Annotated in this window: 105 protein-coding genes, 1 other RNA gene, 4 pseudogenes and 1 other annotated feature (2 of these 111 only partly in view); of the genes and pseudogenes, 80 read left to right on the top strand and 30 right to left on the bottom strand. The window is 57.5% G+C overall.

Annotated features, from left to right (window positions below):
- Positions 1–438: the beginning of a bifunctional acetaldehyde-CoA/alcohol dehydrogenase gene (adhE, locus tag BJF97_RS17185; protein WP_014229738.1), read on the bottom strand. 2,238 nt of this gene lie to the left of the window's left edge; 438 of the gene's 2,676 nt are visible here — the first part of the coding sequence; its start codon is at positions 436–438; the stop codon falls past the left edge of the window.
- A 480-nt stretch (positions 439–918) separates the two neighbouring features.
- Here adhE and BJF97_RS17180 point away from each other — a divergent pair, with 480 nt between their 5' ends.
- The 7 genes from BJF97_RS17180 (at position 919) to BJF97_RS17150 (ending at position 8,783) form a co-directional block, all read left to right on the top strand.
- Positions 919–1,566, top strand: a complete 648-nt coding sequence (locus tag BJF97_RS17180; protein WP_004851832.1) for a YchE family NAAT transporter — start codon at positions 919–921, stop codon at positions 1,564–1,566.
- A gap of 745 nt (positions 1,567–2,311) precedes the next feature.
- Positions 2,312–3,943: an oligopeptide ABC transporter substrate-binding protein OppA gene (gene oppA, locus BJF97_RS17175; protein WP_004851828.1), complete on the top strand. Its 1,632-nt coding sequence runs from the start codon at positions 2,312–2,314 to the stop codon at positions 3,941–3,943.
- An 88-nt stretch (positions 3,944–4,031) separates the two neighbouring features.
- Complete coding sequence (gene oppB, locus BJF97_RS17170) at positions 4,032–4,952, top strand: oligopeptide ABC transporter permease OppB (RefSeq protein WP_004851825.1); 921 nt, start codon at positions 4,032–4,034, stop codon at positions 4,950–4,952.
- Positions 4,953–4,966: 14 nt separating this feature from the next.
- Positions 4,967–5,875, top strand: coding sequence for an oligopeptide ABC transporter permease OppC (gene oppC, locus BJF97_RS17165; protein ID WP_032694076.1), 909 nt, complete (start codon positions 4,967–4,969; stop codon positions 5,873–5,875).
- Between the two features lie 11 nt (positions 5,876–5,886).
- Positions 5,887–6,900: an ABC transporter ATP-binding protein gene (locus BJF97_RS17160; protein WP_032694075.1), complete on the top strand. Its 1,014-nt coding sequence runs from the start codon at positions 5,887–5,889 to the stop codon at positions 6,898–6,900.
- Positions 6,897–7,901: a murein tripeptide/oligopeptide ABC transporter ATP-binding protein OppF gene (gene oppF / locus BJF97_RS17155; protein WP_004851821.1), complete on the top strand. Its 1,005-nt coding sequence runs from the start codon at positions 6,897–6,899 to the stop codon at positions 7,899–7,901. Before BJF97_RS17160 ends, oppF begins: the two co-directional genes overlap by 4 nt.
- A gap of 45 nt (positions 7,902–7,946) precedes the next feature.
- The gene (locus BJF97_RS17150; protein WP_014229737.1) at positions 7,947–8,783 is read left to right on the top strand and encodes an ion transporter; all 837 of its coding nucleotides are present in this window, start codon (positions 7,947–7,949) and stop codon (positions 8,781–8,783) included.
- 73 nt (positions 8,784–8,856) lie between these two features.
- Here BJF97_RS17150 and BJF97_RS17145 read toward each other — a convergent pair whose 3' ends face one another.
- Both BJF97_RS17145 and cls read right to left on the bottom strand, forming a co-directional pair.
- Positions 8,857–9,186 (bottom strand): HI1450 family dsDNA-mimic protein, encoded by a 330-nt coding sequence (locus BJF97_RS17145; protein WP_004103097.1) that lies wholly within the window; start codon positions 9,184–9,186, stop codon positions 8,857–8,859.
- Positions 9,187–9,220: 34 nt separating this feature from the next.
- Positions 9,221–10,681, bottom strand: coding sequence for a cardiolipin synthase (cls, locus tag BJF97_RS17140; protein ID WP_009653730.1), 1,461 nt, complete (start codon positions 10,679–10,681; stop codon positions 9,221–9,223).
- Positions 10,682–10,824: 143 nt separating this feature from the next.
- Between cls and BJF97_RS34250 the strand changes: the two genes are divergently transcribed.
- Positions 10,825–10,998, top strand: a complete 174-nt coding sequence (locus tag BJF97_RS34250; RefSeq protein ID WP_004851815.1) for a YciY family protein — start codon at positions 10,825–10,827, stop codon at positions 10,996–10,998.
- Positions 10,999–11,280: 282 nt separating this feature from the next.
- A complete protein-coding gene (locus tag BJF97_RS17130; RefSeq protein ID WP_032694074.1) occupies positions 11,281–12,381 on the top strand; it encodes an NADH:flavin oxidoreductase/NADH oxidase in 1,101 nt (366 codons plus the stop codon).
- 211 nt (positions 12,382–12,592) lie between these two features.
- Here BJF97_RS17130 and BJF97_RS17125 read toward each other — a convergent pair whose 3' ends face one another.
- On the bottom strand, positions 12,593–12,889 hold the full coding sequence (locus BJF97_RS17125; protein ID WP_004103089.1) for a YciI family protein: 297 nt from the start codon (positions 12,887–12,889) through the stop codon (positions 12,593–12,595).
- A 211-nt stretch (positions 12,890–13,100) separates the two neighbouring features.
- On the opposite strand from BJF97_RS17125, the gene tonB reads away from it, so the two are divergent.
- Complete coding sequence (tonB, locus tag BJF97_RS17120) at positions 13,101–13,838, top strand: TonB system transport protein TonB (RefSeq protein ID WP_032694073.1); 738 nt, start codon at positions 13,101–13,103, stop codon at positions 13,836–13,838.
- A gap of 19 nt (positions 13,839–13,857) precedes the next feature.
- Here tonB and BJF97_RS17115 read toward each other — a convergent pair whose 3' ends face one another.
- The 3 genes from BJF97_RS17115 to pfkB all read right to left on the bottom strand — a co-directional run bounded on the left by BJF97_RS17115 (position 13,858) and on the right by pfkB (position 16,145).
- Entirely contained in the window at positions 13,858–14,730 is an 873-nt protein-coding gene (locus BJF97_RS17115; protein WP_004851808.1) for a fructosamine kinase family protein, read from the bottom strand.
- A gap of 106 nt (positions 14,731–14,836) precedes the next feature.
- Positions 14,837–15,121 (bottom strand): type V toxin-antitoxin system endoribonuclease antitoxin GhoS, encoded by a 285-nt coding sequence (gene ghoS / locus BJF97_RS17110; RefSeq protein ID WP_009653733.1) that lies wholly within the window; start codon positions 15,119–15,121, stop codon positions 14,837–14,839.
- 94 nt (positions 15,122–15,215) lie between these two features.
- Positions 15,216–16,145 (bottom strand): 6-phosphofructokinase II, encoded by a 930-nt coding sequence (gene pfkB / locus BJF97_RS17105; protein ID WP_032694070.1) that lies wholly within the window; start codon positions 16,143–16,145, stop codon positions 15,216–15,218.
- 289 nt (positions 16,146–16,434) lie between these two features.
- Between pfkB and BJF97_RS17100 the strand changes: the two genes are divergently transcribed.
- A complete protein-coding gene (locus tag BJF97_RS17100; protein WP_004851801.1) occupies positions 16,435–17,193 on the top strand; it encodes a DUF481 domain-containing protein in 759 nt (252 codons plus the stop codon).
- Between the two features lie 270 nt (positions 17,194–17,463).
- Positions 17,464–17,697 (top strand): hypothetical protein, encoded by a 234-nt coding sequence (locus tag BJF97_RS17095; protein ID WP_004851800.1) that lies wholly within the window; start codon positions 17,464–17,466, stop codon positions 17,695–17,697.
- A gap of 20 nt (positions 17,698–17,717) precedes the next feature.
- On the opposite strand, the gene BJF97_RS32720 is transcribed toward BJF97_RS17095, so the two are convergent.
- On the bottom strand, positions 17,718–17,930 hold the full coding sequence (locus BJF97_RS32720; protein WP_071881738.1) for a hypothetical protein: 213 nt from the start codon (positions 17,928–17,930) through the stop codon (positions 17,718–17,720).
- Positions 17,931–18,146: 216 nt separating this feature from the next.
- Between BJF97_RS32720 and thrS the strand changes: the two genes are divergently transcribed.
- From thrS to btuC, 9 genes are all read left to right on the top strand, one after another.
- Entirely contained in the window at positions 18,147–20,075 is a 1,929-nt protein-coding gene (gene thrS, locus BJF97_RS17090) for a threonine--tRNA ligase (protein ID WP_004102966.1), read from the top strand.
- A 3-nt stretch (positions 20,076–20,078) separates the two neighbouring features.
- Complete coding sequence (gene infC, locus BJF97_RS17085; protein WP_052746887.1) at positions 20,079–20,621, top strand: translation initiation factor IF-3; 543 nt, start codon at positions 20,079–20,081, stop codon at positions 20,619–20,621.
- 96 nt (positions 20,622–20,717) lie between these two features.
- Positions 20,718–20,915, top strand: a complete 198-nt coding sequence (gene rpmI / locus BJF97_RS17080; protein ID WP_001124225.1) for a 50S ribosomal protein L35 — start codon at positions 20,718–20,720, stop codon at positions 20,913–20,915.
- A gap of 50 nt (positions 20,916–20,965) precedes the next feature.
- A complete protein-coding gene (rplT, locus tag BJF97_RS17075) occupies positions 20,966–21,322 on the top strand; it encodes a 50S ribosomal protein L20 (RefSeq protein WP_004102963.1) in 357 nt (118 codons plus the stop codon).
- 118 nt (positions 21,323–21,440) lie between these two features.
- Positions 21,441–21,566, top strand: a sequence feature (Phe leader region).
- Positions 21,446–21,490 (top strand): pheST operon leader peptide PheM, encoded by a 45-nt coding sequence (gene pheM, locus BJF97_RS34750; protein WP_001386830.1) that lies wholly within the window; start codon positions 21,446–21,448, stop codon positions 21,488–21,490. Its footprint overlaps the feature before it by 45 nt.
- A gap of 153 nt (positions 21,567–21,719) precedes the next feature.
- On the top strand, positions 21,720–22,703 hold the full coding sequence (gene pheS, locus BJF97_RS17070; protein ID WP_004851795.1) for a phenylalanine--tRNA ligase subunit alpha: 984 nt from the start codon (positions 21,720–21,722) through the stop codon (positions 22,701–22,703).
- Between the two features lie 15 nt (positions 22,704–22,718).
- Positions 22,719–25,106 carry a phenylalanine--tRNA ligase subunit beta gene (gene pheT, locus BJF97_RS17065; protein ID WP_032694069.1) on the top strand — a complete coding sequence of 796 codons (2,388 nt, stop codon included), beginning with the start codon at positions 22,719–22,721 and terminating at the stop codon, positions 25,104–25,106.
- Between the two features lie 4 nt (positions 25,107–25,110).
- Positions 25,111–25,410 carry an integration host factor subunit alpha gene (gene ihfA / locus BJF97_RS17060; protein ID WP_004851790.1) on the top strand — a complete coding sequence of 100 codons (300 nt, stop codon included), beginning with the start codon at positions 25,111–25,113 and terminating at the stop codon, positions 25,408–25,410.
- Positions 25,411–25,510: 100 nt separating this feature from the next.
- On the top strand, positions 25,511–26,497 hold the full coding sequence (gene btuC, locus BJF97_RS17055) for a vitamin B12 ABC transporter permease BtuC (RefSeq protein WP_009653750.1): 987 nt from the start codon (positions 25,511–25,513) through the stop codon (positions 26,495–26,497).
- Between the two features lie 26 nt (positions 26,498–26,523).
- On the opposite strand, the gene BJF97_RS17050 is transcribed toward btuC, so the two are convergent.
- Positions 26,524–27,324 carry a MetQ/NlpA family ABC transporter substrate-binding protein gene (locus BJF97_RS17050; RefSeq protein ID WP_014229729.1) on the bottom strand — a complete coding sequence of 267 codons (801 nt, stop codon included), beginning with the start codon at positions 27,322–27,324 and terminating at the stop codon, positions 26,524–26,526.
- Between the two features lie 224 nt (positions 27,325–27,548).
- Here BJF97_RS17050 and BJF97_RS17045 point away from each other — a divergent pair, with 224 nt between their 5' ends.
- From BJF97_RS17045 to selO, 4 genes are all read left to right on the top strand, one after another.
- Entirely contained in the window at positions 27,549–28,100 is a 552-nt protein-coding gene (locus tag BJF97_RS17045; protein ID WP_014229728.1) for a glutathione peroxidase, read from the top strand.
- Complete coding sequence (gene btuD, locus BJF97_RS17040; RefSeq protein WP_032694068.1) at positions 28,100–28,849, top strand: vitamin B12 ABC transporter ATP-binding protein BtuD; 750 nt, start codon at positions 28,100–28,102, stop codon at positions 28,847–28,849. Before BJF97_RS17045 ends, btuD begins: the two co-directional genes overlap by 1 nt.
- Positions 28,850–28,930: 81 nt before the next feature.
- The gene (locus BJF97_RS17035) at positions 28,931–29,395 is read left to right on the top strand and encodes an NlpC/P60 family protein (RefSeq protein ID WP_004134084.1); all 465 of its coding nucleotides are present in this window, start codon (positions 28,931–28,933) and stop codon (positions 29,393–29,395) included.
- 161 nt (positions 29,396–29,556) lie between these two features.
- Positions 29,557–30,999 carry a protein adenylyltransferase SelO gene (gene selO, locus BJF97_RS17030; RefSeq protein ID WP_032694067.1) on the top strand — a complete coding sequence of 481 codons (1,443 nt, stop codon included), beginning with the start codon at positions 29,557–29,559 and terminating at the stop codon, positions 30,997–30,999.
- Positions 31,000–31,033: 34 nt separating this feature from the next.
- Here selO and hemP read toward each other — a convergent pair whose 3' ends face one another.
- The 3 genes from hemP to ppsR form a co-directional block, all read right to left on the bottom strand.
- The gene (gene hemP, locus BJF97_RS17025; protein ID WP_160741222.1) at positions 31,034–31,213 is read right to left on the bottom strand and encodes a hemin uptake protein HemP; all 180 of its coding nucleotides are present in this window, start codon (positions 31,211–31,213) and stop codon (positions 31,034–31,036) included.
- A gap of 165 nt (positions 31,214–31,378) precedes the next feature.
- Positions 31,379–32,425, bottom strand: coding sequence for a 3-deoxy-7-phosphoheptulonate synthase AroH (gene aroH / locus BJF97_RS17020; RefSeq protein ID WP_014229723.1), 1,047 nt, complete (start codon positions 32,423–32,425; stop codon positions 31,379–31,381).
- A 153-nt stretch (positions 32,426–32,578) separates the two neighbouring features.
- Entirely contained in the window at positions 32,579–33,412 is an 834-nt protein-coding gene (gene ppsR, locus BJF97_RS17015) for a posphoenolpyruvate synthetase regulatory kinase/phosphorylase PpsR (RefSeq protein ID WP_004851771.1), read from the bottom strand.
- 342 nt (positions 33,413–33,754) lie between these two features.
- Between ppsR and ppsA the strand changes: the two genes are divergently transcribed.
- Positions 33,755–36,133, top strand: coding sequence for a phosphoenolpyruvate synthase (ppsA, locus tag BJF97_RS17010; RefSeq protein ID WP_014229722.1), 2,379 nt, complete (start codon positions 33,755–33,757; stop codon positions 36,131–36,133).
- An 83-nt stretch (positions 36,134–36,216) separates the two neighbouring features.
- Here the strand turns inward: ppsA and rprA are convergent.
- An RNA gene (gene rprA / locus BJF97_RS17005) (antisense sRNA RprA) lies at positions 36,217–36,324 on the bottom strand.
- A gap of 212 nt (positions 36,325–36,536) precedes the next feature.
- Positions 36,537–37,658 carry an AI-2E family transporter YdiK gene (gene ydiK / locus BJF97_RS17000; protein ID WP_032694066.1) on the bottom strand — a complete coding sequence of 374 codons (1,122 nt, stop codon included), beginning with the start codon at positions 37,656–37,658 and terminating at the stop codon, positions 36,537–36,539.
- 203 nt (positions 37,659–37,861) lie between these two features.
- Between ydiK and ydiJ the strand changes: the two genes are divergently transcribed.
- The 3 genes from ydiJ (at position 37,862) to BJF97_RS16985 (ending at position 41,863) form a co-directional block, all read left to right on the top strand.
- Positions 37,862–40,918, top strand: a complete 3,057-nt coding sequence (gene ydiJ / locus BJF97_RS16995; RefSeq protein ID WP_014229720.1) for a D-2-hydroxyglutarate dehydrogenase YdiJ — start codon at positions 37,862–37,864, stop codon at positions 40,916–40,918.
- A complete protein-coding gene (gene menI / locus BJF97_RS16990; RefSeq protein WP_014229719.1) occupies positions 40,915–41,325 on the top strand; it encodes a 1,4-dihydroxy-2-naphthoyl-CoA hydrolase in 411 nt (136 codons plus the stop codon). Before ydiJ ends, menI begins: the two co-directional genes overlap by 4 nt.
- A gap of 289 nt (positions 41,326–41,614) precedes the next feature.
- On the top strand, positions 41,615–41,863 hold the full coding sequence (locus BJF97_RS16985; protein WP_004102935.1) for a GlsB/YeaQ/YmgE family stress response membrane protein: 249 nt from the start codon (positions 41,615–41,617) through the stop codon (positions 41,861–41,863).
- A 533-nt stretch (positions 41,864–42,396) separates the two neighbouring features.
- On the opposite strand, the gene BJF97_RS16980 is transcribed toward BJF97_RS16985, so the two are convergent.
- Positions 42,397–43,026: a helix-turn-helix domain-containing protein gene (locus tag BJF97_RS16980; protein ID WP_032694065.1), complete on the bottom strand. Its 630-nt coding sequence runs from the start codon at positions 43,024–43,026 to the stop codon at positions 42,397–42,399.
- A 78-nt stretch (positions 43,027–43,104) separates the two neighbouring features.
- Positions 43,105–43,764, bottom strand: a complete 660-nt coding sequence (locus tag BJF97_RS16975) for a winged helix-turn-helix transcriptional regulator (RefSeq protein ID WP_014229717.1) — start codon at positions 43,762–43,764, stop codon at positions 43,105–43,107.
- A gap of 433 nt (positions 43,765–44,197) precedes the next feature.
- On the opposite strand from BJF97_RS16975, the gene BJF97_RS16970 reads away from it, so the two are divergent.
- From BJF97_RS16970 to ldtE, 12 genes are all read left to right on the top strand, one after another.
- Complete coding sequence (locus tag BJF97_RS16970) at positions 44,198–44,728, top strand: fimbrial protein (RefSeq protein WP_014229716.1); 531 nt, start codon at positions 44,198–44,200, stop codon at positions 44,726–44,728.
- A 57-nt stretch (positions 44,729–44,785) separates the two neighbouring features.
- Positions 44,786–45,463 (top strand): fimbrial biogenesis chaperone, encoded by a 678-nt coding sequence (locus BJF97_RS16965; protein ID WP_032694064.1) that lies wholly within the window; start codon positions 44,786–44,788, stop codon positions 45,461–45,463.
- A gap of 43 nt (positions 45,464–45,506) precedes the next feature.
- On the top strand, positions 45,507–48,044 hold the full coding sequence (locus BJF97_RS16960) for a fimbria/pilus outer membrane usher protein (protein WP_032694063.1): 2,538 nt from the start codon (positions 45,507–45,509) through the stop codon (positions 48,042–48,044).
- A gap of 2 nt (positions 48,045–48,046) precedes the next feature.
- Positions 48,047–48,994 (top strand): fimbrial protein, encoded by a 948-nt coding sequence (locus BJF97_RS16955; RefSeq protein ID WP_014229713.1) that lies wholly within the window; start codon positions 48,047–48,049, stop codon positions 48,992–48,994.
- Positions 48,995–49,005: 11 nt separating this feature from the next.
- Complete coding sequence (locus BJF97_RS16950) at positions 49,006–49,518, top strand: fimbrial protein (protein ID WP_032694062.1); 513 nt, start codon at positions 49,006–49,008, stop codon at positions 49,516–49,518.
- Positions 49,519–49,962: 444 nt separating this feature from the next.
- Positions 49,963–50,340: a Fe-S cluster assembly scaffold SufA gene (gene sufA, locus BJF97_RS16945; RefSeq protein ID WP_004119171.1), complete on the top strand. Its 378-nt coding sequence runs from the start codon at positions 49,963–49,965 to the stop codon at positions 50,338–50,340.
- A 2-nt stretch (positions 50,341–50,342) separates the two neighbouring features.
- A complete protein-coding gene (gene sufB, locus BJF97_RS16940) occupies positions 50,343–51,830 on the top strand; it encodes a Fe-S cluster assembly protein SufB (RefSeq protein ID WP_014229711.1) in 1,488 nt (495 codons plus the stop codon).
- A gap of 16 nt (positions 51,831–51,846) precedes the next feature.
- Positions 51,847–52,593: a Fe-S cluster assembly ATPase SufC gene (sufC, locus tag BJF97_RS16935; protein ID WP_004851743.1), complete on the top strand. Its 747-nt coding sequence runs from the start codon at positions 51,847–51,849 to the stop codon at positions 52,591–52,593.
- A complete protein-coding gene (gene sufD, locus BJF97_RS16930) occupies positions 52,568–53,842 on the top strand; it encodes a Fe-S cluster assembly protein SufD (RefSeq protein WP_014229710.1) in 1,275 nt (424 codons plus the stop codon). Before sufC ends, sufD begins: the two co-directional genes overlap by 26 nt.
- A complete protein-coding gene (gene sufS, locus BJF97_RS16925) occupies positions 53,839–55,059 on the top strand; it encodes a cysteine desulfurase SufS (protein ID WP_032694061.1) in 1,221 nt (406 codons plus the stop codon). The genes sufD and sufS overlap by 4 nt, the downstream gene beginning before the upstream one ends.
- An 11-nt stretch (positions 55,060–55,070) precedes the next feature.
- Positions 55,071–55,487 (top strand): cysteine desulfuration protein SufE, encoded by a 417-nt coding sequence (gene sufE / locus BJF97_RS16920; protein ID WP_004851737.1) that lies wholly within the window; start codon positions 55,071–55,073, stop codon positions 55,485–55,487.
- Positions 55,488–55,588: 101 nt separating this feature from the next.
- Positions 55,589–56,575: a L,D-transpeptidase LdtE gene (gene ldtE / locus BJF97_RS16915; RefSeq protein WP_004851735.1), complete on the top strand. Its 987-nt coding sequence runs from the start codon at positions 55,589–55,591 to the stop codon at positions 56,573–56,575.
- A 63-nt stretch (positions 56,576–56,638) separates the two neighbouring features.
- Here ldtE and lpp read toward each other — a convergent pair whose 3' ends face one another.
- The 3 genes from lpp to ynhH form a co-directional block, all read right to left on the bottom strand.
- On the bottom strand, positions 56,639–56,875 hold the full coding sequence (lpp, locus tag BJF97_RS16910) for a murein lipoprotein Lpp (protein WP_003029373.1): 237 nt from the start codon (positions 56,873–56,875) through the stop codon (positions 56,639–56,641).
- A 312-nt stretch (positions 56,876–57,187) separates the two neighbouring features.
- Positions 57,188–58,600 carry a pyruvate kinase PykF gene (gene pykF / locus BJF97_RS16905; protein WP_004119183.1) on the bottom strand — a complete coding sequence of 471 codons (1,413 nt, stop codon included), beginning with the start codon at positions 58,598–58,600 and terminating at the stop codon, positions 57,188–57,190.
- Positions 58,597–58,797, bottom strand: a complete 201-nt coding sequence (gene ynhH / locus BJF97_RS35690; protein WP_418772212.1) for a protein YnhH — start codon at positions 58,795–58,797, stop codon at positions 58,597–58,599. Before ynhH ends, pykF begins: the two co-directional genes overlap by 4 nt.
- Before the next feature lie 312 nt (positions 58,798–59,109).
- Between ynhH and fumD the strand changes: the two genes are divergently transcribed.
- Positions 59,110–59,322 (top strand): fumarate hydratase FumD, encoded by a 213-nt coding sequence (gene fumD / locus BJF97_RS16900; RefSeq protein ID WP_004851729.1) that lies wholly within the window; start codon positions 59,110–59,112, stop codon positions 59,320–59,322.
- A gap of 26 nt (positions 59,323–59,348) precedes the next feature.
- Here fumD and BJF97_RS16895 read toward each other — a convergent pair whose 3' ends face one another.
- Complete coding sequence (locus tag BJF97_RS16895; protein WP_032694060.1) at positions 59,349–59,987, bottom strand: TetR/AcrR family transcriptional regulator; 639 nt, start codon at positions 59,985–59,987, stop codon at positions 59,349–59,351.
- A gap of 126 nt (positions 59,988–60,113) precedes the next feature.
- On the opposite strand from BJF97_RS16895, the gene BJF97_RS16890 reads away from it, so the two are divergent.
- From BJF97_RS16890 to BJF97_RS16875, 4 genes are all read left to right on the top strand, one after another.
- Positions 60,114–61,967 (top strand): bifunctional sugar phosphate isomerase/epimerase/4-hydroxyphenylpyruvate dioxygenase family protein, encoded by a 1,854-nt coding sequence (locus BJF97_RS16890; RefSeq protein WP_032694059.1) that lies wholly within the window; start codon positions 60,114–60,116, stop codon positions 61,965–61,967.
- 79 nt (positions 61,968–62,046) lie between these two features.
- Positions 62,047–63,366 carry an MFS transporter gene (locus BJF97_RS16885; RefSeq protein ID WP_014229706.1) on the top strand — a complete coding sequence of 440 codons (1,320 nt, stop codon included), beginning with the start codon at positions 62,047–62,049 and terminating at the stop codon, positions 63,364–63,366.
- Positions 63,367–63,397: 31 nt separating this feature from the next.
- Positions 63,398–64,234, top strand: coding sequence for a shikimate dehydrogenase family protein (locus BJF97_RS16880; protein WP_077253361.1), 837 nt, complete (start codon positions 63,398–63,400; stop codon positions 64,232–64,234).
- Between the two features lie 59 nt (positions 64,235–64,293).
- On the top strand, positions 64,294–65,034 hold the full coding sequence (locus BJF97_RS16875) for a substrate-binding domain-containing protein (protein WP_032694058.1): 741 nt from the start codon (positions 64,294–64,296) through the stop codon (positions 65,032–65,034).
- On the opposite strand, the gene BJF97_RS16870 is transcribed toward BJF97_RS16875, so the two are convergent.
- The 4 genes from BJF97_RS16870 to BJF97_RS16855 form a co-directional block, all read right to left on the bottom strand.
- Positions 65,018–65,767, bottom strand: a complete 750-nt coding sequence (locus BJF97_RS16870) for an ABC transporter ATP-binding protein (RefSeq protein ID WP_032694057.1) — start codon at positions 65,765–65,767, stop codon at positions 65,018–65,020. The two genes, BJF97_RS16875 and BJF97_RS16870, sit on opposite strands and share 17 nt — an antisense overlap.
- Positions 65,767–66,771: a FecCD family ABC transporter permease gene (locus tag BJF97_RS16865; RefSeq protein WP_014229702.1), complete on the bottom strand. Its 1,005-nt coding sequence runs from the start codon at positions 66,769–66,771 to the stop codon at positions 65,767–65,769. Before BJF97_RS16865 ends, BJF97_RS16870 begins: the two co-directional genes overlap by 1 nt.
- Positions 66,764–67,822, bottom strand: coding sequence for an ABC transporter substrate-binding protein (locus BJF97_RS16860; protein WP_032694056.1), 1,059 nt, complete (start codon positions 67,820–67,822; stop codon positions 66,764–66,766). The genes BJF97_RS16865 and BJF97_RS16860 overlap by 8 nt, the downstream gene beginning before the upstream one ends.
- Positions 67,823–67,919: 97 nt before the next feature.
- Positions 67,920–68,726: a DNA-binding transcriptional regulator gene (locus tag BJF97_RS16855; RefSeq protein WP_004851713.1), complete on the bottom strand. Its 807-nt coding sequence runs from the start codon at positions 68,724–68,726 to the stop codon at positions 67,920–67,922.
- A gap of 190 nt (positions 68,727–68,916) precedes the next feature.
- Here BJF97_RS16855 and BJF97_RS16850 point away from each other — a divergent pair, with 190 nt between their 5' ends.
- From BJF97_RS16850 to BJF97_RS16810, 9 genes are all read left to right on the top strand, one after another.
- A complete protein-coding gene (locus tag BJF97_RS16850; protein ID WP_038424635.1) occupies positions 68,917–70,581 on the top strand; it encodes a bifunctional 3-(3-hydroxy-phenyl)propionate/3-hydroxycinnamic acid hydroxylase in 1,665 nt (554 codons plus the stop codon).
- A gap of 1 nt (position 70,582) precedes the next feature.
- Positions 70,583–71,527, top strand: a complete 945-nt coding sequence (gene mhpB / locus BJF97_RS16845) for a 2,3-dihydroxyphenylpropionate/2,3-dihydroxicinnamic acid 1,2-dioxygenase (protein ID WP_004851708.1) — start codon at positions 70,583–70,585, stop codon at positions 71,525–71,527.
- Positions 71,528–71,544: 17 nt separating this feature from the next.
- Entirely contained in the window at positions 71,545–72,411 is an 867-nt protein-coding gene (gene mhpC / locus BJF97_RS16840; protein ID WP_014229698.1) for a 2-hydroxy-6-oxonona-2,4-dienedioate hydrolase, read from the top strand.
- A 9-nt stretch (positions 72,412–72,420) separates the two neighbouring features.
- Positions 72,421–73,227: a 2-keto-4-pentenoate hydratase gene (mhpD, locus tag BJF97_RS16835; RefSeq protein ID WP_032694054.1), complete on the top strand. Its 807-nt coding sequence runs from the start codon at positions 72,421–72,423 to the stop codon at positions 73,225–73,227.
- The gene (mhpF, locus tag BJF97_RS16830; RefSeq protein ID WP_025108198.1) at positions 73,220–74,170 is read left to right on the top strand and encodes an acetaldehyde dehydrogenase; all 951 of its coding nucleotides are present in this window, start codon (positions 73,220–73,222) and stop codon (positions 74,168–74,170) included. Before mhpD ends, mhpF begins: the two co-directional genes overlap by 8 nt.
- Positions 74,167–75,183, top strand: a complete 1,017-nt coding sequence (mhpE, locus tag BJF97_RS16825; protein ID WP_014229695.1) for a 4-hydroxy-2-oxovalerate aldolase — start codon at positions 74,167–74,169, stop codon at positions 75,181–75,183. Before mhpF ends, mhpE begins: the two co-directional genes overlap by 4 nt.
- Positions 75,184–75,257: 74 nt before the next feature.
- Positions 75,258–76,454, top strand: coding sequence for a 3-(3-hydroxy-phenyl)propionate transporter MhpT (gene mhpT, locus BJF97_RS16820; RefSeq protein WP_014229694.1), 1,197 nt, complete (start codon positions 75,258–75,260; stop codon positions 76,452–76,454).
- A 141-nt stretch (positions 76,455–76,595) separates the two neighbouring features.
- Positions 76,596–77,333 (top strand): polyphenol oxidase family protein, encoded by a 738-nt coding sequence (locus tag BJF97_RS16815; protein WP_014229693.1) that lies wholly within the window; start codon positions 76,596–76,598, stop codon positions 77,331–77,333.
- 80 nt (positions 77,334–77,413) lie between these two features.
- On the top strand, positions 77,414–78,817 hold the full coding sequence (locus tag BJF97_RS16810) for a DUF1996 domain-containing protein (RefSeq protein WP_014229692.1): 1,404 nt from the start codon (positions 77,414–77,416) through the stop codon (positions 78,815–78,817).
- A gap of 896 nt (positions 78,818–79,713) precedes the next feature.
- Here BJF97_RS16810 and BJF97_RS16805 read toward each other — a convergent pair.
- A complete protein-coding gene (locus tag BJF97_RS16805; RefSeq protein ID WP_014838732.1) occupies positions 79,714–81,294 on the bottom strand; it encodes a rhodanese homology domain-containing protein in 1,581 nt (526 codons plus the stop codon).
- Position 81,295: 1 nt separating this feature from the next.
- A complete protein-coding gene (locus BJF97_RS16800; protein WP_032694744.1) occupies positions 81,296–81,892 on the bottom strand; it encodes a cysteine dioxygenase in 597 nt (198 codons plus the stop codon).
- Between the two features lie 107 nt (positions 81,893–81,999).
- Here BJF97_RS16800 and BJF97_RS16795 point away from each other — a divergent pair, with 107 nt between their 5' ends.
- The 7 genes and pseudogenes from BJF97_RS16795 to BJF97_RS16765 all read left to right on the top strand — a co-directional run bounded on the left by BJF97_RS16795 (position 82,000) and on the right by BJF97_RS16765 (position 89,035).
- Complete coding sequence (locus BJF97_RS16795) at positions 82,000–82,893, top strand: LysR family transcriptional regulator (RefSeq protein WP_032694743.1); 894 nt, start codon at positions 82,000–82,002, stop codon at positions 82,891–82,893.
- A gap of 145 nt (positions 82,894–83,038) precedes the next feature.
- A pseudogene (locus tag BJF97_RS16790) lies at positions 83,039–84,143 on the top strand (LLM class flavin-dependent oxidoreductase).
- A gap of 34 nt (positions 84,144–84,177) precedes the next feature.
- Complete coding sequence (locus tag BJF97_RS16785; RefSeq protein WP_050595152.1) at positions 84,178–85,266, top strand: acyl-CoA dehydrogenase family protein; 1,089 nt, start codon at positions 84,178–84,180, stop codon at positions 85,264–85,266.
- Positions 85,267–85,277: 11 nt separating this feature from the next.
- Positions 85,278–86,252, top strand: coding sequence for an ABC transporter substrate-binding protein (locus BJF97_RS16780; RefSeq protein WP_014229686.1), 975 nt, complete (start codon positions 85,278–85,280; stop codon positions 86,250–86,252).
- Positions 86,249–87,277, top strand: a complete 1,029-nt coding sequence (locus BJF97_RS16775; protein ID WP_103433570.1) for an ABC transporter substrate-binding protein — start codon at positions 86,249–86,251, stop codon at positions 87,275–87,277. The genes BJF97_RS16780 and BJF97_RS16775 overlap by 4 nt, the downstream gene beginning before the upstream one ends.
- The gene (locus BJF97_RS16770; RefSeq protein WP_014229684.1) at positions 87,258–88,253 is read left to right on the top strand and encodes an ABC transporter permease; all 996 of its coding nucleotides are present in this window, start codon (positions 87,258–87,260) and stop codon (positions 88,251–88,253) included. Before BJF97_RS16775 ends, BJF97_RS16770 begins: the two co-directional genes overlap by 20 nt.
- Entirely contained in the window at positions 88,247–89,035 is a 789-nt protein-coding gene (locus BJF97_RS16765; RefSeq protein ID WP_014838728.1) for an ABC transporter ATP-binding protein, read from the top strand. Before BJF97_RS16770 ends, BJF97_RS16765 begins: the two co-directional genes overlap by 7 nt.
- 138 nt (positions 89,036–89,173) lie before the next feature.
- Here BJF97_RS16765 and BJF97_RS16760 read toward each other — a convergent pair whose 3' ends face one another.
- Entirely contained in the window at positions 89,174–91,246 is a 2,073-nt protein-coding gene (locus tag BJF97_RS16760; RefSeq protein ID WP_088168676.1) for a TonB-dependent siderophore receptor, read from the bottom strand.
- Between the two features lie 506 nt (positions 91,247–91,752).
- Here BJF97_RS16760 and BJF97_RS16755 point away from each other — a divergent pair.
- From BJF97_RS16755 to BJF97_RS16720, 8 genes and pseudogenes are all read left to right on the top strand, one after another.
- On the top strand, positions 91,753–92,574 hold the full coding sequence (locus BJF97_RS16755; RefSeq protein WP_032694740.1) for an ABC transporter ATP-binding protein: 822 nt from the start codon (positions 91,753–91,755) through the stop codon (positions 92,572–92,574).
- Positions 92,571–93,544, top strand: a pseudogene (locus tag BJF97_RS16750) (FecCD family ABC transporter permease). Before BJF97_RS16755 ends, BJF97_RS16750 begins: the two are co-directional and overlap by 4 nt.
- Complete coding sequence (locus tag BJF97_RS16745) at positions 93,541–94,593, top strand: FecCD family ABC transporter permease (RefSeq protein ID WP_032694739.1); 1,053 nt, start codon at positions 93,541–93,543, stop codon at positions 94,591–94,593. The pseudogene BJF97_RS16750 and the gene BJF97_RS16745 overlap by 4 nt, the downstream one beginning before the upstream one ends.
- Positions 94,584–95,557, top strand: a pseudogene (locus BJF97_RS16740) (iron-siderophore ABC transporter substrate-binding protein); the annotation flags it as partial. The gene BJF97_RS16745 and the pseudogene BJF97_RS16740, both read left to right, overlap by 10 nt.
- Complete coding sequence (locus tag BJF97_RS16735) at positions 95,554–96,453, top strand: MurR/RpiR family transcriptional regulator (RefSeq protein WP_014838722.1); 900 nt, start codon at positions 95,554–95,556, stop codon at positions 96,451–96,453. The pseudogene BJF97_RS16740 and the gene BJF97_RS16735, both read left to right, overlap by 4 nt.
- A gap of 95 nt (positions 96,454–96,548) precedes the next feature.
- On the top strand, positions 96,549–97,316 hold the full coding sequence (locus tag BJF97_RS16730; RefSeq protein ID WP_004851663.1) for a basic amino acid ABC transporter substrate-binding protein: 768 nt from the start codon (positions 96,549–96,551) through the stop codon (positions 97,314–97,316).
- A gap of 65 nt (positions 97,317–97,381) precedes the next feature.
- Positions 97,382–98,149, top strand: a complete 768-nt coding sequence (locus BJF97_RS16725; RefSeq protein WP_004102832.1) for an amino acid ABC transporter permease — start codon at positions 97,382–97,384, stop codon at positions 98,147–98,149.
- On the top strand, positions 98,133–98,855 hold the full coding sequence (locus BJF97_RS16720) for an amino acid ABC transporter ATP-binding protein (RefSeq protein WP_032694745.1): 723 nt from the start codon (positions 98,133–98,135) through the stop codon (positions 98,853–98,855). Before BJF97_RS16725 ends, BJF97_RS16720 begins: the two co-directional genes overlap by 17 nt.
- Positions 98,856–98,955: 100 nt before the next feature.
- Here BJF97_RS16720 and BJF97_RS16715 read toward each other — a convergent pair whose 3' ends face one another.
- Positions 98,956–100,161 carry an MFS transporter gene (locus tag BJF97_RS16715; RefSeq protein ID WP_004139588.1) on the bottom strand — a complete coding sequence of 402 codons (1,206 nt, stop codon included), beginning with the start codon at positions 100,159–100,161 and terminating at the stop codon, positions 98,956–98,958.
- Between the two features lie 28 nt (positions 100,162–100,189).
- Here BJF97_RS16715 and BJF97_RS34745 point away from each other — a divergent pair, with 28 nt between their 5' ends.
- Positions 100,190–100,363, top strand: coding sequence for a hypothetical protein (locus tag BJF97_RS34745; RefSeq protein ID WP_014838718.1), 174 nt, complete (start codon positions 100,190–100,192; stop codon positions 100,361–100,363).
- 80 nt (positions 100,364–100,443) lie between these two features.
- Positions 100,444–101,595, top strand: a complete 1,152-nt coding sequence (locus BJF97_RS16710) for a M20 aminoacylase family protein (RefSeq protein ID WP_014229675.1) — start codon at positions 100,444–100,446, stop codon at positions 101,593–101,595.
- Positions 101,596–102,106: 511 nt separating this feature from the next.
- Here the strand turns inward: BJF97_RS16710 and fdhF are convergent.
- Positions 102,107–104,257, bottom strand: coding sequence for a formate dehydrogenase subunit alpha (gene fdhF / locus BJF97_RS16705; RefSeq protein WP_004851653.1), 2,151 nt, complete (start codon positions 104,255–104,257; stop codon positions 102,107–102,109).
- A 237-nt stretch (positions 104,258–104,494) separates the two neighbouring features.
- On the bottom strand, positions 104,495–105,577 hold the full coding sequence (locus tag BJF97_RS16700; RefSeq protein WP_032694738.1) for a malate/lactate/ureidoglycolate dehydrogenase: 1,083 nt from the start codon (positions 105,575–105,577) through the stop codon (positions 104,495–104,497).
- An 864-nt stretch (positions 105,578–106,441) separates the two neighbouring features.
- On the opposite strand from BJF97_RS16700, the gene tssB reads away from it, so the two are divergent.
- The 8 genes and pseudogenes from tssB to BJF97_RS16660 form a co-directional block, all read left to right on the top strand.
- Entirely contained in the window at positions 106,442–106,933 is a 492-nt protein-coding gene (gene tssB, locus BJF97_RS16695) for a type VI secretion system contractile sheath small subunit (RefSeq protein WP_014229069.1), read from the top strand.
- 40 nt (positions 106,934–106,973) lie between these two features.
- On the top strand, positions 106,974–108,506 hold the full coding sequence (gene tssC / locus BJF97_RS16690) for a type VI secretion system contractile sheath large subunit (protein ID WP_038423429.1): 1,533 nt from the start codon (positions 106,974–106,976) through the stop codon (positions 108,504–108,506).
- A gap of 20 nt (positions 108,507–108,526) precedes the next feature.
- Positions 108,527–109,867 carry a type VI secretion system baseplate subunit TssK gene (gene tssK / locus BJF97_RS16685; RefSeq protein ID WP_032693532.1) on the top strand — a complete coding sequence of 447 codons (1,341 nt, stop codon included), beginning with the start codon at positions 108,527–108,529 and terminating at the stop codon, positions 109,865–109,867.
- Entirely contained in the window at positions 109,864–110,553 is a 690-nt protein-coding gene (gene tssL, locus BJF97_RS16680) for a type VI secretion system protein TssL, short form (protein ID WP_032693533.1), read from the top strand. The genes tssK and tssL overlap by 4 nt, the downstream gene beginning before the upstream one ends.
- Positions 110,550–112,259 carry an OmpA family protein gene (locus BJF97_RS16675; RefSeq protein ID WP_032693534.1) on the top strand — a complete coding sequence of 570 codons (1,710 nt, stop codon included), beginning with the start codon at positions 110,550–110,552 and terminating at the stop codon, positions 112,257–112,259. The genes tssL and BJF97_RS16675 overlap by 4 nt, the downstream gene beginning before the upstream one ends.
- A gap of 5 nt (positions 112,260–112,264) precedes the next feature.
- Positions 112,265–112,756, top strand: a complete 492-nt coding sequence (gene hcp, locus BJF97_RS16670) for a type VI secretion system effector Hcp (RefSeq protein WP_014839086.1) — start codon at positions 112,265–112,267, stop codon at positions 112,754–112,756.
- A gap of 286 nt (positions 112,757–113,042) precedes the next feature.
- Positions 113,043–113,372 (top strand): annotated as a pseudogene (locus tag BJF97_RS16665) (Clp protease); the annotation flags it as partial.
- Positions 113,373–113,404: 32 nt separating this feature from the next.
- On the top strand, positions 113,405–114,227 hold the start of the coding sequence (locus BJF97_RS16660; RefSeq protein WP_032695051.1) for a type VI secretion system Vgr family protein. 1,520 nt of this gene lie beyond the right edge of the window; 823 of the gene's 2,343 nt are visible here — the first part of the coding sequence; it begins with the start codon at positions 113,405–113,407; its stop codon lies beyond the right edge, outside the window.

Below are 114,227 nucleotides of genomic sequence, written 5' to 3'. Positions count from 1 at the left end.
GGTCGCATCTTTAGCACGCGGATGCGGAGAGAAGATGATGGCGTTACGGGTCTTCAGGCTAATCAGAGATTTAAAGATAGCGGTTGAAGTTGGGTTAGTGGTCGGGACGATACCGCAGATAATACCAATCGGCTCAGCGATGGTGATGGTACCGAAGGTGTCATCTTCAGACAGGACGCCGCAGGTCTTTTCATCTTTATAGGCGTTATAAATGTATTCGGAAGCAAAGTGGTTTTTGATCACTTTATCTTCGACGATGCCCATGCCGGATTCGGCAACGGCCATCTTGGCGAGAGGGATTCGAGCATCTGCAGCGGCCAGAGCGGCGGCGCGGAAGATTTTGTCTACTTGTTCTTGAGTGAAACTGGCATATTCACGCTGGGCTTTTTTTACGCGCTCGACGAGTGCGTTAAGTTCAGCGACATTAGTAACAGCCATAATGCTCTCCTGATAATGTTAAACTTTTTTAGTGAATCAGTAGCTCGATTCGACAGTATAGACAGTGTGTTAACGGCTTGCATTTAAATGTTAACGTAAAGAATTTTGTGCTTCTGACTTCACCGATTGACTAAAAAAGCTTTTGTTTTTTCTTTCAGGTACCGCTGCTTTGCCTCCTCTTCTGTGTGTAAACAAGGTTACTCACTTCTGAGTACAATTTATGTGATCTAAATCAATAATCAGCCAAGCTGATACCTTTCAGCAGTTCATTTTTTGACCTGTTTGATCAAGTGTAATGATACGGTATGCTAATTAAAGACTTAAATAGCATTGCAGAAACAAATAACTAACATCCGAGCTTAAATTATGCACTTATGCGTCAACAGGGATGAATTATGCTTTCAAACAGCGTATCTTCTCGCGGATATTTTATGCCGGTAACTGTCAACAGCCATTTTTAATGATGCTGCGGAGCACCCTGTGATTCAATCATTGTTTGATTTTTCAGCCTACTTTAAATTTTTCATTGGGCTATTTGCGCTGGTAAACCCGGTTGGCATTATCCCGGTTTTTATCAGTATGACCAGCTACCAGACGGCGGCGGTGCGTAATAAAACCAACCTGACAGCCAACCTGTCGGTCGCCATTATCTTGCTCACGTCGCTGTTTTTAGGCGATGCGATCCTCCAGATCTTCGGTATTTCCATTGACTCCTTCCGTATTGCGGGTGGGATTCTGGTGGTCACCATCGCCATGTCGATGATCAGCGGCAAGCTCGGCGAGGATAAACAGAACAAGCAAGAAAAATCAGAAACGGCCATTCGTGAAAGTATCGGCGTCGTGCCGCTGGCGCTTCCCCTGATGGCGGGACCCGGGGCCATCAGTTCAACCATTGTCTGGGGCACGCGTTACCATAGCATCGCCCATTTTGTGGGATTTTCAGTTGCGATTGCGCTTTTCGCGCTGTGCTGCTGGGGCATTTTCCGTATGGCCCCCTGGCTGGTTCGCCTGCTTGGGCAAACCGGCATTAACGTGATTACCCGTATTATGGGGCTGTTGCTGATGGCTCTCGGCATCGAGTTCATCGTTACCGGAATAAAGGCGCTCTTTCCTGGCCTTGTGAATTAACCTGTGTTGCCGCGCGGAACAACGTGTTCCGCGTTTGCTCATTATCAGCAAAACATATCAAAAAAAGAGATTTATCGACCTGCGATACTATTTTCTAATGTTTTGATATTGTTATTTATTATCAATAAGTTATCCATTTCATTTGCCACGAGCGCGACCTTTTACCCACATTAATCACTGTTATTTTCCTCACACCATTCTCTGGTGCTTGCCGTCCGATAATTGAAATGATATTAGTAATTTCACTCATGAAGCAGATGAATGTGCTAAATAATAAGCGATTGTTAAATTTTCGTACAAAAAAGCATCTATTCGGCGATGCAGGGCACATAGTGCGAGATATTTATACTAATTGATTGATAAATAGAATATTAATCATTTCTGGCATGCGCGAGGGGTGATAAATCTTCGCCGCCAGAAGGCCACAAAAGAGAATCCGGTAACATATTTGCAAATTGCATTGGCGGACAATAAAGCGTTTTGGTACTTTCCGGCGTGATCTTTAGCGGAATATGTACGCAAATGAGAATTTTTATTATATAGCCCATCGGGACTACATCGCCCCCGGACAGGGGGGCAAGAATCGACGTCAAGGCTGCCGTTTGAGCGGTCGTAATAAATAAGTCGGTGATAGCAAGCAGTACTCTCTGACAGCAGCATAAACTCCTGCACTGTTCAGAATCCAGAAAAGAGAAAACAGGCTGGTTAAATAGCCAGTAATTATAATGATTGGAGTAACAAACACATGACCATCATCACGAAAAAAAGCCTGGTTGCCGCAGGAGTCCTCTCTGCGTTAATGACCATCAACGCCGCCGTTGCGGCAGATGTACCGGCAGGGGTACAGCTGGCGGACAAACAAACGCTGGTACGTAACAATGGCTCCGAAGTGCAGTCTCTCGATCCGCACAAAATTGAAGGCGTGCCGGAGTCCAATATTAACCGCGATTTGTTTGAAGGGCTGCTGGTGAGCGACCTCGACGGCCATCCGGTCGCGGGCGTTGCGGAAAAATGGGACAACAAGGATTTTAAAGTCTGGACCTTCCATCTGCGTAAAGATGCAAAGTGGTCCGACGGCACGCCGGTCACGGCACAAGATTTCGTTTATAGCTGGCAGCGTCTGGCGGATCCGAAAACCGCGTCTCCTTATGCAAGCTATCTGCAGTATGGCCATTTAGCCAACGTTGATGACATTATCGCCGGGAAAAAACCCGCGACCGATCTGGGCGTAAAAGCGCTGGACGATCATACCTTTGAAGTGACCCTCAGCGAGCCGGTGCCGTATTTCTACAAACTGCTCGTTCACCCATCCGTTTCACCCGTACCTAAATCCGCTATTGAGAAATTTGGTGACAAATGGACCCAGCCGGCCAATATCGTCAGCAATGGTGCGTATAAATTAAAAGATTGGGTTGTTAACGAACGCATTGTTCTGGAGCGTAATACCAACTACTGGGATAACGCCAAAACCGTGATTAATCAGGTCACCTTCCTGCCGATTTCTTCTGAAGTCACCGACGTCAACCGCTACCGCAGCGGCGAAATCGATATGACCTATAACAACATGCCGATCGAACTGTTCCAGAAACTGAAAAAAGAGATCCCGAAAGAAGTTCACGTCGATCCGTATCTGTGCACTTATTATTACGAAATCAATAACCAGAAAGCGCCGTTTACCGACGTTCGCGTGCGTACTGCGCTGAAGATGGCGCTGGATCGCGACATTATTGTCAATAAGGTGAAGAATCAGGGCGACCTGCCAGCCTACAGCTATACGCCGCCGTACACCGATGGCATGAAGCTGATTGAGCCTGAATGGTTCAAGTGGTCGCAGGAAAAACGTAATGAAGAAGCGAAAAAATTGCTGGCCGAAGCTGGCTATAGCGCTGATAAGCCGCTGACTTTCAATCTGCTCTATAACACGTCCGATCTGCACAAAAAACTGGCTATCGCGGTGGCGTCTATCTGGAAGAAAAACCTCGGCGTAAACGTGAAGCTGGAAAATCAGGAATGGAAAACCTTCCTCGATAATCGCCATCAGGGCACCTTTGATGTTGCGCGCGCCGGCTGGTGTGCGGACTACAACGAACCGACCTCCTTCCTTAATACGATGCTGAGCGACAGCTCAAACAATACCTCGCATTATAAGAGCCCGGCTTTCGACAAGATTATCGCCGAAACGCTGAAAACCAGCGATGACGCGAAACGCGCGGACCTTTACGCGCAATCTGAGCAGCAGCTGGATAAAGACTCCGTCATCGTACCGGTCTTCTATTATGTCAACGCCCGTTTGGTTAAACCGTGGGTCGGTGGCTATACCGGCAAAGATCCGCTGGATAATACGTATACAAGAAATATGTACATTGTGAAGCACTAATGGCAATACGTGAGGCAGGCGTTACCGCTTGCCTCACGGTGTCTTATTTCATCGCACTATTGAAGGCACACGCCAGAAGGTACGGGCAATGTTAAAATTTATCTTACGTCGCTGTCTGGAAGCGATTCCGACGCTATTTATTCTTATTACTATCTCTTTCTTCATGATGCGTCTTGCGCCGGGAAGCCCCTTTACCGGTGAACGCACGCTGCCGCCAGAAGTCATGGCGAATATTGAAGCAAAATACCATTTAAATGACCCCATCATGACCCAGTACTTCAATTATCTGAAGCAGCTGGCGCACGGTGATTTCGGTCCTTCCTTTAAATATAAAGATTACTCGGTCAACGATCTGGTGGCGTCCAGCTTCCCGGTGTCCGCCAAATTAGGCTTCGCCGCGTTTTTTCTCGCGGTGGTGCTTGGCGTGAGTGCCGGAGTGATTGCGGCATTGAAGCAAAATACGAAATGGGACTTTGCCGTAATGGGGGTGGCAATGACCGGGGTTGTGATACCGAGTTTCGTGGTCGCGCCCTTACTGGTCATGATATTTGCCATTACGCTGCACTGGCTGCCGGGCGGCGGATGGAACGGCGGGGCGCTGCAATATATGATTTTGCCCATGGTGGCTCTATCCCTGGCCTATATCGCCAGTATCGCGCGTATTACCCGCGGTTCGATGATCGAAGTGCTGCACTCTAACTTCATTCGCACCGCCCGGGCAAAAGGCTTACCGATGCGCCGCATTATTCTGCGTCACGCGTTAAAGCCCGCGCTGCTGCCGGTGCTCTCCTATATGGGACCCGCGTTTGTCGGCATTATTACCGGCTCGATGGTCATTGAAACCATTTATGGCCTGCCGGGAATTGGTCAACTGTTCGTCAACGGCGCGCTGAACCGCGACTACTCGCTGGTACTCAGTCTGACCATTCTGGTTGGCGCATTGACTATTCTGTTTAATGCGATTGTTGACGTGCTGTATGCCGTTATCGATCCGAAGATCCGTTACTAACGCTGGGGTTCGCCATGATGTTAAGTAAGAAAAACAACGAGGCGCTGGAAAACTTCAGTGAAAAGCTGGAAGTCGAGGGGCGCAGCCTCTGGCAGGACGCCCGCCGCCGCTTTATGCATAACCGTGCTGCGGTTGCCAGCCTGATTGTGCTGGTGATCATTGCGCTCTTTGTCACCATCGCGCCGATGGTATCGCAGTTTTCCTATTACGATACTGACTGGGGCATGATGTCCAGCGCCCCCGATATGGAGTCCGGACACTACTTTGGGACCGACTCTTCGGGCCGCGACCTGCTGGTGCGGGTGGCGATCGGCGGACGTATCTCGCTGATGGTCGGCGTGGCTGCAGCGCTGGTGGCGGTGATTCTGGGGACGCTTTACGGGTCGCTTTCCGGCTATCTGGGCGGCAAGGTGGATTCAGTGATGATGCGCCTGCTGGAAATCCTCAACTCCTTTCCGTTTATGTTCTTCGTCATCCTGCTGGTGACCTTCTTTGGCCAGAATATCCTGCTGACTTTCGTTGCCATTGGGATGGTCTCCTGGCTGGATATGGCGCGTATCGTTCGCGGTCAGACCCTAAGCCTGAAGCGAAAAGAGTTTATTGAAGCCGCGCAGGTCGGCGGCGTTTCAACCGGCAATATCGTTATCCGCCATATCGTGCCTAACGTGCTTGGCGTGGTCGTGGTGTACGCCTCCCTGCTGGTCCCGAGCATGATTCTGTTTGAATCCTTCTTAAGCTTCCTCGGCCTGGGTACCCAGGAGCCGTTAAGTAGCTGGGGCGCGCTGCTCAGCGATGGCGCGAACTCAATGGAAGTATCGCCGTGGCTGCTGCTGTTTCCTGCCGGTTTTCTGGTGGTAACGCTGTTTTGTTTTAACTTTATCGGCGATGGCCTGCGTGATGCCCTCGACCCGAAAGACCGCTAAGGAGCGCCGACATGAGTACGATGGAAACGGCGAAAGCGCCGCAGGCAGCACAACAATCCGGATTGCTTCTGGATGTGAAAGATCTCCGCGTCACCTTTGCGACTCCCGATGGTGATGTGACTGCGGTCAACGATCTCAATTTTAATCTACGGGCGGGGGAAACCTTAGGCATCGTAGGCGAGTCCGGTTCCGGTAAGTCGCAAACCGCTTTTGCGCTGATGGGCCTGCTGGCCGCCAACGGCCGTATCGGGGGGTCAGCGACCTTTAACGGGAAGCAGATCCTTAACCTCCCGGAGCGCGAGCTGAATAAGCTGCGCGCCGAGCAGATCTCAATGATTTTTCAGGACCCGATGACGTCGCTTAATCCGTATATGCGGGTAGGCGAACAGCTGATGGAAGTCCTGATGCTGCATAAAGCGCTGAGCAAAGCCGAAGCCTTTGAAGAGTCGGTGAAAATGCTGGATGCGGTCAAAATGCCCGAGGCGCGCAAACGGATGAAAATGTATCCGCACGAGTTTTCCGGCGGGATGCGCCAGCGCGTCATGATTGCGATGGCGCTGCTGTGCCGGCCTAAGCTGCTGATTGCCGATGAGCCGACAACGGCGCTGGACGTGACCGTGCAGGCGCAAATAATGACATTGCTTAATGAGCTCAAGCGCGAGTTCAATACGGCGATCATTATGATTACCCACGATCTCGGCGTCGTCGCCGGGATCTGCGATAAGGTGCTGGTGATGTACGCCGGACGCACGATGGAATATGGTCAGGCGCGCGACGTCTTCTACCATCCCTCTCATCCTTATTCTATTGGCCTGCTCAATGCGGTCCCGCGCCTGGATGCGGAAGGCGACGCCCTGTTAACGATTCCGGGCAACCCGCCGAACCTGCTGCGTCTGCCGAAAGGCTGTCCATTCCAGCCGCGTTGCCCGCACGCGATGGAGATTTGCAATAGCGCTCCGCCTCTGGAGGAGTTTGCGCCGGGCCGCCTGCGCGCCTGCTTTCAATCGGTGGGGGATTTGCTATGAACGCCGTAACGGAACAAAGAAAAGTCCTGCTCGAAATCGCCGATCTGAAAGTGCACTTTGATATTAAAGACGGCAAACAGTGGTTCTGGCAGCCGTCGAAAACGCTGAAAGCGGTAGATGGCGTAACGCTGCGTCTGTATGAAGGGGAAACGCTGGGCGTGGTCGGGGAGTCCGGATGCGGAAAATCGACCTTCGCGCGCGCCATCATCGGTCTGGTGAAGGCTACCGACGGTAAAGTCGCCTGGTTAGGCAGAGATTTGCTGGGGATGAAGGCCGACGAATGGCGCGACGTGCGCAGCGATATTCAGATGATCTTTCAGGATCCGCTGGCGTCGCTAAACCCGCGCATGACTATCGGGGAAATCATCGCCGAGCCGCTGCGCACCTATCATCCCAAAATGCCGCGTCAGGAAGTTCGCGATCGCGTTAAGGCGATGATGATGAAAGTGGGGCTGCTGCCGAACCTGATTAACCGCTATCCGCATGAATTCTCCGGCGGCCAGTGCCAGCGTATCGGTATTGCCCGCGCGCTAATTCTTGAACCGAAGCTCATTATTTGCGATGAGCCGGTGTCAGCGCTGGACGTGTCGATTCAGGCGCAGGTAGTGAATCTGCTGCAGCAGCTGCAGCGGGAAATGGGACTGTCGCTGATTTTTATCGCCCACGATCTGGCGGTCGTGAAGCATATCTCCGATCGCGTGCTGGTAATGTATCTTGGCCATGCCGTGGAGCTCGGCACCTATGATGAGGTGTATCATAATCCGCTGCATCCCTATACCAAAGCGCTGATGTCGGCGGTGCCGGTTCCGGACCCTGATAAGGAAAAGAATAAAACGATCCAGCTTCTGGAGGGGGAATTGCCATCGCCGATTAACCCGCCGTCGGGATGCGTATTCCGCACCAGATGCCCGATTGCCGGGCCGGAGTGCGCTAAGACGCGACCGGTGCTGGAGGGCAGTTTCCGCCATGCGGTTTCCTGCCTGAAGGTGGACCCGTTATAATCTCAGGGGCTGACGTTAGTCAGCCCTTTTTTTAGCGAGGTTAACGTGGCTTTTCATATTCATGCCGCTCGTCTGCGGCTGTATCATTTACTCTTCGATCAAAACCGACGATCCGGTCGGCATTTCGAGGGACTTTGCGGCGTATTTGCCCTGCTTAGCGTGCTGGTGATATTTATCGAGTCCGGGCTCGGAACGCAATATCATCTGACCTTAGACGAATGGCATATTTTCGTCTGGCTCGAACTTGTCGTGACGGCGGTTTTTACCTTTGAGTATTTTCTGCGCATTATCAGCTGGCCGAATCCGCTAAAGTATATTTTCAGCTTCTGGGGCATTATTGACCTGGCCACCATTTTACCGCTTTACGTTATGTGGCTGTGGCCCGAGATCAGTATTGAGTATGTGTTTGCCTGGCGGGCCATGCGCGCTATTCGCGCGTTGCGTATCCTTAAGCTGCTGCGCTTTATGCCGTCGTTGAATATTTTCTGGGCCGCTATCGTCAGCGCTCGCCACCAGCTGATCCTGTTCTATTCTTTTGTTGCCATCGTCATGGTGATCTTTGGCTCCCTGATGTATCTGGTTGAGGGGCCGCGATACGGTTTTACTACGCTGAACGCGTCGGTTTACTGGGCGATAGTGACGATAACCACGGTAGGGTATGGCGATATTACGCCGCATACGCCGCTGGGGCGAATTTTAGCCTCCATTCTTATCTTAATTGGCTACTCGATTATTGCGATCCCCACCGGCTTAATTACCAGCCATATGACCACCGCATTTCAGAGTCGCCGGACTCAGCGCCAGTGTCCGCATTGCCAGCATAACGTTCATGAAAAAGACGCTCGCTACTGCAACGTCTGCGGCAGCGAACTGCCTGAATAACCAAAAAAGCCTGCCCTGGTTAACTCAGGCAGGCTTCTTCTTTTATATATAAGCTATTTACTTAAGAAAGAGCTTATTCGCGCCACAGAATATGACAGAGCTTGTGGTCTTTTTCACGGCACAGCAGCACGCGCGCAAAAATATCGTTAATTTCGCCGCCATCTTCATCGGCCAGACCAATGACCACTTCAGCGAAGAAGTCAGGGTTGAGGTCAAAATCGACGTGCTCTTCCCAGTCAGGCGCCGGATCGAAGAGCTCGGCGCCGCCGCGTTCTTCAAACTGCAGGTTGAACAGAATGACATCCGCCGGATCGAGGTTGTCGACGGCCAGTTCGAGGAAAATGTCGTAAGCCTGTTCAAGCGTTTCGTCTTCGGTCAGGCGATTGTTTAAATCCATATCCATGATTGCTACCCATTAAACATCTGATTGGCACGTTTTACAGCAACGGACTGAAGAAGTAAAACAGTCGCTCGGCGATCCGCTGCCACAGCGGACGTTTTAACCACAGCCTGGCGTCCAGCAGGCGCGAGCGGGAGATGTAATCGTCCTGCACCGCGGCCAGATCGCTTCCAAATCCGGCATCGTCAATCACCAGCGTAATCTCGAAGTTGAGCCACAGGCTGCGCATATCGAGGTTAACGGTGCCCACAAGGCTAAGTTCGCCGTCAACCAGCACGCTCTTAGTATGCAGCAGACCGCCTTCAAACTGGTAAATCTTTACCCCGGCAGCCAGCAGCTCGGTAAAGAAGGCGCGACTGGCCCAGCCCACCAGCAGCGAATCGTTCTTGCGCGGCAGGATGATGCTGACATCGACGCCGCGCTGGGCGGCGGTACAGATGGCATGCAAAAGGTCGTCGCTGGGCACAAAGTAGGGGGTCGTCATGATCAAATGCTCTTTGGCCGCGTAGGCGGCAGTCAACAGAGCCTGATGGATCAAATCTTCCGGAAAACCCGGACCCGAGGCGATAGTGTGAATTGTGTGCCCGCTGGCCTCTTCGAACGGCATAATGTTCGCGTCCGGCGGCGGCGGTAAAATACGTTTGCCGGTTTCAATCTCCCAGTCGCAGGAGTAGACAATGCCCATCGCTGTCGCTACCGGACCTTCCATTCGCGCCATCAGATCGATCCACTGGCCAACGCCGGAGTCCTGCTTAAAGAAACGCGGGTCGACCAGATTCATACTGCCGGTATAGGCAATATAGTTATCGATCATAACCATTTTACGATGCTGACGCAGGTCCATACGGCGCAGAAAGACGCGCATCAGGTTGACCTTCAGGGCTTCGACGACTTCAATGCCGGCATTACGCATCATGGCGGCCCAGGGACTACGGAAAAACGCCACGCTCCCGGCGGAGTCGAGCATCAGCCGGCAGTGTACGCCGCGCCTTGCCGCCGCCATCAATGACTCGGCGACCTGATCGGCCATGCCGCCGGGCTGCCAGATATAGAACACCATCTCAATATTGTGACGAGCGAGCTGGATATCGCGGATGAGCGCCTGCATGACGTCATCGGATTCGGTGAGCAGCTGGAGCTGATTGCCTTTGACGCCGCCAATGCCCTGCCGACGTTCGCAGAGCTTGAACAAGGATTCCGCGACCGGACTATTCTCCTCGGCAAAGATATGCTTGCAGGCTTTGAGGTCCTTTAACCACTTGGCCGTTGAGGGCCACATGGCCCGCGCGCGTTCGGCGCGGCGTTTACCCAGATGCAGTTCGCCAAACGAGAGATAGGCGATAATGCCCACCAGGGGAAGAATATAAATGACAAGCAGCCATGCCATCGCTGACGGGACCGCGCGCCTTTTCATTAATATCCGTAATGTTACACCGGCGATAAGTAGCCAGTAACCGAGTATAACCAGCCAGTTCACCACCGTGTAAAAGGTTGTCATAGATGAAAAATCCTTTTGAATGACTTGATGACATGAGTTTACGCATCATCATCCATCTGGCAAATAAAAACGCAGCGAAAGCGTTGGTTAGCCAGATTCATCGGTCTATAATGCAGGCTGTTTTTACTTGTAGAGTAGTTGCAATGAAGCGTAGTAGAACGGAAGTAGGGCGCTGGCGCATGCTTCGGCAGGTGAGTCGCCGTAAAGCACGCTGGCTGGAAGGCCAGTCGCGTCGTAATATGCGCATCCTCTCCATCAGAAAGGAGCTGGTTAAACGGCAACGTCACTCTCTGCTGTTCACCTTCTCTGAATGTTGAGAGTCGAAACAAAAGGCACCGCTCGCGGTGCCTCTGTTTTATCAGCGTTTCGTTCTTAGCATACATTCTTATACTGTCATCTCTCTTTCTTCTGCCGGCGAAACCCGGTTTCTCGCGGGCTCCTGCGTTATTGTTTGCATCAGCAGCGGCGGGCAGGAAGTCGCATCGCGCCATACCTCATAAGACTGGCCCAACGCGTATAAACGCAAAAAACGGGAAGTGCCATGCATCAGCACATGCTACTTATAATGTCCGTAAGGCGTCTATTATTGAGAGGTATCTATGAGTCAACTTTTTAGTCCGGTGCGAATCGGTAAGCTGGAACTTGAGAACCGTATTGTCATTGCGCCAATGTGCCAGTACTCCGCCGACAATGGCAAGGCGACGGCATGGCATCGTATTCATCTCGGACAGCTGGCTTTTTCCGGCGCGGGCTTACTGATTATCGAAGCCAGCGCTGTAGAGCCCGCCGGACGCATTACCCCGGCTGATTTGGGCTTATGGAATGACGAAACGGAAGCCGCATTACGCACCGTGCTGAACGATATCCGCCAGTACGCTTCAATCCCCATCGGTATCCAGCTGGGCCATGCCGGACGAAAAGCCTCTTCCGCAGCCCCCTGGCTGGGGGGACACCAGCTGGCGCATGATTCTGGCGGATGGGACACGGTTGCGCCATCAGCGCTGGCCTATGGTGAAGGTGAACGACCTCCGGTTGAACTTACTCAGGACCACATGAAACGCATCAAGCAGTCATTCGTAGACAGCGCCAGACGCGCTGAGCGGATGGGTATTGAATTGATTGAACTGCATGCCGCGCATGGTTACCTGTTGCACCAGTTCCTTTCACCGCTCAGTAACCAGCGTACCGACGAATACGGCGGCTCGCTGGAGAACCGTTTGCGTTTTCCGCTCGAGATATTCCGGGCCATCCGTGAGGCCGTCAGTCAGGACATCGCGGTGGGCGTCCGACTTTCAGCAACAGACTGGGTGGATGGCGGCTGGGATAACGCACAATCGACTATCTTCAGCCAGCAGCTTGAGGCGCTTGGCTGCGACTATATTCATGTTTCCAGCGGCGGGCTGTCGCCTCATCAGGCGATTCAGGTGGGGCCCGGCTATCAGCTGCCGTTCGCGCGTGAAATCCGCGAGAAGGTGAATATCCCGGTGATCGGTGTGGGTCTGGTGACGGAAGCGCAGCAGGCGGAAGAGGCGCTACAAAATGGCGACGCCGACCTCATCGCCCTTGCCCGCGCCGTGCTCTACAATCCGCACTGGCCATGGCATGCCGCGGCAGCCCTGGGCGCTCAGGTGAGCGTTCCGCCGCAGTATCTTCGCTCAGAACCGCATGGTCTTAAGGGAACGCTGAAGTCCAACAGGTAATTAACCATAGAAAGTCGGCGGTGCTGATGCACTGCCGGCAAATGGCTATCATCAGGGCGCGACCTAAAGAGATCGGAATGCAGAACCGGGGAAGTGGAGAGACATAAGGATGGCGACCATTCCGTACTCGCGTACTTAGAAACGTCCTCTAATGAACGATCGCCATAGATTAAATTTTAACCGCGTTCTTATTGCTTAAGCATTTTATAGGCTAAAACACCTTTTTATACGGTTTCACCGAGACTTTCTGATAAACCCCTGCGGCGATATAGGGATCGTCATTGGCCCATGATTGCGCCGCTTCCAGCGATTCAAATTCCGCAATGACCGTTGAGCCGGTGAAGCCCGCCGCGCCGGGTTCATTACTGTCTACGGCAGGCATTGGGCCGGCGGTCAGTAAACGACCTTCATCATGTAATAATTGCAAACGCGCCAGATGGGCGGGACGTACCGATGTCCGTTTTTCCAGAGAGTCGGCGATATCTTCAGCGTAGATAACGTAAAGCACGGCATGGCTCCTTATCAATAAATTGGCGAATCACGTTAAGTGAAACCGTCGTTGACTGCAATGCAAAGATGATCACGATCCCCAGAATGCCACGTCCCGGGAGCTTTTTGTCAGAAAACAGGGCAAATTTTGATACAAGCCAACAACCCTAGTTGAATATGATTGCTATTTGCATTTAAAATCGGGGCATCATTTTTCAACAGAAACGACTATGAGCGCAATGACCTTTGATTTACCTCGCCGCTTTCCGTGGCCTACGCTACTGTCTGTGGTTATCCACGGCGGTGTTATCGCGGGGTTGCTCTATACTTCGGTACATCAGGTTATTGAACGGCCGGCACCCTCACAGCCCATTGAAATCACTATGGTGGCCCCGGCAGATCTGGAACCGCCTCAGGCGGCTCAGCCGGTCGTTGAGCCCGTTGTTGAACCGGAGCCAGAACCGGAACCGGAAGTGATGCCTGAACCGCCAAAAGAGGCGCCGGTTGTTATCCATAAACCAAAGCCAAAACCGAAGCCAAAGCCGAAACCGAAGCCGGAAAAAAAGGTCGAACAACCGAAGCGTGATGTAAAACCGGCGGAAACGCGCCCGGCCTCGCCGTTTGAAAATACAAATACGGCGCCGGCACGCACCGCGCCGAGCTCCTCAACCGCGACCGCTAAACCCACCGTGACGGCGCCTTCCGGGCCGCGGGCGCTAAGCCGCGGAGAGCCGAGCTATCCGGCTCGTGCCCAGGCGCTGCGCATTGAAGGAAGCGTACGGGTTAAGTTTGACGTCACGCCGGACGGGCGCGTGGACAACGTGCAGATCCTCTCCGCCCAGCCTGCCAATATGTTTGAGCGTGAAGTGAAAAACGCTTTACGTAAATGGCGCTATGAACCGGGTAAACCGGGAACCGGCATTACCATGACCATTCAGTTCCGTCTGAAAGGCGTACAAATTAGCTAATCCTCAAAAACAAGGCCCCTTACGGGGCCTTATCCATGAACACCTCATCAAGCGCTTTCTGCGCCGTCACCAGATGCTGTCCGCCAAACAGAATCGCCCGATTCAGCAGCGTATAGAGCTGGTAGATGGGCTGCCGCTCGAGAAAGCCGGACGGCAGCGGCGATACGGACTGATAGCCGTCATAGATTTGCGGCGGCTGTTCCGGATGCAGCGGGAGCATCGCCAAATCGCATTCGCGATCGCCCCAGTAGCAGGCAGGGTCGAAAATATAGGGCCCGTTTGGCCCGAGCGCGCAGTTACCGGACCATAAGTCACCGTGAAGCAGCGACGGCTGCGGCTGATGACTGCTTAGCCGTTGCTGAACAATATCAACAAGATGATCGATATCACCAAAATGCAGGCCTTTCTCGGCGGCGAGTTCCAGCTGCCAGCCGATGCGCTGTTCGGCAAAGAAAGTGGACCAGCGACGCTGCCAGGCGTTCGGCTGGGGGGTGGTGGAGAGGTCGTTGTCAAAATCCAGACCAAACTGAGGTTGGTCGCTCCACTGATGTAAATGGGCAATTTGCTGGCCTAACAGGAAAGCGTTGTGCGCATCCAGCGGGCGAGGAGGGAGGTATTCCATCACCAGAAAGCTGTAATCTCGATCGCTGCCCACGGCAAAAACCTGCGGTACGTTCACCGTTTTACTGCGCGACAGTAGTTCAAGCTGGTCTGCCTCGGCCGTGAAGATGGGTAAAAGCTCGCGTTCGTCGCATTTTACGAAGTAATCTCGCCCGCCATAGCGTAAATGCCAGGCAGCGTGTATCTCTCCACCGGGTAGTTCGTTTCGCAGTTCGATTTCAGCTGCTTCGGTATGCAAATCGCGTAACAAATTGCTGATAGCTTGCCACATGCCGTCTCTCCCCATGTTTTCCAACATTTCATAAGGTTAGCGCATAAACCCGGCGTAAAACTCGAACTGACGCACAACTGGACGTTTTCCGTTGCGTCAATCGCACTTATTGAGCTTTTAACCACTCGCTGAATGTGACCACGGTGACGTCGACGGGTCTTCCCAGCGCGGTTTCGGCTAAACCTGCGCTTAAGGCGTTGACTTCCTCGGCATTCTGCATAGAAAGCAGGCCGAAGGTGTTGGTGCCGAGCTCGTGGACGTTCCCTTCATCATCGTTTAAGACGAGGGTAAATCCGGCGCGGGTGAGGTGATTACTGAGTTCGTTAATTTCCGTTAACGTCTCTTCGTGAAAACGAACCGTGACGACCCAGGCAATAATTTCGCTACTCATTTTTCACCCCGTTGTTATCCATGGCATTTTTAGCATAGACCATCATGCTGATTTGGCGACTCCCTCTGTCTTCCCAGAGGGAGCGAAGGCGTTATCAACCGCGCAGATAGTTGTAGATTTTTTGCGTATTATCCAGCGAGCAAAGGCGGGTGCCCTGATTGATGGTTGCCGCACTACCCGCCGCAACGCCAAAGCGAACCATATCTTCAAGCGAGGCGTTTTCCGCCAGCCTTAAGGTCATTGCGCCGACCATACTGTCACCGGCGCCGACGGTGCTCTGGCTTTTCATCGGCGGCGGTACCACCTGAACGCTACCCTGGGCATCAACGCCGAGCGCACCCTGGGCGCCGAGGGAGACGACGACGCGCTGGACTTTGCCCGACCGAATGAGCTCCTGCGCCGCAAGACGCACATCATCCGGCTGGCTCAGATCGCGCTGTACCAGCGCGCTAAGCTCTTTCTGGTTCGGCTTAACCAGCTCGATATTGCCGACATCAAGCGCTGCGGCGAGCGCGTCACCGGAACTATCAACAATACAGCGCAATCCATGCTGCTGAGCGTTTTTGACCAGCTGCGTCAGGTTATCGACGCTGATGCCGGGCGGGAGACTTCCGCTAATCACCAGCAGGGAACCCGGGGCGATGGCGAGGACCTTTTCCTCAAGGAGCTGGAGCTCCTCCTTAGTTAACGCTGCGCCCGGCATCACGAAACGATATTGCTCGCCGCTGGCGTTCACATGCACGTGAAGATTCTGCCGCGTCCAGTCATGGGTCTCTACCGTATCGACGGGAACATGTTCATCCGTCAGCAGCGCCGTCAGGTGTTCGCCTGTCGCCCCGCCGACGGGAAAGATGGCTGTGGCGCTGCCGCCAAGAAAAGTGATGGCTCGCGCAACGTTAATTCCGCCGCCGCCGGGTTCAAACACGGGAGCGCTACAGCGCAGTTTGCCTTCCGGGTAAATTTGCGGGGTCTGGGTTGCGCTATCGAGCGAGGGGGCTAACGTGAGCGTATAGATTTTGGTCATCCAGTTTCCTCCATAATACGAATTTAGCTGCTCTGGTTTTAAGCATGGCACTTAAAGGAGGGAAGGGGAAGCGACGCGCCACTTATACAACGCAACCTCTTTTTATCTTTATGAAATAAAAATTGTTTTGAGAAGCGTCTTATACAAAAAATGAAAGAGTAATTGATTGCTAAGTTAATCGTGCTTTTTTATAATTTACTCCCTTTCTTAGGACCGGCTATCCGCGATCCTCGCGAAAGCTCCCGGGACCCTCCAGGTCTCCTTATAGGTTGTACGGACTTAAAATTAAATGAAGCTTTTGAAGACAGTACCCGCAGCGGCGTTGCTCGCGGGAGGGCTTTTTGCGTCTGCGTGCGCAATGGCCGATGATTCCGTTTTTACTGTCATGGATGACCCATCTTCTGCTAAAAAACCTTTCGAAGGTACTGTTAACGCCGGTTATCTGGCGCAGTCCGGCAATACGAAAAGTTCCTCAATGACCGCCGACTCCACGTTGACCTGGTATGGCAATACCACCGCATGGTCGCTGTGGGGGAATGCCAGCAATACGTCGTCAAACGATCAGCGCTCTTCGGAAAGGTACGCGGTGGGGGGACGTAGTCGTTACAACCTGACTGACCAGAACTATATATTTGGCCAGGCCAGCTGGCTGACGGATCGTTACAATGGTTATCAGCAGCGGGATGTGTTTACCGCAGGTTATGGTCGACAGATTATGAACGGACCGGTACACAGCCTGCGTTTTGAATTTGGTCCTGGCGTACGCTACGACGAGTATACCGACGGCGATACTGATACTCAGCCGTTGGGCTATGCTTCCGGCACTTACGCCTGGCAGATGACTGATAACGCCAAATTTACGCAAGGTGTTTCGGTATTCGGCGCTGAAGATACGACGCTGAACTCCGAAAGCGCGCTGAACGTTGCCATTAATGCTCACTTTGCCCTCAAGGTCGCCTATAACTTGACGTGGAACTCTGAGCCGCCGTCATCGGCGCCGGAACACACCGATCGCCGTACCACGCTATCTCTCGGTTATAAAATGTAATATTTCAGGCCAGATATTCTGGCCTGATTGTTTTAAATTTGGCAATAAGTGACATTATTATTTTTGGTCTCTCGTTTTGTTTTTTATAAAAAGAAATCGTCTTCATAATTTCCCCACAATTGCTATTTTGCTGACAAATATGCAGTTAATTTGACACGAAAAGATAAATATTGGGTCGGACAAAAATGTGATCTGGATCTATACTGTTGCACACAGGCGGCGATAACGACGCCGTTCTATTTATCTGAAACAAATAAGAGAATGACTATCATGAGAAATAGCAAAATCGCACTCGCGGCCGTGATGCTGTGCACGCTGTCTTTTGGCGCATTTGCCGCCGCTCCCGCACCGCAGCCGGGTAATAACGAGCATACCCAAGTTGGTATCGCCAAAGCTACCGATGTCGAAGCAGGCTCCAACATAGCGCCGGGCTCACAGTCTACCGGGCAGTCAATGAATGATGCTTTTGATGTTCATAAACTTGTCGCCGGCGAATGGTCCTGATATTTCATTGTTCTTGAACATCATCCTTTAATTATTTCGTGAAGCAGCAAACCGGGTAATGCCGTACCGGTTTTGCTTTCCGCACTTTGTGTTAAACATGCATAATTGATGTGAAAGCATAAATATTCTTTATGCGTCATATCGTCCTGCCGCGCTCTTTTGCCGCACGGTTCCGCAGCAATTACGCTGGGTTTGTTGCGCCGCGACCTTTTTTTTCCATCAGCAATAACCATTTAGTCTCATGTGACTTTTATCACGCACTAATGATGTGTAAACTAACCGTCGGTGTTATCAACAGGCGGCTGCAGGTGGGTACGCGTCGGTGAACGAGCGTGCACATATTTTCGCAGAGTGAAGCGGGAACTGGGCCTGAACGTGTTGATAATTATGATTATATTGTTTTGTATGTGCTCTTTCGTGCGGGGCACCACTGCAAATAAGGACATGAAATGCCTGTAATTACGCTTCCTGATGGCAGCCAACGCCATTTTGATCACGCTGTGAGCCCGATGGACGTCGCTCTGGATATTGGCCCCGGTCTGGCGAAAGCCACCATCGCCGGCCGCGTCAACGGCGAACTGGTTGACGCCTGCGACTTAATTGAAAACGACGCGACGCTCTCTATCATCACCGCGAAAGATGAAGATGGACTTGAGATTATTCGTCACTCCTGTGCGCACCTTTTGGGGCACGCGATTAAACAGCTGTGGCCAAATACCAAGATGGCGATCGGCCCGGTTGTCGACAACGGTTTCTACTATGATGTCGATCTGGACCATACCCTGACCCAGGAAGATATCGACGCGCTCGAAAAACGTATGCACGAGCTCGCCGAGAAAAACTACGACGTCATTAAGAAAAAAGTCAGCTGGCACGAAGCGCGTGAAACCTTCGTGAAGCGCGGCGAGAGCTATAAAGTCTCCATTCTTGATGAAAACATTGCTCATGATGACAAACCTGGTTTGTATCATCATGAAGAGTATGTCGACATGTGCCGTGGGCCGCACGTGCCGAATATGCGTTTCTGTCATCATTTCAAACTGATGAAGACCGCTGGCGCCTACTGGCGCGGCGATAGCAACAATAAAATGCTGCAGCGCATCTACGGAACCGCATGGGCAGATAAAAAAGCCTTAAATGCCTATCTGCAGCGTCTGGAAGAAGCCGCTAAGCGCGATCACCGTAAAATCGGTAAGCAGCTCGACCTGTATCATATGCAGGAAGAGGCGCCGGGCATGGTGTTCTGGCATAACGACGGCTGGACTATCTTCCGCGAACTGGAAACTTTTGTGCGTTCTAAGCTGAAAGAGTACCAGTATCAGGAAGTTAAAGGCCCGTTTATGATGGACCGCGTGCTGTGGGAAAAAACCGGCCACTGGGACAACTATAAAGATGCGATGTTCACCACTTCTTCCGAGAACCGTGAATACTGCATCAAGCCGATGAACTGCCCGGGCCACGTGCAGATCTTCAACCAGGGGCTGAAATCCTATCGCGATCTGCCGCTGCGTATGGCTGAATTCGGTAGCTGCCATCGTAATGAGCCGTCAGGCGCGCTGCATGGCCTGATGCGCGTACGTGGCTTTACTCAGGATGACGCCCATATCTTCTGTACTGAAGATCAGGTTCGCGATGAAGTGAACGCCTGTATTCGCATGGTCTACGATATGTACAGCACCTTTGGCTTCGAGAAAATCGTCGTCAAGCTGTCGACTCGCCCGGAAAAACGCATCGGTAGCGATGAGACATGGGATCGTGCTGAAGCGGATCTGGCCGTGGCGCTGGAAGAGAACAACATCCCGTTTGAGTATCAGCTGGGTGAAGGCGCGTTCTACGGTCCGAAAATTGAATTTACCCTGTATGACTGCCTCGATCGTGCATGGCAGTGCGGTACTGTACAGCTGGACTTCTCCCTGCCGCAGCGTTTAAGCGCCTCTTATGTGGGTGAAAATAACGAACGACAGGTACCGGTAATGATTCACCGCGCGATTCTTGGTTCGCTGGAGCGCTTTATTGGCATCCTGACCGAAGAGTTTGCGGGCTTCTTCCCGAGCTGGCTGGCGCCGGTGCAGGTTGTGGTCATGAATATTACCGATTCTCAGGCTGAATACGTTAACGAATTGACGCGTAAACTACAAAATGCGGGCATTCGCGTAAAAGCAGACTTGAGAAATGAGAAGATAGGCTTTAAAATCCGCGAGCACACTTTACGTCGTGTCCCTTACATGTTGGTCTGTGGCGACAAAGAGGTAGAAGCCGGCAAAGTTGCCGTGCGTACCCGTCGTGGCAAAGACTTGGGCAGCCTGGACGTAAATGAAGTTATCGAGAAGCTGCAACAAGAGATTCGCAGCCGCAGTCTAAAACAACTGGAGGAATAAGGTATTAAAGGCGGAAAACGAGTTCAAACGGCACGTCCGAATCGTATTAATGGCGAGATTCGCGCCCTGGAAGTTCGCTTAACTGGTCTGGAAGGCGAAGCTTTGGGTATTGTGAGTCTGAGAGAAGCGATCGAAAAAGCTGAAGAAGCTGGAGTAGATTTAGTTGAAATCAGCCCTAACGCCGAACCGCCAGTTTGTCGTATCATGGACTACGGCAAGTTCCTTTATGAAAAGAGCAAGTCTTCTAAGGAACAGAAGAAAAAGCAAAAAGTTATCCAGGTTAAGGAAATTAAGTTCCGCCCTGGCACCGACGATGGCGATTATCAGGTAAAACTCCGCAGCCTGATTCGCTTTCTGGAAGATGGCGATAAGGCCAAGATCACGCTGCGTTTTCGCGGCCGTGAGATGGCCCACCAACAGATCGGTATGGAAGTGCTTACCCGCGTCCGTGACGATCTGAGTGAACTGGCAGTAGTCGAATCCTTCCCAACGAAGATCGAAGGCCGCCAGATGATCATGGTGCTCGCTCCTAAGAAGAAACAGTAAGGCCTTCAAGTAGCAATGTCTGTGGAGCCTGCGGGTTCCGCAGCCGTTGTTCGCCTATGTTTCGTTTATTAACAATGCGAAGTGGAAGTTATTAAAATGCCAAAAATTAAGACCGTACGCGGTGCTGCTAAGCGCTTCAAAAAAACCGGTAAAGGTGGTTTTAAGCACAAGCACGCTAACCTGCGTCACATTCTGACCAAAAAAGCTACCAAGCGTAAACGTCACCTGCGTCCGAAAGCCATGGTTTCTAAAGGCGATCTGGGCCTGGTCATCGCGTGCCTGCCGTACGCATAAGTCGTTAACCCTTTTAACTTTTTAATTAGAATAGATACAGGAGAGCACATATGGCTCGCGTAAAACGTGGTGTAGTTGCCCGTGCACGTCACAAGAAAATTTTGAAACAAGCTAAAGGCTACTACGGTGCGCGTTCTCGCGTATACCGCGTTGCCTTCCAGGCTGTTATCAAAGCTGGTCAGTACGCTTATCGTGACCGTCGTCAGAAAAAGCGTCAGTTCCGTCAACTGTGGATTGCGCGTATCAACGCAGCAGCACGTCAGAACGGTATTTCTTACAGCAAATTCATCAACGGCCTGAAAAAAGCCTCTGTTGAAATCGACCGTAAGATCCTGGCTGACATCGCCGTATTCGACAAATTAGCGTTCACCGCGCTGGTCGAAAAAGCGAAAGCAGCTCTGGCATAAGCCAGTTGAAAGAGGGAGCTTGTCTCCCTCTTTTCGTTTCAAGACTATCAATACATTGACTTTTATCCGCGTAAGCTTTTCAATATCGATCTTACGTTTTTTAGCAGACAAGGTAATGCAAGCATGAATGCTGCTATTTTCCGCTTCTTTTTTTACTTTAGCACCTGAACTCAGGAGGCTAGCGCGTGAAAGAAGAAACGGAAAACAGCGCCAAAAAGCCTCCCACTGTGGAGGCTTTTTTTGTATCTGAACTGGCTTGTTCTATTTCAAGCTCCAGACGTGTGGATTGACCGGGTCATTCGGTCAAATGGCGAATGACCCGCCGTCTGCGGCTCGAAATAGTGAAAGCAAAATAATAACCATAACCGGTGTCTGCACCGACATAATGAGGAAAACCATGTCACATCTCGCAGAGCTGGTTGCCAGTGCGAAGGCAGCCATTAACGAGGCATCAGATGTTGCTGCGCTGGACAACGTCCGCGTGGAATACCTGGGTAAAAAAGGGCTCCTGACCCTTCAGATGACGACCCTGCGTGAGCTGCCTGCTGAAGAGCGCCCGGCAGCCGGCGCGGTTATCAACGAAGCGAAAGAGCAGGTCCAGCAGGCGCTTAACGCGCGTAAGTCAGATCTTGAAAGCGCCGCTCTTAACGCGCGCCTGGCCTCGGAGACCATCGATGTCTCTCTGCCGGGGCGTCGTATTGAGAACGGTGGCCTGCATCCGGTGACCCGTACCATCGATCGTATTGAAAGTTTCTTCGGTGAGCTCGGCTTTACCGTCGCGACTGGCCCGGAAATCGAAGATGACTACCACAACTTCGATGCGCTGAATATTCCTGGCCACCATCCGGCACGCGCTGACCACGACACTTTCTGGTTTGATGCCACGCGCCTGCTGCGTACGCAAACCTCAGGCGTGCAGATCCGCACCATGGCTAACCAGCAGCCGCCGATCCGCATTATTGCGCCAGGCCGCGTCTATCGTAACGACTACGATCAGACCCATACCCCAATGTTCCATCAGATGGAAGGCCTGATCGTTGATACTAACATCAGCTTTACCAACCTGAAGGGAACGCTGCACGATTTCCTGCGTAACTTCTTTGAAGAAGATCTGCAGATTCGTTTTCGTCCGTCCTATTTCCCGTTCACCGAGCCGTCGGCCGAAGTCGACGTTATGGGGAAAAACGGGAAATGGCTGGAAGTGCTCGGCTGCGGGATGGTGCATCCAAACGTACTGCGCAACGTGGGTATCGATCCGGAAATCTATTCCGGCTTTGCCTTCGGCATGGGTATGGAGCGTCTGACCATGCTGCGCTACGGCGTGACCGACTTACGCGCGTTCTTCGAAAACGATCTGCGTTTCCTCAAACAGTTTAAATAAGGGCAGGACAGAACAATGAAATTCAGTGAACTGTGGTTACGCGAGTGGGTTAACCCAGCTATCGATAGCGAAGCGCTGTCGGACCAGATAACGATGGCCGGCCTTGAGGTTGACGGCGTTGAGCCGGTTGCGGGCAGCTTCAACGGCGTTGTCGTTGGGGAAGTGGTTGAGTGCGCTCAACACCCTAATGCTGACAAACTGCGCGTCACAAAAATTAACGTCGGCGGCGAACGCCTGCTGGACATCGTCTGCGGCGCGCCAAACTGCCGTCAGGGCCTGAAGGTTGCCGTTGCAACCATCGGTGCCGTACTGCCGGGCGATTTTAAAATTAAAGCGGCAAAGCTGCGCGGCGAGCCGTCGGAAGGCATGCTGTGCTCCTTCTCCGAGCTGGGGATCTCCGACGATCACAGCGGTATTATTGAACTGCCCGCCGACGCGCCGCTGGGTACCGATATCCGCGAATACCTGAAGCTCGACGATAACACTATCGAAATCAGCGTCACGCCGAACCGTGCCGACTGCCTGGGTATTATCGGCATTGCCCGCGATGTCGCCGTGCTCAACAAGGCGCCATTGAATGTCCCGGAAATGGCCCCGGTTGCCGTGACCATCGACGACGTTCTGCCAATTCAGGTCGATGCGCCGGAAGCATGCCCGCGCTACCTGGGCCGTGTGGTAAAAGGCATTAATGTCAAAGCGCCGACGCCGTTATGGATGAAAGAGAAGCTGCGCCGCTGCGGCATTCGCTCCATCGATGCCGTGGTTGACGTGACCAACTACGTTCTGCTCGAGCTCGGCCAGCCGATGCACGCCTTCGATAAAGACCGCATTGAAGGCGGAATTATCGTGCGTATGGCGCATGAAGGCGAAACCCTGGTCCTGCTCGACGGCTCCGAGGCTAAGCTGGATACCGATACTCTGGTTATTGCTGACCACCAGAAAGCCCTGGCTATGGGCGGAATTTTCGGCGGCGAGCACTCCGGCGTAAACGATGAAACGCAAAACGTTCTGCTGGAATGCGCGTTCTTCAGCCCGCTGTCCATTACCGGTCGCGCCCGTCGCCATGGTCTGCATACCGATGCTTCCCACCGCTACGAGCGCGGCGTGGACTCCGCGCTGCAGTATCAGGCAATGGAGCGCGCAACCCGCCTGCTGATGGATATTTGCGGCGGTGAAGCGGGCCCGATTATTGACGTGACCAATGAAGCGACTCTGCCGAAGCCTGCGACCATCCGCCTTCGCCGCAGCAAACTGGATCGTTTGATTGGCCATCACATTGAAGATGCGCAGGTTAGCGACATTCTGCGTCGTCTGGGCTGTGAAGTTACCGAAGGCCAGGATGAGTGGCATGCCGTGGCGCCGAGCTGGCGTTTCGACATGGAGATCGAAGAAGACCTGGTCGAAGAGGTTGCCCGCGTCTATGGCTATAACAATATTCCTGATGAACCGGTACAAGCGGGCCTGATTATGGGCACTCACCGCGAAGCGGATCTGTCGCTTAAGCGCGTGAAAACGCTGCTCAACGACAAAGGCTATCAGGAAGTGATTACCTACAGCTTTGTTGATCCGAAAGTACAGCAGTGGATCCACGCCGGCGAGGAAGCGCTGATTCTGCCGAGCCCGATCTCCAGCGAAATGTCGGCGATGCGTCTGTCATTGTGGACCGGTCTGCTCGGGACGGTGGTCTACAACCAGAATCGCCAGCAGAGTCGCGTCCGCATCTTTGAGAGCGGCCTACGATTTGTTCCCGATACGCAGGCCCCGCTGGGTATTCGCCAGGACGTGATGCTGGCTGGCGTCATCTGCGGTAACCGCTATGAAGAACACTGGAACCTGGCAAAAGAAACCGTCGATTTCTATGATTTAAAAGGCGATCTGGAGTCCGTTCTCGACCTCACGGGTAAACTGTCCGACATCGAATTCCGCATCGAAGCCAATAATGCGCTTCATCCGGGCCAGTCGGCGGCGATTTATCTGAAAGGTGAACGTATTGGTTTTATTGGGGTTGTTCATCCCGAGCTGGAACGTAAACTGGATCTGAACGGCCGCACGTTGGTGTTCGAGCTGGAGTGGAACAAGCTTGCAGACCGCGTGGTGCCTCAGGCGCGTGAAGTTTCTCGCTTCCCGGCGAACCGTCGCGACATCGCTGTCGTTGTGGCAGAAAACGTTCCCGCAGCCGATGTTTTAGCCGAGTGTAAGAAAGTTGGCGTAAATCAGGTAGTTGGCGTAAACTTATTTGACGTGTACCGCGGCAAGGGCGTAGAGGAAGGTTTCAAAAGCCTCGCTATCAGCCTTATCCTCCAGGATACCAGCCGTACACTCGAAGAAGAGGAGATTGCCGCTACCGTCGCCAAATGTGTAGAGGCATTGAAAGAGCGATTCCAGGCATCATTGAGGGATTGAACCTATGGCGCTTACAAAAGCTGAAATGTCAGAATATCTGTTTGATAAGCTTGGGCTTAGCAAGCGGGATGCCAAAGAGCTGGTAGAGTTGTTTTTCGAAGAAGTCCGTCGCGCTCTGGAAAACGGAGAGCAGGTAAAACTCTCCGGGTTCGGCAACTTCGATTTGCGAGATAAGAACCAACGCCCGGGCCGTAACCCGAAAACGGGAGAGGATATTCCTATTACAGCCCGGCGTGTGGTGACCTTCAGACCCGGACAGAAGTTAAAAAGCCGTGTCGAAAACGCTTCACCCAGAGAGAAATGATCTGGACTGACTAATCAAAAAGGCCGCTATGCGGCCTTTTTTCTTTTCCTGGCCGAATACCGTAAAATCAATCACATCCTTTTTCTCAACTCAGAAATCTATGCTGACCTTTGCTCAAACTCAACGGCGCCGCAACCGGCGCTGGCTTGCGGTATTAACGTTGCTGCTACTGGTTACGTCGACCATCAGCCTGTGCGCGGGCGACCAGTGGATTGGCCCCGGTGAATGGTTTAGCGCCAAAGGCGAGCTGTTTATCTGGCAGATTCGTTTGCCGCGTACCCTGGCCGTCCTGCTGGTGGGCGCGGCGCTGGCCCTGTCCGGCGCGATTATGCAGGCGCTGTTTGAAAACCCGCTGGCGGAGCCCGGGCTGCTGGGGGTATCAAACGGCGCTGGGGTTGGCCTGATAGCCGCCGTGTTGCTGGGAAAAGGGCTGCTTCCGGGCTGGGCGCTGGGGCTGTGCGCCATCGCTGGCGCGCTGGTCATTACCTTTATTTTGCTGCGTTTTGCCAGGCGGCATCTCTCGACCAGCCGCCTGCTGCTGGCGGGCGTGGCGCTCGGTATCATATGCAGCGCGCTGATGACCTGGGCGGTCTACTTCTCAACCTCTTTCGATCTCCGCCAGCTGATGTACTGGATGATGGGCGGCTTTGGCGGCGTGGACTGGCAGCAGCTGTGGCTGATGCTGGCCCTGCTGCCTGTGCTGGCCTGGGTGTGCCTGCAATCGCAGCCTCTTAATCTGTTAGCGCTGGGGGAGGTTTCCGCACGCCAGCTGGGGCTACCGCTGTGGCTATGGCGTAAAGTGCTGGTGGTGGCGACCGGCTGGCTGGTGGGCGTCAGCGTGGCGCTGGCCGGCGCGATCGGCTTTATTGGTCTGGTTATCCCGCATATTCTGCGCTTATGTGGCTTAAGCGATCACCGCGCGCTGCTTCCGGCCTGTTTGTTAGCGGGGGCCAGCGCGCTGCTGGGCGCGGATATTATCGCGCGTCTGGCGCTTTCGGCGGCGGAATTGCCGATTGGCGTGGTCACCGCCACCCTGGGCGCGCCGGTGTTTATCTGGTTATTGCTGAAATCAGGCCGCCCGCAGTGAGGGGCGGCCGTAAGCGGTTGATAGTATTACCAGCCCTTAATCGCATCGCCTTTGTAGACTTCCGCTGCCTTGTCGGCAACCTGCTGAGTCTGGAAGGCCTCTTTCAGCTCCTGGACTTTTTTGCTGTCTTTATTATCTTCGCGCGCAACAATGGCGTTGACGTACGGCGAGTCCGGGCCTTCCATAAATAGCCCATCGCGGGCAGCCGAGAGACCGGCCTGAGCGGAGAAGTTGGTGTTGATGATCGACAGGGCGACGTTCGGGTCATCAAGCGTACGGGTCAGCTGCGGCGTGTCGACTTCCACGATTTTCAGCTGCTTAGGATTGTCGATAATGTCCAGCGTCGTCGGCAGGTAGCCTGTACCCTCTTTCAGCTTGATTAAACCTTGCGCCTGCAGCAGCAGCAGGCTGCGGCCCAGGGTTGTGGTTTCGTTAGAGATGGAAATCGTCGCGCCGTCAGGCAGTTCGCTGATATTTTTGATTTTCTTCGAGTAGGCGGCGATCGGGAAGACGAAGGTTTTACCGACAATGGCAAACTTATAGCCGCGCTCTTTTGATTGTGCCTCAAGGTAAGGCAGCGTCTGGAAGGCGTTAGCATCGACGTCTTTATTGTTCAGGGCTTCGTTCGGCAGAACGTAATCATTAAATGAGATTACCTCGACGTCGAGGTTGTATTTCTCTTTGGCCACCTGTTCTACGACTTTCCAGATAGCCTCATCCGGCCCGGTATTAATGGCGACTTTAATCTTATTATCTTCATCCGGCGAGCAGGCCGAAAGCAGCGTAACGGAGGCCGCGATTAACACCGCGCTAAACATCTTCTTCATCAATAAAACTCTCTTAAATTAACAATTAACGAAATGCTATTACATCAATCCACCACTGTACACTGAATTGCGCGCTCCCGGTGTTGAGATGAATTCATGTTGTGCTGCCTGTTACATCAAGAGACACTCCCGGGGGATTCAAAGTAGAATGACCCAGTCTGAATCCGCTACAGTAGATAGGGATCACCTGAAGCAGTAACCGGTATATTCACAGAGGGAAGGCTATGCAACACGATATTCTCAATACTGAAGTCACCACCATCGATGGTGAGAAAACAACGCTCACCCCGTGGGCAGGCAACGTCCTGTTGATTGTCAACGTCGCGTCAAAGTGCGGCCTGACGCCGCAGTATGAGCAGCTGGAGGCGCTGCAAAAAGATTTAGAAAGCGAAGGTTTTAGCGTACTGGGCTTTCCGTGCAACCAGTTTCTGGGTCAGGAGCCGGGTAGCGAAGAAGAGATTAAAACGTTCTGTAGCACGACTTACGGCGTGACATTCCCGATGTTCAGCAAAATTGACGTCAACGGCGAACATCGCGCGCCTCTGTACCAGAAGCTGGTTGAGGCCGCCCCGCAGGCTATCGCCCCGGAAGGCAGCGGTTTTTATGAGCGCATGGCCAGCAAAGGCAGAGCGCCGCTGTACGTGGATGATATTCTGTGGAATTTTGAAAAATTCCTCATCGGCCGCGATGGTCAGGTCATCGGCCGTTTCTCACCGGATATGACGCCGGATGATCCGCAGCTGGTGGCCGCTATTAAAGGAGCTTTAGCCAAATAATGCCGTTTTTGATGCAGCTACAGGATGTAGAAGAGGCGGGGCGGCTGGCGCCGTTTTCAGCCGATATCCGGCCGGGAGAGATCGTTCATCTGGTGGGGCCAAACGGGGCGGGGAAAAGCACGTTGCTGGCGCGTATGGCGGGGCTCTCTACCGGCCCGGGCCAGGTAAAACTGAATGGACGCCCGCTGAATGACTGGCTGGCGCAGGAGCTGGCGCGTCATCGGGCCTATTTAAGCCAGCACCAGATGCCGCCTTTCGCCATGCCGGTCTGGCATTATCTGTCGCTGCATCTCCAGGACGACGCGCACAACGGGCTACTGACGACCATCGCGGAGAAGCTGGGCTTAGGCGACAAGCTGGGGCGCCAGGTGAATCACATCTCCGGCGGGGAGTGGCAGCGCGTGCGCCTGGCGGCGGTAATACTGCAGATTCATCGTCAGGCTAACGCGTCCGGGCAGTTGCTATTGCTGGATGAACCGATGAACAGCCTGGACGTGGCGCAGCAGGCCGCACTGGACCGACTGTTAAGCGAACTCTGCGCCTCGGGGATTGCCGTCGTGATGAGCAGCCACGACCTGAATCATACCCTCCGACACGCCCATCGCTCCTGGCTTATCTGCCGGGGGGAGACGATCGCCTGCGGCAGTACCGCCGAGGTATTAAGCGAAGAGAATTTAACCGCCGCCTATGCCATGGGCTTCCAGCGGGTCGAGGTGGCGGGTCATCTTATGCTCGTTGCGTCACAGTAGCACGCAGTCAGCTTGCCAGCGAATTGATAAACAAGGTAAATTATCCTGCTATCAGGATAGGGAACAGAGGATTCGTCTGAGATGCGTTTTTGGCTCGTTTTGTGTGTTGCGTTATTTCTGGCGGGTTGTAGCAGCCATCGGGCGCCGCCGCCCAATCCACGGCTTGCTGATTCGATTACCGTTGTTGCTAACCTGAATGAGCAGCTAAGGAACTGGCGGGGTGCGCCGTATCGCTACGGCGGCATGTCGCCGCGCGGCGTTGATTGCTCCGGGTTTGTGCTGATGACCTTCCGCGATAAGTTCGCGTTGCAGCTGCCGCGCGAAACGCGTGAACAGGCGGAGATCGGCACGAAAATCGATAAGAGCGAACTGCTGCCTGGCGATCTGGTCTTCTTCAAGACCGGTTCCGGAGAGAGCGGTCTGCACGTCGGTATTTACGACACGGATAACCAGTTTATCCACGCCTCCACCAGCCAGGGCGTGACGCGCTCGTCGCTGGATAATGTCTACTGGCATAAAAAATTCTGGCAGGCGCGAAGGATCTAGCCTCGATACGTCAAAGCGTAGCGTGGCGTTTTCTTGCCCGGCGGCGGTAACGCCTTACCGGGCAGCGCCACAACGCTCGTCTTGTCTTTTATCGCAATAACCCATCCATTCCTCCGTGTTAATAATTTGTTGAAAGCACTACACTGAAGGCAGGAGGAACCATGACCCTGTCTTTTACTACCCACTGGCGTGATGAACTGCCGGATTTTTACACCGCTTTAACCCCTACGCCGCTGGAGAATGCGCGGCTTGTCTGGCACAACGCTCCGCTGGCGCGAACGCTGGGCGTTGACGCGTCGTTATTCAGCCCGCAGAAGGGCGCTGGCGTATGGGGCGGCGAAACGCTGCTGCCGGGAATGTCGCCGCTGGCGCAGGTTTACAGCGGCCACCAGTTCGGCGCCTGGGCCGGGCAGCTCGGCGACGGGCGCGGTATTCTGCTCGGCGAACAGCAGCTCGCTGATGGTCGTCGCTTTGACTGGCACCTTAAAGGCGCCGGGCTCACTCCCTATTCGCGAATGGGCGACGGGCGGGCGGTGCTGCGCTCGACGATCCGCGAGGCGCTGGCCTCGGAAGCGATGCATGCGTTGGGCATTCCCACCACCCGCGCGCTGGCGATAGTGGCCAGCGATACGCCGGTATACCGCGAAACCGTCGAGCGCGGGGCAATGCTGATGCGGCTGGCGGAAAGCCACGTTCGTTTCGGCCATTTTGAGCATTTTTACTACCGTCGCGAGCCTCTGAAAGTGCAGCAGCTGGCGGATTACGTGATTCGTCACCACTGGCCGCATCTGCAAAATGAAGCGGATAAGTACCTTCTGTGGTTTAGTGACGTTGTCACCCGAACCGCGGAGATGATTGGCTGCTGGCAAACGGTGGGCTTTGCCCACGGGGTGATGAATACCGACAATATGTCGATTCTCGGCCTGACGATGGACTACGGTCCGTACGGTTTCCTTGATGATTTCCAGCCTGGCTTTATCTGTAACCACTCCGATTATCAGGGGCGCTACAGCTTTGATAATCAGCCGGCGGTAGGGCTATGGAACCTGCAACGTCTGGCGCAGACGCTCTCGCCGTTTATCAGCGCTGAGGCGCTGAACGGCGCGCTGGATAGTTACCAGCAAGCGCTGCTGACGGCGTATGGCCGCCGCATGCGCGACAAGCTCGGATTGTTTACCCAGCAAAAAGGGGATAACGAGCTGCTGGACGGCCTGTTTGCGCTGATGGAACGCGAGGGCAGCGACTATACGCGGACCTTCCGGATGCTCAGCGCCAGCGAGCAGGAGAGCGCCGCCTCGCCGCTACGCGATGAGTTTATCGACCGCGAGACGTTCGATAGCTGGTTTACCGCTTACCGCGCGCGCCTGCGCGATGAACAGGTTGACGATGCGCAAAGGCAGGCGCGGATGCGCAGCGTGAACCCGGCGATCGTGCTGCGTAACTGGCTGGCTCAGCGGGCCATTGAACAGGCGGAGCAGGGGGATATGAGCGAACTGGAGCGCCTGCATAGCGCACTCTCTCACCCCTTTGCCGATCGGACGGATGAGTATATTCAGCGTCCACCGGACTGGGGAAGGCGTCTTGAAGTAAGCTGTTCCAGCTAACGTTCGTTATCCCTGCCTTTATCGGTGGGGATAATTATTTGGTCAGGATCAGCTTACCCGAATGGGTCTGACGCAGAAGGTAGCGCTGACCGCGATGTTCAATCACCACCCGTCCCTCGCTGCCTAATAATGTCCGGCTGCTTATCTCTTTGTCCGTCGGAACCGGATACGGGGCATTGTCTGTTGTTTTTTCTGCTGTGGCAGTGTTATCCATACGCGTCATAGCACTAAAAATAAAAATCAAGGCAACAATGATAATCATTATCAATAATGTTGTTTTTCACGCAAGCTTTATTTAGCGGAATACCAGATTTAGCAGGTGTCGGGCCGGTCGATGGCGGAAAATCGCTCCCCACCGCGCGTACGGTGGGGAGGGGAACTACAGGCGGGTGGCGGTGGCGGCGGCTAATTCATCCAGCAGCCGTTCGCTATCGTCCCAGCTCAGGCAGGGATCGGTAATCGATTGTCCCCAGGCCAGCGGCTGGCCCGCGACGACCTTCTGCGTGCCTTCCTGAAGGAAACTCTCGGCCATGATCCCGGCGATGGCGGTCGAGCCGGCGCGGATCTGCTGGCAGATGTCGGCGCAAACGTCCAGCTGGCGGCGGTGCTGTTTCTGGCAATTGCCGTGGCTAAAATCCACCACCAGCTGTTCCGGCAGGTCGAACTCCGCCAGCGCTTCCCCGGCGGCGGCGATATCGGCGGCGTGGTAATTCGGCTTTTTACCGCCGCGCATAATGATATGGCCGTACGGATTGCCGCTGGTCTGGTAGATGGTCATCTGTCCCTGCTTATCCGGCGACAGGAACATATGGCTGGCGCGGGAAGCGCGGATCGCATCAACGGCGATACGGGTATTGCCATCGGTACCGTTCTTAAAGCCTACCGGGCACGAGAGCGCCGAGGCCATTTCGCGGTGGATCTGGCTCTCGGTCGTACGCGCGCCGATAGCGCCCCAGCTTATCAGGTCGGCAATAAACTGCCCGGTCACCATATCGAGAAACTCGGTGGCGGTCGGTACGCCCAGTTCATTGACCTGCAGCAGCAGGCTACGCGCCAGCTCAAGGCCGTGATTCACCCGATAGCTGCCGTTCAGGTCGGGGTCGGAGATCAGCCCCTTCCAGCCAACCACCGTGCGCGGCTTCTCAAAATAGGTACGCATCACGATTTCCAGCTGCGGCTGGTAACGTTCGCGCATACCCTGCAGGCGGCGCGCATACTCCATCGCCGCATCAATATCATGAATGGAACAGGGACCGATCACCACCAGCAGGCGGCGATCTTCACCGTTGAGGATTTTCTCGATTCGGCGGCGTGAGGCGGAAACGTGTGCGGCAACGTCGGCAGACACTGGATGCCGCTGAGCCAGTTCCGCAGGCGTTACCAGGCTTTCAATGCGCGCGGTACGCAATTCGTCTGTTTTATTCATTGGGGTCTCAAAATCTGTTTCTTCCGCGGCGAAAATGCCGGGAAGTGATGCGCATCACGATAAACCAATCCCCGCTTATTGCAAGAGCAGGGCATGATCCTGTATAGGGCTCAGGTGATAGCATAAACAAATTTTTAATAATGTACTAGCGTGTTAGTACATTCTGCGGCTTAACCCCATAATATCCATGATTTTGGTGGCGATCTCTTCCACGGAATAGTTGGTGCTGTTCAGGCAAGGTATTTTGTTTTTGCGGTAAAGCGCCTCGACTTCGGTCACTTCCATCCGGCACTGGCGCATGGAAGCATAGCGGCTGTTTTCCCGCCGCTCTTCGCGGATGGCCGCCAGGCGCTCCGGATTGATCGTTAAGCCGAAGAGTTTGTGCTGTAGCGGCTTAAGCGAAGCCGGAAGAATCAGATTGTCCATATCATCGGCGATAAACGGGTAGTTGGCGGCGCGGATACCGTACTGCATCGCCAGATACAGGCTGGTGGGGGTTTTCCCGCAGCGCGAAACGCCGAGGAGGATCACCTGGGCCTGATCGAGATTACGCAGAGAAATTCCGTCATCGTGGGCAAGGGTGTAGTCGATAGCGGCGATACGCGCGTCGTATTTGTTCAGGTTACCGGGCGTCAGGCCGTGGGTGCGGTGAGCGATTGGCGTCGGATCGAGGCGCAGCTCCTGCTGCAGGGGGGCCACCAGCGCCTGGACGATATCCTGACAAAAGCCTTCGCTTTGTAGGATGATGTCGCGAATTTCCGGCAGCACGATGGAGTAGAACACCAGCGGTCGAATGCCGGTCTGCTGGAAAATCGCGTCAATTTGCTCCTTCACGGCGCGCGCGCGGCTAATATTTTCGACAAACGGCAGGGTTACGCTGCTGGTGGCGACCGGGAATTGCGACATGACCGCATGACCCAGAACTTCCGCTGTAATAGCGGTACCGTCGGAAATATAAAATACGTGGCGATCTACAGCACTTTCCATTTTGACCATCCGGTATAATGAGTTTAATTGTCTGAAAGCTGATATTAAATTTAAGCATAACGCTCCAGGCTTTGTCTCATATTTAAAAAATGAAACGCTATTTTTATTTTTAATGAAAAGGTGAGTTCATTTTTCGCAACTGCGTATCTTTTGTATCAAATTTCATCAGATTTCTGAAGAATCATTAGCTTAGCTATATCTGGCAAAGAATCCTAAAAACGAAAAAATAATTTGCTTGAACGATTCACCGTTTCTTTCAGCTGGATAAATATGTCAGGATAAATCTCGTAGTCGATCGTGAATTATTTATCACTGGTATTAAATCACAAAAGGATTGTCTCGATGTCCAACAATGGCTCGTCACCGCTGGTGCTTTGGTATAACCAACTCGGCATGAATGATGTAGACAGGGTTGGGGGCAAAAATGCCTCCCTTGGTGAAATGATTACAAATCTGTCGGGTATGGGCGTGTCCGTACCGAACGGGTTTGCCACCACCGCTGATGCCTTTAATCAGTTTTTGGACCAAAGCGGTGTTAACCAGCGCATTTATGAACTGCTGGATGAAACCGACATTGACGACGTTTCCGCATTAGCGAAAGCGGGCGCACAGATCCGTCAGTGGATCATTGATACGCCGTTCCAGAGCGAACTGGAAAATGCGATTCGCGATGCCTATACCCAGCTGTCCGCCGATGACGCTGAGGCCTCCTTTGCCGTGCGCTCCTCCGCGACGGCGGAAGATATGCCGGACGCCTCCTTCGCCGGTCAGCAGGAGACATTCCTTAACGTGCAGGGCTTTGACGCCGTGCTCGTCGCGGTGAAGCACGTGTTTGCTTCGCTGTTTAACGATCGCGCCATTTCCTACCGCGTGCATCAAGGGTACGATCACCGCGGGGTGGCGCTCTCCGCCGGGGTGCAGAGGATGGTGCGCTCCGATCTGGCCTCGTCCGGCGTGATGTTCTCCATCGATACCGAATCCGGTTTTGATCAGGTGGTGTTTATCACCTCCGCCTGGGGGCTCGGCGAGATGGTGGTGCAGGGGGCGGTGAACCCCGATGAGTTCTACGTCCATAAACCCACGCTGGAAGCGGGCCGGCCGGCAATCGTACGCCGCACTATGGGGTCGAAAAAGATCCGCATGGTTTACGCCCCTACCCAGGAGCACGGCAAGCAGGTGCGTATCGAAGACGTGCCGCAGGCGCAGCGCGACGTCTTCTCGTTAACCGATGCGGAAGTGCAGGAGCTGGCGCAGCAAGCGGTTCAAATCGAGAAGCACTACAACCGTCCGATGGATATCGAATGGGCGAAAGACGGCCATACCGGTAAGCTGTTTATCGTGCAGGCGCGTCCGGAGACCGTCCGTTCCCGCGGCCAGGTGATGGAGCGCTATACCCTCCATGCGCAAGGACAGATTATTTCGGAAGGGCGCGCGATCGGCCATCGTATCGGCGCGGGTCCGGTGAAGGTCATTCACGATATCAGCGAAATGAACCGCATCGAGCCCGGCGACGTGCTGGTGACCGACATGACTGACCCGGACTGGGAGCCGATCATGAAAAAGGCGGCGGCGATCGTCACCAACCGCGGCGGGCGTACCTGTCATGCGGCGATTATCGCGCGTGAGCTGGGGATCCCGGCGGTAGTGGGCTGCGGTAACGCCACCGATCGCATCCAGGAAAACCAGAATGTGACCGTCTCCTGCGCCGAGGGCGATACCGGCTACGTGTATGCCGAAATCCTCGACTTCAGCGTCAAGAGCTCCACCGTTGGCGATATGCCGGATCTGCCGCTGAAGATCATGATGAACGTCGGTAACCCGGACCGCGCCTTCGACTTTGCCTGCCTGCCGAACGAAGGCGTGGGCCTGGCGCGTCTGGAGTTCATTATCAACCGTATGATTGGCGTCCACCCACGCGCGCTGCTGGAGTTCGACGATCAGGAGCCGGGGCTGCAGAATGAAATCCGCGAGCTGATGAAAGGCTACGACTCGCCGAAAGAGTTCTACGTCGGTCGCCTGACCGAAGGGATCTCCACCCTTGGCGCGGCATTTTTCCCGAAACGGGTGATTGTGCGTCTTTCCGACTTTAAGTCTAACGAATACGCCAACCTGGTCGGCGGCGAACGTTATGAGCCGGAAGAAGAGAACCCGATGCTGGGCTTCCGCGGGGCCGGCCGCTATGTGTCAGAAAGCTTCCGCGACTGCTTCGCGCTGGAGTGTGAAGCGGTTAAGCGGGTGCGTAACGACATGGGCCTGACCAACGTCGAAATCATGGTGCCGTTTGTCCGGACCGTCGCGCAGGCAAAAGCGGTGGTTGAAGAGCTGGAACGCCAGGGCCTCAAGCGCGGCGAAAACGGCCTGAAGCTGATTATGATGTGTGAAATCCCATCGAATGCGCTGCTGGCTGAACAGTTCCTCGAATACTTCGACGGCTTCTCTATTGGTTCTAACGACATGACGCAGCTGGCGCTGGGGCTGGATCGCGACTCCGGCGTGGTCTCCGAGCTGTTCGATGAGCGTAACGACGCGGTGAAAGCGCTGCTGTCGATGGCCATCCGCGCGGCGAAGAAGCAGGGCAAGTACGTCGGTATCTGCGGACAGGGTCCGTCTGACCACGAAGATTTTGCCGCCTGGCTGATGGAAGAGGGGATCGATAGCCTTTCCCTGAACCCGGACACGGTCGTGCAAACCTGGCTCGGCCTGGCGGAGCTGAATAAGTAAGTTCTCGCAAAAACAGGCAACTGGATACTCCCCGTCAGCTCAGCAGTGGCGGGGATTTTTTGTTTTTGGGGAACAGAAAACGGACAAAAAAAAGCCCATCGTGGGAGATGGGCAAAGACTACACACAGCAATTCGTTGTTTCACTCAGGGGATTTCCATGCTTATAAATCAATGCGTTGATTTATAACCGTGAGCTAATACTAGGCACTGAGGCTTTTTGCGTCGATCGGATTCCTCTCAATAGTTAAATTAAGGTAAAGAATCTGCGAAGCAAATGCGGTTAGCAGGCAGCGGGTGGTGGAATGACGTGAAAGATAGATTAGGATTTCTTAAGCTTTAAGGCTGTCGTGCCCGACATTGATAGGGACAGAGGGGCAAAAGGCGGGTTTCCCCGCCTTTTCACTTACTTATCCTGGGTGGCTCGGGTATTGAGCTCGCTCAGCTCCTCAAGCACCAGGTCGGGGTCCCTCGGCGGCGGCGGCGCTTCGTTAACCCACGCATCGTACAGTCGCCAGGAGACCGCCAGCAGCACAGGACCGATAAACAGCCCAATCATGCCGAACGCCACCAGGCCGCCGATAACGCCGGAAAGGATCAGAATCATCGGCAGGTCGGCGCCCATACGAATCAACAGCGGACGGATAAAGTTATCCATGGTGCCGACAACGCAGCTCCAGACCAGCAGTACGGTGCCCCATGTGGTATCACCGCTCCAGTACAGCCAGATAATTGACGGTACCAGAACCAGCAAAGGCCCCAGCTGCACAAGGCAGGTAAAGATCATCACCACGGTGAGCAGCGCGGCGTAAGGCACGCCGCTGACCGCAAGGCCAATACCGCCAAGCACCGCCTGGGCCAGGGCGGTGACGACCACCCCCAGCGCCACGGCGCGAATCGCCTGGCCCGCGAGGATCACCGCCGCATCGCCGCGTTTGGCCGCCAGACGGGTGGCAAAGTGGCGGAACCCATAGGCAACCTGTTCGCCACGCCAGTACAGCAGGGCGCTAAACAGCAGCATGAGTCCGCAGTAGACCAGCAGCTTGCCGATGTGCGCCGCCTGGCCAACAAACCATGTGGTGGTGGTGCCGAGATAGGGGCGAATTTTGACCATAATCGCCGTTCCCCCCATCTCCAGTAAATTGTGCCAGCCGGTATACAGCTTATCGCCAATCAGCGGAACGCTATTTAGCCACGCCAGATCCGGCGGCGTAAAGTTACCGCTGGTAATCACTTTTATTAATGGCGTGCTGTTATCCACCAGGCTGTTGACCAGCAGCGCAATAGGGATAACGAACAGTAAAAAGAGCAGCAGCGTCATCACCAGCACCGCCAGCGCGCGCTTGCCGAATAGCAGGCGCTGCAGGCGCAAAAGCACCGGCCAGGTGGCGATAACCACGGTACCGGCCCAGGCAAATGACAGGATAAATGGCTGAACGACCCACAGGCAGGAAATAATAATCAGGGACAAAAACAGCACCGACAGCAGAACTTGCGGTATGTCCCGGGGCTGATTGGGGTTAATCATGATAAAGTTTTACCTTTGCAGTCGCGTCACAAGGCTGACGCAGCGTAATTCCATGTACTGATAATAATATCAATATCTTCGCGCGCCTGATTTTGCCCTTAATTCTGGCGGGCGCATATGAAAAAAATGTGATAAAAAGTTGTGTGCACTACGCAAACGTTTAATCACTTACAACACAACATAGTCAGGCAGGGTCGAGCGTCATGATCCCACAGATTTCTCAAGCGCCAGGTGTCGTTCAGCTGGTGCTGAATTTTTTGCAGGTACTGGAGCAACAAGGTTTTACCGGCGATACCGCCACCAGCTACGCCGACAGGCTAACGATGGCGACTGATAACAGTGTATATCAACTGTTGCCGGATGCGATTTTATTCCCCCGCTCCACGGCAGACGTCGCTCTGCTGGCAAGACTGGCGGCGGAAGAACGTTTTAAATCACTGATCTTTACCCCGCGCGGGGGCGGTACCGGCACCAACGGGCAGGCGCTCAACGCCGGGATCATCGTCGATATGTCCCGCTATATGAACCGCATTATTGAAATCAACCCCGAAGAAGGGTGGGTGCGGGTGGAAGCCGGGGTCATTAAAGATCAGCTCAATCAGTTCCTTAAACCGTACGGCTACTTTTTTGCGCCGGAACTGTCGACCAGCAACCGCGCCACGCTTGGCGGGATGATCAACACCGATGCTTCCGGGCAGGGCTCGCTGGTCTATGGGAAAACCTCCGATCACGTGCTCGGCGTGCGCTCGGTGCTGATCGGCGGCGACATTCTGGATACGCAGCCGATTCCGGCGGCGCTGGCGGAAACGCTGGGCGCAGAACAGTCGGCGATCGGGCGTATTTACCGCACGGTCTATCAGCGCTGTAAAGCGCAGCGGCAGCTGGTTATCGATAAATTCCCCAAACTTAACCGCTTCCTGACGGGCTACGATTTACGCCACGTCTTTAATGACGAGATGAGCGAATTCGATCTGACCCGCATCCTGACCGGTTCAGAAGGGACGCTGGCGTTTATTACCGAAGCGCGGCTGGATATTACCCGCTTACCGAAAGTACGCCGCCTGGTTAACGTTAAATACGATTCCTTTAACTCCGCGCTGCGTAACGCGCCGTTTATGGTGGAGGCCAGGGCGCTTTCGGTCGAAACCGTTGACTCAAAAGTGCTTAATCTGGCGCGGGAAGATATTGTCTGGCATTCGGTCAGCGAGCTCATTACCGACGTTGCGGATAAAGAGATGCTGGGGCTGAATATCGTTGAGTTCGCCGGTGATGACGCCGAACTGATCGACGGCCAGGTGACAACCCTGTGCCAGCGCCTGGATGAGCTGATGGCGCGCGGCGAAGCGGGCGTTATCGGCTGGCAGGTTTGCCACGATCTGGACGGCGTTGAGCGCATCTACGCGATGCGGAAAAAAGCCGTCGGCCTGCTGGGGAATGCCAAAGGAGCCGCTAAACCGATACCCTTCGCCGAAGATACCTGCGTGCCGCCGGAGCATCTGGCCGACTATATTGTGGAATTTCGCGCGCTGCTTGACGGTCATGGCCTGAGCTACGGCATGTTTGGCCATGTGGATGCCGGCGTGCTGCACGTGCGTCCGGCGCTGGATATGTGCGATCCGCAGCAAGAGATGCTGATGAAGCGCATCTCCGATGACGTCGTAGCCTTAACCGCTAAGTATGGCGGCCTTCTGTGGGGGGAACACGGGAAAGGCTTCCGCGCCGAATATAGCCCGGCGTTCTTTGGGGCAGAACTGTTTGGCGAGCTGCGCAAGATTAAAGCCGCGTTTGACCCGGATAACCGTCTGAATCCCGGTAAAATATGCCCGCCGGAAGGCGTGGATGCGCCGATGATGAAGGTGGATGCGGTTAAGCGCGGGACCTTCGATCGGCAGATCCCCATTGCCGTGCGCAGCTCGTGGCGCGGCGCGATGGAGTGTAATGGCAACGGTCTGTGCTTCAACTTTGATGCCAAAAGCCCGATGTGTCCGTCGATGAAGGTCAGCAACCACCGTATTCACTCGCCGAAGGGGCGGGCCACGCTGGTGCGAGAATGGCTGCGCCTGCTGGCGGATCGCGGCATCGACCCCAATCAGCTGGAAAAAGATCTGCCGGAAAAACGCGCCAGCCTGCGTACCCTGGTGGAGCGCACCCGCAATAGCTGGCACGCGCGTAAGGGAGAGTACGATTTCTCGCATGAGGTCAAGGAGGCGATGTCCGGCTGTCTGGCCTGTAAAGCCTGCTCGACCCAGTGTCCGATTAAGATCGACGTTCCGGAGTTCCGGTCGCGTTTCCTCCAGCTTTACCACAGCCGCTACCTGCGGCCGGTCCGCGATCATCTGGTGGCGGCGGTTGAATCCTACGCGCCGCTGATGGCGCATGCGCCGAAGACGTTCAACTTCTTTATTAATCAGCCGTGGATGCGCAAGCTGTCGGAAAAGCATATCGGTATGGTCGATCTCCCGCTGCTCTCCGTCCCGTCGCTGAAGCAGCAGATGGTCGGCCATCGTTCGGCGAATACCACGCTGGAGCAGCTGGAAGCGCTGAGCGCAGAGCAGAAAGCTAAAAGGGTGCTGGTGGTTCAGGATCCGTTTACCAGCTATTACGATGCGCAGGTGGTTGCCGATTTTGTTCAACTGGTCGAAAAGCTAGGCTACCAGCCGGTGCTGCTGCCGTTTTCGCCAAACGGTAAAGCCCAGCATATTAAGGGCTTCCTGACGCGATTCGCGCGCACCGCGCAGAAAACCGCCGATTTCCTGAACCGGGTGGCCCAGCTCGGCATGCCGATGGTGGGGGTCGATCCGGCGCTGGTGCTCTGCTATCGCGATGAATACAACCAGGTGCTCGGCGACAAGCGCGGCGATTTCCGCGTGATGCTGGTGCATGAGTGGCTGCCGCAGGCGCTGTCGGCAACCGCTGCGCAGGAGCAGGGCGGCGAGTCGTGGTATCTGTTTGGCCACTGTACCGAGGTCACGGCGCTTCCCGCTTCCACCAAACAGTGGGCGGATATCTTCGCGCGTTTTGGCGCGAAGCTGGAAAACGTTAACGTGGGCTGCTGCGGCATGGCCGGTACCTACGGCCATGAAGTGAAGAATCACGCCAACTCGCTGGCTATCTACGCGCTCTCCTGGCAGCAGGCGATGCAGCGCCTGCCGCGTAATCGCTGCCTGGTCACCGGCTACTCCTGTCGTAGCCAGGTGAAGCGTATTGAAGGCAGCGGCGTACGCCATCCGCTGCAGGCGCTACTGGAGATTATGGGATGATTTGGAAACGTCAGAGCACCCTGGAACAGCTGAACGCCATGGGCGACGGGAATATGGTCGGCCTGCTGGATATTCGCTTCGAGGCCCTTACCGATGACGCCATCGAGGCCACCATGCCGGTAGATAGCCGCACCCATCAGCCGTTTGGGCTGCTGCACGGCGGCGCGTCGGTGGTATTAGCGGAAACCTTAGGCTCGGTGGCCGGCTATCTGTGTAGCGAAGGCGAGCAGAAGGTGGTGGGGCTGGAGGTCAATGCTAACCATATCCGTTCGGTGCGCAGCGGTAGGGTTCGCGGCGTGTGCCGCGCGCTGCACGTCGGCTCCCGTCACCAGGTGTGGCAAATCGACATCTTTGATGAACAGGGGCGCCTTTGCTGTTCGTCGCGGCTGACGACCGCAGTCATCTAAGTTAGCAAGGAGGGAAATGTCCCTCCTTGCTGCTTTTGTATTCCGCTTTCAGTTTCACTTTTAATAAGAAAAATCCTGGTTTATCGCTGCCTCTCCCGAGGTTTTAATTATCCGCGACGCGATACTTCCGCTTGCTGATTATTTGTCCGGTACGCGTTCAGGGCGTAGACCATTATCCCCGCGCTGACAAGTTATATATGCTAAATATAATTTTATGAAACATCATTAATATTTATGCTAATCTTTCTATACCAGATATTTACAAGGTAACAAGAGGACGGAGCTAGCTATGGGTATCATTTCATGGATCATTTTTGGGCTTATTGCCGGTATTTTAGCCAAGTGGATTATGCCGGGGAAAGACGGCGGCGGATTTATCGTTACCGTAATTCTGGGTGTCATCGGTGCAGTTGTCGGGGGTTGGATTAGTACTTTCTTCGGCTTTGGCCGTGTAGACGGTTTTAATTTCGGCAGCTTTGTCGTGGCGGTGATCGGTGCGCTGGTTGTCCTGTTTATCTACAGGAAGATCAGGAGCTAATTCGCTCTTCGCACCAGCAATGCCATAAAGTGAAGAGGCTGCCACCATCGTTGGCAGCCTTTTTAATATTCGCGCCATGCCCGACAGGGCAATATTGCCTCTCTCAACGCTTATCCCGGAATACGCTGGCAGGTCAGGCCGCGCGGGGGAACGGTACGATTTCGATTTGGATCGGGTTCGTAGCGAATAGACTGGCCTGTCCGGCGACGGCGAGGCGTACTGATTTTACGGGGGAAGAGGTTAATCGAGCAACACGCTAATAATTAACAACACGACCATACACATCGACATGACATCTGTTTCTATATCCATAATTCAGTACTACACAGGTTCCCGAACGGTCGCCAGGGCGACATTGCGTAAAAGATGAAGGAAATTTAGCAGCGCATTCTACATGAGCCAGTCAGCAGTGAATAAATCTTTATTTCTGTGAAATGACAATACTTATAATGAAAACGCATAGAATTTGTTGCATGAATGCATTTCGGCGCGCAGGCCGGATCGCGAGAGGGCCGAAAGCCCTATCCGCATAATCAGTACTTAGCAGGAAGTTTGTTGATTTTTATGAGTTTCCCCTCTTCCATTTCGATGAAACCACCGGTCTTCAGAGCCGCCAGAATGCGCATTACGCCGCTGCGGGAAAGCCGGGTTTTCTCTCTGATATATCTTTCAGCCGTCACGCTGTAGCGATAACCCTCCTCTTCCTCCATGAGCTTGATCAGCTGCTGGCGAATCATCTCGTACGCCGTTGGCGTGCCCTGGGGCATAACGTTATGATAGAGGCGGTTATAGACAAACATCAGCTGTTTGGAGAGCAGTCCCCATAGCGCCTTCTCTTTAATGATTTCCTCGACGCGACGGGTCGTGAGTACGCCAATCTGGCACGGCGTGACGGTTTTAAAATAGTCATCAAAGTAAATGTCCGTCAGGTTAGCGAGGCCGAAAAGGGCGGGACTGAGCGCCGTGGAAAGCATCATGTTGTCACTTTTTCGGTATATCGCTATCGTCCCCTCCAGAAGGAGGTAACACATCCCTTGACCGTTAACCTGAAGATCAAACTGCTCGCCGCGGCCCGTTCGGTACGTCGTGCAGTAGGGCTGCAAATGAGAAATAAATTCCTGTGCGTAAGGGGAGCCGCGGAAGGGTTGATTTGCAGATGACATAGTCAGAAAATCCTGAAGGAGATCGGACTTATTATAACCTCGCGCGTATCTCTTGCCACTCCGAAGATACATGAACAATCAATACTTTCGCGGCAGGTGGTGGATGTCAATCAGCACTCCGCGCTCCATGGTAATGTATTTACCCGTTCTTAGCTCCGCCAGGATGCGCATAACGCCGCTGCGGGAAAGATAGGTGCGACTTTTGATATAGGCCGCCGCGGTGATATTTTGCCGGATAGCTTCGGGCTCTTGCATTAATTCAACAAGTTGAAAACGGATGATATCATAGGCTGACATTTGCGATATCTGGGCGCAGTGCTCATAAACCCGCGATGCGGTATAGATCAGAAGCTTTGAAAAATGCTCCCATAAATTCTGTTGGGCCACCACGCGATTAAACGTTTCCAGCGAAACGGCCGCAATTTCTGACGTTTCCAGTACCCTGACGTAAAGACGTTCAGAGGAAAACTGGCTACATACGCCGAGAAGAAAAGGCGATGACTCTGAGTTTAAAACAATCCCGTCTCCGCGACGATGCAGAGCAACGCTGCCCTGGATAAGTAAAAAACACTGACGAATGTCATTATCGTAATAATGAACGATCTCCCCTTTCGATACTATACGTCTCTCGGCGTACGGCAGGATATTATCAATTAATTTCTCAATGTGCTTAAAGGGTTTTATCTCAAGTACTTCTGCTGGCTCGCTGCCGAGTTCAGGAATAATTCGCGTGTTCATAAGATACCTCACTAACTTATGCGATCGTTTTTTGATCGATGTTGGGAATTATCTTAAAAAACAGCATGTCAGGGAATATTGGCGTCTGGTCTAATAATAGACCCGGGGGGGTTATGGTTATAATTTATTGATTTTGTTAGTTTTGCTTCCCGGGTCCAAAAGTAGACCGGGGTCCGAGTGATTAAGTAATATCTTAATTTAAATGTTTTATTTTTGTTAATTCTGAGTCTACATTTAGACCGCGAAATAGATTGTGCGCTGAAAAAATGTTGTATAAATTTTGTCTCGTCGGCAGGGGTAATCCGGTTTTAATAAAATGAAGCAGTGGTGTGATATATACCATTGATTCCCGGCAATATATTAAAGTAATGGCAAAATGCGTTTATTAAATATTTTGCCAGAATGTACATAAAGTAAAACAGGATGTGTCGTTATGAAAAAGAAAATTGTTATTGCGATTCTTGCAGCAGGTTCTGCATTATCTATGACTCAGGCTTTCGCAGCAGCGGGTACCGTTAACTTTAATGGCAATATTTTGGATGCCGCCTGCGACATCGATGTCGCCTCTCAGAACCAGGTGGTTGTTTTAGGCGATTATTATAAAACTGAATTTCCGGTAGCTGGTTCGAGAACCGCCGCGACGAAATTCGATATTATTTTGAAGAACTGTCCGGTGACGGTTACCAATGCCAAAGTCCGCTTTGATGGCACGCCCGATCCAGACAATTCCAACCTGCTGGCCATTGACTCGTCGGTTGTCGGAGCCGCAACCGGTGTTGCCATTAATCTGATGACGGCGGATAAAGCCGACCTGCCTCTGCACGGTAGCAACGGTTATAGCTACATACTCAGCAGCACCGCCGATAATACGCTGAATTTCTATGCGCAGTATATGTCGACCGCTGCGACGGTAGTCGCCGGTCCAGCTAACTCGGTCGCGAACTTCTCAGTGGTTTACAACTAAGTTTCTGCAGTAATCAGTAGGGGGCCGGCCCGGCCCCTTTGTTTTAAGAGGTATAAAATGCGTTTTATCAGAACAATTAGCCTGGCGATAACAATGTTAACGCTGGTGCAGGCAAGCGCTACTGCCGGGGTGATTATCGGCGGCACGCGGATCATTTTCGATGGTGCAAAAAAAGAAGCGTCAATCAGCGTTAATAATCCTGATGCGACACCTTATTTAATTCAGTCATGGATAGATGATCAAGACGTTGGTTCTGGTAAAGCGCCTTTTATTATTACGCCGCCGATGTATCGCCTCGACAGCGGACAAAAAAATATTGAGCGAATTGTCGCGACAGGTTCACTGCCTCAGGCCAAAGAAAGTTTATTCTGGATAAATATTAAAGCGATTCCCTCGGCATCAAAGCAGATGAACTCCCTGCAAATTGCCGTAAAAACGCGCATCAAGCTAATTTACCGTCCCGTTACGCTTCGCGCCTCAACGCCGGAGGAACAGGCGAATAAACTCACCTGGCAAAGAAGCGGCAATGAACTTCAGGTTAATAACCCAACGCCTTACGTCATTAATTTCAATGAAATTACCGTGGGCGGAAAAATGCTTGCCCAGGTGACCTACGTCATGCCGGGTTCGACCACCCGATTCCGCATGCCGGACGGGGCCTCCGGCAATGCCCTGACATTTAAAATTATTAATGACTACGGCAGCCCCGGTCCGTCACATCAAGCCAGTTTGTAATCCCAGAGTAAATGGCAAGCCCAGCGTTAAATAGGTAATAGCGATGACAATAAAAAATAATAAGTTGCGACCTGCTCGTCTGGCTACGCTTATCGCCATAGCGTTAACCGGTTTCTCTCCGGAACTGTATGCCAGTGATTCGTTTAATACGGCACTGGTAGAGTTAGATAATCCCGGCGTGGGCAAAGCGGATTTATCGGCTTTTGAATCGGGCTCTCAGGCGCCGGGAACATACCATGTGGATATTATTCTTGATGACCAGTTAATGGACACCCGGGATATTCCTTTTTCGATGGCAAAAAACGGGGGTGGTAATGAGGTATTACAGCCCTGTCTGAGCGTGGAACAATTAAAACAGTGGGGAGTGAAAACCGAACTTTTTCCCCAGCTGTCGGTAGAAAATAGTGATTGCGCCAATCTCCAGGCTATTCCGCAAGCCAGCGCTGATTTTCAGTTTGGCGCCCAGCGGCTGGTTATCAGTATTCCCCAGGCGGCGATCGACCTGCCGGCCAGGGGCTATGTACCGCCGGAAATGTGGGATGAGGGGATTACTGCGGCATTGCTCAATTACAGCCTGAGCGGAGCGAACACTCGGGCGAAAACGGGCCAGGGCGGCAGAAGCGACAGCCAGTATGCGAACCTGCGTCCGGGGATCAATATCGGACCCTGGCGTTTTCGCAACTATACCACCTGGTCACGGGAGTCCTCCGGCCAGGATAAATGGGATACCGTTTATACCTATGCGCAGCGGGCCATTATTCCTCTGAAAGCCCAGCTTACCGTTGGCGACAGCTCTGCGCCTGCCGACGTGTTCGACAGTATGCCGTTTCGCGGCGGCCAGTTGGCATCCGATGACGACATGCTGCCGGATTCTCTTAAGGGTTATGCGCCCGTGGTACGCGGCATTGCCCGAACCAATGCGCAGGTCGTGGTGCGCCAGAACGGCTACCAGATCTACCAAAGCTACGTTGCGCCGGGCGCCTTTGAAATCACGGATATGTATCCTACCGGTGGGGCAGGCGATCTCGACGTGACGATTAAAGAAGCCGATGGCAGCGAACAGCACTTCACGCTGCCCTACGCCTCGCTGCCGGTACTGCAGCGGGAAGGCCGATTCAAATATGCCATCACCGGCGGGCAGTATCGTTCATATAACAGCAGCGTGGATAAAACCCTTTTCGGGCAGGCTACCGCCATTTATGGCCTGCGTCATGGCTTTACCCTCTATGGCGGCCTGCAGGAGTCAAGCAAATATCAGTCGCTGGCATTCGGCGTGGGTAAAAATATGGGGGCGTTAGGCGCTATCTCCACGGATGTCACGCAGGCCTGGTCAACGCCGGATAAAACGGAAAAATCGCGCGGCCAATCCTGGCGAGCGCGATACAGCAAAAACTTCATCGATACCGGGACCAACTTTTCCATTGCGGGATACCGCTATTCCACCAGCGGCTATTACGGGATGCAGGAAGTTCTGGACTCATATGGAGACAGCAGAGCGCTGCAGGACCGCAGGCGTAACCGCGCGGAGCTGACGATGAGCCAGACGCTGAGCCGCGAACTGGGATCGCTAACCCTCAGCGCGGCGAGGGAAGATTACTGGAACTCCGCCAGGTCGATGGCTTCCTGGAGCGTCGGATACAACAACTACTGGCGCAATATCAGCTACGGCCTGACCTGGACATACAGCAAAAATGGTAGCGCGACGTCAAACGACAGCGCGAATAACAGCGCCCACGACCAGCTGCTGGCGTTTAACGTCAGCGTACCGTTGGATAAATTCCTCCCGCAAACGTGGGCCAGCTATGGCATGAACGCCAGCAAGAATGGTGGAACGACGCATAATATCGGCATGAACGGCGTCGCGCTGGAGAACAACTCGCTGAACTGGAACGTCCAGCAGGGTTACGGTACGGATGGCGTGGGTTACACCGGCAATATGAACGGTGACTATAAAGGGACGTACGGCGAAGTGACGGCGGGGTATAGCTACGACAAAAACAGCGAGCGTCTTAATTATGGTCTGCAGGGGGGCGTTATCGCCCACGCCGATGGCATCACGCTTTCCCAACCGCTCGGTGAAACCAATGCCCTGATAAAAGCCCCCGGCGCACACGGCGTGAATATTCGCAACCAACCCGGCGCGCGCACGGACTACCGGGGATATACGGTCGTCAGCAATATTTCCGTCTATCGAAAAAACGACCTGACGCTCGATCCGCAAAATATGCCTGAGGACGTAGAGCTGGAGATAAACACCGACACGGTTACCCCGACGCGAGGTGCGGTGGTGCGCGCCGATTATCTTTCCAAAGTGGGGCGCAGGGTCCTGATGACCTTAACCGACAATAACCGCTTCGTACCGTTCGGGGCGGTGGTGACGCTTGCGGATGATAATAAGAGCAGCTTTATCGTTGGCGATCGCGGCCAGGTTTTTTTAAGCGGAATGCGCGAGCAGGGGGCAATCATCGTCACGTGGGGCCGCGAGTCCAGCCAACAGTGCCGTGCTGATTTCAGCCTGCCGAAACAATCAACCTACGCTGGAATAACAGAAGTTAGCGCCAGTTGTCACCAGGAACGTTAAACATGAGATTGATTTACTCTGTTATTTTGCTCGGCTTGATAGCCGGATGGAATAACGCGCGTGCCGGAACCTGCACCACCATTACCCCGCAGATCTCCACTCTGTCCGTGGGAACGATTACCGTACCGCGTGATGCGCCGGTCGGGACCGTTATTTTTTCTCAGAATGCGACGAAAACCACCTCCTATTTAACCGGTTGTACTAATCCGTTAATGCTTGGATTCAGCATGCGGTATCTTGGTGGGAATCCGAGCAGCTACGGTAATCATGTTTACACCACCAATGTCGATGGTATCGGTATTCGCTTCTCTTCCGGGAATTACTTTGAAAACCCAAGCAATACATTTTCCTATGAGGCGCAGGCCTCATACGTGGAGTGGTGGGGCGGCAGAATTGAGCTCGTGGTTACCGGCCAGGTGTCATCAGGCGCATTAACGCCGGGAACGATCGGGGTGGTGACGCTCCAGGGCAGCGACGGCGTCTACCGCGATGGCCTGACCACAACACTCACCGATGGGACAATCAACGCGCTGGCCTGCAGTATCACTACGCCTCAGTTGAACTTCATCATTGGCGATATTCCCGCTTCAACGTTCGGCTCGACGGTAGGCACCACGCCCGCTGGCGCGCAGAATACGCAAAATCTGGGGTTAAGCTGCAACGCCGGCACCAATATCACCGTTTCGCTGAGCGGCGTACAAAATCCCGACAGCGCCAATACCAGCGTAATGGCATTAACGGGGCAGGGCAGCGCCGGTACGGCAAAGGGCGTTGGCGTGCAGCTTTTATATAATGGCGCGCCGTTGGCCATCAATAGCCCGTTGTTATTAAAACGGTCATCGGGCGGGCAAGAAACGCTGCCGTTGACGGCCCGTTATTATCAGACCTTAACTTCCGTTGAATCCGGCTCGGCAAATGCGACCGCCACGCTTAATTTGACGTACCAGTAACGGGTGAAAAAATGAAAATACGCCATAAAAAATTGCTTATTCTGACGTTGCTGTGCTGGAACGTTTTTTCTGCCGACAGCGTGACGATGGGGGTGACGGGAAATATTGTCGCCTCGCCCTGTATATTCAATGGGGGAAACAGCAACCTCGATGTCAATCTGGGCGATATTCAGGCAACCAACATGGCCACGCCCGGGTCATCCTCCGACCCTGTGGCCTTTAACCTGCTGTTTACCAACTGTCCGGCGGGAACGCGCAGCGTAACGGCCTCCTTCACCGGTACCCCCGATCCGCTTGCCGGTCCTGACTATTATCTGAATAGCGGTACGGCCACCAACGTGGCGGTAGCGATGAGTGAAGTGGGCAGCGGCGCGCTTAAGGGAACGGGTTCCAGCATCACCCACAATATCGCGGCTGACAGAACCGCAACCCTGGCTATGCAGGCCTCGGTAAAATCGGTGTCAGGCGGTGCGACGCCCGGAACCATTAGTGCCGTTGTGGTCATGACGCTGCAGTACAATTAAACGGGCATCCGTTTAGCGATACGCGGTAGCGCCTTGATCGCCGCCATGGCGCTGCCCTTTTAATTTTCGTGGTTATTGCGGTCTTTTTGCCTCATGACCGGGAAAGATAACGTCCGCCATTTCTCCTTTTTACCCGCAGTACGCGGTTGTGACTCTTTTGCCCTTCACGGCGGGTTCTGTGCAACGCAAATTCGCTATCTCAAAAATAGGTATTTCCGATGCATATTTTAACTTTCCTGCAATTTCTACCTTTCTGGCACTGAAATGCATTATTAATCAATGGATTGAACAATTTATTCCATCTCCGATATCTCTTCTGTCAGGGTCTATGCTTATAAAAAGCACTGAATGGGGAAATACCCCTTCTCTGCATGGGTTGAAGTGATAATCATTATCACTAACATAGCGATATGGCCCGATGGCGTCAACCTATGAGGTAGAGCGATGAATTCACATGCAGGAACTTTCAATCCCGAAGATTTTAGCTGGCGTGGGCTGGTCATGACCCCAGCCGCCGCCGCCCATATTCGCGATCTGGTCCGCAAACAGCCGGATATGCAGGGGCTGCGGCTTGGCGTTAAAACCAGCGGCTGCGCCGGCTTTGGCTACGTTCTCGAGCTAATTGCTGAACCGGCGAAAGACGATCTGTTATTTGAGCGCGATGGCGCGAAGCTGTGGGCGCCGCTGCAGGCGATGCCGTTTATCGATGGCACCGAGCTCGATTACGTTCGCGAAGGCTTAAATCAAATCTTCAAATTTCATAACCCTAAAGCCCAGCACGAATGCGGCTGCGGCGAAAGTTTTGGCGTTCAGGCGGAGTAACTATGTCTCGTAATACTGAAGCAACTGACGATGTCAAAACCTGGAGCGGCGGGCCACTCAACTATAAAGAGGGCTTTTTCACTCAGCTACGGACCGATGAGCTGGCGAAAGGCATAAATGAAGAGGTGGTCAGGGCGATTTCTGCGCGCCGCAATGAGCCAGAATGGATGCTGGAGTTTCGTCTGAACGCGTTTAAGGCCTGGCAGGCGATGGAAGAGCCGCACTGGCTGAAGGCGCACTACGACAAGCTGAACTATCAGGATTACAGCTATTATTCAGCGCCCTCCTGCGGCAACTGCGATGACGCCTGCGCCTCTGAGCCCGGCGCGCTGCAGCAAACGGGGTCCAGCGCGTTTCTGACCAGCGAAGTCGAAGAGGCGTTTAACCTTCTCGGCGTGCCGGTGCGGGAAGGACGGGAAGTGGCCGTCGACGCCATTTTTGACTCGGTTTCGGTGGCGACCACCTATCGCGAAAAGCTGGCGGAACAGGGGATTATTTTCTGTTCCTTCGGCGAAGCGATCCACGATCACCCGGAACTGGTGAAGAAATACCTCGGCACCGTGGTGCCGGGCAACGACAACTTCTTTGCCGCCCTCAACGCGGCGGTGGCGTCCGACGGCACCTTTATCTATGTGCCCAAAGGCGTACGCTGCCCGATGGAGCTGTCGACCTATTTCCGCATCAACGCGGAAAAAACCGGCCAGTTCGAACGCACCATTCTGGTCGCCGACGAAGGCAGCTACGTGAGCTATATCGAAGGCTGTTCGGCGCCGGTACGCGATAGCTACCAGCTGCACGCGGCGGTGGTCGAGGTGATTATTCATAAAGACGCCGAGGTGAAGTACTCCACGGTGCAAAACTGGTTCCCCGGCGACAACAATACCGGCGGGATCCTCAACTTCGTCACCAAGCGCGCCCTGTGCGAAGGCGAGAACAGCAAAATGTCGTGGACCCAGTCGGAAACCGGCTCGGCGATCACCTGGAAGTATCCGAGCTGCATTCTGCGCGGGGATAACTCCATAGGCGAGTTCTTCTCGGTGGCGCTGACCAGCGGCCATCAGCAGGCGGACACCGGCACCAAGATGATCCATATCGGCAAAAACACCCGTTCGACGATTATCTCGAAGGGCATTTCCGCCGGCCACAGCCAGAACAGCTATCGCGGTCTGGTCAAAATCATGCCGACGGCGACCAACGCGCGCAACTTCACCCAGTGTGACTCCATGCTGATTGGCCCGGACAGCGGGGCGCATACCTTCCCGTACGTGGAATGCCGCAACAACAGCGCGCAGCTGGAGCACGAAGCGACCACCTCCCGTATCGGCGAAGATCAGCTGTTCTACTGCCTGCAGCGCGGAATCAGCGAAGACGATGCGATTTCGATGATCGTCAACGGTTTCTGTAAAGACGTCTTCTCAGAGCTGCCGCTGGAGTTTGCCGTAGAAGCGCAAAAATTACTGGCAATTAGCCTTGAACACAGCGTCGGCTGATAACAAAGGAAATAAGATGTTAAGTATAAAAAATTTGCAGGTCGCCGTTGAAGACAAAGCGATCCTGCGCGGGCTGGATCTGGAGGTTCGCCCCGGCGAAGTGCACGCCATTATGGGCCCGAACGGCTCCGGGAAAAGTACGCTCTCCGCTACGCTGGCCGGACGTGAAGACTATGAAGTGACCGGCGGCAGCGTGGCGTTTAAAGGCAAAGATTTACTGGAACTCTCCCCTGAAGATCGCGCCGGTGAAGGCATCTTCATGGCCTTCCAGTATCCGGTGGAAATTCCCGGCGTCAGCAATCAGTTTTTCCTGCAAACCGCGCTCAACGCCGTGCGCAGCTATCGTGGCCAGGAACAGCTTGACCGTTTTGACTTCCAGGACCTGATGGAAGACAAAATTAAGCTGCTGAAGATGCCGGAGGATCTGCTGACCCGCTCGGTTAACGTCGGCTTCTCCGGCGGCGAGAAAAAGCGCAACGATATCCTGCAGATGGCGGTGCTGGAACCGGAGCTGTGCATCCTGGACGAGTCCGATTCCGGGCTGGATATCGACGCGCTGAAGATTGTCTCTGACGGCGTCAACTCCCTGCGCGATGGCAAGCGCTCTTTTATTATCGTCACCCACTATCAGCGCATTCTCGATTATATCAAGCCGGATTACGTCCACGTGCTGTACCAGGGGCGAATCGTCAAATCCGGCGATTTTACTCTGGTCAAACAACTGGAGGAGCAGGGCTATGGCTGGCTTACCGAACAGCAGTAACGCGCTGCAGCAGTGGCACCATCTGTTTGAGTCCCAAAGCGGGCAGCGCAGCCCGCAGGCGCATCAGCACCTGCAACAGCTGCTGCGCCTGGGGTTGCCAACGCGTAAACACGAAAACTGGAAATATACCCCGCTGGACGCGCTACTGAATCAGACCTTTGTCGCCGCTCAGCCGCAGACGCTGACGGCGGCCCGGCGCGACGAACTGGCGCTACCGGTAGAGGCATGGCGGCTGGTGTTTGTCGACGGTCAGTTTAGCGCGAGCCTGAGCGACGATCTGGCCGCCAGCGGCTATGAAGTGCAGGTGGATAACGAGCGTCAGCAGCTGCCTGACGCCGTTCAGCCCGAAGTGTTTCTGCATTTGACCGAAAGCCTGGCGACCACCGTTACCCATATTCGGGTCAGGCGCAACCAGCGCCCGGATAAACCGCTGCTGATTATGCACCTGACGCGCGGGCTGGCGAGCGATGAAATGAACACCGCCCACTATCGCCACCATCTGGCGCTGGAGAGCGGCGCGCAGGCGACCATCATCGAACACTATCTGAGCCTTAACGATGAGCGCCACTTTACCGGCGCAAGGCTGACGATGACCGTGGCGGATAACGCCCACCTGCAGCATATCAAGCTGGCGTTTGAGAACGCGCAAAGCTACCACTTTGCCCATAACGACCTGGCGCTCGGGCGCGACGCCTCCGCTTTCAGCAGCAGTTTTCTGCTCGGTAGCTCGGTGCTGCGCCACCACACCAGCACGCAGCTGAAGGGGGAAAACAGCACCCTGCGGATTAACTCGCTGGCGATGCCGGTCAACGGCGAAGTCTGCGACAGTCGCACCTGGCTCGATCATCAGGTCGGGTACTGTAACAGCCGCCAGCTGCATAAAACCATCGTCAACGATAAAGGGCGGGCGGTGTTTAATGGCCTGATTAACGTCGCGCAGCATGCGATCAAAACCGACGGCCAGATGACCAACAACAACCTGCTGCTGGGCCGCTTATCCGAAGTGGATACCAAACCGCAGCTGGAGATTTACGCTGACGACGTGAAGTGCAGCCACGGCGCGACCATCGGGCGTATTGATGACGAACAGCTGTTTTATCTGCGCTCGCGCGGCATTACGCAGCAGGCGGCGCAGCAGATGATTCTTTACGCCTTTGCCGCCGAGCTCACGGAAGCGATCGACGATGAGGCGCTCAGGCAGCAGATACTGGCGCGTATTGGCCAGCGTTTGCCGGGAGGTAAGGCATGACATTTTCTGTGGAACGCGTGCGCGCGGATTTCCCGCTTCTCAATCGCGAGGTTAATGGCCAGCCGCTGGCCTACCTCGACAGCGCCGCCAGCGCGCAGAAGCCGGAAGCGGTGATTAACGCCGAGGCGGAATTTTACCGCCACGGCTATGCCGCGGTGCATCGCGGCATTCATACCCTCAGCGCGGAAGCCACGGCGAGCATGGAGCAGGTGCGCCAGCGGGCGGCGACATTCCTCAACGCCCGCTCGGCGGAGGAACTGGTGTTTGTTCGCGGCACCACGGAAGGCATTAACCTCGTGGCGAACAGCTGGGGAAACGCCAACGTCGGCGCGGGCGACAACATCATCGTCAGCGCGATGGAGCATCACGCCAATATCGTGCCGTGGCAGATGCTGTGCGCCAGAGTGGGGGCGCAGCTGCGGGTGATCCCGCTGAACCAGGACGGTACGCTGCAGCTGGATGCGATCCCCGGCCTGTTTGACGAGCGCACCCGCCTGCTGGCCATTACCCAGGTATCGAACGTGCTGGGAACCGAAAATCCCATCGCTGCTCTGACGGCGTTGGCCCATCAGCACGGCGCCAAAGTGCTGGTGGACGGCGCGCAGGCGGTGATGCACCATCCGGTGGACGTGCAGGCGCTGGAGTGCGACTTTTACGCCTTCTCCGCCCACAAGCTGTACGGTCCCACCGGCATCGGCGTGCTCTACGTCAAGCAGGACATTTTGCAGGAGATGGCGCCGTGGGAAGGGGGCGGGTCGATGATCGCCACGGTCAGCCTGACGGAAGGCACGACCTGGGCAAAAGCGCCGTGGCGCTTCGAGGCGGGAACGCCGAATACCGGCGGCATCATCGGGCTGGGCGCGGCGCTGGATTACGTCAGCGCGCTGGGGCTGACGCACATCGCGGAATATGAACAGACCCTGATGCGCTACGCGCTGCAGGCGCTGGAGAACGTGGCGGATTTAACCCTTTACGGCCCGCAAGATCGCCTGGGAGCGATCGCCTTTAATCTCGGCAAACATCATGCTTATGATGTCGGCAGCTTCCTCGATAACTACGGTATTGCGGTGCGGACCGGGCACCACTGCGCCATGCCGCTGATGGCGTTCTACGGCGTGCCGGCCATGTGCCGGGCATCGCTGGCGATGTACAATACGACGGAGGAGGTGGACCGACTGGTGGCGGGGCTACAGCGGATCCACAAATTATTAAGCTAAAGGAAGCAACTATGGCGGCGTTACCGGACAGAGACAAACTGCTGCGCAACTTTAGCCGTTGTGCGAACTGGGAAGAGAAGTATCTCTATATTATTGAACTGGGTCAGCGCCTGGCGCCGCTGAGCCCGGAGGAACACACCGCGCAGAACATCATTCAGGGCTGCCAGAGCCAGGTGTGGATCGTGATGACGCAGGAGCAGAGCGGCGCGATTGCGCTTCGCGGCGACAGCGATGCGGCCATCGTCAAAGGCCTTATCGCGGTGGTGTTTATCCTCTATGACCAGATGACGGCCAAAGATATCACCGCGTTTGACGTGCGTCCGTGGTTTGAAAAAATGGCCCTGACGCAGCACCTTACCCCCTCGCGGTCGCAAGGACTGGAAGCCATGATCCGCGCAATTCGCGCGAAAGCAGCAAATCTTAGCTAGAATAAAACAGTAGATTTCATTCTGTTATGCACGACGGGAGGCTCGCCTCCCGTCGTGCATAACAGGCCTGGCGTTTTATCAGCGAAAGAAGGAATCTCAGTATGAAACGCGCTTCTCTTATCACCATTGCCCTTCTGAGCGCCCTCAGCGCGTCCCACGCCGCCTGGGCCGTTGATTACCCCCTTCCTCCTGCCAACAGTCGTCTGATTGGTGAGAACCAGTTCTGGACGGTACAGGAGGGTGACCGCAACCTGCAGGCGATTGCCCGTCGTTTTGATACGGCGGCGATGCTGATCCTTGAAGCGAACGATACCATTGCGCCGGTGCAGCCTAAACCGGGTACTCAGGTGCTGATACCTTCGCAGATGCTGCTGCCGGACGTGCCGCGCGAGGGCATCGTCGTCAACCTGGCCGAGCTGCGCCTGTACTACTTCCCGCCGGGCGTCAATCAGGTGCAGGTCTATCCCCTGGGGATTGGTCAGCAGGGGCTGGAGACGCCGGAGATGACGACCCGCATAGGGCAGAAAATCCCGAACCCCACCTGGACGCCGACGGCGGGCATCCGCGCCCGTTCGCTGGAGAAGGGGATTAAACTGCCGCCGGTCGTGCCCGCAGGGCCGAATAACCCGCTAGGCCGCTACGCGCTCCGCCTGGCATACGGTAACGGTGAATATCTGATTCATGGCACCAGCGCGCCGGACAGCGTGGGTCTGCGCGTCAGCTCCGGCTGTATGCGCATGAACGCGGCGGATATCCAGTCTTTATTCAATCAGGTGAAAAGCGGGACGCCGGTACGGATTATCAACCAGCCGGTCAAGTTCGCCGTGGAGCCGGACGGTAAGCGCTATGTTGAAGTTCATCGCCCGTTGACGCCGGATGAGGCCAGCAATGCGCAGACCATGGCCTATACGCTTCCGGCGGAGTTTCATCAATTCTCGGGGGATAAAGCGGTTGATGAGGCGCAGCTTAAACGCGCGCTGACCCGGCGGGCAGGATATCCGGTGGTGGTATCGGCTAGCGGAAGCACCGCGTCAAGCCTGTCGGTACAGAATAATACGCCGGTAGATGAAGCGAAAAGGGTGCAGTAGGCGGGAAAGGTAAGGCAAAAAAAATGGCGCACAATGTGCGCCATTTTTATTACACAGATACTATTACTTGCGGTATTTAGTAGCTGCGTTGTCCAGACGCTGGTTAGCGCGAGCTGCGTCATCTTTAGCAGCCTGAACGTCGGAACGCATTGCGTTCACGTCGTTGCTCAGCTGGTCAACTTTAGCGTTCAGAGTCTGAACGTCAGAAGACAGCTGATCGATTTTAGCATTGCTGGAGCAACCAGCCAGCAGAGTAGAACCCAGGATTACCGCGCCCAGTACCAGTTTAGTACGATTCATTATTAATACCCTCTAGATTGAGTTAATCTCCATGTAGCGTTACAAGTATTACACAAACTTTTTTGTGATGAGAATATTTTTTTACCTGAATGCACTTATTTTTGATCGTTCGCTCAAAGAAGCATCGAAATCATCACGTAACTTTAAAAAGGCGAGTGAAAACAGCGCGCTTCCATCGGATTCATCTTAGATAATCTCGCATTAAATAGTAAATTCCGATTTGCATTTTTATTAATAGCGGCTAGTGCCAGAATAAAAAAAAGCGCCCCGAAGAGGCGCTTTTAAAGGAAATACTAATTAACCTGTAAATTATTACAGCACGTGCACGGAAGCGGTATTGGTGGTTCCGCTCGGGACTAACGCGCCGGAGACCATAACAACCACGTCGCCTTTACGCGCCAGGCCGCTCTGCAGCGCCAGCTCTTTACCCTGGATATAGAAGGCATCGGTAGAAGAGATATCTTCAACCAGCTGCGCCACAACGCCTTTGCTCAGCACCAGCTGACGCGCGGTCGTTTCATTGGTGGTCAGCGCCAGGATGGTGGCATCCGGGAAGTATTTACGTACGGCGCGCGCGGATTTACCGCCCTGGGTTGCCACAACGATCAGCGGCGCTTCCAGTTTTTCAGCCGTTTCAACCGCACCGCGGCAAACCGCTTCGGTGATGCGCAGCTTACGGTTGTCGTTGTTGTATTCAAGACGGCTGGTCATCACGCGGTCGGTACGTTCGCAGATGGTCGCCATGATGGTGACCGCTTCCAGCGGGTATTTACCTTTTGCGGATTCGCCGGACAGCATAACTGCGTCGGTGCCGTCGAGGATGGCGTTAGCCACGTCGCCTGCTTCCGCACGGGTCGGACGCGGGTTTTTGATCATAGAATCCAGCATCTGAGTCGCGGTGATAACGACTTTACGCGCGCGGATACATTTTTCGATCATCATCTTCTGCGCGAAGATCACTTCTTCAACCGGGATTTCAACGCCCAGGTCGCCACGCGCAACCATGATGCCGTCAGAGGCTTCGAGGATCTCGTCGAAGTTGTTCAGGCCTTCCTGGTTTTCAATTTTGGAGATGATCTGGATCTTCTCGCCGCCGTGGGCTTTCAGGTGCTCGCGGATTTCAACGACGTCAGAACGCTTACGGATAAAGGAGGCCGCAACAAAGTCAACGCCCTGTTCGCAACCAAAGATCAGGTCCTGCTTGTCTTTTTCGGCCAGCGCCGGCAGAGCGATAGACACGCCCGGCAGGTTAACGCCTTTGTTCTCGCCAAGGTCGCCGTTGTTCAGCACTTTACAAACAACTTTGTTGCCTTCGATAGCGGTGACTTCCATACCGATCAGACCATCGTCAACCAGTACGGTGTTGCCGACGCTCAGGTCGCTGGTGAAACCTTCATAGGTCACCGCAACGATTTCGTTATTACCGACAACGGATTTGTCGGTGGTGAAGGTAAAGGTCTGGCCCGCTTTCAGAGAAACGTCGTTGCCGCCTTCCAGCTTAATGGTACGGATTTCCGGACCTTTGGTATCCAGAAGGATTGCCGCTTTCTTACCGGTTTTACTCATCACATTGCGCAGGTTCTGGATGCGCTGACCGTGTTCCGCGTAGTCACCGTGAGAGAAGTTCAGACGCATAACGTTCATGCCAGCGTCCAGCATTTTGGTCAACATCTCTTCGGATTCGGTTTTCGGACCGATGGTGCAAACAATTTTGGTCTTTTTCATGACAGTTTAATCTTTAAGTTGTGAAGGATAGGGATGGGGAATCTGACTCCGTGGGCGCACTGCCGCAGAGTTAAACCTGTATTACGAAAGTTGCTATGCCACGCTCTAAGGATAGGTGACAACAAAAGAGCGTGCAGAAGAATGTGTGCTGGCGGTTCAGCCCATGAAAAGAGGCAACGTGTTATGCGTTTAGTCATGCAATCCAATGCGCTGAAACCATTCAATAAGAATTTGTTGGGCATTATACGTTGCCAAATCCAAAAAAGAAAATGAAAACCATGTTTCATTTCTATAGTTATATACTTAACAAAATGCAAACTAATCCTACGCTTATGCGCAACACATTTTTTCATCACCTGACAAGATAAAGAGGGCGGAAACGCGGGTTTATTCACAAGTTTGCCAGGGAAAAGCGGTCTCTGAGGCACAAACGCGGAGCTGGTTTGATTTACTCAGGAAATATATCAATAATGATTTGATTGATAATGAAAAATTGAGAGTGAAATAGAATGGGAAACACAGCCAAAGATGAGGCGCTGTATCAGGAAATGTGCCGCGTAGTGGGCAAAGTCGTGCTGGAGATGCGCGACCTGGGTCAGGAGCCAAAGCATATCGTTATCGCCGGCGTGGTGCGTACCGCCCTGGCGAACCCGAAAATCAAACGTTCCGCGCTGACGCAGGAAGCGATGGAGAAGGTGGTCCATGCGCTTTCCGGAAACTAGCCGCCGCCGGGCGCTTCCCGCGCGCTTCAGGAAATCACAAAGCGAATAACCGCCTTGACGGCAATATCGCAGTGATGGGCGACCATCGCTTCATCATCAATAGCCGGCATCGGATCGTCCAGGTAGAGGCTGCTGAACGTATAAAAGTTTGATACCTGGTAGAAGCTAAAGCTGCTGATTAATCGATGCACATCGCGCGCTTCCAGCCCTGCCTGAAACACCCCTTGCTGCTGCCCGCGCTGAAGAATATCTTCCAGGATCGACAGGGCGGTGCGGTTCAGCGGTTTCAGCTGACCTGAATTTTTCAGCCATTTCCCGCGCTGCATGTTTTCCATACAGATCACCCGCATATAGTCAGCGTGCGTGGCGTGATAGCGCACGCTCCACTTCACCAGCTGCACCAGCGCCTCTACCGGCGGTACGTTTTCCAGCCCGAGCTGCTGCTCGGTTTCGCGGATCCTCGCGTAGACGTGCTGCAGCACGGCCTGATAAAGCAGCTCTTTGGTCTTGAAGTAGTAGACCACCATGCGTTTGGTGGTCTGCGCTTCGGTGGCGATTTGCTCCATCCGCGCGCCTGACAGTCCATGCTCGGCGAAAACGGTAATGGCGGCGGCGAAGATCCGCTCTTTCAGAGACTGCGCTTCATCATGAGCAACGACGGACATAACGGCTCCTTTTCTTGAGATGCAAAAAATACACATATTGATCACAATTTTGCAACCAATCATGGCGCATTTGAACCAAATGATACATATTCAGGTCACTAAGTCAGCTAATGACCCGAGGACTCTATGTTGCGTTCCATCGCCACCGTCTCGATCTCCGGTACCTTACCCGAAAAGCTCCATGCCATCGCAGCGGCGGGCTATCAGGGCGTCGAAATCTTCGAAAACGATCTGCTCTATTATACCGGTACGCCGGCCGATATCCGCCACCTGGCGGCAGATTTAGGGCTAAAAATCACGCTTTTTCAACCATTTCGTGATTTTGAAGGCGCCAGCCGCGCCCAGTTTGCCGCCAACATGGAACGCGCCAGGCGCAAATTTGCGCTTATGCACGAGCTGGGCTGCGACACCCTGCTGCTGTGCAGCAACGTTCAGCCGGACTGTTCCGCCGACGTCGAGCTGCAGGTCGCCGACTTACGCGCCCTTGCTGCGCTGGCGGAGCAGGAACACATCACGATTGGCTACGAGGCGCTGGCCTGGGGTACCCACGTCAACCGCTGGCATCAGGCGTGGGCGCGGGTCAAAAGCGTCGATAGCCCGGCGCTGGGCATCGTGCTCGACAGTTTCCACGTGCTGGCGCGCGGCGATACGCTGGCGCAGCTGGCGGACGTGCCGCTGGAAAAAATCACCTTTGTACAGATGGCCGACGCGCCGCTGATGAAAATGGATATCCTCGAATGGAGCCGTCACTTCCGCTGTTTTCCCGGCCAGGGGCAGCTGCCCCTGGTGGAGTTTGCCTGCGATCTTACCCGCCGCGGCTACTGCGGCCCCTGGTCGCTGGAGATTTTTAACGACAGCTTCCGGGCTTCTCCCAACGGTGCGACGGCGAAAGATGGCTATCGCTCGCTGCTGTGGCTGGAAGAGCAGGTCCGTCAGCGGCTGCCGGAAAGCCGGGCGCCGCTGTTTTCCTCCGCGGAACTGCCCCTCTACGCCGGGCTGGAGTTTATCGAGTTTGCCGCCACGCCGGCGCAGGCGGGCGAACTCGGACACAGGCTGACGCAGCTCGGCTTTGCCGAAGAGGGGACGCATCGCTCAAAACGCGTCGCCCTCTGGCGCAACGGCGGGGCGAGGGTGGTGGTTAACGCCCAGCCGCATAGCTGGGCCGATCATTTTCACCAGCGTCACGGGGTTTCCCTCTGCGCCATGGCGCTGCGCGTCAGCCAGAGCGCGGCGATCGTGGAACGCGCCCGCGCCTTAGGCTACGCCACCTGGCAGGGCGATGCCGGGCCGAACGAAAGCCCCATCCCGGCGGTTTGCGCCCCGGACGGCAGCCTTATTTATCTGATTGAGATGGGGGACGATATCTACACCCGCGATTTTCATCTGCGCGCGAACGTCACGCCGCGCGACGATTATCGGGGTATCGATCATCTGGCCCTCGGCATGGAAGCGGACAGCCGCGATAACTGGATCATCTTTTTCCGCACCGTATTCGGCTTTACGCTCGAACATGAGCAGACCCTGCCCGATCCTTACGGGCTGGTGCGTAGCCTGGCGGTGCGCAGTCCGCAGGGCGACATTCGTCTCGCGCTCAATATTTCGCAAAGCCGCGCCACGCAAATTGCCCGTTCGGTAGCCTGTTATCAGGGAGCAGGTTTACAGCACGCGGCGTTTGCCTGCCACGATTTACCCTCCACGCTCGCCAGCCTGGCACCGGTTGCGGTCAACGCGCTGCCGATCCCGGCGAACTACTATGAAGATCTGTTGGCCCGTTTTGGCGAGGATGTTCAGGTCAACCTGCTGAAGAATCATCAAATTCTTTACGATCGTGACGGAAGCGGCGGTGAATTCCTGCACCTTTATACCCGCCCGTTTTCTGCCGGACGCTTTTTCTTTGAACTGACCGAGCGGCGCAACGGTTACGCACTTTATGGTGCTGTAAATGCAGCTGTACGCTTGTCAGCAATGCAGTACACCTAGTAATGTAGCAAATGGTTCACAACCCAACGTCGCAAACACAATAACAACATTCGGCTGTACCCTATGACAGGAAACGACTATGAACTCTTATAGCCATAATCACACGACGGCGGCCGCCGCGTCCGGCGCGCGGCCTTCCCGGCGGCGTATCGGTATCCTTGCGCTGCTGGCGGTCGGTACCATGATCAACTATCTCGACCGCACGGTGCTGGGGATTGCCGCGCCGCAGCTGACCGCAGAGCTGGGTATTGATGCCGCGATGATGGGCATCGTATTCTCCGCCTTTGCCTGGACCTACGCGCTGGCGCAGATCCCCGGCGGCATCTTTCTTGACCGCTTCGGTAATAAAGTCACCTATTTTCTGGCGCTGACCCTGTGGTCGCTATTCACCCTGTTCCACGGCCTGGCGGTCGGCCTGAAAACCCTGCTGCTGTGCCGTTTTGGCCTCGGCGTCAGCGAAGCCCCCTGTTTCCCGGTGAACAGCCGGGTGGTGAGCGCCTGGTTCCCGCAGCAGGAGCGCGCCAAGGCGACGGCGATCTATACCGTCGGCGAATATCTCGGGCTGGCCTGTTTTGCGCCGCTGCTGTTCTGGATAATGGGCAGCTTTGGCTGGCGCGCGCTGTTTATTAGCGTCGGCGCCGCCGGCGTGATGTTCGCGCTGGTGTGGTGGCGCTGCTATCGCGAGCCGCATGAGGATAAACACCTCAATCAGCTGGAGCGCGAGCACATCGTCAACGGCGGCGGAATGTCCACCGGCGCAGAGCAGCATACCGCCTTTAGCTGGCCGCTGATCCGCCAGCTGCTGGCGAAACGGCAGATTCTCGGCGCCAGCATCGGGCAGTTTGCCGGTAATACGGTGCTGGTCTTCTTCCTGACCTGGTTTCCAACCTATCTGGCCACCGAGCGCCATATGCCGTGGATTAAGGTCGGCTTCTTCGCCATCATGCCGTTTCTGGCGGCGGCGGGCGGCGTGATGTTCGGCGGCTGGGTCTCCGATAAGCTGCTGAAGGCCACCGGCTCGGCGAACCTCGGGCGTAAGCTGCCGATCATTGCCGGTCTGCTAATGGCGAGCACCATTATCTCCGCCAACTGGCTGACCAGCGATCTGGCAGTGATTCTGGTGATGTCGTTCGCCTTTTTTGGTCAGGGGATGGTCGGGCTGGGCTGGACGTTGATCTCCGACATCGCGCCGAAAGGCCTTGGCGGTCTGACCGGCGGCCTGTTTAACTTCTGCGCTAACCTCGCCGGGATCCTGACGCCGCTGATTATCGGTTTCATTGTTGCCGCCTCCGGCAACTTCTTTTACGCGCTGATTTATATCGGCGGCGCAGCGCTGCTGGGCGTGGCGGCTTATGTCTTTATCCTGGGCGATGTCAAGCGTATCGAACTTTCGCAGTAACGTGATGCAGTCGTTGTTAAAGGAGCAGGGAATGGTGATTAGTGGAAATACGCGGCTGATAGCGCATCTTGGCTATCCGACCGCGAAATTTAAAGCGCCGATGATTTACAACCCGTGGTTGGTTCATCAGCAGGTTGACGCCAAAGTGGTGCCGATGGGCGTCAAGCCTGAGGATTACGCCGCCTTTGTGCCGATGCTGTTTAAGATGACCAATATTATTGGCGCGCTGGTCACCATGCCGCACAAAATCGCCACCTGCGGGCTGGTGCAGCATCTTAGCCCAACGGCGGCGATAGCGGGCGCCTGTAACGCGATTCGTCCCGAAGCCGACGGCACGCTGAGCGGCGATATGTTTGACGGCGAAGGCTTTGTCCTCGGTATCACGCGTAAAGGTTTCGAGACGCGAGGGGCGCGGGCGCTGGTGGTGGGCAGCGGCGGCGTCGGCTCGGCCATTGCCGCATCGCTGGCGGCGGCGGGCGTCAGCGCCCTGACGCTGTACGATATCTGTTCGCAGACGGCGGAAGCGCTGGCCGGGCGTCTGCTTGAGCACTATCCTCGGCTGGACATTACGCTGATGCAGCGCGATCCGCAGGGGCACGATCTGGTGGTCAACGCCACGCCGCTGGGGATGAAAGAGGGCGATCCGCTGCCGCTGGAACCGCAGCGCCTGACGCCGGGCACCTTTGTCGGCGAAGTGGTTATGGCCCAGGAGTTCACTCCGCTACTGCAGGCGGCGCAGGCGGCGGGCTGCCCCATTCAGCGCGGCACCGACATGCTGTTTGAAATGATCCCGGCCTATCTGCGCTTCTTTAACCTGCCGGTGGCGACGCCGGAACAGCTGCGCGAACTGGCGGAAATTCGCTACTGAAATGACCTGAACCTGCGTTATTATAGCGCTGTATTTATGACTATATAGCGATGGTTGTTATGACTCCCTCCCTAACGCTGCTGGCGGCGGGAAGCCTGAAAAGCGCTTTCATTCCGCTGCTGGCGCGCTTTCAGCAACAGACCGGCATCCCGGTCGAGGTCCATTTTGGTCCGGCAGGGCTGCTGCGCGAGCGCATTGAGGGCGGAGAGCCGTGCTCGGTGTTCGCCTCGGCCAATAGCCAACATCCGCAGGCGCTGCGTCAGGCCGGGCTGGCCGGGGCGTGCTATCTGTTCGCCCGGAATCAGCTGATGCTGACCGCCCGCCACGGCGCAACAACCGAGACGCGGGAGTGGCTGGCGCTGCTCAGCGACCCGGACCTACGCCTGGCAACCTCAACGCCGGGCTGCGACCCTTCAGGCGACTACACCTGGCAGCTGTTCTCCCACATTGAAGAGCGCTGTCCCGGCGTCGGCGCCGCCATGATGGCGCGCGCGCGTCCGCTGGTAGGCGGCCGCGACTCGCTGCCGGTGCCGGCGGGAGAAATCGCCGGGGCGTGGCTGATCCGTGAAAACTTAACCGATCTGTTTATCGGCTATGCGCACTACGCCGCGCAGATGGCGGCGTGCAGCGATCTGCGCACGCTGCTTATTCCGCCGGCGTGGAATGTTCGCTGCGACTATCTGCTGGCGCAGATTGAACAGAGCGCCGGGGCGCAGCGGCTGTGCCGCTTTATCCTCGGCGCGGAGGGGCAGCGCTTACTGAAAGACGCCGGTTTTTTGCCTATCAGCGACGAATCGTAAACTGCGGAGCCAGCAGCGGCAGCGCCGACCCGGGGGGATGGACTTTGCGTACCGCTAAACCATACGCGCGCTGAAGATTCGCTTCCGTCAGTACGGCGGCTGATTCTCCCGCCAGCCATTCACCGTCGGGCAGCAGCAGCAAGGTCTGGTTCGCCACCTGCAGGGCGTGGGTCGGATCGTGCGTGGTAAACAGCACCGTGCGCTTCTGGCGATGGGCCAGGTCGCTGATGAGCTGCAGCACCAGCTGCTGATTGGCCAGATCCAGCGCCGAGCAGGGTTCATCCAGCAGGATATTCTGGCTGGCGCCCACCAGCGCCCTGGCGATAAGCACCAGCTGCTGCTGGCCGCCGGACAGCGCGCAAAACACCTTGTCGGCCAGCGCCGCGATCCCCAGCTGCGCCAGCGCCTTCTGCACCTCACGTTCGTCTTCCGCTGTTGGCTGAGCGAACAGATTAACGTGGCGCGCCCGTCCCATCAGCACCACGTCGCGCACCTGCCAGCCAAAAGCCGGGCGAAAATGCTGCGGCACGATGGCGAGACCGCCCGCGCAGGTAAACCCACCGCCGAGCGGCGTCAGTACGCCGGTCAGGGTATCGAGCAGAGTGCTTTTGCCGCGGCCGTTAGCGCCGAGCACCGCCCAGATATCGCCGGAACGGCACTGCAGGTTCAGCGGTGCGAACAGCGGTCGGCTGTGGCCGTAGAGCAGGTCGCTTAACTGTAGGGAAAGGGTCATCAGCGCGCGCCTGTGCGTCGCGACTGCACCAGCAGCCAGGTAAACAGCGGCGCGCCAAGAAGCGCGGTGATGATTCCAATGGGGATTTCGGCCTGGATCAGCGTGCGGGCGAGGTCATCGACGACGATCATAAAACCGCCGCCGAGCCAGAAGGCGGTAGGGAGAAGACGCCGGTGGTCGGCGCCGGCCAGCAGCCGCGCCAGATGCGGGATCACCAGCCCGACCCACGCGATGCTGCCGCTGACCGCCACCTGAGCGGCGACCAGCACCGCGCAGCACACCAGCACCCCGCGACGCAGCCCGGTCACCGCAACCCCCAGACCGCGGGCATCTTTCTCCTCCAGCGCCAGCAGGTTAATCCGCCAGCGGAGCTTAAACAGCACCATCGCGGCGCAGGCTACCGGTAGCGCCATCAGCAGGACTTTGTGCCAGCTGGCGGTGGCGAAGCTGCCGAGCAGCCAGAAAACAATATTCGGCAGCGTCTCTTCGCTATCGGCCAGGTACTGCATCAGGCTCACCAGGGCGGCAAAAAAGCCGCTGAGGATAATGCCTGAGAGGATCAGTACCAGGGTGCTTTCGCGCCCCTGCAGCGCGGCTATCAGATAGACCAGCATCAGCGCGGCAAGGCCGAAGAGAAAGGTCGAGGCCATCATCAGCGCGGCGTTCAGCCCCAGCAGAATCGCCAGCGTCCCGCCGAAGGCGGAACCGGAGGTGACGCCGATGATATGCGGGTCCACCAGCGGATTCTGGAACACGCCCTGTAAGGTGGCCCCGCACAGCCCCAGCGCGCCGCCGGCCAGCAGCGCCATCACGATCCTCGGCAGCCGCACCGACCACACCACCTGGCCGGCGACGCCGTCGAGGGGAGAAAGATGCGCCAGCTGGCGAAAAACTTCCGCCAGGCTTAACGGATACTGCCCGAGGCAGAGTGAAGCGATTGCAATCACGATCGTCACCAGCGCGAGGGTACATTGCAGCAGGGCCGGATGACGATGACTACGCATCCGGCGTCCACTTCACGCGGTAGAAACGCTGATAGTACTCCCGCGCCTTCGCCTCGACATCGACGCTGTTATAGCGTGAGGGGTAGAGTTTTTTCGCCATCCACAGCTCGCCGATCGCCAGCGCCTCCGGCATCGGGTAGCCCCAGGCCTTGGCGTATTCCGGCATCAGCCACACGCGGTGATTTTTGACCGCGTCAATGCTCTGCCACTGCGGGTCGTTTTGTATCTGTTTGACCACCTCCGGGTAGCGGTCCTGTACGAAAATCACCTGCGGATCCCACTGCAGCACCTGCTCCAGCGAGACCTGGCGCGCGCCCTTTATGCTGGCGGCGGCAACGTTCAGCGCCCCGGCGTGCTTCATCATCAGGCCGGTATATTTGCCCGAGCCGTAGGTGTTGAGGTCCGGATTGGCCATATATACCCGCACCCGCTCGTTTTGCGGAATATCGGCAACCGGCGCGTTAGCCAGCCTGCGCGCGCTGAAGGTGTATTGAATCAGCGCTTCGGCCTGAGCCTGACGCCCGACCACTTCGCCAATCAGGCGGATCCCCTGTTTCAGCCCCTCGTTATAGGCCTGCTCTTCATCGGCCATCGTCGGGTTCATTTTGTTTTTCTCACCCGCGGCATCCTGGCGCAGAGAGACCGCCACCACCGGGATCCCGGCGCCCTGGATCTGCTGGATCATCGCCTGCGGCGCGTAGTTGGCAACGAACACCACCTGGGGATGCAGCGCCAGCAGGCTCTCGATATTGACCTGCGTCAGATCGCCCGGCATCGGTAGTGTCTCAATAGCCGGCATAAAGCGCGCAAACTGCGGGCCAAGCTGCTTTTTCCAGCTGCTCATGACGCCGACGACGTCGTCAGCGGCGTTAAGCTGCACCAGCAGGTTTAAGGTCTGATGCTGGAGCACCACGGCGCGGGTGACGTGGTCGGGGAGGGTGACTTCACGACCCAGCTGGTCGGTGAGGGTGCGGTCGGCAAAGGCCTGACCGGTGAACAGGCTGGCGCTTAACAGCGCCATAGCAAAGAAAACGCGCGGATGTCTGGACATGATGGGCTCAGCGGCAAAGGAAGAATCGCTGTATATTAAAATATATAACGAGGCCGGGCGCAATGGCTGGCGGGCGATTTACCCCCTATGGACAAGGTTATTGGTAAAACACCTCTTCATCGGACATCCGTTCTTCTATGCGGGTAGCGACCTTCTGCAGCGAGGCGAGATACTTTTGCGCCGCCTGGTCAATGGTCATGGCTTTAGCCATATAGACCAGGTTCAGGCAGCCGATAACCCGCTGCTGGCGGCGAATGGGGACGGCAATGGAAGCGATTTTCTCCTCCTGCTGCCAGCCGCGAAAGTTTTCGCCGTAGCCGTTTTGCCGGGTGCGTTCGAGGATGGCGGCCAGCTTTTCCGGCTCGCGCGCCAGCTGATACTCCGCTTCCGGCCGGGCGGCCAGCATCTCAACAATCGGGCTTCGTTCGTGTTCCGGCGCGAAGGCCAGCCAGGTTAATCCCGAAGCGGTCAGCAGCAGCGGCAGGCGGCGGCCGACCATCGCCCGGTGGAAGGAGAGGCGGCTGAAGCGGTGGGTGGTTTCGCGCACCACCATCGCATCGACGTCCAGGGTGGTGATATCGGTCGGCCATAAAACCTCGCGCAGCAGTTCGCCAAGCAGCGGCGTGGCGAGGGCAGAAATCCAATGTTCGTCACGAAATCCCTCACTTAACTGACGCACTTTAATCGTCAGGCGAAAGCTGTCATCGGAGCGGCTGCGGCGCACGTAACCCTCGTCCTGTAGCGTTTCCAGCAGCCGCCTGACGGTCGTGCGATGCAGGCCGCTAAACTCGGCCAGGGTGCCGACCGTCGCGCCTCCGTCGAATTTATTTAACAAATTTAATAACAATAATCCGCGGCTCAATCCGCGCACCGTTTTGTAATCTGCCGAAGCGTTTTCGTTCATGCGTCCTCAATAAAAATTATTATAAACAATCATGTGCACCTGGTGCACATCCGGTAATGTTTTGATTGTAGCGCAAATCACTGACCCTATACTGACCTCACAATAAAAATAAATTCACATTTATTTAACAAGTCGCCCTGCTGAAGGTTGTGCGGTGACGGCAATTTGTCCGAAGCGTGAGGTTTTGAAAATGACAACATCCAATCCTGATATTCAACCCGCGGTACAGCACAGCGCGCAGGTCGCTATTGCCGGCGCCGGTCCGGTTGGCCTGACCATCGCCAACTACCTCGGGCAGATGGGCGTCAGCGTCGTGCTGATTGAGAAGCTCGAGTCGCTGATCGATTATCCCCGCGCCATCGGTATCGACGATGAGGCGCTGCGGGCGATGCAGGCGGTGGGGCTGGTCGACAACGTGCTGCCGCATACTACGCCGTGGCACGCGATGCGCTTTCTCACCCCGAAAGGGCGCTGCTTTGCCGATATTCAGCCGATGACCGACGAGTTTGGCTGGTCGCGCCGCAATGCGTTTATTCAGCCGCAGGTGGACGCGGTGCTGTATGACGGCCTCAGCCGTTTCCCCCACGTGCGCTGCCTGTTTTCCCGCGAAGTAGAGGCCTTTAGCCAGAATAGTGACGGTGTCACCCTGAACCTCAAAGGCAGCGACGGCGAGCGGGAAACCGTGCGCGCCGACTGGCTGGTGGCCTGCGACGGAGGAGCCAGCTTCATTCGTCGTGCGCTGAATATTCCCTTCGAAGGCAAAACCGCGCCGAATCAATGGATTGTTATTGATATCGCCAACGATCCGCTGGCGACGCCGCACGTTTACCTGTGCTGCGACCCGGTGCGCCCGTACGTCTCCGCCGCGCTGCCGCACGGGGTACGGCGTTTCGAATTTATGGTCATGCCCGGAGAAACCGAAGCCCAGCTCAGCGAGCCGCACAAGATGCGCCAGCTATTGAGCAAGGTGCTGCCGGACCCGGATAACGTCGAGCTGATTCGCCAGCGCGTCTACACCCACAACGCGCGCATCGCCGAACGCTTTCGCGTCGATCGCGTACTGCTGGCGGGCGACGCGGCGCACATCATGCCGGTGTGGCAGGGGCAGGGCTACAACAGCGGTATGCGCGACGCCTTTAACCTGGCCTGGAAGCTGGCGCTGGTGGTGAACGGCAAAGCCGGAGAGGCGCTGCTGGACAGCTACCAGCAGGAGCGGCGCGATCACGCCAAAGCGATGATCGACCTGTCGGTCACCGCCGGCAACGTCCTGGCGCCGCCGAAACGCTGGCACGGCGCGGTGCGCGACGGCGTTTCGTGGCTGCTCAACTATCTGCCGCCGGTTAAACGCTACTTCCTTGAAATGCGTTTCAAGCCGATGCCGCAGTATCGCGACGGCGCGCTGCTGGCGGAAGGCGAAAGCAAAACGTCCCCGGTCGGCAAAATGTTTATCCAGCCGAAGGTGACGCTGGAAAACGGGCAGGTGACGCTGCTCGATGAGGTGATTGGCGCCAGATTCGCCATTATCGCCTGGGGCTGTAATCCGCAGTGGGGGCTCAACGATGAGCAAATTGCCCGCTGGCGCGCGGTCGGGGTGCGCTTTATCCAGGTGGTGCCGGAGGTGCAGATTCATTGCGATCAGGACAACGTGCCCGGCGTTATCCGCGTCGGCGATACGCAAAACCGCCTGAAAAGCTGGTTCGCGCAGCACGATACCGCCATTGCCGTGGTGCGTCCGGACCGCTTCGTCGCCACCGTGGCCATCCCGCAAACCCTGAGCAAAAAGCTCGACGCGCTGGCGAGCAAGATGCAGCTGGTTTCCGCGCAGGCGGCAACAACGATTGAACAGGTGGCCTGATATGAACGCATATCTTCATTGCCTCTCCCATACCCCGCTGGTGGGCTACGTTGACCCGGAACAGGCGGTGCTGGACGAAGTGAACGGCACTATCGCCGACGCGCGGGCGCGCATTGCCGCCTTCGACCCGGAGCTGGTGGTGCTGTTTGCTCCCGATCACTACAACGGCTTTTTCTACGATGTGATGCCGCCGTTCTGTTTAGGCATCGGGGCGACCGCTATCGGCGACTTCAGCAGCGCCAGCGGCGTCCTGCCGGTGCCGACGGCGCTGGCGGAGGCTTGCGCCCACGCGGTGATGAAAGAGGGCATCGATCTGGCGGTCTCCTACTGCATGCAGGTGGATCACGGCTTTGCGCAACCGCTGGAGTTCCTGCTCGGCGGGCTGGATACCCTGCCGGTTCTGCCGGTGTTTATCAACGGCGTGGCGTCGCCGCTGCCGGGCTTTCAGCGCACCCGCATGCTGGGCGAAGCCATTGGCCGCTTCCTGACCACCCTCAATAAACGGGTATTAATCCTCGGCTCCGGCGGCCTGTCGCATCAGCCGCCGGTACCGGAGCTGGCGAAGGCCGATGCCCATATGCGCGACCGGCTGCTGGGCAGCGGCAGGCAGCTGCCGCCGGACGAGCGTGAACTGCGCCAGCAGCGGGTCATCAGCGCGGCGAAGCAGTTTATCGAGGACCAGAACTCGCTCTATCCGCTCAACCCCGTCTGGGATACCCGCTTTATGAGCCTGCTGGAGCAGGGGCGGCTGGCGGAGCTGGATGCCGTCAGTAACGAAGAGCTGTCGGCAATGGCCGGGAAATCGACGCACGAAATTAAAACCTGGGTGGCCGCCTTTGCCGCGCTATCCGCATTTGGCCGCTGGCGCTGCGAAGGCCGCTATTACCGACCAATCCCCGAGTGGATTGCCGGATTTGGCTCGCTGAGCGCCGCCGCGCAGAACTGAATTAACGGGAGAATATGATGAGCTACCAACCGCAAACCGAAGCCGCCACCAGCCGTTTCCTCAGCGTGGAAGAGGGCGGAGAAACATTACGCATCCATTTTAATGACTGCGGCGAGGGCGACGAAACCGTGGTCCTGCTGCACGGCTCTGGCCCCGGGGCTACCGGCTGGGCCAACTTTAGCCGCAATATCGACCCGCTGGTCGAGGCGGGCTACCGGGTCATTCTGCTGGACTGCCCCGGCTGGGGAAAAAGCGATTCTATCGTCAACCGCGGCTCCCGTTCCGACCTGAACGCCAGGGTGCTGAAAAGCGTGATTGACCAGCTGGATATCAGCAAAGTGCATCTGCTGGGCAATTCGATGGGCGGACACAGCGCGGTGGCCTTTACCCTCAGCTGGCCGGAGCGCGTCGGCAAACTGGTGCTGATGGGCGGCGGAACCGGCGGCATGAGCCTGTTTACGCCGATGCCGACGGAAGGCATCAAGCTGCTGAACGGCTTGTACCGTGAGCCGACCATCGAAAACCTGAAAAAGATGATGAACATCTTTGTCTTCGATACCCGCGATTTGACCGACGCGCTGTTTGAAGCGCGCCTCAATAATATGCTGTCGCGCCGGGAGCATCTGGATAATTTCGTCCAAAGCCTGGAAGCCAACCCGAAGCAGTTCCCGGATTTTAGCCCGCGTCTCGGCGAAATCCGCGCGCAGACCCTGATCGTCTGGGGGCGTAACGATCGCTTTGTACCGATGGACGCCGGGCTGCGCCTGCTGGCGGGTATTAACGGTTCCGAACTGCATATCTATCGCGACTGCGGTCACTGGGCGCAGTGGGAGCACGCGGAGAGCTTTAACCAGCTGGTGCTCGATTTTCTGGCGCGTACCTGAGGAGTGCTGATGACAACCTTATCTCTTGAACAACTGGCGCAGCGTCTGCGTGAGGCGGAAAGCCGCGGCAAGGCGATTGAACCGCTGCGCAATGCGCTCGGCGTTGACAACGCGGAAGCGGCCTACGCCATCCAGCGGATGAACGTGCAGCACCACGTGGCGAACGGCCGCCGGGTGGCGGGACGCAAGGTGGGGCTGACCCATCCTAAAGTGCAGCAGCAGCTGGGCGTTGACCAGCCGGACTTCGGCACCCTGTTTGCCGACATGTGCTACGGCGATAACGCCGATGTGCCGTTCTCCCGGGTGCTGCAGCCGAAAGTGGAGGCCGAAATCGCCCTGGTGCTGAAACGCGATCTGCCGCATGCCGATACCACTTTTGATGAACTGTACGCCGCCATCGACTGGGTGCTTCCCGCGCTGGAGGTGGTCGGCAGCCGTATTCGCGACTGGTCGATTGGCTTTGTCGATACGGTCGCCGATAACGCCTCCTGCGGCGTTTACGTGCTGGGTAGCCCGGCGCGGCGCCCGGATGGGCTGGATCTGAAAAACTGCGCGATGCGCATGACCCGTAATGAGGAAGAGGTCTCCAGCGGGCGCGGCAGCGAATGTCTTGGCCATCCGCTGAACGCGGCGGTGTGGCTGGCGCGCAAAATGGCCAGCCTCGGCGAGCCGCTGCGGGCAGGGGATATCGTGCTGACCGGGGCGTTAGGCCCGATGATGGCGATTACCGCCGGCGATCGTTTTGCCGCCCATATCGACGGTTTAGGTTCAGTGGCGGCGACCTTTGTCGCCAAAAAGGAAGAGAGTGATGAGTAAACGTAAAGTCGCCATTATCGGCTCCGGCAATATCGGCACCGATTTAATGATCAAAATTCTGCGCCACGGGCAGCACCTGGAGATGGCGGTAATGGTCGGCATCGACCCCGAGTCCGACGGCCTGGCCCGCGCCCGGCGCATGGGCGTCGCCACCACGCACGAGGGCGTTGGCGGCCTGATGCAGATGGCGGAATTCGCCGATATCGATGTGGTTTTTGACGCCACCAGCGCCGGAGCGCACGTGAAAAACGACGCCGCGCTGCGGGAAGCCAGGCCGGGGATCCGGGTGATCGACCTGACCCCGGCGGCCATCGGCCCGTACTGCGTGCCGGTGGTCAATCTCGAGGCCAATCTGGCCGAAGGCAACGTCAATATGGTGACCTGCGGCGGCCAGGCCACCATCCCGATGGTGGCGGCGGTCTCTCGGGTGGCAAAAGTGCACTATGCGGAGATCGTCGCCTCGATTGCCAGCAAATCCGCCGGGCCGGGGACGCGCGCCAACATTGATGAATTTACCGAAACCACCTCGCAGGCCATTGAGAAAGTGGGCGGCGCGGCGAAAGGCAAAGCGATTATCGTGCTGAATCCGGCGGAGCCGCCGCTGATGATGCGCGATACCGTTTATGTCCTGAGCGAAGCGGCATCGCAGCAGGCGATTGCCGCGTCGATCGCCGAGATGGCGGCGGCGGTACAGGCCTACGTGCCGGGATATCGCCTGAAGCAGCAGGTGCAGTTTGAGGTCATCCCGGAAGATAAACCGGTAAACCTGCCGGGCGTCGGCCGCTTCTCCGGCCTGAAAACGGCGGTTTATCTCGAGGTCGAAGGGGCGGCGCACTATCTGCCAGCCTACGCGGGTAATCTCGATATTATGACGTCGGCGGCGCTGGCGACGGCGGAAAAAATGGCCCAGGCGATGAACGACGCGGCGGGAGAAGCAGCATGAACGGCAAAAAACTCTATATCTCAGACGTGACCCTGCGCGACGGGATGCACGCGATTCGTCATCAATACTCGCTCGACAATGTGCGCCAGATTGCCCGGGCGCTGGATTGCGCGGGCGTCGATTCGATAGAGGTGGCCCACGGCGACGGTCTGCAGGGTTCCAGCTTTAACTACGGCTTCGGCGCGTACAGCGACCTGCAGTGGATTGAGGCGGCGGCGGAGTCGGTCAGCCAGACGAAGATCGCCACTTTATTGCTACCCGGCATTGGCACCCTGCACGACCTGAAAAACGCGTATCAGGCCGGGGCGCGGGTGGTGCGCGTGGCGACCCACTGCACCGAGGCGGATGTTTCCGCGCAGCATATCGCCTTCGCCCGCGAGCTGGGCATGGACACCGTCGGCTTCCTGATGATGAGCCATATGACCTCCCCGGAACAGCTGGCGCAGCAGGCGCTGAAGATGGAATCCTACGGCGCCACCTGTATTTACGTGGTGGATTCCGGCGGGGCGATGAACATGAACGATATTCGCGATCGCTTCCGCGCCCTCAAGGCGGTGCTGAAGCCGGAAACCGCCACCGGGATGCACGCGCATCATAACCTCAGTCTCGGCGTGGCCAACTCCATCGCCGCGGTGGAAGAGGGCTGCGACCGTATCGATGCCAGCCTGGCGGGGATGGGGGCCGGGGCGGGCAACGCGCCGCTGGAGGTGTTTATCGCCGCCGCCGATAAGCTCGGCTGGAATCACGGTACCGATCTGTATGCTCTGATGAACGCCGCCGATGAGCTGGTGCGCCCGCTGCAGGATCGCCCGGTGCGGGTTGACCGCGAAACGCTGGCGCTGGGCTATGCCGGGGTTTACTCCAGCTTTCTGCGCCACAGCGAAGCGGCCGCCGGGCGCTACGGCCTGAGCGCGGTGGATATCCTCGTCGAGCTCGGCAAGCGGCGGATGGTGGGCGGTCAGGAGGATATGATCGTCGACGTCGCGCTGGATCTGCTTAACCGCAGCAAATAAAAGCAACGCGCGGCTGGCAACGTATCAGCCGCCATTCACCTGCTCCGCTTGTCCGGATATCGCAAAGGTACCCTATGACCCAAACAACGACTGCAAGCAATTCGCGCCTGATGTTAACCGTCGGGCTCTGTTTTATGGTGGCCCTGATGGAAGGGCTGGATCTGCAGGCGGCAGGCATCGCCGCCGTAGGCATGGCGCAGGCGTTCGCGCTGGATAAAATGCAGATGGGCTGGATTTTCAGCGTCGGGATCCTCGGCCTGCTGCCCGGCGCGCTGGTGGGCGGCATGCTGGCGGATCGCTATGGCCGCAAGCGAATTCTGCTGGGCTCGGTGCTGCTCTTTGGCCTGTTCTCAATCGCTACTGCGCTGGCGTGGAATTATCCCACGCTGCTGCTGGCCCGGCTGCTGACCGGCGTCGGCCTGGGCGCGGCGCTGCCGAATCTGATTGCCTTAACCTCCGAGGCCGCCGGCCCCCGCTTTCGCGGCAGGGCGGTCAGCCTGATGTACTGCGGCGTCCCCATCGGCGCGGCGCTGGCGGCGGCGCTGGGCTTTTTCGGCCTTGCCGCGGCCTGGCAAACGGTGTTCTGGATCGGCGGTATCGTTCCGCTGCTGCTGGTGCCGCTGCTGCTGCGCTGGCTGCCGGAATCGCCGGTGTTTCAGCGCAGCGCGCGGGGCGTGCCGCTGCGCACGCTCCTCGCGCCGGGCAACGCTACCGCCACGCTGCTGCTGTGGCTGTGCTATTTTTTCACGCTGCTGGTGGTCTATATGCTGATCAACTGGCTGCCGATGCTGTTAGTCGGCCAGGGGTTCAGCCCCAGCGAGGCGGCGGGAGTGATGTTTGTCCTGCAGTTTGGCGCCGCCTGCGGCACGCTGCTGCTGGGGGCACTGATGGATAAGCTCAGCCCGCTGTGGATGTCGCTGCTGATCTATACCGGCATGCTGGCGTCGCTGCTGGCGCTGGGGACCGCGTCCTCGCTGACCGCAATGCTCTTCTCCGGCTTTGTCGCCGGACTGTTTGCCACCGGCGGCCAGAGCGTGCTTTACGCGCTGGCTCCGCTGTTCTATCGCACCGAAATCCGCGCCACCGGCGTGGGGACGGCGGTGGCGATTGGCCGCCTCGGCGCGATGAGCGGTCCGCTGCTGGCGGGCAAAATGCTGGCGCTGGGCACCGGCACCGTCGGGGTGATGGCTGCGTCCGCTCCCGGCATTCTGCTGGCGGGCGCGGCGGTGTTCTGGCTGATGAGCCGACAAAAGCGCACGGCGCTGGCCTGAGCATTTTCGCTGATTCCCGGGGGCGGCGCGGTAAAGCCGCGCCTTGCCCGGGCTACCGGACTGGTAGCCCGGGAATCCGCCTTGCGCATCTCTCTACTTTGGCATAGGTTAAATCATCATCCATTGATTCTTCCGAGCATCATGTCTTTTACATCCCGCTTACTGAGCGATATCCCCGGTATCCGCTACGCCTTTCTCGACGTTCATGAAACCGCCGCCTTTCCCTATAGCGAAATGGCGCCGGTTAAACTGGTTCACAGCAATATCGTACATGAGTATCGGGCGCCGCAGGCGGAGCGCCCCCACGCCGATGCGATGTTTACCGCCGTCAGCGGGCAAAAGATGGGCGTGGTGACCGCCGACTGTCTGCCGCTGCTGATGGCGTCGCGCGATGGGCGCTATGTCTGCAGCGTGCACGCAGGCTGGCGCGGCGCGGCCAGCGGGATTATCGAAAATAGCCTTGCGCTGTTTCAGCGTTATCACGTCGACCCGCAAGATCTGGTGGTGGTGAGCGGGCCGCATATTCACCCCTGCTGCTATGAAGTCACCGGCGACTTCTACCAGGCGCTGCTGGCGATGCCCGCCGGCGAGCTGGCAAAACGCCATCGGGAGCAGCTCTTCCTGTCCCATCAGGCGGCGTCGGAGGGGGAGCAGGCGAAAGCGACCGCGGGCGACAATGCGTGGTTCGATCTGCGGGCTTTTGCCCACCTCCTGCTGCGCAGCGCGGGCGTACCGGAGGAAAACATGGAGTGGCTGGGGAGCTGCACCTACTGCACGCCGCAGCGGCTGGGGTCGTTTCGTCGGCGCACGCATTTCCCGGCGCCGAAGTCATTTCAGTACTCATGGATCATGCGCGAGCCTGATGGGGCGGGCCGATGAGACGAAATGATGTTTGATGATGTGTAACATCGGCGGGCGTTTGCTATCTCTGCACTCCTTCAAACAAGGAGGATTGCAAAATGAAATTGAACGCGTTCACTTTAACTCTCGCGCCGCTGCTGGTTGCCGGCGCGTTTTCCGCTCATGCCGGCCCGCAGGCCCACGTGGTCTGCGCTTATCACCATACGTTGGGCGATGACGCCATCATGATGTTCGGCAAACCGAATCAGGCCATGTGGCATGATTTTTTTGGTAATACCCATACCGATGCGGTTTCCACCTATCAGACGCTGCGCGACCAGCCGGAAACCACCTGCGATAACAAGGCCGACGGTTCCGCCTACTGGGTGCCATCGATGAAGCTGCCGGATGGTCAGGTGGTGACGCCGGCGTATCAAAAAACCTACTATCAGACCACCAAAGTGGAACAGTATCCGCTGCACCCGTTCCCGGCGGGTCTCGAACTGCTGGCGGGCGATCACCACGGTTCGGCGCCCAGCTCGCGCATCACCTTTTTGTGCGCTAACGGCAAAGGCTACAGCAACAAGGCCGGCGAAGTCTGTGGGCTGCGGAAAGGTGGCGATGCGGTACAGTTTAATATCGGTATTCAGTTCCCCAACTGCTGGGATGGGGTCAACCTCAAACCGGCTCACGGACACAGTAACGCGGCATACGACGTCAACGGCGCCTGTCCGAGCGACTATCCGGTGAAAATCCCGACGGTGAATATGAATGTGGCCTACGTTCTGCCGCAGATTACATCCCTGGATACCGCGAAGATTCAGCTCTCCCTGGATCCGATCATGGACGGTGAGAAGCGCGAAGAGCGCTGGGGCAGTATCTATACGGCGCACGCGGATTTTATGAACGGCTGGACGGTGGAGGGGGCGCACTATATGACCGAGCGCTGCATGAACAAGGGGATCGACTGCGGCAGCGCGGTGCCGTATCGCTTCACGACGGTGAAGGAGAATGCGCTGGTGGACAGCACCGCGCCGACGGTCGCCCATCCCGCGCCGGAAAACCTGGTGGTCAGCGATAACTGGCAAAACGGCGGGCGCACGCACAATCCGGAAACCATGACGCTGGTGAAATTCCCTATCCCGCCGCTGCCTCAGGATCAGGACGCCTCGCTGTTTAAATATCAGCTGCGGATCTACGGCGGAAAAGTGGAAACCAACGGCGCGGATCAGATCTTTTTCTATCCGGCGAGCAACGACTGGAGCGCGAACAGCGTGACCTGGAATCATCGCCCGCCCTGCAACTACAGCTCGGAGGCGTCGCTGTACCTCAATTCCAAACGCGAATACCGGATGGTGGATGTCGATAAAGCGGTGCGCAAGGCGCTGGCGGAAGGCAAAACCGAGATCTCGTGGTATATCGGCGGCGACCGTCAGGGCAATCGCTATCATTTCGACCCGGCAGGGGCGCAGCAGGAGCCGATGCTGATGCTGATGGGCTTTAAAAATACCCCGGAGATCTGATTGCGGCCCTTCCCCGGGCGACGGGTTCGCAGACGGCGGTGGACCTGTAGCCCGGGCAGGCGCTTTGCGCCGCCCCCGGGAGCAAAGTGCAGTGCGGCATAATTTCCCGGAGGCGATGCTGCGCATCTGTCCGGGCTACGGTATGGCAGACGGCGGTGGACCTGTAGCCCGGGCAGGCGCTTGCGCCGCCCCCGGGAGCAGAGCGCAGTGCGGCATAATTACCCGGAGGCGATGCTGCGCATCTGTCCGGGCTACAGTATGGCAGACGGCGGTGGACCTGTAGCCCGGGCAGGCGCTTTGCGCCGCCCCCGGGAGCAGAGTGCAGTGCGGCATAATTTCCCGGAGGCGATGCTGCGCATCTGTCCGGGCTACGGTATGGCAGACGGCAGTGGACCTGTAGCCCGGGCAGGCGCTTGCGCCGCCCCCGGGAGCAGAGCGCAGTTCGGCATAATTTCCCGGAGGCGATGCTGCGCATCTGTCCGGGCTACGGTATGGCAGACGGCAGTGGACCTGTAGCCCGGGCAGGCGCTTTGCGCCGCCCCCGGGAGCAGAGCGCAGTTCGGCATAATTTCCCGGAGGCGATGCTGCGCATCTGTCCGGGCGACGGTATGGCAGGCGGCGGTGGACCTGTAGCCCGGGCAGGCGCTTGCGCCGCCCCCGGGAGCAGAGCGCAGTTCGGCATAATTCCCCGGAGGCGATGCTGCGCATCTGTCCGGGCTACCGGATGGCAGACGGCAGTGGACCTGTAGCCCGGGCAGGCGCTTGCGCCGCCCCCGGGAGCAGAGTGCAGTGCGGCATAATTTCCCGGAGGCGATGCTGCGCATCTGTCCGGGCTACGGTATGGCAGACGGCAGTGAGCCCGTAGCCCCGCTAAGCGCAGCGCGAGCGGGGGGACATCACAATACTTTAAACCCGTGCGTGCCATCGCGCTTCAGCTGTTCAACCAGGCCGAACTCCCAGTCGAGGTAGGCCTGCATTGCCGCGGGTGAGTTATCGGTACCTTCATACGGGCGCTGATAGCGATCGCTGCGCGGCGTCGCCAGATGCGTCTCGCCATGCTCCAGCGCCAGCCCGGCGTCAATCCACGCCAGCGTGCCGCCGCTCAGCAGCTGCACCGGTTTACCGGTTAACGCCGCAACCTCAGGCACCGCGTAGCGGGCCAGCAGGCTGCTGCCGCAGGTGACAACGTAACGCTCGGCGGAAGGCAGCACCTCCAGCGCCTGGCGCAGCTGTGAACGTACCAGCCAGTAAGCGCCGGGAATATGCCGGGCGACGTAGTTGGCGCTGGTGGTAAAGTCCAGCACCACGGTTCCCGGCTCCCTCAGCTGTGCCGCCAGCTGCTGCGGGGCAATCTCCTCCGCCTGCGGACCCGGCGGTACGCGGCCTGCGGGGGTACCGCGCTCGCTAAAATCTTCCGCGCGCGCATCGCGTAATACCGCCACTTCCCACCCCATCTGCGCCAGCCAGGACGCCGTTATCGGCGCGCGTATCTCGTCATCGGCAATCAGCACAATGCGCGCCCCGCGCACGCTGGCGAAATGGTCGGTTTCCTGCACCAGCTGCCCGCCGGGCGCGCTAACGCTCAGCGGCAGATGACCTGCGGCGTACTCCTCCGGGCTGCGGACGTCGAACAGGTAAGTGGTGCGGGCGGGCTGCCGCAGCCAGCGCTGAAGGGTTGGGCTGTCTATAAAGGCGACGCCGGCTCGCTCCGCCAGCTGCCTCACCGCCGCCGCGCGTTCGGCTGGGGCGCGAAAATCGGCGTCATAACGCCGCTGCTGGCCGCGCTCAAGGTCAAACCCGGCTAAGGTCCAGCCGATGGTGCCGTTGCGCAGTGCGTAGACCGGATTGGGCAAACCGGCATTGCGCAGCGACTGCGTGCCGATAATACTGCGCGTGCGCCCCGCGCAATTGACGATCACCGTCGCCTGCGATGATGGAATCAGGCCCTCAATGCGCAGCGCCAGCTCCCCGCCGGGCACGCTGATGCTGCCGGGAATATTCATGGTGTGATACTCATCGAAACGGCGCGCGTCGACGACAACCACCTCCTGTTGACCATCGAGCAGCGCCTGCACTTCCCCGGCGCTCAGCGAGGGGGTATGCCGCTCGCTCTCCACCAGCTCGCCGAACGCTTTGCTCGGCGAATTCACATCCTGGAACAGCTCTCCGCCGCTGCGCTGCCACCCCGGCAGGCCGCCTTCCAGCAGGGCGACATCTTCGTAGCCCCAGCTCTGCAGGCGCTCGACGGCCCGCTCCGCCAGACCTTCGCCGCCGTCATAGACGGTAATCGGCGTCGTCAGGCGCGGCACGCGCCGAAAAATATCCAGCTCCAGCTTGCTTAGCGGCAGATTAGCGGCAAACAGCGGATGGCTGCGGGCAAAGTCGGCCTCTTCGCGAACGTCGATCAGCGCCAGCTCGGCGCCGTCCAGCAGCGCCTGGCGCAGCTGGGCGGCCGGGCGATAAGAACAGGTGGGCATATTAATTATCCTTTGAGAGATCCCAGATATTGGGTAAGTGGCGGTTGGAGTAGCCGGAGACAAAAGGTTTGACGAGGCCTTCCGGGGTATAAACCGCTCGCCTGACGCCGCCGATATTGCCGCCGTAAACGTGAATACTGATCGAGACGCTATCCGCGAGGGCGTTGCTCACCCGGTGAATATCGCCGTCGCGGGAAGAGACTTTTTCCACTTCGCCTGGGGAAAGGCGTTCAGCAACGCCGCTGACCACCGGCTGGCCGCGCTCGTCCAGGCGGTAGCGCTGATTCTCCTCCGCGCCCCGCAGCATGCCGATGGCGCCCCACACCCGATGATCGTGAATCGGCGTCGATTGCCCCGGCCCCCAGACGAAGCTGACAATGGAAAAACGCTGTCCGGAATCGGCATGCAGCAGATACTGCTGATAGTGGTGGGGATGCGGCAGGGTGTACTCCTCCGGCAGCCAGTCATCCTTTTTCACCAGCGCGGCCAGGCGCAGGGCCACGGCGTCGAGCAGGGGCTGTTCATCGGCAAATTCGCGATGCAGGGCATCAAGGTCTTGAATAAACTGGCGTAATTTTTCCACTCGCGGTGCGGTCATGGTCGCTTCCTGTTGTCGGGACTGGTCTTTACGCTAGCAAAGGCGTTAATATAATTAAAATGCAATTTCCGCATATATTAATATGCAAAAATCACATTAAGGACGCTATGCGCATCGACGACATTGACGCACTGCTGGCCACCGTGCAGTTCTCCTCGCTTAACCAGGCCGCGGAATATCTCGGTATTACCCAATCGGCGATTACCCGTCGTCTGCAGCGTCTTGAGCAAACCCTCAACGTAACGCTGCTGGAGCGTCAGACCCGGCCGCTCACCCTGACCGCCGCCGGGCACCGGGTTTACGAGCAGTGCCTGAGCATCAAGCGGGAGACCAAAAAGCTGTACGGCCTGCTCGACCCCGAGGCCGAGCCGCACGGTATCCTGCGTCTCGGGGTCCCGCAGAGCGTGGCGGAAATTGCCCTGCAGCCGGCGCTGAGCGCGCTGCGCCAGCAGTTTCCCGCCCTGCGACCGCAGGTGACCTGCGGCTGGAGCGGGCTGCTGCAAAAGCGCCTTGAAAGCGTCGAGCTGGACGGCGTGCTGGCGATGGGGCCGGAACAGCAACGCTTTGCTGAGGGCTACGGCGGGCGCCTGCTGTGCCCGCTGGATATTGTGGTGATTGCGGCTAAAAGCTGGCGTCTTCACGCCGGGGCGCTGCGCGACTGCGCGGAAAAAGGCTGGGTGCTCAATCCCGACGGCTGCGGCCTGCGGGCCGGGCTGATCCGCGAGCTGCAGTCCCAGGGGCTGCGTCTGGCGCTGAATGTCGAGACCGCGGGCGCCCAGCTGCAAATCAGCCTCGTGGCGCAGGGGCTGGGGCTTGGCCTGGTGCCGCGCGCCGCGCTGGCCGCCAGCCCGTGGCGCGACGAGGTGACGGTATTGACGCTGGCGGATTTCCAGCCCGAGGTGCATCTGTGGCTGGTTCACGCGCAGAATCTGGCCAATCTGAGCCAGCCGCTGACTTTTTTCGCCGGCAAAGTCGTTCAGCAGCTAAACGTATCTGGCTGAAACGTATATATAATTTTTATAAATGCTTATCTCGCATATTAAGATATGATAAAAATGCATTTTGTTCATTAAGAGCCCGTGTATAGGGTAATGAAAACGCGCCGCCGCGGCGGCCCACTCATTATCCTGCTATAAGGAGTTCTGCATGAGCATTCAATTTCTCGGCATGATCGGCCACCGCCTGTCGTCGGAAACCATCGCCCCGGTCGGCCCGATTTTTGACCGCGATTACATCGTGCGTTTCGCGCAAACCCACGAGGCCGCCGGGTTTGACCGCCTGCTGGTGGGCCACTGGTCCGATCAACCCGACGGATTCCTGGTGACCGCGCTGGCGGGTCTGTCGACGCAAAAGATCGGCTTCCTGTTGGCTCATCGTCCCGGTTTTGTCTCGCCGACCCTCGCCGCGCGTAAGTTCGCTACCCTTGAACACCTGCTGGGCGGCCGTCTGGCGGTACATATCATCAGCGGCGGCAATGACGCCGAGCAGCGCCGCGACGGTGATTACCTCGATCACGACCAGCGCTATGCGCGTACCGATGCCTTCCTTGAGACCGTCCGCAAGGTATGGACCGCCGAACAGCCGGTGGATATCACCAATGACTTTTATCAGGCGGAACAGGCGTGGTCGGCCATTCGCCCGCTGCAAAAACCGCATATCCCTCTCTATTTCGGCGGTTCGTCGGAAGCGGCCATTGCCGTGGCCGGCAAGCACGCCAACGTCTTCGCCCTGTGGGGAGAGTCGCTGGCGCAAACCGCGGAAACCATCCAGCGCGTGCGGGCCGAGGCGGCGAAACATCAGCGCGAAATCGACTTCAGCGTCTCGTTCCGGCCGATTATCGCCGCGACCGAAGCCGAGGCCTGGGAGAAAGCCGAGCATATCCTGCACGTCGCCACCGAGCGGGCGGCGCAGAGCGGAGGCGGTTTCAAAGCCAAGCCCGACAGCGTCGGGGCGCAGCGTCTGCGGGCGACGGCGGCGCAGGGCAAGGTGGTGGATAAACGCCTGTGGACCGGGATCGCGCAGCTGGTAGGCGGCGGCCACAACTCCACCGCGCTGGTGGGCACCCCGGAACAGGTCGCCGACGCGCTGCTCGATTACTACGACCTCGGCGTGCGCAACTTCCTGATCCGCGGGTTCGATCCGCTCAACGATGCTCAGGAGTACGGTAAAGCGCTGCTGCCGATCGCCCGCGAAAAAGCCGCCCTGCGCGCCGTGGCGGAGCGCGCCTCGTGATCGGTCAGACAAGCGATGACTGGGCGCGGCGGTTGACGGAGATACGCCAGCTGATGGCGGAGCAGGCGGCCAGTCTCGACGCCAGCGGCGACTTTCCCCGCGACAATATCGACCGTCTGCGCCAGCGCGGTTTTTTAAGCCTCGCCGTGCCGCAGCAGTACGGCGGGGCAGGTGCCGGCTTAGCCGAGCTTCAGCAGGCCATTGCGGCCATCGCCTGGGGCGAACCGGCGACGGCGCTGATCGTCTGCATGCAGTACCTGCACCATCTGCGGCTGGCGGAGAACGAGAACTGGTCCGAGCCGCTGCGCCAGCGGGTTTTTCACGATGCCGTCGAGCGGGGAGGCTTGATCAACAGCCTGCGCGTGGAGCCGGAACTGGGCTCCCCGGCGCGCGGCGGCCTGCCGCAAACCGTGGCGACCCGCCGCGCGGAAGGGTGGCAGATTAACGGCCATAAAATCTATACCACCGGTATTGAGGGGCTGAGCTGGCTGGCCATCTGGGGCCGCAGCGACGACGCTCCGCCGCTGGTCGGCACCTGGCTGGTGCCCCACGACAGTGAGGGCATTACCGTGGTGAACAGCTGGGATCACGCCGGAATGCGGGCAACCGGCAGCCACGAAGTGGTGCTGAACAACGTCCGGGTGGCCGCAGAGCACGCGGTGGACGTGTGGCCTGCCGATGCGCCTCCCGCGCCGGATGCGGAGCAGTTTCGTCTGTTTGCCAACCGCCATACGGCGCTGCTGGCGGCGATTTACGACAGCATCGCGCGGGCCGCCCGCGACTGGCTGGTAACGTGGCTGGGTACGCGTATTCCGGGCAGCCTTGGGCAACCCCTTTCCAGCCTGCCGCGGGTGCAGGAAAAAGTCGGCCAGATTGACGGCTGGCTACTGGTCAATCGCACTCTGCTGGAAAAGGCCGCGCAGCTGGGCTTTTCCGCCATTGAGGCGAATCTCGCGAAAGTCACGATTACCGACAACGCCATTCAGGCGGTGAACCTGGCGCTGGAGCTGACCGGCAACCATGGCCTGAGTCGGCAAAATCCTCTGGAACGCCACTATCGCAACGTGCTGTGCGGGCGGGTACATACCCCGCAGAGCGACAGCGCGTGGCTGGCGGCCGGCAAACACGCTTTTCAAAAATAAGGATAATTCATATGCGCAGACTTAATTTTACCGGTTTAGCCGGGGTGGTTATGCTGCTGGCCCTGAGCGGCTATGCGGCGGCTCAGGAGCGAATCACCCTGCGAATCGCCGATCAAAAAGGCGGCATGCGTTCGCAGCTGGAGGCAGCCAACGCCCTGCAGGATCTTCCTTACGAGATTAAATGGGCCGAGTTTCCGGCCGCCGCGCCGCTGGCGGAAGCGCTTAACGCCGGGGCGGTGGATGCGGGAATTATCGGCGATGCGCCGCTGCTGTTCGCGCTGGCTAACGGCGCGCCGGTTAAAGCCATCGCCGTCGATAAAAGTAACCCGGCCGGCACCGCGGTGCTGGTCTCGCCCGGCAGCGCGTTGAAAAGCGCCGCGGATTTAAAAGGCAAACGCATCGCTACCGGTAAAGGGTCGATTGGCCACTTTGTGGCGCTGAAAGCGCTGGAGCAGGCGGGAATTTCGCCGAAAGAGGTGCAGTGGGTGTTTCTCGGTCCGGTGGACGCCAAAGTGGCGCTGCTCAACGGTTCGGTGGACGCCTGGGCGACCTGGGAGCCCTATACCACGCAGCTGGTGAAGACCGCCGAGGGGCAGATTCTGGTCAGCGGCAAAGGGCTGCTGCCGGGTAACACTTTCCTGGCGGCAACCGATGATGCCCTTAAGGATCCGCAGAAGCGCGCGGCGCTGCAGGATTACCTCAATCGCCTGGCCGGCGCCGAGCGCTGGGCCTACGCCAATCTCGATAGCTACGGTAAAACGCTGGGGGAAATTATTCGTTTCCCGGCGGATATCGCCCGCGCGCAGTTTGCCAATCGCCAGTCGCAGTGGCTGCGTCTGGACGCGAAGACGGTCGCTCAGCAGCAGTCGACAGCGGACTTTTACCTCGCCAACGGGCTGATCCGCGCAAAGCTGGACGTGACGCCGACGTTTGATAACGGCTTTAGCGTGCCTGCCGCGCAGGCCCATGCGGAGGTGTCGCCATGATGACATCTCGCCGTCGTTTCTTACGCTTGACCGGCAGCCTTGCGCTGGCCGGGGCCTCTCTGCCCCTTTGGGCTCACGATATAGCGGCCATGGCGAGCGGTGAGGAACACCCGGCCCTGCGCCTGGCGCAGCCGTACAAAATCAAGCTGGCGATTAACAAAAGCGCGGTGTGCCTGGCGCCGGTTGCCGTCGCGGAGCAGCAGAAGATCTTCAGTAAATACAATCTCGACGTGGAGTTCGTTAACTTCGGCAACTCGACGGACGTGCTGCTGGAGGCGATTGCCACCGGCAAGGCCGACGCCGGCGTCGGGATGGCGCTGCGCTGGCTGAAGGCGCTGGAGCAGGGCTTCGACGTGAAGCTCACCGCCGGAACCCACGGCGGCTGCCTGAACCTGCTGACGGCGAAAAACTCGCCGTTCGGCGGCCTGGAGAGCCTGAAGGGGCAAACCATCGGCGTCACCGATATGGCCGGGCCGGATAAAAACTTCTTCGCCATCTTGCTTAAGCGCCACGGCATCGATCCGATAAGCGATGTGCAGTGGAAAGTCTATCCGGCAGATTTACTCAGCGTGGCGCTGGATAAACGCGAAATTGCCGCCATCAGCGGCAGCGAACCCTTCAGCTATCGTCTGCTGGACACCGGTAAATATCAGCTTATCGCCAGCAATATGACCGGCGATTACGCTAACCTGAGCTGCTGCGTGCTGGGGGTCAGCGGTAGCCTGGCGCGCGATCATAAACCGGCCGCCGCCGCGCTCACCCAGGCGATTCTTGAGGCGCACAGCTATGCCGCCGCGCATCCGGAGAGCGTGGCGCAATCCTTCCTCGCCCATGCGCTGAATACCAATGAGGCGGAGGTCAGCGGCATTCTCCACGGCCAGGGGCACGGCCATCATGCGGTGGGCGAGGCGTTTGTCAAAGAGCTGACCCAGTACGCCGTGGATCTTCAGCGGGTGCAGGTCATTAAACCGGGAACCGATCCCCATCAGTTTGCGGAGAGCATTTATGTCAACGTTTTCGCCTGAACGGGTGCTGACGCGCCCGGCAAGCGGCAGGCCGCTGTGGAAGGAAGGCTGGCTTGCCGCCGCGCTATGGCTGCTGGGCGGCCTGTTTACCCTGGCCTGGCCCGATGCCGGGCGGCGCTGGCCGTTTAGCGAAGGGTGGGCGCTGGCGCAGTTCACCCTTGGCGGCGGACTGTTGCTGCTGGCGCTGAGCTACCGCTACTGGCGGCAGCGGGGGACTCGCCTGCAGCATGCCGGAAAGTGGCTGGCGCTGCTGCCGCTGCTTTTTGCGCTGTGGGAGGGACTGACGGCCAAGACGGCGTTTCTGCCGGTGCCGTTTTTCGCGCCGCCGCAGGCGCTGATTGAGGTGCTGCACGATGACTGGCCGCGCCTGCTTGATAGCCTTCTGCATTCGCTGGGGCTGCTCGGGCTCGGGGTGCTGCTGGGCACCAGCTGCGGTTTTATCAGCGGGCTGGCGATCGGCTGGTCCCAGCGGATCGGCTACTGGGTGCATCCGGTGTTGCGTCTGCTGGGGCCGGTGCCGTCCACCGCGCTGCTGCCGCTGTGCCTGTTTATCTTCCCTTCCAGCTTCGGCGCCAGCGTGTTTCTGATCGCGCTCAGCACCTGGTTCCCGGTGACCGTGCTGACCTGGTCCGGGGTTATCGGCATCGATAAGGCGTGGTATGACGTGGCGCGAACCCTGGGCGCCAGCCAGCGTTTCCTGATCCTGCGCGTGGCGATCCCCGCCGCGTTGCCGAACGTTTTTGTCGGCCTGTTTATGGGGCTTGGCGCATCGTTTTCGGTGCTGATCGTCGCCGAAATGGTCGGCGTGAAATCCGGTATCGGTTTTTATCTCCAGTGGGCGCAGGGCTGGGCGGCCTATCCCAATATGTACGCGGCGCTGCTGGTGATGGCGCTGCTCTGCTCCGGCCTGATTAGCGGGCTGTTTATGGTCCGCGACCGGCTGCTGAGCTGGCAGCGGGGAGGGATGCAATGGTAACCGCGAACGCCACTTCTCAGGCGGCATCGACCGGCGCGGCGGTGTCGATAAGTCATCTGCATCACGCTTTTAGCCTTGGCAAACAGACGGTGCCGGTGCTGGAGAATATCAGCCTGCAGCTGCGGCCGGGAGAGAGCGTCGCGCTGCTCGGTCCTTCGGGCTGCGGTAAATCCACTCTACTGCGGCTGCTGGCGGGACTGGAGCCGCAGCAGGCCGGGCAAATTCAGATTGATGAGGCGGCGATGGGGGGACCGGGGCCCGAACGGATACTGGTGTTTCAGGATCCGACCCTTTATCCGTGGCTGACGGTGCGGCAAAACGTGCTGCTGGGACCGCAGGCGCAGGGGAAAAAGGGGCTTGAGCCAAAGGCCGACGCGCTGATTTCGCGAATGGGGCTGCAGGCGTTTAGCGAAGCGTGGCCGCGCCAGCTTTCCGGCGGGATGGCGCAGCGTGCGGCGCTGGCCCGGGCGCTGCTGAATGAGCCGCGTCTGCTGCTGCTCGACGAGCCGCTGGGCAAGCTGGATTCCCTTACCCGCATCAGCATGCAGCGGGAGCTGATCGCCCTGTGGCAGCAGCAGGGCTATACCAGCCTGCTGGTTACCCACGACATCGAAGAGGCGCTGCTGCTGTGCGATCGGGTGTTAATCATGTCGCCGCGACCGGGGCGGATTATCGCCGAGTTTGCGCTGCCGCTGACGTATCCCCGCCATCGCGACAATCCGCTGCTGCTGCAGCATCGGCAGGATATTTTGCGCATTCTTGGCCAGGGAGAGGACTGGTAAGGCAAGGCGTTATCCGGGGCGTGCTGATTCTGACCGTTCGGCGGGGATTCCCGGGGGCGGCGCGGTAGGGCCGCGCCGCCCCCGGGCTACAATGTGCTAGCCCGGATAAGGCGCCGCGATCCGGGACAGGGATGAGGCTTAAAAATCCATCTTCACCGTAAACTGTACTTCCCGCGGATCGCCGATCTGGTTGCCGAGGTTATTGGTGCCGATGGAGGAGGTGTAATAGGTCTTATCGAACAGGTTCTTCACGTTAACCTGCAGGGTCACCGGATATTGCAGCTTCATCTTATAGGCCGCAAACACATCCGCCACCGCATAGCCCTGCAGATAATAATCCGCGCCGTTGGTGCCGGAACGTTTGCTCACCGCGCGACCGCCGCCCCCCACCGTCAGCGTATTGCTGTCGTAGACATTGTGAATGTCGTAGCTCAGGAACAGCGAACCGGTGTGTTTCGGCACGTTCGGCAGCGGTTTGCCTTTGTAATCCGGATCGTCGGTGACCTTCGCATCGGTATAGCCGTAGCTGGCGATAACGCTCAGGTTATCGGTCAGCGACCCGGACACGTCCACTTCGACGCCGCGGGAGCGCACTTTACCGGCGGTTTTTGCCACCGTCTCATCGCCCACGGATTCCGTGTAGAGGACGTTGCGCTTATCAATATCAAACAGCGCGATATTGGCGGTGACGCCATTGAACAGATCGAACTTCGCGCCCAGCTCGTAAGACGTCGACTCTTCCGGCGGCAGATTGCCAATATAGCTGGCGATAGAGGACTGCGGCATAAACGACTGCGCCACGTTTCCGAACAGCGAGACGGACGGCGTCAGCTTATACACCAGGCCCGCTTTCGGCGTCCATTTCTGGTCGCTGCTGTCGGTATTGACGTTAAACGGGCGGCCCTTGCCGGCGTACTGGGTGTAATACTGATAGCGCACCCCGGCGACGGCAATCCACTTATCGGTAAGATAGAGCGCGTCCTGGAGGTAGCCCGCGTAGCTCTCCTGCTGAATACGCTGGTCGCTGTCGGATGCCGAAACGCTGGAGCATTTGCCAACAGTGCCGTAGACCGGATTATAGATATTGAAACCCTTGACGTTCTTACAGCGGATCATATCGGTGCGCAGCAGATCGTAATTCTCGTAGGCCAGGCCGGTGAGGATCTCGTTGTAGAAACCGCCAATGACCACGTTGCCCTGTAAATCCGCCCGCGTAGTGTGCATTTTCTGGGTGGAACCGTGGGTGGCATCGACGCGGCGGGTCAGGTTGCCGGTCGCCGAGTCGTAGGCCATTACCCTGGCCTGATCGTCGTTGTAATGATCCTGGCTGTAGCTGTAGTCGAAGCGGGCGGTCCAGGCGTCGCTGAGACGGTATTCGGCATTCAGTTGCGCGAGATCGGAATAACCGTCGGTAATATTAAACGGTTCATCAAAACGCGTTTTGCGATCGACGTTCACCGCATGGCCGGTGTTCAGATCGAAGATGGTGCCGCGATCGAATGGGGTACTGTAGTCACGGTGCGAATATGAGACGTTCACCGTCGCCCGCTCGCCGAACCAGGTCAGGGAGGGGTTAATAAAGCTGCTCTTCTCTTTGCCGAAATTACGCCAGTAATCTTCATGCTGATATTCGCCAATTACCCGATACGCCAGCTGAGTCCCGTCGATGGGGCCGGTGACGTCAAACTGGCCGGTACCGCCGCCAAAGCTGGTGGAGGTGGCGGAGACGGAGCCGCCGAAGCTGCGCTCCGGGCGTTTGGTCACCACGTTGATTAATCCGCCGGGGTCGAGAATACCGTACAGCGTTGAGGCCGGGCCTTTGAGCACTTCGACGCGTTCGGTGGCGGCGGTGAAGCTGCGCGGCAGCACGGTGCGCAGGCCGTTGGTCATGATTGAACCATCGCGGTTAGCGCCGAAGCCGCGGCGGGTGAAGGCGTCCTGGGTCCCGCCGAGGGTATTGGTTTGTACCACGTTGGCGACGTTATACAGCGCTTCGTCGAGGTTCGTCGCATGCTGATCCTCGAGCACCTGCTCGCTGACGGTATTGACCACCTGCGGAATATCCAGCATCGGCATGGTAGTCAGCGTGGCGGTCGAGGTATTGACCGGCTGATATCCCTGGGTAGCGCGTTGCCGAGTGCCGTCGGCCACGACCGTTATGGTCTCGTCAGCGGTTTTCTTTGTTTTATCGGCGCTATTAACCGCTGCCAATAATCCCGGTGAGGTGAAAAAAATCAGTGAAAAAAGCGCACGCCCTTTTAATGCCGAATAAGGGACATTGAGTGGAATCATTTTTGTGTCTCGTGAACGAACCTCGCCTTTGCGGAGAGGTAAAGCCAATAAAATCATTGCCCTGAAAAATAAACCTGGCTGTTTTTTACGCCGCAACGCGCGCCAGATATGTAATTGAGAATCATTCAATCATGAAGGCATGTAGTAGTAAACGTTATGTAAGATAAAAAACTGACGAAACAAATAATCAATCAATTAGCGAGGAATGGGCTGGGTGAAAATTTCATATGTTATTGTTTTAATTGATGATTAAAGTCGTTTTATGTTGTGCAGGTTTTGGTAGTAAACCCGCGCGGCCGGCGCCGTCATAGGGTATTGACTACTACATTCATCCACCGCATGATCAAAAGAGAATGAGATTTATTTTTGTTTGAGTGCGGAACGAGCGGGCCTGGCGCCACGCCGTTGCGGCGCAGGAGCGAGTTATGCCACAGCGGGTGTTGCCTGCAGAGCAGGGGATCGTCCTTGATTCCCTGTCGGCCGGATATGGCCAGACGCTAATTGTCGACAGTATTCATCTGACCATCCCCCACGGGAAAATGACGGTACTGGCCGGCGCCAACGGCTCGGGGAAATCGACGCTGCTGTCGACTATCGCCCGGATGCTCAAGCCGCTGGGGGGCTGCGTACGTCTGGACGGCGAGGTGATTCACCAGATGCCGACCCGGGAGGTTTCCCGTCGGCTGGGCATTCTGCCGCAATCGCCGCTGACCCCGGAAGGGCTGACGGTTTTTGAACTGGTTTCGCGCGGGCGCTACCCCTGGCAGGGGCTGATGCGACAATGGTCCGAGGCCGATGAACGGGCGGTAGAAGAGGCGCTGCGGCTCACCGGTACCGCAGAGTTTGCCCACCTGGCGGTTGATAGCCTCTCCGGCGGCCAGCGCCAGCGCTGCTGGATCGCGATGGCTCTCGCCCAGCAAACGGCGACGATTCTGCTGGATGAGCCCACCACCTGGCTCGATCTGCGCTATCAGGTCGACATCCTTGAACTGCTGCAAACCTTAACCCGCGATCACGGCCGCACGGTGGTCACCGTCCTGCACGACCTGAACTTCGCGGTGAACTACGCCGACCTGCTAGTGTTTCTTAAAAAAGGCGCGATCGCCGGGGTAATTAATGAACAGGAAATCTGTACGCCGGAGCTGATCAAAACCGTCTTTGACGTGGACGTGCAGATGTCGCTCAACCCGCAGACCGGTAAGCCCTTTTTTATGCCGTTCCGCGCCCGTGAGGAGAAGGCGTTATGAGCGCCTCCGCGCTGCTGCCGCCGCGCCGACAATCCCGCCCCCGGCTGGCGCTGGTACTGCTGAGCCTGCTGCTGGGCGGCTCGCTGGTGCATCTCGGACTCGGCGCGCGCTGGATTGCGCCGCAAACGGTGCTGCAGGCGCTGCTCCATTACGATCCGCGCAATTTTGACCACCGAATTATTGTCGATTTACGCCTGGTACGTCTCGCGGCGGCGCTGCTCACCGGCGCGGCGCTCGGCGTGGCGGGGCTGCTGCTGCAAACCGTGATCCGCAACCCGCTGGGCGAGCCGCATATTCTCGGCCTTAACGCCGGCGCTTCGCTGGCGGTAGTGGCGACATCGGCGCTGGGAATCAGCCTCGGCGGCGTGGCGTTAGCCAGACCGCTCACCGCCGCCTGCGGCGCGGCGTCACGCCGCTGCGCATTACCCTGTGCGGGGTGGCGCTGTCGGCCTTTGCCTCGGCGGTCACCGCGGCGATTCTGATCCTCGATGAACAAACGCTGCTGGCGATGCGCACCTGGCTGGCGGGCGATCTTGCCGGGCTGAACTGGCAAACGCTGCGCGCTGCGCTGCTCCCGGCGCTGGCGGGAGTGACGATCGCGCTGGTCATCGCGCCGCGTCTTAACGTGCTGGCGCTGGGCGATAAGGTCGCGCTGGGGCTGGGGGTAAAGATTGTTCAGACCCGCCTGCTGGGGCTGACCGCCATTGCGCTATTGTGCGGTTCGGCGGTGGCGGTGGCCGGGCCGATCGGCTTTGTCGGGCTGGTGGTCCCCCACGCGGTGCGCCGGCTGATTAGCGAAGATATTCGCCTGGCGCTGCCGCTGGCCGCTCCGGTTGGCGCTCTGGTGCTGCTGCTGGCGGATATCGCCGCTCGTACCCTGGTTGCGCCCCAGGAGCTGGCAACCGGCGCGATGACCGCGCTGGTGGGGGCGCCGGTATTTATTTTTATCGCCGCGAGGTTTTTTAAATGAAAAGCGCCGTCCGTCGCGCCGGCTTTCGGCCGCTGACCTGCGGCCGCTGGCACATTCTGCTGCGCCCTGCGGCGGTAAAAATCGCCGCTGTCGCGCTGCTCGTCATCCTGCTGCTGGCGCTGTTTGGCCTGACCCGCGGCAGCTTCCCGATGCCCTCCGGTACCCTGTTCCGTGCGCTGCTGGGGGCGGACATCGTGGGTGAACAGCAGCGATTTATCCTCTTTGATATCCGCCTGCCGCGGCTGTTTATGGCGCTGCTGTGCGGGGCGATGCTCGGTCTGGCCGGCGCGGCGATGCAGAGCATTACCCGCAACGGTCTGGCGGATCCCGGGCTTATCGGGGTGAAGGAGGGGGCCAGTATTGTCGTTCTGGCGCTGGTGCTGTTCTTCCCGGCGGTGGGCCTGGTCTGGCGGCCGCTGGCGGGAATGCTCGGCGGCGTGCTGGTGGCGCTGCTGGTTCTGGCGCTGGCCCGCGACTGTTCGCGCCCGCGCTTTATTCTCATCGGCATCGGCGTGTCGTGGACGCTGGCGGCGGCGGTGGGCATTTTTATGACCACCGCCGACGTGCGCGATGTTCAAACGGCGATGATCTGGCTGGCGGGCAGCCTGCACGCGGCGACCTGGCCGCTGTTGGCCGTCGCCTTCTGCTGGGCACTGCCCGGGGCGCTGATCCTTTTTTTGACCGCCAGGGCCGCCGATGCGGCGCTGCTCGGCGACCGCACGGCCATCGGTCTCGGCGTACGCCTGCAGCAGCTAACCCTGCTGCGCTTTTTCGCGCCGGTGCTGCTGACCTCCGCCAGCGTTTCCTGCGTCGGAAGCCTCGGCTTCGTTGGCCTGATGGCGCCGCATATGGCGCGGTTTCTGCTGCGCGGCGGCCAGGTGGCGCTGCTCTGCGGCAGCGCGTTGGTTGGCGCGCTGCTGGTGTTAGCCACCGATACAATTGGCCGACTGGCTTTCGCGCCGCTGCAGATCCCTGCAGGGATCGTGATTGCGCTGGTCGGCTGTCCGTTTTTTATCGTTCTGCTCTGGCGTCGCCGTGACGCCCTGTAAATCAAAAAGGATCGCTATGCGTTGGTTCGTTTCTCTGCTGGTGCTGTTGGCGGGCGTCGCCTCGGCCGCCGATACGCAAACCTTCACCGATGATTTGGGTCGTACGGTGACCGTTCCGCTGCACCCGCAGCGCATTGTGTCGCTGCACGATCTGGATATCACCATCCCGCTGATCGAGCTTGGCGTCCCGCCGGTGGCCAGCCACGGGAGGACGCGTCCGGACGGCAGCCACTTTTTACGCGCCAGCGCACAGCTGACCGGCGTTGATTTCGATAACAGCGCGATTCGGTTTATCGGCACGGCGGATATCGATCTCGAAGCGGTGGCCGCCGCGAAACCGGACCTGATTATTACCGAGCCCAGCCGCCACGTTTCGGTGGAGCAGCTGGAGAAGATTGCGCCAACGGTCAGCATCGATCACCTGCAGGGCAGCGCGCCGCGCATCTACCGCAAGCTGGCGCAGCTCACCGGCACCCAGCCGCGGCTCTTAATCCTCGAACGCCGCTATCAGGCGCAGATAGCCCAGCTAAAGGCGATGGTGGATACGCAAAACATCGTAGTCTCGGTGATTCAGGCCAACAACGGCAAGGTTACCGTGCATCACGCCTATCATGCGCTGGGACGCGTGCTGCGCGATGCCGGATTCCGCTTCCCACCGCTGATTGACAACATCCCCGATGGCCAGCGTATTGACGTCAGCGCCGAGCAGCTGCCGGCGCTGGATGCCGATTTCGTATTTGCCACCTGGCGTTCCGATACCGGCGGCAGGCCGCAGGATGAGCTGCAGGCGATGGAGGGCGTGATGCCCGGCTGGTGCGACTTTATGCGCGCCTGCCGCACCGGGCGCTACATTCTGCTGCCGCGAGAGGAGGTTATCTCTAACTCCTACGCCGCGCTGTCGCTGATGGTCGCCCAGGTACAGTCGCACATTGCCGGTCGTCCTTTGCCCGAGGGGCTGAAATGAAAACGGTGGTCAAAAGAGAGAAGGGGCGGGTTGACCTGTTCGGCGAACGTTTTCGCGCCCGCGCGCATCAGCTGTCGCCGCGTCTGCTGGCGGTGGTGAGCTATATCAACGAAAACCGGGAAGCGGTGCTGGAGCGCACGGCCATGGAAATCGCCGCCGCGACCAATACTTCGGACGCCACGGTGGTGCGCGCCATCCAGGCGCTCGGCTTCGCCGGACTGCGGGAGCTGAAGCAGACCATGGAGCGCTGGTTCGGCCCGTCGGCGACCTCGTCGGAAAAAATGATCTCCACGGTGAGCGCCTTATCCAGCGACGTCAATTCGAGCATCGATTTCGTGCTGGAAGGGCATCAGCGGGCCTGCGAAGTGCTTGCGCGCCCCGACAACCGCGCCGCGGTGGCCCAGGCGGTGGCGCTGCTGACCGACGCGCGCCAGGTGGGGATTTTTGGGATCGGCGCCTCGGGCATTCTGGCGGAGTATACCGCCAGGCTGCTGAGCCGCATCGGCCTGCCTTCGTACGTAATGAACCGCACCGGGTTTAGCCTCGCCGAGCAGCTGATCGGCCTGCAGCGCGGCGACGTGCTGATTATGATGGGGCAGAAGTCGCCGCACCGGGAGGGGATGACGACCCTGCGCGAGGCCCGCCGTCTGGGGATCCCGACGATTTTACTTACCCAGGCGCTGGACTCCCGCTTTAGCCAGGAGGCGCAGGTGGTCATTGAGGTGCCGCGCGGCGGCGATAATGGGCGGGTGCCGCTGCACGGGACGGTGCTGGTTTGCCTGGAGATGATCGTGCTGTCGGTCGCCTCCACCGCGCCGCAAAAAACGGTGAAATCGATGAAGCGGATCAATGAATTGCATCGGGCCATCGGGAAATCCGGCGGTAAACGAAGCTAAACGGCAGATAATTTACCGTCGGGAAGGTTTCCGGTTGCATGCCATGCTGACAGTGTGTATTTTTATGCAAAATTAATGCATAAAACGGAGTTGTCATGGTTAAGAAGTGGATGAAAGCATGCTGCCTGGTGGCGGCGATGATCGGCACCGCCCACGCGGCTCAGCAAACTTACGTGGTGGGATCCGGCGGAACCTATCGCCCGTTTGAGTTCGAGAACAGCCAGAAACAGCTGGAAGGTTTTGATATCGATATCATCAAAGCGATCGCCAAAGCGGAAGGCTTTGATATCAAACTGGTCAATACGCCGTGGGAAGGGATCTTCGCCACCCTCAACACCGGCGACCGCGACATTATTATCTCCGGGATCACCATCACCGATAAGCGTAAGCAGATGGTGGATTTCTCCGCCCCTTATTTCCCGGCCGAGCAGTCCATCGTCGTGCCGGCGGATTCAAAGGTCTCCTCCCTTGAGGCGCTAAAAAACGAGAAAGTCGGCGTGGTGAACTCCAGCACCGGCGATATCGTGGTTTCCGACGTGCTGGGCAAGAACAGTACCGCGATCAAACGTTTTGATAATACTCCGCTGATGCTGCAGGAGCTGTTTGAAGACGGCGTGAGCGCGGCGGTCGGCGACGTCGGCGTGGTGAAATACTACATCAAGCAGCACCCGGAGAAGCAGTTCAAGCTGGTGCCGGATGCCAAATTTGAGCGCCAGTATTTCGGCATCGCGGTGGCGAAAGGCAACAGCGAGCTGCAGGCGAAGATCAACGCCGGTTTACAGAAAATCATCGCTGACGGCACCTACGCCAAAATCTATAAAACCTGGTTCGACGAGAACGTCCCGACGCTGCCAGCGCAATAATTCGCATTTTTATTTTCATCACGGCTATCGACTCTGGCGATAGCCGTATTTTTTAGGGAAGGGCTATGACGGGATTCCGTTGGGAGATCATTGAGGAGTACGGTCCGCTGTTTATGGACGGTGCCCTGATGACCATTAAATGTACCATTATCTGCGTGATCCTCGGCACCCTGTGGGGGCTGACCCTCGGGCTGGGGCGCATGGCGAAAGCCGAGCACGGGGTATGGAAATACGTTCTGCGTTATCTGGTGCAGTTTCCGGTTCGCTTTTACGTCAGCGCGTTTCGCGGCACGCCGCTGTTCGTGCAAATTATGGTGGTGCACTTTGCGCTGGTGCCGCTGTTTATCAACCCCCGCGACGGACTGCTGGTGACCAGCGGCATGATGAGCGCTGATTTCGCTCGCGAGCTGCGCTCAAACTACGGCGCGTTTCTCTCCTGTATCGTGGCGATTACGCTGAATGCCGGGGCCTACGTGTCGGAGATCTTCCGCGCAGGGATCCAGTCGATCGATAAGGGGCAGATGGAAGCTTCCCGCGCGCTGGGAATGCCGTGGTGGAAAACTATGCGCCAGGTGATCCTGCCGCAGGCGTTTCGCCGCATTCTGCCGCCGCTGGGCAACAACGCTATCGCCATCGTTAAAGATTCCTCGCTGGCGTCGGCTATTGGTCTGGCGGATCTGGCCTACGCCGCGCGCACCGTTTCCGGCGCCTACGCCACCTACTGGGAACCCTACCTGACCATCTCCCTGGTTTACTGGGTTATTACTTTCCTGCTGGCGCAGCTGGTTAACCGTCTGGAAAAGAGGTTTGGCAAAAGTGATTCACATTCGTAATTTACACAAGCGCTTCGGCGACAGCCACGTTCTGCGCGGCATCAGCTGCGACATTAAGCCGCAGGAAGTGGTGTGCATTATCGGCCCCTCCGGTTCCGGGAAAAGCACCTTTCTGCGCTGCATGAACGCGCTGGAAACCGTCAACGAAGGAGTGGTTGAGGTGAACGGCTTCGCTGCCCACGATCGCGCCACCGATCTGAATAAGATGCGGGAAAGCGTCGGCATGGTCTTTCAGCGCTTTAATCTGTTCCCGCACAAAACGGTGCTGGAAAACCTGATTATGGCCCCGATGAGCCTGCGCGGCACGGCGCGCGCGGAGGCGGTGCGTCTGGCGGAAGAGCTACTGGCGAAAGTCGGACTGAGCGATAAGCGCGACGCCTGGCCCTCCAGCCTCTCCGGCGGGCAGCAGCAGCGGGTGGCCATCGCGCGCGCGCTGGCGATGAAGCCGTCGATTATGCTGTTTGATGAGCCCACTTCGGCGCTCGATCCTGAGCTGGTGGGCGACGTGCTGGAGGTGATGAAAAACCTCGCCAGCGAAGGGATGACCATGGTAATCGTAACCCACGAGATGGGCTTTGCCCGCGAAGTGGCCGACCGGGTTATCTTTATCGACCAGGGCATTATTCAGGAAGAGGGGAAACCGGCGCAGATCTTTAGCGCGCCGACTAACCCGCGCACCGCCGCGTTTTTAAGTAAAGTGCTGTAATGGCTCCCGGCCCCGGCGCGCGACTGCGCTGCCGGGGAGAAGACCCTGCGCGGGCGATGAGGGCGCTTTCGTTCTGCCGAACCGTGTCTGCCCTTAAGCGTTACTGCGCCGCCTCGCTAATATCATCCATCTCTTCTTCGCGCTCGCGTTCGTCCGCCAGCAGGGCTTTTTCGCTTTTACCCAGGCACTGAATCAGCAGGAACAGCGCGCCGCTGACAAACAGCGTCATCAGCAGACCATCATACCCCGCAACGCTTATCAGCAATCCGCTGACCACCGGCCCGGCGACGCTCCCCGCGGACCAAAAGAATCCCAGCAGGGCGTTGATCATAATCAGCTTCTGCCCGGAGAAGGTCTTCCCGGCGCGGACCAGCGACAGGGTATAGAGCGCCCCCGCCGCGGCGCCGAGAAGCAGACAGCCGACAATCAGCTGGATATGCGACGCCAGCAGGAACGGTAAGGCCAGCAGGGCGAGGCAGAAGACCACCGCGCAGGTCAGATGCACGCGGCGAATACCGAAGCGGTCGGCAATCCAGCCCAGCGGCGCCTGGAATACGGCATCGCCGGTTAATACCACCGTGACCAGCAGTACCGCCGTCACTTCACTCAGCCCTTTATCCATACCGTAAAGCGGCAGCAGCGCCAGTATGCTGGCATCAAAAAAGGCGAAGCAGAATACGCCGGAAGCCAGTACCGGCAAAAAGGCGCCGAGGCTGCGCCAGCTGGCGCGTTCCGCCAGCCGTTCGCGGCTGCCGGAGGGCAAATGGCGGAGCATCAGTAGACAGGCGAGGGTCACCAGTCCGACGAGCAGCAGAGTCCATGATTGATACGCTTCTCCGGCGGAGATCAGCAGCGGCCCCGCCAGCTGACAGCCGGTAAAGGCGGAGGCATAAATGCCGGTCAGGGTTGCCCGGTTTTTACCCGCCGCGCCGCCGGTGATCCAGCTTTCGCCAATGACGATAATCACCCCTGACGCCAGGCCGGTCACCAGCCGCGGCAGCAGGAGATGAACCATATCAAACGACAGGCAGGAGGCGATGGTTGCCGCCGCCAGCGCCACCAGGCTGACGGAGAGCAGAAGCCCCATCTCGAAGCGCCGGCACAGCGCGGGCGAGAGGAAGGAGGAGATCATCATCCCCGCTGGCGGTAGCGCGGCCAGCAGGCCGACGTAAACGGTATCAATCTGCTGCTGCGCCAGCTCCAGACTGATTAAGGGTACCGTGTATCCGGTGATAAATCCCACTAATGAAGCCGCCATGATCATCGCCAGCGTGGGGGCAAGACGATTCTGCTCTGGGTTGAACATTTTATTTCCGGTTAAGGAGGTCTGTAGAGTGAATTATTCGGCAAAACGCCAGTATAGCTGCATAATAATTAATCGCACGCCTTATGTCACCGTTGATATGACTACAAAAAAACGCAGTGCAGGCGGGATGGCGCGCAAAGGCGCGTTGGCGCAGGGTTTGGCGGCAGTTGTCAGCGAGCGGGCGAAAGGATATAACCAATAGGCTAGCGGGTTACCTGTAGCCCCAACGTATTGCATAAAACACTCGTTCAGCGCTGAAGCTGTGCAGGAAAGGAGTAAGACATGGCTGTATCCCCTTCACTGATCGCCGAGGCCATTCGCTGGCGACGTGATTTTCATGCTTGCCCTGAGCTGGGGTATCAGGAACAGGAAACCTCCCGCCGGGTCGCTGAACTGCTCGCTTCATTTGGCCTTCAGGTGCATAGCGGTCTGGCGGGCACCGGCGTGGTCGCGACGCTGGAGAACGGCCCGGGTCCGGTAATTGGCCTGCGGGCCGATATGGATGCGCTACCGATCGCCGAGCAGAGCGACGTCGACTATAAATCGCGTAATCCGGGCGTGATGCACGCCTGCGGCCACGACGGCCATAGCGCGATGCTGCTGGCGGCAGCGGCGCATCTGGCGCAAACCCGCCGCTTTCGCGGTACCGTTCACTTTGTTTTCCAGCCCGCTGAGGAGAACCTGGGCGGCGCGCGTAAGATGGTGGAAGAGGGGCTGTTTTCGCGCTTCCCGATGGATGCCATTTACGCGCTGCACAACTGGCCGGGTATGCCGCTGGGCCAGGTGGCGATCGGCAGCGGAGCGATGATGGCCTCTCTCGATGCGTTTGAAATCACCCTGACCGGCAAGAGCTGTCATGCGGCGATGCCGGAGCGCGGGGCGGACCCGATTGTCGCCGCGGCGCAGCTGATTATGGCGCTGCAAACCATTCCGTCGCGCCGCCTGTCGCCGCAGGAATCCACGGTGGTAAGCATTACCCAGATTTCCGGCGGGGAGGCGATCAACGTGCTGCCGGATAAAGTGGTGCTGCGCGGAACCTTCCGCTGTCTGAATAACCAGGTGCGTGAGCGGGTCAGGGGGCTGATTGAAAGCTATGTCGCCGCCCAGCCGCAGGTATCAGACGTGGAAGGCAAAATCGCCTGGTATCCCGGTTATCCCGTCACCACCAACCACCCGGCTGAAGCGCAAAAGGTTCGCGAGGTGGCGACCGCGCTGCTGGGGGAATCGGCGGTGAGCTGGAACGGCAATCCCTCTATGGCCTCGGAAGATTTTGCCTGCATGCTGGAGGCCTGCCCGGGCGCCTATTTCTGGATTGGTACCGATGGCGAGACGGCGTCAAAGCCGCTACATAACGCCGGATATGATTTTAACGATGCGCTGATCCCGCACGGCGTGGCGCTGTGGACGGCGCTGGTGGAGAAACTGTTGGCGTAAGAGACCGATCCCGGAGGCGATGCTGCGCATCTGTCCGGGCTACCGGCCCGCAGACGGCACTGAACCTGTAGACCGGGCAAGGCGCGTTGCGCGCCGCCCCCGAGAACAGAGCGCAGAGTAGCTGAATTTCCCGGAGGCGATGCTGCGCATCTGTCCGGGCTACCGGCCCGCAGACGGCACTGAACCTGTAGCCCGGGCAAGGCGCGTTGCGCGCCGCCCCCGGGAACAGAGCGCAGAGTAGCTGAATTTCCCGGAGGCGATGCTGCGCATCTGTCCGGGCTACCGGCCCGCAGACGGCACTGAACCTGTAGCCCGGGCAAGGCGCGTTGCGCGCCGCCCCCGGGAACAGAGCGCAGAGTAGCTGAATTTCCCGGAGGCGATGCTGCGCATCTGTCCGGGCTACCGATCCGCAGATGGCGGTGAATCTGTAGCCCGGGCAAGGCGCGTTGAGCGCAGCCCCCGGGAGCAAAAGTGGATATGGAGGGAGACGCGCGCATCTCCCTGCGTTGTTTTACACGTTCACCGCCGCTTTCAGGCGCGCTTTCATCTCACTATAGCTTGTCCAGGCATACTGCTCGGCCCAGCGCTGATCCGCGATAGCCTCCACCTTCACCGCGCAGTATTTGGTTTCCGGCGTTTTCGAGATCGGGTCGAGATTATCCTGCGTTAGCTCATTACAGGCGCCGACCCACCATTGATAGGTCATATACACCGCGCCTTCGTTAATGCGATCGCTGATATCGGCGCGGGTAATCACCTTACCGCGCCGCGAGCTGACCCACACCAGCTGCTGGTCGGCGATACCGAGGCGCTGCGCGTCGGCGCGATTGATTTGCACCCGGCCCGGCTCATCGGCAAGCGATTGCAGGGCCGCGCAGTTGCCGGTCATCGAACGACACGAGTAGTGGCCGACTTCGCGCACGGTACAGAGCACCAGCGGATACGCTTCATCCGGCGTCTCGGCAGGCGCGCGCCACGGGGCGGCGAACAGCTGGCCTTTGCCGGTTGGCGTATCGAAGAGGTTATCTTTATACAGCCATGGCGTACCGGGGTGATCCAGCGTCGGGCACGGCCACTGGACGTGGTTCATATCGCCCATTTTCTCGTAGGTGACGCCATAGAACAGCGGACAAAGCTCGCGCATTTCGTCCCAGATCTGCTGGTTGTTATCGTAATGCATCGGGTAGCCCATTTCGCTGGCCAGCAGGCTGATGATTTCCCAGTCGCGCTTAACATTACCGGTGGCGATAATCGCCTGCTCGAAGCGCTGGAAGCCGCGGTCGGCGCAGGTAAAGACGCCGCCGTGTTCGCCCCAGGAGGTGGCGGGCAGCAGCACATCGGCGATTTCGGCGGTTTTGGTCATAAAGATATCCTGCACCACCACAAAATCGAGCGCCTCAATCCCCTTACGCACCAGGCCTAAATCGGCTTCGGTTTGCAGGGGATCTTCACCCATGATGTAGTAGGCTTTAATTTCGCCGGCCAGCGCTTTGTGCGGCACTTCGGTGATCCGGGTGCCGACCTGGTCGTCCATGACAGCCGGGTTAACGCCCCATGCTTTGGCAAACTTATCACGAACGCTGGCGTCGGTGACGTCCTGGTAGCCGGGGAACATATTCGGCAGGACGCCCATATCGCAGGCACCCTGGACGTTGTTTTGTCCGCGTACCGGCCCCACGCCGACGTTGGCGCGTCCGAGGTTACCGGTTAACAGCGCCAGGCTCGCCAGCCCTCTGACGACGTCCACCGCCTGGCCGAACTGGGTGACTCCCATGCCCCACATAATGGTGGCGGAAGGCGCGGCGGCAAACATGCGCATCGCCTGGCGAATTTCAGCGGCCGGCACGCCGACGATCCCTTCGACGGCTTCAGGGGAATAGTCTTTCACCGTTTCGCGATAGGCGTCCAGCCCCTCGGTAAAGCGGTCGACGTAGTCGTGGTTATACAGATCCTCTTCCAGCAGCACGTGGGCGAAGGCGTTGACCAGCGCCATATTGCTGCCGTTATTGAGCTGCAGATGGCGATCGGCGATGCGGGCGGTTTCGATACGGCGCGGGTCGCAGACGATGATTTTCGCCCCGTTTTCGCGAGCTTTAATCACCCGGCGGGCGACGATAGGGTGGGAGTCGGCGCAGTTATAGCCAAAGACCAGCAGGCATTTCGAGTTTTCGATATCGCTAATCGAGTTGCTCATCGCGCCGTTACCGAGCGCCAGCTGAAGCCCGGCTACCGACGGGCCGTGGCAGACGCGGGCGCAGCAGTCGACGTTGTTGGTGTGGAGCACGCCGCGGGCGAATTTCTGCATCACATAGTTGGTTTCATTCCCGGTACCGCGCGATGAACCGGTCGTCATAATGGCGCGCGGGCCGTGCTTCTCCTTTATTTCACGCAGTTTTTTCGCCGTATAGCGGATAGCTTCCTCCCAGCTGACCGGGGTGAACTTACCGCCTTTCTGATAGCGAATCATCGGCTGCTGCAGACGCGGCGTCAGTAGCTGGGTGTCGTTGAGGAAATCCCAGCCGTAATAGCCTTTCAGGCACAGCTGATTTTGGTTGGTGACGCCATCGGCGGCTTCGGCACGGAGAATTTTATTGTTTTCGACGACCAGCTTAAGTTTGCAACCGGCCCCGCAATAAGGGCAAACGCTCGTGATTTTTTTCATCAGTAACAGACCTGTTAACAGAGAATAAACAACAATGGACAGGCCGGGCCCGGCCCGCCTTTGTCAGGGCGTCATGAGCCAGCGCACCGGCAAATGACGGGAGCGTTATGCATACGCTGTGCCAAAACTTAACTTATTGAATTTGTATAGAATAATTGATCATGCAGGGCGAGGCGGCGGTGATGTCGACACTAATGACGATGACATGACGCCCGTTCGGGCGTCATCGGGGAAAAATCAGGCCAGCTTCTGGCGCAGCTGCGCGAGGGTGTCGGCGGGTAAACCGACTTCTTCGGCGGCGGCGCAAATCGCCTGCCAGCTGCCGGCGTCCAGCGGTATCCCCTGCGCCAGACGCTGCTGGCGGTTAGCCTCTTCCCACTCGCCCGGGGCCAGAATCGGCGCGTCCGGGTCGTGCGGCGAGCGTTTACACCAGTCGATAAACGCTTCGGTCTCGCGCTGCATATCCGGCGCATCGAACGCTTCCGGGCTGAGAATAATGGTGGTCATGCAGTTGAAGATAGCGTCCACGCTGCCCTGCAGCGTCTCCTGATGCGAGGTTTTACCGCCGGATACCGCGCCGCCGATAATTTCGCACAGCGTCGCCAGCGCGTAGCCTTTATGTTCGGCAAAGGTCAGCAGCGCCCCCAGCGGCGACGTCTGCATCACCGCCGGGTCGGTAGTGGGGACGCCGTGAGCGTCGATCAGCGACCCCGCCGGTACCGGGACGCCTTTATGCCAGGCGACGCGGGTTTTACCGAAGGCGATGGCGCTGGTGGCGTAATCCAGCAGCAGCGGCGGATGGCCGGCGCGCGGGAACACCACGCACAGCGGGTTAGTACCGAAGCGGCTGTCTTTCCCACGGAACGGGGCGACCATCACGTTGCCAACGACGTTAACGAAATGGATAGAGATCATTCCGTCGGCCGCGCACTGTTCCGCCCAGTAGCCGATGCGGCCAATATGGTGCGCATTGCGCAGCGCCACGGCGGCCATACCGTGCTCTCTGGCTTTCTTAATGCCGATCTGCATGGCTTCATGGGCCACCACCTGGCCGAAGCCGCCGTTGCCGTCCAGCGTGACCACCGCGCCCGCGTCCTTCATCACGCTGGCGTGGCGATTGAGCTGGAGATAACCCTGCGCGTGGGAGCGTACGTAGCTTGGGATCATGCCGACGCCGTGGGAATCGTGCCCGGCCAGGTTAGCGGCAATCAGATGGTCGGCGATAAGCGATGCTTCGGTGAGGGAGCTTCCCATCTGGGTGAAAAGGGTTTTAACAAATTGATGCAGATCCGTGGCCTGGAAGCGATGTCCTGTTTGCACTGATTCTCTCCTGTGATTGGGTTGCGAATTCTTGTTTTAGTGTGTTTGCATTTCCATGCTGCGCTGAGCCACGGAGAAGATCAAGGTTTTGAATCTGTGGCGGTAAAGAGAAGGGCTGAGGGGAAAAGTGCAGCGTTGAGACCGGGCAGTCTGGTTATGATGTGAGGGATCATTAACGCTGAATGTTCTCTCTGGCGACTTGACTGGGATGGCTCACCGTAGAAAGACGTTGTCTCTCTCTGTCCACGGGGAGGGCGCAAGGAAGGTTATAGGGCATGATATGAGTGAGAGGCATTATTGTAAGTTGTGTTTTAATATATCCGCTGAATGAAATGCCGCTATTTCTTTTGCGCTCAGCGCGAATCTATACATTGTCCGGTTTAACCATCGATACCGGATATTTGGCAGATATTATTTGTGAGTTTTATATTAATCCTGGCAGCCATTAATTATAGCCATATTAAAATCCACTACTGGACTTTTTTATAGCCGGTAAACGATAAAAAATAATTTATTTCTTACGCCCCTGTTCGCGCGCGTTTCAGCATCCGGAACGACCAGTATTTGTGTTACATATTGATTTGCATCAATCAACGCTGCCTGTTCAGATATGAATTTAATTCACATTCCTCTGTCAGGTATACATCCTGCCTTTAATTAATGTAAGAAAAGAGTTGTTATTACATACCGGCTTTGTTTGTCTGATGATTTTCATTTTTACATTTGCCTTAAGATGCCTGAGGAAAGTCTTATAATGGACTTTGCAACCGGCAGGTTGATATTTTTTGACGCTTTGCTCTACTATATCCGGGTCTTCACACACCGTTATCTTTAACACATTATTCCTCACGGGAAGGGACTGCTATGGCTGATACGTTCCAGAATGAGGTGCCCAAGGCACGCATTAATTTAAAGCTGGCTCTGCACACAGGAGGCGCGCAGAAGAAAGTCGAGCTGCCGCTGAAACTCCTCACCATCGGTGATTTCAGTAATGGCAAAGAAGACCGGCCATTATCGGAAAGAGCAAAAATCAACGTCAATAAAAATAACTTCAACAGCGTACTTTCGGAATTCAGCCCGGAAATCAGCCTCACGGTACAGAACACGCTGGCCGGCGATAGCGCCGAAGAAAATATTCAGCTCCGCTTCGCCGATATGAAAGATTTCGAACCGGAGCAGGTGGCCCGCCAGATCCCCCAGCTCCGCGCCATGCTGGCGATGCGTAATTTATTACGCGACCTCAAATCCAACCTCCTTGATAACGCCACTTTCAGAAAAGAGCTTGAGAAAATCCTGAAAGACCCGGCGCTGACGCAGGAATTACGCGACGAAATGAGCGCGCTGGCCCCGAAATAAACGGCGTGCGTTATTTAATGGATTAACCGGGAATATGCTGATGTCTGTAAATACTGAAACCGCCCCCGCGCAGGGGCAGACCGCTGTACTGGAAAAAGAGAGCGTTTACGCCTCCCTGTTTGACAAAATCAACCTGACCCCGGCGTCCCGCCTGGGCGATATTAACGACTTTCTGGATGATGCCGCGCTGTCCGACGCCCCGGCGGGCGAACGACTGACGGCGGCGATGCAGGTGTTTATGGACTGCATCCGTCAGTCCGGAAAGACCGTGGAGAAGCTCGACAAGACCCTGATTGACCACCATATCGCGGAGCTGGACTATCAAATCAGCCGCCAGCTGGACGCGGTGATGCACCATCCTGAGTTCCAGAAGGTGGAATCCCTGTGGCGCGGGCTGAAGCAGCTGGTGGACAGCACCGACTACCGCCAGAACGTCAAAACCGAAATTCTGGATGTCTCCAAAGACGATCTGCGCCAGGACTTCGAAGACGCGCCGGAGCTGATTCAGAGCGGTCTCTACTGGCACACCTACACCGCCGAGTACGACACCCCGGGCGGCGAGCCGATTGGCTCGGTGATCTCCGCGTATGAGTTCGACGCCAGCCCGCAGGACGTGGCGCTGCTGCGCAACATCTCCGGCGTCTCCGCCGCGGCGCATATGCCGTTTATCGGCGCCGTCGGCCCGGCCTTCTTTCTGAAAGAGTCCATGGAAGAGGTTGCCGCCATCAAGGATATCGGCAACTACTTCGACCGCGCCGAGTACATCAAATGGAAATCCTTTCGCGACACCGACGACGCGCGCTATATCGGCCTGGTGATGCCGCGCGTGCTGGGCCGCCTGCCGTATGGTCCGGACACCGTGCCGGTGCGCAGCTTCAACTACGTCGAGCAGGTGAAAGGCCCGGACCATGAGAAATACCTGTGGACCAGCGCCTCGTTCTCTTTCGCGTCCAATATGGTGAAAAGCTTTATTAATAACGGCTGGTGCGTGCAGATCCGTGGCCCGCAGGCGGGCGGAGCGGTGAAAGATCTGCCGATCCACCTCTACGATCTGGGCACAGGCAACCAGGTGAAGATCCCGTCGGAGGTGATGATCCCGGAAACCCGCGAGTTTGAGTTCGCCAGCCTCGGCTTTATCCCGCTGTCGTACTACAAAAACCGCGACTATGCCTGCTTCTTCTCGGCCAACTCCGCCCAGAAGCCGGCGCTGTACGACACCGCCGACGCCACCGCCAACAGCCGCATCAACGCCCGTCTGCCGTATATCTTCCTGCTGTCGCGCATTGCGCACTACCTGAAGCTCGTTCAGCGTGAAAACATCGGTACCACCAAGGATCGCCGCCTGCTGGAGCTGGAGCTCAACACCTGGGTGCGCGGTCTGGTGACGGAGATGACCGACCCGGGCGACGAGCTGCAGGCCTCACACCCGCTGCGCGACGCGAAGGTGGTGGTGGAAGATATCGAGGACAATCCGGGCTTCTTCCGGGTGAAGCTGTACGCGGTGCCGCACTTCCAGGTGGAAGGGATGGACGTGAACCTGTCTCTGGTTTCTCAGATGCCAAAGGCGAAATAATAAGCTAAGGCAGGAAGCCAATGAAAACGGAACAACCGTTATGGGGCAGGGGCGTTATGGTCTCTCCCCAGCACTTCCAGCAGCAGGCCGCGTATTCAGCCTGGTCTGCGGAATGTATCGCCCGACTCGGGCTTTCACATCCCTGGGGGATGATCGATGCCACATTCGAATCGGATGCACTGAAACTGGGCCGCCTGCAGGCCCGTCATCTGCATATCCGTTTCCCCGATGGGACATTAATCGATACGGATAACGCTGACGATTTGCCACCGGTACTGGCGCTTGAGAATGAATCACAGCACGTGGTGGTGGTACTGGCCCTTCCGCTGCTGCGGGCGAACGGCGGCAACTGCCTGAAACCCGATGAGGTGGCTGAGCGTCCTGTTCGCTATCGGCAGCGCTGGCGGGATGTCCGCAACGCCTTTGGGGAAGATACCCGCCAGATTGCGGTGATGCGCCCGGAGCTGACGCTGCGTTTCGCCCATCAGAATAACAGCGATTACCTGACCTGTCCGATCGCCCGCCTGCAGCAGGATTCGCAGAGGGCGTGGCAACTTGATGAGACGTTTCTTCCCCCGCTCCTGGCCATCCAGGGTAGCCGCTGGCTGATGACCCAACTGGAGCAACTGATGACCCAGTTGCGTACCCGCCTGAGCCGCCTGATGGATATGCGCAGGGAAAGCAACGAACGGATGGCGGATTTTGCCGTGGCCGATGTGTCCCTGTTCTGGTTGCTCAATGCTCTGAACAGCGCTGAGCCCGTGCTCGCACAGTTTCAGCGCCATCCGCAAAACCCACCGGAGCGTCTGTATCCGGAGCTGGCCCGTCTGGCGGGCAGCCTGCTGACCTTCTCGCTGGAGCACCAGGTGAGTGCGATCCCGGTCTGGCAGCATGAGCAACTGAATAACGTTTTCCCGCCGCTGTTTGATTTACTGGGTGACCTGCTGGAAGCCAGCCTGCCGTCGCGGGTGGTGGCGATTGAACTTGAGCACGATGCCCGGCTGCACTTCTGGCAGGCCCGTCTGCATGACCCGCGTCTGCGTGAAGGGGCGGATTACTACCTGTCCGTGCGTTCGCGGATGTCGGCGGCACAGCTGCAGGAGCAGTTCCCGCGTCAGTGCAAGATCGGCAGTCCCGATCATGTCAGAAGTATCGTCAACTCATCGCGGGTGGGCGTACCTCTCGCGCCACTGCGTCATGTACCGGCAGCCATTCCACTGCGTCTGGAAAACCAGTACTTCAGCCTTGATGTCTCTCACCCCCTGACCACCGAAATGCTCCAGAGCGGCACATGTATGTTTTACGTTCCGGGAATGCTCGGCGAGCCTGAACTTGAACTCTTTGCGGTACTGAGAACATGAGTGAGCGTAAACGCGGCGGCGCCGCGTCCATTGATATAGATGCCCTGCTTCAGGATACCTGGCTGCAGGTGATCAGCCTGCGTCACGGTCCGATATTCCAGGACGGGGAAGGGCGCACGCTTTGGGAACGCTGCATTGCTGATGTCGAACGAGTCCAGCGTGAGCTGAAAGCGAGCGAACTTGATGAAGCCAGCTGTCAGCATATTCTCACGGCACAGTGTGCGCTGCTCGATGAGGCGGTCAAAGGTCGCGGTGTGGAGGACGATGCCTGCGTGCAGTGGTATAACATTCCCCTGCAGGGGCTCTTCCTTGGCACTATGGACGCGGGTGACACGCTGTGCGATCGGATGCGCGATGTGCTGCGTGAACCGGCTCCTGACCACGCTGTTGTGACCTGCTTCCAGCGAGTCATGATGCTGGGTTTCCTCGGCAATTTCCGCTCCCTGAACGACCCTGAACGCCAGAAACTCATTAATGCACTTGATGAATATGTCACGCCGTTCAGCTATCCACAAACCCATCCAGTCCTGGTGGAAAGCCGCGCCGGACGGGAAATGGGCGGCTGGCTGGCATCATGGCCCGTACGTATTGGCCTGAGCGTGGTGGTGGTTGCCGCACTCTGGTGGGGACTGGATCGCTGGCTGGATCAGATGCTGCAGACCCTGTTGCCGGGAGCGGTGAAATGAGCCCTGCGCAACAGCGCGGACTTGCGCTGTGGGGCGCCTTGCTAAGTACCGTGGTCTGCCTGGGTTTTCTGTCGGTCACCCGACTGGTGTCAGTACTCGTTCTGCTTACCGTTCTGGGGCTTATCATGGCGTGCTGGTATGTCGCCAGTCGCCGCGCGCGGCATGACGTCACCCTGCAACTGGATAACCTACCGGAAGCCACTTACCGTCAGCCCGTGGTGCTGGTCTGCGGCGATCTGCCGCTGGCCTGGCCGCATCAATCACCGGTACTCATCGTCCCGCAGGGATGCTGGATCCGCGTGGAGGATCATCAGGATCTGGAGCAGGTAGCCCGCCAGATACTGTGGCTGCGCCCTGACTGGGGGCGTCAGCTGTCGGTAATGGTTTGTGTCTGTCCGCAGCAACACCCGGACAGCGAAGCCCTGACCAGTGGTCTGCTGACCCTGCGCTGGCGCATCAGCCAGCTGCGTAAAGAAACGGGTCATTCTGTGCCACTGATTCTGAATGGTCAGGTCGGCAGCGCGATGACGAATGACCTGTTCTGGCAGATGGCTCTCCCGGGTGAAGGGGTGAGGGTCTGGCGTGAATCTTCAGTTCCGGGCTCTGTCGCTGCATGGGTCACCGCCGGCGGAACGCCTGCGATGCAGCAGCAGGTGTTGATGAACAGCCTGATGAGCTGGTTCCATCAGCACGTCCAGGCTGTTTTTATGGATGAGAACCCCGATGTGCCGGTCATTGCCCCTGCCGCAGTGGTGTGGGGCATGAGACCAATCCTTGCCGGAAGCCTGGCCACATCGGCCTGGACGGCGTGGTTGTCCCATCATACCGCGATGCAACAGGTGACCGGCTGGCAGCCGGTGGGAACGGACAGTACGGTTATTTCCCCGTTGCCGGATTTTGTCCTGCCATTGCTGCCGGAAGGGCGAGGCCTGACGCCGCATGACAAAGCCTTCCGCCGTGCGCTCGGGATCTTCACGCTGGCGACTATCGCTGCGCTGCTCAGCAGTGGCTGGAACAATCGCCAGCAGCTGCAACGCGTGAGCTTTGATATTACCCGTTACGACCGCATCTCTATGGATGACTACGGCCCGAAAGCCGACGCCGTTGCGGCCCTGCGCGAGGATGCGGCATTGCTGGACGACCATGCACGTAACGGTGTACCGGCCCGGCTGAGCCTGGGTTTGTATCAGGGCGGGCGTCTGCGCATGCCGGTGCTGGAAGCGATCCGCTCGTATGTGCCGCCGCCACTGCCGCCTGAACCACAGCCGAAACCCAAACCGGTAGCGAAAATTATCCGCCTCGACAGCATGGCGCTGTTCGACTCGGGCAAGTACAACCTCAAGCCAGGCTCCACCAAAATGCTGATCAATTCACTGGTGGGCGTTAAGGCCAGACCGGGCTGGCTGATTGTCGTGTCCGGGCATACCGATAACACCGGCAATCCGCAACTGAACCAGACGCTTTCTCAGAAACGTGCCGAAGCGGTGCGTGACTGGATGCGCGACACCGGCGACGTGCCGGAAAGCTGTTTTGCGGTGCAGGGTTACGGCGAAAGCCGTCCTTTCGCCACCAACGACACCCCGGAGGGCCGTGCGCTCAACCGCCGTGTCGAAATCAGTCTGGTGCCGCAGGCGAATGCCTGCCAGCTGCCGGGCAACACACCCGCGTCATCGGATGATGGCGCGTCAAAAAATGAAATGGAGTAATTAACATGGCAATTCCTGTTTATCTTTGGCTGAAAGACGACGGCGGTGCGGACATTAAAGGTTCCGTGGACGTTCAGGATCGTGAAGGTAGCATCGAAGTTGTCGCTCAGGAGCATAACCTGTACATCCCGACCGATAACAACACCGGCAAACTGACCGGCACCCGTATCCACACGCCGTTCCTGTTCACCAAGGAAATCGACTCCTCCAGCCCGTATCTGTACAAGGCGGTGACCACCGGTCAGACCCTCAAGTCTGCGGAATTCAAGTGGTACAAGATCAACGACGCGGGCCAGGAAGTGGAGTACTTCAACACCAAACTCGAAAACGTGAAGGTGGTGAAAGTGAGCCCTGAAATGTACGACATCAAGGATCCTTCTAAAGAAAAGCACAACCATCTTGAGCGCGTAGAACTGCGTTACGAAAAAATCACCTGGACCTACAAAGACGGCAACATCATTCATTCCGATAGCTGGAACGAACGCGCCACCGCGTAATTGCCCGTCATACTTCGCGCCGCAGGTGCGTTGGCTACGTCCGCTCACCCCGGTTGCATAGTTATCTATGCTCCCGGGGATTCACGAACTTGCCGCCTGCCTGCAACACGAATTATTTAGGGCAATCGTCTGATGCGGGCGGGGTTTCCTGTCCACAGTTTTTTGCTGAGAGCCTGATATGCGGGCACTCAGCAAAGAAAAATACAATCTGTCTGCCTGACCTTATGCGCTTTGGTGAACAGCGAGGGGCGGTAGCGTGTCCAGGAACTGACAAAGAGAGAGATTCATGGAAAATCCAGCCAGCCTGTTGCGATGTCTGAACCCTTACTGTGCCCGTGCGATGGAAGGGGCGGCTTCGCTCTGTCAGACCCGCACCCATGCGAAAATTTTGCCGGGGCACTGGCTGCTGGCCTCGCTTGCCGGAGAGCTGAGCATCCGCAGCGTTCATCTGCTGATGGCGCTGGGCGGGAAACCTAACCTGGCTCGCTGTGATGGGCTGTGGCCCTTACTGACGCTTGGCCAGAGCCAACTGGAGCGCCTGCGCCCGTTACTGGATGCGCAATCTGACGAGCGGCCGGATCTGCAGCCGGAAATCGAACTGGCTCAGGGTATCGGACTGGAGTTTGACCTCACAGAAGGAGTGCACGCATGAGCAATAATCCTCCGTTAAGATTCAGCCACAGCCATCATCTGCTTTCGGTGAAAGGCTGTGACGCCGAGCCCGATGTACTGGCGTTTGAAGGCGATGAAGCCCTGAGCAAACCCTTCCGCTACCGTATTGAGTTCACCAGCGCTGACCATACCATCAGCAAAGAGATGATGCTGATGAAAGCGGCTTCCCTGACGCTGCAGGCCCCGGTTGACCAGGGCTACGGCATCAAAATCCAGCAGCCGGTGCGGGTGATTCAGGGAGTGGTGACGGGTTTTGAACGCCTTGGCACCTCAAAGGACGAAACCCGCTACGCCCTGACGCTTGAGCCACGCCTGGCGCTGCTTGACCGTTCGCACCAGAACGCCATTTATCAGGACATGTCGGTCCCACAAATCGTGGAAAAAATTCTGCGCGAGCGTCACAACATGCGCGGTCAGGATTTTCTGTTCTCGCTCTCAAAAGAGTATCCGCGCCGTGAACAGGTGATGCAGTACGGTGAGAACGACCTGCACTTTATCACCCGCCTGCTGGGTGAGGTCGGTCTCTGGTTTCGTTTTACCACCGACACGCGGCTGAACATCGACGTGGTGGAGTTTTACGACAGCCAGCAGGGGTATGAGAAAGGCCTGACGCTGCCGTCGGTGCCGCCATCCGGGCAGCATTCGCAGGGGGTGGACTCGGTGTGGGAGATGGAGAGCCATCATAACGTGGTGCAGAAGCAGGTCAGCACCCGCGATTACAACTACCGCCAGGCCACGGAAGACATGAACACCCTCGTTGATGCGACCAGGGGAGATGCCACCACTTACGGAGAGGCCT

It is taken from the genome of Klebsiella sp. LTGPAF-6F, from assembly GCF_001753185.1.
Taxonomy (GTDB): domain Bacteria; phylum Pseudomonadota; class Gammaproteobacteria; order Enterobacterales; family Enterobacteriaceae; genus Klebsiella; species Klebsiella michiganensis.
Note: the sequence above shows the minus strand (reverse complement) of the source record. Positions and strands in the feature narration are given on the sequence as shown.

What these genes read in the sequence shown, in the direction of transcription:
- BJF97_RS17050 (WP_014229729.1), bottom strand. Translation starts at nt 27,324, where the DNA reads ATGAAGAAGATGTTTAGCGCGGTGTTAATCGCGGCCTCCGTTACGCTG.
- BJF97_RS16950 (WP_032694062.1), top strand. Translation starts at nt 49,006, where the DNA reads ATGAAAATACGCCATAAAAAATTGCTTATTCTGACGTTGCTGTGCTGG.
- BJF97_RS16855 (WP_004851713.1), bottom strand. Translation starts at nt 68,726, where the DNA reads ATGAACGAAAACGCTTCGGCAGATTACAAAACGGTGCGCGGATTGAGC.
- BJF97_RS17100 (WP_004851801.1), top strand. Translation starts at nt 16,435, where the DNA reads ATGAAGCTTTTGAAGACAGTACCCGCAGCGGCGTTGCTCGCGGGAGGG.
- mhpT (WP_014229694.1), top strand. Translation starts at nt 75,258, where the DNA reads ATGACCCAAACAACGACTGCAAGCAATTCGCGCCTGATGTTAACCGTC.
- BJF97_RS17095 (WP_004851800.1), top strand. Translation starts at nt 17,464, where the DNA reads ATGAGAAATAGCAAAATCGCACTCGCGGCCGTGATGCTGTGCACGCTG.
- BJF97_RS16960 (WP_032694063.1), top strand. Translation starts at nt 45,507, where the DNA reads ATGACAATAAAAAATAATAAGTTGCGACCTGCTCGTCTGGCTACGCTT.
- BJF97_RS16795 (WP_032694743.1), top strand. Translation starts at nt 82,000, where the DNA reads ATGCGCATCGACGACATTGACGCACTGCTGGCCACCGTGCAGTTCTCC.
- BJF97_RS16880 (WP_077253361.1), top strand. Translation starts at nt 63,398, where the DNA reads ATGGTGATTAGTGGAAATACGCGGCTGATAGCGCATCTTGGCTATCCG.
- hemP (WP_160741222.1), bottom strand. Translation starts at nt 31,213, where the DNA reads ATGGATAACACTGCCACAGCAGAAAAAACAACAGACAATGCCCCGTAT.
- BJF97_RS16755 (WP_032694740.1), top strand. Translation starts at nt 91,753, where the DNA reads ATGCCACAGCGGGTGTTGCCTGCAGAGCAGGGGATCGTCCTTGATTCC.
- tonB (WP_032694073.1), top strand. Translation starts at nt 13,101, where the DNA reads ATGAGCGCAATGACCTTTGATTTACCTCGCCGCTTTCCGTGGCCTACG.
- BJF97_RS16745 (WP_032694739.1), top strand. Translation starts at nt 93,541, where the DNA reads ATGAAAAGCGCCGTCCGTCGCGCCGGCTTTCGGCCGCTGACCTGCGGC.
- BJF97_RS16715 (WP_004139588.1), bottom strand. Translation starts at nt 100,161, where the DNA reads ATGTTCAACCCAGAGCAGAATCGTCTTGCCCCCACGCTGGCGATGATC.
- BJF97_RS16890 (WP_032694059.1), top strand. Translation starts at nt 60,114, where the DNA reads ATGTTGCGTTCCATCGCCACCGTCTCGATCTCCGGTACCTTACCCGAA.
- BJF97_RS16805 (WP_014838732.1), bottom strand. Translation starts at nt 81,294, where the DNA reads ATGCCCACCTGTTCTTATCGCCCGGCCGCCCAGCTGCGCCAGGCGCTG.
- rplT (WP_004102963.1), top strand. Translation starts at nt 20,966, where the DNA reads ATGGCTCGCGTAAAACGTGGTGTAGTTGCCCGTGCACGTCACAAGAAA.
- BJF97_RS17130 (WP_032694074.1), top strand. Translation starts at nt 11,281, where the DNA reads ATGAGTCAACTTTTTAGTCCGGTGCGAATCGGTAAGCTGGAACTTGAG.
- ynhH (WP_418772212.1), bottom strand. Translation starts at nt 58,797, where the DNA reads ATGACTAAACGCATAACACGTTGCCTCTTTTCATGGGCTGAACCGCCA.
- BJF97_RS16765 (WP_014838728.1), top strand. Translation starts at nt 88,247, where the DNA reads ATGGTAACCGCGAACGCCACTTCTCAGGCGGCATCGACCGGCGCGGCG.
- BJF97_RS16785 (WP_050595152.1), top strand. Translation starts at nt 84,178, where the DNA reads ATGGCGGAGCAGGCGGCCAGTCTCGACGCCAGCGGCGACTTTCCCCGC.
- BJF97_RS16775 (WP_103433570.1), top strand. Translation starts at nt 86,249, where the DNA reads ATGATGACATCTCGCCGTCGTTTCTTACGCTTGACCGGCAGCCTTGCG.
- mhpD (WP_032694054.1), top strand. Translation starts at nt 72,421, where the DNA reads ATGACAACCTTATCTCTTGAACAACTGGCGCAGCGTCTGCGTGAGGCG.
- BJF97_RS16955 (WP_014229713.1), top strand. Translation starts at nt 48,047, where the DNA reads ATGAGATTGATTTACTCTGTTATTTTGCTCGGCTTGATAGCCGGATGG.
- BJF97_RS16965 (WP_032694064.1), top strand. Translation starts at nt 44,786, where the DNA reads ATGCGTTTTATCAGAACAATTAGCCTGGCGATAACAATGTTAACGCTG.
- BJF97_RS16980 (WP_032694065.1), bottom strand. Translation starts at nt 43,026, where the DNA reads ATGTCATCTGCAAATCAACCCTTCCGCGGCTCCCCTTACGCACAGGAA.
- cls (WP_009653730.1), bottom strand. Translation starts at nt 10,681, where the DNA reads ATGACAACCTTTTACACGGTGGTGAACTGGCTGGTTATACTCGGTTAC.
- ldtE (WP_004851735.1), top strand. Translation starts at nt 55,589, where the DNA reads ATGAAACGCGCTTCTCTTATCACCATTGCCCTTCTGAGCGCCCTCAGC.
- mhpF (WP_025108198.1), top strand. Translation starts at nt 73,220, where the DNA reads ATGAGTAAACGTAAAGTCGCCATTATCGGCTCCGGCAATATCGGCACC.
- pheS (WP_004851795.1), top strand. Translation starts at nt 21,720, where the DNA reads ATGTCACATCTCGCAGAGCTGGTTGCCAGTGCGAAGGCAGCCATTAAC.
- pfkB (WP_032694070.1), bottom strand. Translation starts at nt 16,145, where the DNA reads ATGACCAAAATCTATACGCTCACGTTAGCCCCCTCGCTCGATAGCGCA.
- BJF97_RS16730 (WP_004851663.1), top strand. Translation starts at nt 96,549, where the DNA reads ATGGTTAAGAAGTGGATGAAAGCATGCTGCCTGGTGGCGGCGATGATC.
- tssK (WP_032693532.1), top strand. Translation starts at nt 108,527, where the DNA reads ATGAAAACGGAACAACCGTTATGGGGCAGGGGCGTTATGGTCTCTCCC.
- BJF97_RS16860 (WP_032694056.1), bottom strand. Translation starts at nt 67,822, where the DNA reads ATGTCCAGACATCCGCGCGTTTTCTTTGCTATGGCGCTGTTAAGCGCC.
- hcp (WP_014839086.1), top strand. Translation starts at nt 112,265, where the DNA reads ATGGCAATTCCTGTTTATCTTTGGCTGAAAGACGACGGCGGTGCGGAC.
- oppC (WP_032694076.1), top strand. Translation starts at nt 4,967, where the DNA reads ATGATGTTAAGTAAGAAAAACAACGAGGCGCTGGAAAACTTCAGTGAA.
- tssB (WP_014229069.1), top strand. Translation starts at nt 106,442, where the DNA reads ATGGCTGATACGTTCCAGAATGAGGTGCCCAAGGCACGCATTAATTTA.
- rpmI (WP_001124225.1), top strand. Translation starts at nt 20,718, where the DNA reads ATGCCAAAAATTAAGACCGTACGCGGTGCTGCTAAGCGCTTCAAAAAA.
- fumD (WP_004851729.1), top strand. Translation starts at nt 59,110, where the DNA reads ATGGGAAACACAGCCAAAGATGAGGCGCTGTATCAGGAAATGTGCCGC.
- BJF97_RS16675 (WP_032693534.1), top strand. Translation starts at nt 110,550, where the DNA reads ATGAGCCCTGCGCAACAGCGCGGACTTGCGCTGTGGGGCGCCTTGCTA.
- BJF97_RS16875 (WP_032694058.1), top strand. Translation starts at nt 64,294, where the DNA reads ATGACTCCCTCCCTAACGCTGCTGGCGGCGGGAAGCCTGAAAAGCGCT.
- oppA (WP_004851828.1), top strand. Translation starts at nt 2,312, where the DNA reads ATGACCATCATCACGAAAAAAAGCCTGGTTGCCGCAGGAGTCCTCTCT.
- menI (WP_014229719.1), top strand. Translation starts at nt 40,915, where the DNA reads ATGATTTGGAAACGTCAGAGCACCCTGGAACAGCTGAACGCCATGGGC.
- BJF97_RS16895 (WP_032694060.1), bottom strand. Translation starts at nt 59,987, where the DNA reads ATGTCCGTCGTTGCTCATGATGAAGCGCAGTCTCTGAAAGAGCGGATC.
- btuD (WP_032694068.1), top strand. Translation starts at nt 28,100, where the DNA reads ATGCCGTTTTTGATGCAGCTACAGGATGTAGAAGAGGCGGGGCGGCTG.
- BJF97_RS16735 (WP_014838722.1), top strand. Translation starts at nt 95,554, where the DNA reads ATGAAAACGGTGGTCAAAAGAGAGAAGGGGCGGGTTGACCTGTTCGGC.
- BJF97_RS16985 (WP_004102935.1), top strand. Translation starts at nt 41,615, where the DNA reads ATGGGTATCATTTCATGGATCATTTTTGGGCTTATTGCCGGTATTTTA.
- oppB (WP_004851825.1), top strand. Translation starts at nt 4,032, where the DNA reads ATGTTAAAATTTATCTTACGTCGCTGTCTGGAAGCGATTCCGACGCTA.
- mhpB (WP_004851708.1), top strand. Translation starts at nt 70,583, where the DNA reads ATGAACGCATATCTTCATTGCCTCTCCCATACCCCGCTGGTGGGCTAC.
- BJF97_RS16970 (WP_014229716.1), top strand. Translation starts at nt 44,198, where the DNA reads ATGAAAAAGAAAATTGTTATTGCGATTCTTGCAGCAGGTTCTGCATTA.
- pheT (WP_032694069.1), top strand. Translation starts at nt 22,719, where the DNA reads ATGAAATTCAGTGAACTGTGGTTACGCGAGTGGGTTAACCCAGCTATC.
- BJF97_RS16770 (WP_014229684.1), top strand. Translation starts at nt 87,258, where the DNA reads ATGTCAACGTTTTCGCCTGAACGGGTGCTGACGCGCCCGGCAAGCGGC.
- ydiK (WP_032694066.1), bottom strand. Translation starts at nt 37,658, where the DNA reads ATGATTAACCCCAATCAGCCCCGGGACATACCGCAAGTTCTGCTGTCG.
- BJF97_RS16850 (WP_038424635.1), top strand. Translation starts at nt 68,917, where the DNA reads ATGACAACATCCAATCCTGATATTCAACCCGCGGTACAGCACAGCGCG.
- sufE (WP_004851737.1), top strand. Translation starts at nt 55,071, where the DNA reads ATGGCGGCGTTACCGGACAGAGACAAACTGCTGCGCAACTTTAGCCGT.
- ppsA (WP_014229722.1), top strand. Translation starts at nt 33,755, where the DNA reads ATGTCCAACAATGGCTCGTCACCGCTGGTGCTTTGGTATAACCAACTC.
- ghoS (WP_009653733.1), bottom strand. Translation starts at nt 15,121, where the DNA reads ATGAGTAGCGAAATTATTGCCTGGGTCGTCACGGTTCGTTTTCACGAA.
- BJF97_RS16725 (WP_004102832.1), top strand. Translation starts at nt 97,382, where the DNA reads ATGACGGGATTCCGTTGGGAGATCATTGAGGAGTACGGTCCGCTGTTT.
- sufC (WP_004851743.1), top strand. Translation starts at nt 51,847, where the DNA reads ATGTTAAGTATAAAAAATTTGCAGGTCGCCGTTGAAGACAAAGCGATC.
- tssC (WP_038423429.1), top strand. Translation starts at nt 106,974, where the DNA reads ATGTCTGTAAATACTGAAACCGCCCCCGCGCAGGGGCAGACCGCTGTA.
- thrS (WP_004102966.1), top strand. Translation starts at nt 18,147, where the DNA reads ATGCCTGTAATTACGCTTCCTGATGGCAGCCAACGCCATTTTGATCAC.
- sufD (WP_014229710.1), top strand. Translation starts at nt 52,568, where the DNA reads ATGGCTGGCTTACCGAACAGCAGTAACGCGCTGCAGCAGTGGCACCAT.
- mhpC (WP_014229698.1), top strand. Translation starts at nt 71,545, where the DNA reads ATGAGCTACCAACCGCAAACCGAAGCCGCCACCAGCCGTTTCCTCAGC.
- BJF97_RS16815 (WP_014229693.1), top strand. Translation starts at nt 76,596, where the DNA reads ATGTCTTTTACATCCCGCTTACTGAGCGATATCCCCGGTATCCGCTAC.
- sufB (WP_014229711.1), top strand. Translation starts at nt 50,343, where the DNA reads ATGTCTCGTAATACTGAAGCAACTGACGATGTCAAAACCTGGAGCGGC.
- fdhF (WP_004851653.1), bottom strand. Translation starts at nt 104,257, where the DNA reads ATGAAAAAAATCACGAGCGTTTGCCCTTATTGCGGGGCCGGTTGCAAA.
- BJF97_RS16800 (WP_032694744.1), bottom strand. Translation starts at nt 81,892, where the DNA reads ATGACCGCACCGCGAGTGGAAAAATTACGCCAGTTTATTCAAGACCTT.
- BJF97_RS16865 (WP_014229702.1), bottom strand. Translation starts at nt 66,771, where the DNA reads ATGCGTAGTCATCGTCATCCGGCCCTGCTGCAATGTACCCTCGCGCTG.
- BJF97_RS17045 (WP_014229728.1), top strand. Translation starts at nt 27,549, where the DNA reads ATGCAACACGATATTCTCAATACTGAAGTCACCACCATCGATGGTGAG.
- BJF97_RS16870 (WP_032694057.1), bottom strand. Translation starts at nt 65,767, where the DNA reads ATGACCCTTTCCCTACAGTTAAGCGACCTGCTCTACGGCCACAGCCGA.
- oppF (WP_004851821.1), top strand. Translation starts at nt 6,897, where the DNA reads ATGAACGCCGTAACGGAACAAAGAAAAGTCCTGCTCGAAATCGCCGAT.
- ppsR (WP_004851771.1), bottom strand. Translation starts at nt 33,412, where the DNA reads ATGGAAAGTGCTGTAGATCGCCACGTATTTTATATTTCCGACGGTACC.
- ihfA (WP_004851790.1), top strand. Translation starts at nt 25,111, where the DNA reads ATGGCGCTTACAAAAGCTGAAATGTCAGAATATCTGTTTGATAAGCTT.
- BJF97_RS16810 (WP_014229692.1), top strand. Translation starts at nt 77,414, where the DNA reads ATGAAATTGAACGCGTTCACTTTAACTCTCGCGCCGCTGCTGGTTGCC.
- aroH (WP_014229723.1), bottom strand. Translation starts at nt 32,425, where the DNA reads ATGAATAAAACAGACGAATTGCGTACCGCGCGCATTGAAAGCCTGGTA.
- BJF97_RS16710 (WP_014229675.1), top strand. Translation starts at nt 100,444, where the DNA reads ATGGCTGTATCCCCTTCACTGATCGCCGAGGCCATTCGCTGGCGACGT.
- ydiJ (WP_014229720.1), top strand. Translation starts at nt 37,862, where the DNA reads ATGATCCCACAGATTTCTCAAGCGCCAGGTGTCGTTCAGCTGGTGCTG.
- sufS (WP_032694061.1), top strand. Translation starts at nt 53,839, where the DNA reads ATGACATTTTCTGTGGAACGCGTGCGCGCGGATTTCCCGCTTCTCAAT.
- BJF97_RS17145 (WP_004103097.1), bottom strand. Translation starts at nt 9,186, where the DNA reads ATGGATATGGATTTAAACAATCGCCTGACCGAAGACGAAACGCTTGAA.
- BJF97_RS32720 (WP_071881738.1), bottom strand. Translation starts at nt 17,930, where the DNA reads ATGGTTATTGCTGATGGAAAAAAAAGGTCGCGGCGCAACAAACCCAGC.
- lpp (WP_003029373.1), bottom strand. Translation starts at nt 56,875, where the DNA reads ATGAATCGTACTAAACTGGTACTGGGCGCGGTAATCCTGGGTTCTACT.
- BJF97_RS16975 (WP_014229717.1), bottom strand. Translation starts at nt 43,764, where the DNA reads ATGAACACGCGAATTATTCCTGAACTCGGCAGCGAGCCAGCAGAAGTA.
- BJF97_RS17035 (WP_004134084.1), top strand. Translation starts at nt 28,931, where the DNA reads ATGCGTTTTTGGCTCGTTTTGTGTGTTGCGTTATTTCTGGCGGGTTGT.
- BJF97_RS17115 (WP_004851808.1), bottom strand. Translation starts at nt 14,730, where the DNA reads ATGTGGCAAGCTATCAGCAATTTGTTACGCGATTTGCATACCGAAGCA.
- BJF97_RS34250 (WP_004851815.1), top strand. Translation starts at nt 10,825, where the DNA reads ATGAAGCGTAGTAGAACGGAAGTAGGGCGCTGGCGCATGCTTCGGCAG.
- BJF97_RS16885 (WP_014229706.1), top strand. Translation starts at nt 62,047, where the DNA reads ATGAACTCTTATAGCCATAATCACACGACGGCGGCCGCCGCGTCCGGC.
- sufA (WP_004119171.1), top strand. Translation starts at nt 49,963, where the DNA reads ATGAATTCACATGCAGGAACTTTCAATCCCGAAGATTTTAGCTGGCGT.
- btuC (WP_009653750.1), top strand. Translation starts at nt 25,511, where the DNA reads ATGCTGACCTTTGCTCAAACTCAACGGCGCCGCAACCGGCGCTGGCTT.
- selO (WP_032694067.1), top strand. Translation starts at nt 29,557, where the DNA reads ATGACCCTGTCTTTTACTACCCACTGGCGTGATGAACTGCCGGATTTT.
- BJF97_RS17160 (WP_032694075.1), top strand. Translation starts at nt 5,887, where the DNA reads ATGAGTACGATGGAAACGGCGAAAGCGCCGCAGGCAGCACAACAATCC.
- mhpE (WP_014229695.1), top strand. Translation starts at nt 74,167, where the DNA reads ATGAACGGCAAAAAACTCTATATCTCAGACGTGACCCTGCGCGACGGG.
- BJF97_RS16780 (WP_014229686.1), top strand. Translation starts at nt 85,278, where the DNA reads ATGCGCAGACTTAATTTTACCGGTTTAGCCGGGGTGGTTATGCTGCTG.
- tssL (WP_032693533.1), top strand. Translation starts at nt 109,864, where the DNA reads ATGAGTGAGCGTAAACGCGGCGGCGCCGCGTCCATTGATATAGATGCC.
- pykF (WP_004119183.1), bottom strand. Translation starts at nt 58,600, where the DNA reads ATGAAAAAGACCAAAATTGTTTGCACCATCGGTCCGAAAACCGAATCC.